The organism is Sinorhizobium sp. Y406 (assembly GCF_058732025.1).
Genome location: NZ_CM178974.1, coordinates 1,633,707 through 1,745,123 on the forward strand (window position 1 = coordinate 1,633,707; position 111,417 = coordinate 1,745,123).

Annotated in this window: 103 protein-coding genes, 1 tRNA gene and 6 pseudogenes (2 of these 110 running past the window's edge); 60 read left to right on the plus strand and 50 right to left on the minus strand. The window is 63.0% G+C overall.

Features of this window, described 5'->3' with window-relative positions; genetic code table 11:
• Positions 1-613, minus strand: partial view of a mandelate racemase/muconate lactonizing enzyme family protein gene (locus tag AC4P1R_RS07815; RefSeq protein ID WP_492177611.1) — the 5' portion only. The gene continues 587 nt to the left of window position 1, outside the view; 613 of the gene's 1,200 nt are visible here — the first part of the coding sequence; its start codon is at positions 611-613; the stop codon falls past the left edge of the window.
• A 139-nt stretch (positions 614-752) separates the two neighbouring features.
• Between AC4P1R_RS07815 and AC4P1R_RS07820 the strand changes: the two genes are divergently transcribed.
• The 4 genes from AC4P1R_RS07820 to AC4P1R_RS07835 all read left to right on the plus strand — a co-directional run bounded on the left by AC4P1R_RS07820 (position 753) and on the right by AC4P1R_RS07835 (position 4,818).
• Positions 753-1,580, plus strand: coding sequence for a GntR family transcriptional regulator (locus AC4P1R_RS07820; RefSeq protein WP_492177612.1), 828 nt, complete (start codon positions 753-755; stop codon positions 1,578-1,580).
• Between the two features lie 41 nt (positions 1,581-1,621).
• Positions 1,622-2,641 carry a TRAP transporter substrate-binding protein gene (locus tag AC4P1R_RS07825; RefSeq protein ID WP_069458438.1) on the plus strand — a complete coding sequence of 340 codons (1,020 nt, stop codon included), beginning with the start codon at positions 1,622-1,624 and terminating at the stop codon, positions 2,639-2,641.
• Positions 2,642-2,907: 266 nt separating this feature from the next.
• Positions 2,908-3,486: a TRAP transporter small permease subunit gene (locus AC4P1R_RS07830; RefSeq protein ID WP_083265316.1), complete on the plus strand. Its 579-nt coding sequence runs from the start codon at positions 2,908-2,910 to the stop codon at positions 3,484-3,486.
• Positions 3,487-3,489: 3 nt separating this feature from the next.
• Complete coding sequence (locus AC4P1R_RS07835; RefSeq protein WP_192803757.1) at positions 3,490-4,818, plus strand: TRAP transporter large permease; 1,329 nt, start codon at positions 3,490-3,492, stop codon at positions 4,816-4,818.
• 53 nt (positions 4,819-4,871) lie between these two features.
• Here the strand turns inward: AC4P1R_RS07835 and AC4P1R_RS07840 are convergent, their stop codons facing one another.
• Both AC4P1R_RS07840 and AC4P1R_RS07845 read right to left on the minus strand, forming a co-directional pair.
• Positions 4,872-5,480 carry a pyridoxamine 5'-phosphate oxidase family protein gene (locus AC4P1R_RS07840; RefSeq protein WP_151611318.1) on the minus strand — a complete coding sequence of 203 codons (609 nt, stop codon included), beginning with the start codon at positions 5,478-5,480 and terminating at the stop codon, positions 4,872-4,874.
• Positions 5,481-5,561: 81 nt separating this feature from the next.
• Positions 5,562-6,479, minus strand: a complete 918-nt coding sequence (locus tag AC4P1R_RS07845) for an alpha/beta fold hydrolase (protein WP_492177613.1) — start codon at positions 6,477-6,479, stop codon at positions 5,562-5,564.
• Between the two features lie 45 nt (positions 6,480-6,524).
• Here AC4P1R_RS07845 and AC4P1R_RS07850 point away from each other — a divergent pair, with 45 nt between their 5' ends.
• On the plus strand, positions 6,525-7,019 hold the full coding sequence (locus AC4P1R_RS07850) for a MarR family winged helix-turn-helix transcriptional regulator (protein WP_069458435.1): 495 nt from the start codon (positions 6,525-6,527) through the stop codon (positions 7,017-7,019).
• A 9-nt stretch (positions 7,020-7,028) separates the two neighbouring features.
• Here the strand turns inward: AC4P1R_RS07850 and AC4P1R_RS07855 are convergent, their stop codons facing one another.
• Positions 7,029-7,403, minus strand: a complete 375-nt coding sequence (locus tag AC4P1R_RS07855; RefSeq protein WP_492177614.1) for a gamma-butyrobetaine hydroxylase family protein — start codon at positions 7,401-7,403, stop codon at positions 7,029-7,031.
• A 212-nt stretch (positions 7,404-7,615) separates the two neighbouring features.
• On the opposite strand from AC4P1R_RS07855, the gene moaA reads away from it, so the two are divergent.
• Positions 7,616-8,665, plus strand: a complete 1,050-nt coding sequence (moaA, locus tag AC4P1R_RS07860) for a GTP 3',8-cyclase MoaA (protein WP_151611320.1) — start codon at positions 7,616-7,618, stop codon at positions 8,663-8,665.
• Positions 8,666-8,853: 188 nt separating this feature from the next.
• Here moaA and AC4P1R_RS07865 read toward each other — a convergent pair whose 3' ends face one another.
• Entirely contained in the window at positions 8,854-11,409 is a 2,556-nt protein-coding gene (locus tag AC4P1R_RS07865) for a methyl-accepting chemotaxis protein (RefSeq protein WP_492177615.1), read from the minus strand.
• Between the two features lie 408 nt (positions 11,410-11,817).
• Between AC4P1R_RS07865 and AC4P1R_RS07870 the strand changes: the two genes are divergently transcribed.
• From AC4P1R_RS07870 to mobB, 3 genes are read left to right on the plus strand one after another with little or no spacing between them, the layout of a single operon-like run.
• Positions 11,818-12,726 carry a DMT family transporter gene (locus AC4P1R_RS07870; protein WP_069458432.1) on the plus strand — a complete coding sequence of 303 codons (909 nt, stop codon included), beginning with the start codon at positions 11,818-11,820 and terminating at the stop codon, positions 12,724-12,726.
• Between the two features lie 11 nt (positions 12,727-12,737).
• The gene (gene mobA / locus AC4P1R_RS07875; RefSeq protein ID WP_492177616.1) at positions 12,738-13,397 is read left to right on the plus strand and encodes a molybdenum cofactor guanylyltransferase MobA; all 660 of its coding nucleotides are present in this window, start codon (positions 12,738-12,740) and stop codon (positions 13,395-13,397) included.
• The gene (gene mobB, locus AC4P1R_RS07880) at positions 13,394-13,906 is read left to right on the plus strand and encodes a molybdopterin-guanine dinucleotide biosynthesis protein B (protein WP_069458430.1); all 513 of its coding nucleotides are present in this window, start codon (positions 13,394-13,396) and stop codon (positions 13,904-13,906) included. The genes mobA and mobB overlap by 4 nt, the downstream gene beginning before the upstream one ends.
• 535 nt (positions 13,907-14,441) lie before the next feature.
• On the opposite strand, the gene AC4P1R_RS07885 is transcribed toward mobB, so the two are convergent.
• Positions 14,442-14,906 carry an Lrp/AsnC family transcriptional regulator gene (locus AC4P1R_RS07885; protein WP_492177617.1) on the minus strand — a complete coding sequence of 155 codons (465 nt, stop codon included), beginning with the start codon at positions 14,904-14,906 and terminating at the stop codon, positions 14,442-14,444.
• Between the two features lie 124 nt (positions 14,907-15,030).
• On the opposite strand from AC4P1R_RS07885, the pseudogene alr reads away from it, so the two are divergent.
• The 3 genes and pseudogenes from alr (at position 15,031) to AC4P1R_RS07900 (ending at position 17,847) form a co-directional block, all read left to right on the plus strand.
• A pseudogene (alr, locus tag AC4P1R_RS07890) lies at positions 15,031-16,162 on the plus strand (alanine racemase).
• A gap of 24 nt (positions 16,163-16,186) precedes the next feature.
• Positions 16,187-17,437: a D-amino acid dehydrogenase gene (locus AC4P1R_RS07895; protein ID WP_492177618.1), complete on the plus strand. Its 1,251-nt coding sequence runs from the start codon at positions 16,187-16,189 to the stop codon at positions 17,435-17,437.
• A 26-nt stretch (positions 17,438-17,463) separates the two neighbouring features.
• Positions 17,464-17,847, plus strand: a complete 384-nt coding sequence (locus AC4P1R_RS07900; RefSeq protein WP_492177619.1) for a RidA family protein — start codon at positions 17,464-17,466, stop codon at positions 17,845-17,847.
• On the opposite strand, the gene selD is transcribed toward AC4P1R_RS07900, so the two are convergent.
• Positions 17,837-18,898 carry a selenide, water dikinase SelD gene (gene selD, locus AC4P1R_RS07905; RefSeq protein ID WP_492177620.1) on the minus strand — a complete coding sequence of 354 codons (1,062 nt, stop codon included), beginning with the start codon at positions 18,896-18,898 and terminating at the stop codon, positions 17,837-17,839. The genes AC4P1R_RS07900 and selD overlap by 11 nt on opposite strands.
• Positions 18,899-19,538: 640 nt before the next feature.
• Here selD and fdnG point away from each other — a divergent pair.
• From fdnG to AC4P1R_RS07950, 9 genes and pseudogenes are all read left to right on the plus strand, one after another.
• Positions 19,539-22,625, plus strand: a complete 3,087-nt coding sequence (fdnG, locus tag AC4P1R_RS07910) for a formate dehydrogenase-N subunit alpha (RefSeq protein ID WP_492177621.1) — start codon at positions 19,539-19,541, stop codon at positions 22,623-22,625.
• Between the two features lie 13 nt (positions 22,626-22,638).
• Entirely contained in the window at positions 22,639-23,580 is a 942-nt protein-coding gene (gene fdxH / locus AC4P1R_RS07915; protein WP_492177622.1) for a formate dehydrogenase subunit beta, read from the plus strand.
• On the plus strand, positions 23,577-24,293 hold the full coding sequence (locus AC4P1R_RS07920; RefSeq protein ID WP_069458422.1) for a formate dehydrogenase subunit gamma: 717 nt from the start codon (positions 23,577-23,579) through the stop codon (positions 24,291-24,293). Before fdxH ends, AC4P1R_RS07920 begins: the two co-directional genes overlap by 4 nt.
• A 98-nt stretch (positions 24,294-24,391) precedes the next feature.
• Positions 24,392-25,309 (plus strand): formate dehydrogenase accessory protein FdhE, encoded by a 918-nt coding sequence (fdhE, locus tag AC4P1R_RS07925; protein WP_492177623.1) that lies wholly within the window; start codon positions 24,392-24,394, stop codon positions 25,307-25,309.
• Positions 25,310-25,359: 50 nt separating this feature from the next.
• Positions 25,360-26,784: an L-seryl-tRNA(Sec) selenium transferase gene (gene selA / locus AC4P1R_RS07930; protein WP_492177624.1), complete on the plus strand. Its 1,425-nt coding sequence runs from the start codon at positions 25,360-25,362 to the stop codon at positions 26,782-26,784.
• Positions 26,768-27,589 (plus strand): tetratricopeptide repeat protein, encoded by an 822-nt coding sequence (locus tag AC4P1R_RS07935; RefSeq protein ID WP_492177625.1) that lies wholly within the window; start codon positions 26,768-26,770, stop codon positions 27,587-27,589. Before selA ends, AC4P1R_RS07935 begins: the two co-directional genes overlap by 17 nt.
• Positions 27,586-29,418 (plus strand): annotated as a pseudogene (selB, locus tag AC4P1R_RS07940) (selenocysteine-specific translation elongation factor); the annotation flags it as partial. The gene AC4P1R_RS07935 and the pseudogene selB, both read left to right, overlap by 4 nt.
• Positions 29,419-29,535: 117 nt before the next feature.
• A tRNA-Sec gene (locus tag AC4P1R_RS07945) sits at positions 29,536-29,631 on the plus strand.
• Between the two features lie 243 nt (positions 29,632-29,874).
• Positions 29,875-30,525 carry a glutathione S-transferase family protein gene (locus AC4P1R_RS07950; protein ID WP_492177626.1) on the plus strand — a complete coding sequence of 217 codons (651 nt, stop codon included), beginning with the start codon at positions 29,875-29,877 and terminating at the stop codon, positions 30,523-30,525.
• A gap of 202 nt (positions 30,526-30,727) precedes the next feature.
• Here AC4P1R_RS07950 and AC4P1R_RS07955 read toward each other — a convergent pair whose 3' ends face one another.
• Positions 30,728-32,839, minus strand: a complete 2,112-nt coding sequence (locus tag AC4P1R_RS07955; RefSeq protein WP_492177627.1) for an OmpA family protein — start codon at positions 32,837-32,839, stop codon at positions 30,728-30,730.
• Between the two features lie 374 nt (positions 32,840-33,213).
• On the opposite strand from AC4P1R_RS07955, the gene AC4P1R_RS07960 reads away from it, so the two are divergent.
• The 4 genes from AC4P1R_RS07960 (at position 33,214) to AC4P1R_RS07975 (ending at position 36,248) form a co-directional block, all read left to right on the plus strand.
• Positions 33,214-33,996 carry an ABC transporter substrate-binding protein gene (locus AC4P1R_RS07960; protein WP_069458415.1) on the plus strand — a complete coding sequence of 261 codons (783 nt, stop codon included), beginning with the start codon at positions 33,214-33,216 and terminating at the stop codon, positions 33,994-33,996.
• Between the two features lie 165 nt (positions 33,997-34,161).
• Positions 34,162-34,965, plus strand: coding sequence for an ABC transporter permease (locus AC4P1R_RS07965; RefSeq protein ID WP_069458414.1), 804 nt, complete (start codon positions 34,162-34,164; stop codon positions 34,963-34,965).
• On the plus strand, positions 34,962-35,792 hold the full coding sequence (locus AC4P1R_RS07970; protein ID WP_492177628.1) for an ABC transporter permease: 831 nt from the start codon (positions 34,962-34,964) through the stop codon (positions 35,790-35,792). The genes AC4P1R_RS07965 and AC4P1R_RS07970 overlap by 4 nt, the downstream gene beginning before the upstream one ends.
• 189 nt (positions 35,793-35,981) lie before the next feature.
• A complete protein-coding gene (locus AC4P1R_RS07975) occupies positions 35,982-36,248 on the plus strand; it encodes an usg protein (RefSeq protein ID WP_069458412.1) in 267 nt (88 codons plus the stop codon).
• Positions 36,249-36,281: 33 nt separating this feature from the next.
• Here the strand turns inward: AC4P1R_RS07975 and AC4P1R_RS07980 are convergent, their stop codons facing one another.
• Positions 36,282-37,007, minus strand: a complete 726-nt coding sequence (locus AC4P1R_RS07980) for a DUF2270 domain-containing protein (RefSeq protein ID WP_492177629.1) — start codon at positions 37,005-37,007, stop codon at positions 36,282-36,284.
• A gap of 194 nt (positions 37,008-37,201) precedes the next feature.
• On the opposite strand from AC4P1R_RS07980, the gene AC4P1R_RS07985 reads away from it, so the two are divergent.
• On the plus strand, positions 37,202-38,029 hold the full coding sequence (locus AC4P1R_RS07985; RefSeq protein ID WP_492177630.1) for a class I SAM-dependent DNA methyltransferase: 828 nt from the start codon (positions 37,202-37,204) through the stop codon (positions 38,027-38,029).
• Between the two features lie 174 nt (positions 38,030-38,203).
• Entirely contained in the window at positions 38,204-39,025 is an 822-nt protein-coding gene (locus AC4P1R_RS07990; protein ID WP_492177631.1) for a hypothetical protein, read from the plus strand.
• 81 nt (positions 39,026-39,106) lie between these two features.
• Here the strand turns inward: AC4P1R_RS07990 and AC4P1R_RS07995 are convergent, their stop codons facing one another.
• The 3 genes from AC4P1R_RS07995 to AC4P1R_RS08005 form a co-directional block, all read right to left on the minus strand.
• Positions 39,107-39,457, minus strand: a complete 351-nt coding sequence (locus AC4P1R_RS07995) for a VOC family protein (protein ID WP_151611330.1) — start codon at positions 39,455-39,457, stop codon at positions 39,107-39,109.
• 3 nt (positions 39,458-39,460) lie between these two features.
• The gene (locus AC4P1R_RS08000) at positions 39,461-39,871 is read right to left on the minus strand and encodes a VOC family protein (protein ID WP_151611331.1); all 411 of its coding nucleotides are present in this window, start codon (positions 39,869-39,871) and stop codon (positions 39,461-39,463) included.
• A 182-nt stretch (positions 39,872-40,053) separates the two neighbouring features.
• The gene (locus tag AC4P1R_RS08005; RefSeq protein ID WP_492177632.1) at positions 40,054-41,508 is read right to left on the minus strand and encodes an FAD-binding oxidoreductase; all 1,455 of its coding nucleotides are present in this window, start codon (positions 41,506-41,508) and stop codon (positions 40,054-40,056) included.
• Positions 41,509-41,609: 101 nt separating this feature from the next.
• Here AC4P1R_RS08005 and AC4P1R_RS08010 point away from each other — a divergent pair, with 101 nt between their 5' ends.
• Positions 41,610-42,308: a winged helix-turn-helix transcriptional regulator gene (locus tag AC4P1R_RS08010; RefSeq protein ID WP_492177633.1), complete on the plus strand. Its 699-nt coding sequence runs from the start codon at positions 41,610-41,612 to the stop codon at positions 42,306-42,308.
• Between the two features lie 121 nt (positions 42,309-42,429).
• Here the strand turns inward: AC4P1R_RS08010 and AC4P1R_RS08015 are convergent, their stop codons facing one another.
• Positions 42,430-42,903, minus strand: a complete 474-nt coding sequence (locus AC4P1R_RS08015; RefSeq protein WP_151611333.1) for a VOC family protein — start codon at positions 42,901-42,903, stop codon at positions 42,430-42,432.
• Between the two features lie 175 nt (positions 42,904-43,078).
• On the opposite strand from AC4P1R_RS08015, the gene AC4P1R_RS08020 reads away from it, so the two are divergent.
• Both AC4P1R_RS08020 and AC4P1R_RS08025 read left to right on the plus strand, forming a co-directional pair.
• Entirely contained in the window at positions 43,079-43,948 is an 870-nt protein-coding gene (locus AC4P1R_RS08020) for an NAD(P)-dependent oxidoreductase (RefSeq protein ID WP_492177634.1), read from the plus strand.
• On the plus strand, positions 43,945-44,643 hold the full coding sequence (locus tag AC4P1R_RS08025) for a DNA alkylation repair protein (protein ID WP_492177635.1): 699 nt from the start codon (positions 43,945-43,947) through the stop codon (positions 44,641-44,643). The genes AC4P1R_RS08020 and AC4P1R_RS08025 overlap by 4 nt, the downstream gene beginning before the upstream one ends.
• An 88-nt stretch (positions 44,644-44,731) precedes the next feature.
• Here AC4P1R_RS08025 and AC4P1R_RS08030 read toward each other — a convergent pair whose 3' ends face one another.
• The 3 genes from AC4P1R_RS08030 to AC4P1R_RS08040 form a co-directional block, all read right to left on the minus strand.
• On the minus strand, positions 44,732-45,220 hold the full coding sequence (locus tag AC4P1R_RS08030; RefSeq protein WP_151611336.1) for an Lrp/AsnC family transcriptional regulator: 489 nt from the start codon (positions 45,218-45,220) through the stop codon (positions 44,732-44,734).
• A 64-nt stretch (positions 45,221-45,284) separates the two neighbouring features.
• Complete coding sequence (locus AC4P1R_RS08035) at positions 45,285-45,956, minus strand: uracil-DNA glycosylase family protein (protein ID WP_151611337.1); 672 nt, start codon at positions 45,954-45,956, stop codon at positions 45,285-45,287.
• On the minus strand, positions 45,913-46,605 hold the full coding sequence (locus tag AC4P1R_RS08040; RefSeq protein WP_492177636.1) for a thermonuclease family protein: 693 nt from the start codon (positions 46,603-46,605) through the stop codon (positions 45,913-45,915). Before AC4P1R_RS08040 ends, AC4P1R_RS08035 begins: the two co-directional genes overlap by 44 nt.
• A 139-nt stretch (positions 46,606-46,744) precedes the next feature.
• On the opposite strand from AC4P1R_RS08040, the gene AC4P1R_RS08045 reads away from it, so the two are divergent.
• Entirely contained in the window at positions 46,745-48,280 is a 1,536-nt protein-coding gene (locus AC4P1R_RS08045; RefSeq protein WP_492177637.1) for a sensor histidine kinase, read from the plus strand.
• 102 nt (positions 48,281-48,382) lie between these two features.
• On the opposite strand, the gene AC4P1R_RS08050 is transcribed toward AC4P1R_RS08045, so the two are convergent.
• Both AC4P1R_RS08050 and AC4P1R_RS08055 read right to left on the minus strand, forming a co-directional pair.
• Positions 48,383-49,006 (minus strand): alpha/beta hydrolase, encoded by a 624-nt coding sequence (locus tag AC4P1R_RS08050; protein WP_151611340.1) that lies wholly within the window; start codon positions 49,004-49,006, stop codon positions 48,383-48,385.
• Between the two features lie 48 nt (positions 49,007-49,054).
• Positions 49,055-49,987 carry a VOC family protein gene (locus AC4P1R_RS08055; protein ID WP_492177638.1) on the minus strand — a complete coding sequence of 311 codons (933 nt, stop codon included), beginning with the start codon at positions 49,985-49,987 and terminating at the stop codon, positions 49,055-49,057.
• A 119-nt stretch (positions 49,988-50,106) separates the two neighbouring features.
• Here AC4P1R_RS08055 and AC4P1R_RS08060 point away from each other — a divergent pair, with 119 nt between their 5' ends.
• The 10 genes and pseudogenes from AC4P1R_RS08060 (at position 50,107) to AC4P1R_RS08105 (ending at position 61,201) form a co-directional block, all read left to right on the plus strand.
• A complete protein-coding gene (locus AC4P1R_RS08060) occupies positions 50,107-51,006 on the plus strand; it encodes a LysR family transcriptional regulator (RefSeq protein ID WP_492177639.1) in 900 nt (299 codons plus the stop codon).
• Between the two features lie 375 nt (positions 51,007-51,381).
• Positions 51,382-52,281 (plus strand): annotated as a pseudogene (locus AC4P1R_RS08065) (AraC family transcriptional regulator); the annotation flags it as partial.
• Between the two features lie 194 nt (positions 52,282-52,475).
• The gene (locus tag AC4P1R_RS08070) at positions 52,476-53,384 is read left to right on the plus strand and encodes a helix-turn-helix domain-containing protein (protein WP_151611344.1); all 909 of its coding nucleotides are present in this window, start codon (positions 52,476-52,478) and stop codon (positions 53,382-53,384) included.
• A gap of 221 nt (positions 53,385-53,605) precedes the next feature.
• The gene (locus AC4P1R_RS08075) at positions 53,606-54,514 is read left to right on the plus strand and encodes a helix-turn-helix domain-containing protein (RefSeq protein ID WP_492177640.1); all 909 of its coding nucleotides are present in this window, start codon (positions 53,606-53,608) and stop codon (positions 54,512-54,514) included.
• A 257-nt stretch (positions 54,515-54,771) separates the two neighbouring features.
• The gene (locus AC4P1R_RS08080; RefSeq protein ID WP_071021980.1) at positions 54,772-55,422 is read left to right on the plus strand and encodes a hydrolase; all 651 of its coding nucleotides are present in this window, start codon (positions 54,772-54,774) and stop codon (positions 55,420-55,422) included.
• Between the two features lie 81 nt (positions 55,423-55,503).
• Positions 55,504-55,788, plus strand: a complete 285-nt coding sequence (locus AC4P1R_RS08085) for a XapX domain-containing protein (RefSeq protein ID WP_492177641.1) — start codon at positions 55,504-55,506, stop codon at positions 55,786-55,788.
• Positions 55,788-57,773, plus strand: coding sequence for an amidohydrolase (locus AC4P1R_RS08090; protein WP_492177642.1), 1,986 nt, complete (start codon positions 55,788-55,790; stop codon positions 57,771-57,773). The genes AC4P1R_RS08085 and AC4P1R_RS08090 overlap by 1 nt, the downstream gene beginning before the upstream one ends.
• A 322-nt stretch (positions 57,774-58,095) precedes the next feature.
• Positions 58,096-58,551, plus strand: a complete 456-nt coding sequence (locus AC4P1R_RS08095; protein WP_069458394.1) for a DoxX family protein — start codon at positions 58,096-58,098, stop codon at positions 58,549-58,551.
• Entirely contained in the window at positions 58,548-60,155 is a 1,608-nt protein-coding gene (locus tag AC4P1R_RS08100) for an MFS transporter (RefSeq protein WP_151611347.1), read from the plus strand. The genes AC4P1R_RS08095 and AC4P1R_RS08100 overlap by 4 nt, the downstream gene beginning before the upstream one ends.
• Positions 60,156-60,370: 215 nt before the next feature.
• Positions 60,371-61,201 carry an alpha/beta fold hydrolase gene (locus AC4P1R_RS08105; protein WP_225192907.1) on the plus strand — a complete coding sequence of 277 codons (831 nt, stop codon included), beginning with the start codon at positions 60,371-60,373 and terminating at the stop codon, positions 61,199-61,201.
• 109 nt (positions 61,202-61,310) lie between these two features.
• On the opposite strand, the gene AC4P1R_RS08110 is transcribed toward AC4P1R_RS08105, so the two are convergent.
• Positions 61,311-62,210 carry a LysR family transcriptional regulator gene (locus tag AC4P1R_RS08110; RefSeq protein WP_069458391.1) on the minus strand — a complete coding sequence of 300 codons (900 nt, stop codon included), beginning with the start codon at positions 62,208-62,210 and terminating at the stop codon, positions 61,311-61,313.
• A 119-nt stretch (positions 62,211-62,329) separates the two neighbouring features.
• Between AC4P1R_RS08110 and AC4P1R_RS08115 the strand changes: the two genes are divergently transcribed.
• The gene (locus tag AC4P1R_RS08115; protein WP_425353232.1) at positions 62,330-63,541 is read left to right on the plus strand and encodes an MFS transporter; all 1,212 of its coding nucleotides are present in this window, start codon (positions 62,330-62,332) and stop codon (positions 63,539-63,541) included.
• A gap of 155 nt (positions 63,542-63,696) precedes the next feature.
• On the opposite strand, the gene AC4P1R_RS08120 is transcribed toward AC4P1R_RS08115, so the two are convergent.
• Both AC4P1R_RS08120 and cobT read right to left on the minus strand, forming a co-directional pair.
• A complete protein-coding gene (locus AC4P1R_RS08120; protein ID WP_069458389.1) occupies positions 63,697-64,110 on the minus strand; it encodes a diacylglycerol kinase in 414 nt (137 codons plus the stop codon).
• A gap of 187 nt (positions 64,111-64,297) precedes the next feature.
• Positions 64,298-65,314, minus strand: a complete 1,017-nt coding sequence (cobT, locus tag AC4P1R_RS08125) for a nicotinate-nucleotide--dimethylbenzimidazole phosphoribosyltransferase (protein WP_492177643.1) — start codon at positions 65,312-65,314, stop codon at positions 64,298-64,300.
• A gap of 259 nt (positions 65,315-65,573) precedes the next feature.
• Between cobT and AC4P1R_RS08130 the strand changes: the two genes are divergently transcribed.
• Genes AC4P1R_RS08130 through AC4P1R_RS08140 form a run of 3 tightly spaced genes read left to right on the plus strand, consistent with a single transcriptional unit; the run spans position 65,574 to position 67,328 of the window.
• Positions 65,574-66,362: an adenosylcobinamide-GDP ribazoletransferase gene (locus AC4P1R_RS08130; RefSeq protein ID WP_492177644.1), complete on the plus strand. Its 789-nt coding sequence runs from the start codon at positions 65,574-65,576 to the stop codon at positions 66,360-66,362.
• Between the two features lie 46 nt (positions 66,363-66,408).
• Positions 66,409-66,630, plus strand: coding sequence for a DUF1289 domain-containing protein (locus AC4P1R_RS08135; RefSeq protein WP_069458386.1), 222 nt, complete (start codon positions 66,409-66,411; stop codon positions 66,628-66,630).
• Positions 66,627-67,328 carry a TIGR02281 family clan AA aspartic protease gene (locus tag AC4P1R_RS08140; RefSeq protein WP_151611349.1) on the plus strand — a complete coding sequence of 234 codons (702 nt, stop codon included), beginning with the start codon at positions 66,627-66,629 and terminating at the stop codon, positions 67,326-67,328. Before AC4P1R_RS08135 ends, AC4P1R_RS08140 begins: the two co-directional genes overlap by 4 nt.
• 26 nt (positions 67,329-67,354) lie before the next feature.
• Here AC4P1R_RS08140 and AC4P1R_RS08145 read toward each other — a convergent pair whose 3' ends face one another.
• Entirely contained in the window at positions 67,355-67,603 is a 249-nt protein-coding gene (locus tag AC4P1R_RS08145) for a hypothetical protein (protein ID WP_069458384.1), read from the minus strand.
• Between the two features lie 276 nt (positions 67,604-67,879).
• On the opposite strand from AC4P1R_RS08145, the gene AC4P1R_RS08150 reads away from it, so the two are divergent.
• Positions 67,880-68,596: a Crp/Fnr family transcriptional regulator gene (locus AC4P1R_RS08150; protein WP_069458383.1), complete on the plus strand. Its 717-nt coding sequence runs from the start codon at positions 67,880-67,882 to the stop codon at positions 68,594-68,596.
• A gap of 66 nt (positions 68,597-68,662) precedes the next feature.
• Here the strand turns inward: AC4P1R_RS08150 and AC4P1R_RS08155 are convergent, their stop codons facing one another.
• The 8 genes from AC4P1R_RS08155 to AC4P1R_RS08190 form a co-directional block, all read right to left on the minus strand.
• Positions 68,663-69,424, minus strand: coding sequence for an ABC transporter permease (locus tag AC4P1R_RS08155; RefSeq protein ID WP_069458382.1), 762 nt, complete (start codon positions 69,422-69,424; stop codon positions 68,663-68,665).
• Positions 69,421-70,347 (minus strand): ABC transporter ATP-binding protein, encoded by a 927-nt coding sequence (locus tag AC4P1R_RS08160; protein ID WP_069458381.1) that lies wholly within the window; start codon positions 70,345-70,347, stop codon positions 69,421-69,423. The genes AC4P1R_RS08155 and AC4P1R_RS08160 overlap by 4 nt, the downstream gene beginning before the upstream one ends.
• Positions 70,348-70,463: 116 nt before the next feature.
• Entirely contained in the window at positions 70,464-71,237 is a 774-nt protein-coding gene (locus tag AC4P1R_RS08165) for a sulfite exporter TauE/SafE family protein (protein ID WP_151611351.1), read from the minus strand.
• Complete coding sequence (locus AC4P1R_RS08170; protein ID WP_069458379.1) at positions 71,222-71,668, minus strand: YeeE/YedE family protein; 447 nt, start codon at positions 71,666-71,668, stop codon at positions 71,222-71,224. Before AC4P1R_RS08170 ends, AC4P1R_RS08165 begins: the two co-directional genes overlap by 16 nt.
• Entirely contained in the window at positions 71,665-72,072 is a 408-nt protein-coding gene (locus AC4P1R_RS08175) for a YeeE/YedE family protein (protein ID WP_151611966.1), read from the minus strand. The genes AC4P1R_RS08170 and AC4P1R_RS08175 overlap by 4 nt, the downstream gene beginning before the upstream one ends.
• Positions 72,072-72,401 carry a sulfite-sensing transcriptional repressor BigR gene (gene bigR / locus AC4P1R_RS08180; protein ID WP_069458377.1) on the minus strand — a complete coding sequence of 110 codons (330 nt, stop codon included), beginning with the start codon at positions 72,399-72,401 and terminating at the stop codon, positions 72,072-72,074. Before bigR ends, AC4P1R_RS08175 begins: the two co-directional genes overlap by 1 nt.
• Positions 72,402-72,412: 11 nt before the next feature.
• Positions 72,413-73,303 (minus strand): MBL fold metallo-hydrolase, encoded by an 891-nt coding sequence (locus tag AC4P1R_RS08185; protein WP_492177645.1) that lies wholly within the window; start codon positions 73,301-73,303, stop codon positions 72,413-72,415.
• A 370-nt stretch (positions 73,304-73,673) separates the two neighbouring features.
• Positions 73,674-74,306: a TetR/AcrR family transcriptional regulator gene (locus tag AC4P1R_RS08190; RefSeq protein WP_492177646.1), complete on the minus strand. Its 633-nt coding sequence runs from the start codon at positions 74,304-74,306 to the stop codon at positions 73,674-73,676.
• Positions 74,307-74,393: 87 nt separating this feature from the next.
• Between AC4P1R_RS08190 and AC4P1R_RS08195 the strand changes: the two genes are divergently transcribed.
• Complete coding sequence (locus tag AC4P1R_RS08195) at positions 74,394-75,134, plus strand: NIPSNAP family protein (protein ID WP_492177647.1); 741 nt, start codon at positions 74,394-74,396, stop codon at positions 75,132-75,134.
• Between the two features lie 86 nt (positions 75,135-75,220).
• Here the strand turns inward: AC4P1R_RS08195 and AC4P1R_RS08200 are convergent, their stop codons facing one another.
• From AC4P1R_RS08200 to AC4P1R_RS08215, 4 genes and pseudogenes are all read right to left on the minus strand, one after another.
• Positions 75,221-76,042 carry a sulfite exporter TauE/SafE family protein gene (locus tag AC4P1R_RS08200; RefSeq protein ID WP_069458374.1) on the minus strand — a complete coding sequence of 274 codons (822 nt, stop codon included), beginning with the start codon at positions 76,040-76,042 and terminating at the stop codon, positions 75,221-75,223.
• Positions 76,043-76,278: 236 nt separating this feature from the next.
• Entirely contained in the window at positions 76,279-77,502 is a 1,224-nt protein-coding gene (locus AC4P1R_RS08205) for an extensin-like domain-containing protein (RefSeq protein ID WP_492177648.1), read from the minus strand.
• A gap of 192 nt (positions 77,503-77,694) precedes the next feature.
• Positions 77,695-78,081, minus strand: a pseudogene (locus AC4P1R_RS08210) (Kazal-type serine protease inhibitor domain-containing protein); the annotation flags it as partial.
• Between the two features lie 302 nt (positions 78,082-78,383).
• Positions 78,384-80,198 (minus strand): methyl-accepting chemotaxis protein, encoded by a 1,815-nt coding sequence (locus tag AC4P1R_RS08215; RefSeq protein WP_151611967.1) that lies wholly within the window; start codon positions 80,196-80,198, stop codon positions 78,384-78,386.
• Positions 80,199-80,396: 198 nt separating this feature from the next.
• Between AC4P1R_RS08215 and AC4P1R_RS08220 the strand changes: the two genes are divergently transcribed.
• On the plus strand, positions 80,397-80,783 hold the full coding sequence (locus AC4P1R_RS08220) for an acyl-CoA thioesterase (protein ID WP_069458373.1): 387 nt from the start codon (positions 80,397-80,399) through the stop codon (positions 80,781-80,783).
• A gap of 134 nt (positions 80,784-80,917) precedes the next feature.
• On the opposite strand, the gene AC4P1R_RS08225 is transcribed toward AC4P1R_RS08220, so the two are convergent.
• Positions 80,918-81,271 carry a DMT family protein gene (locus AC4P1R_RS08225; RefSeq protein ID WP_492177649.1) on the minus strand — a complete coding sequence of 118 codons (354 nt, stop codon included), beginning with the start codon at positions 81,269-81,271 and terminating at the stop codon, positions 80,918-80,920.
• Between the two features lie 227 nt (positions 81,272-81,498).
• Here AC4P1R_RS08225 and uvrB point away from each other — a divergent pair.
• The 3 genes and pseudogenes from uvrB to AC4P1R_RS08240 all read left to right on the plus strand — a co-directional run.
• Positions 81,499-84,151: pseudogene (gene uvrB / locus AC4P1R_RS08230) on the plus strand (excinuclease ABC subunit UvrB); the annotation flags it as partial.
• Positions 84,152-84,303: 152 nt separating this feature from the next.
• The gene (locus AC4P1R_RS08235; protein WP_492177650.1) at positions 84,304-85,182 is read left to right on the plus strand and encodes an IS4 family transposase; all 879 of its coding nucleotides are present in this window, start codon (positions 84,304-84,306) and stop codon (positions 85,180-85,182) included.
• Positions 85,183-85,232: 50 nt separating this feature from the next.
• A pseudogene (locus AC4P1R_RS08240) lies at positions 85,233-85,547 on the plus strand (excinuclease ABC subunit UvrB); the annotation flags it as partial.
• Between the two features lie 583 nt (positions 85,548-86,130).
• On the opposite strand, the gene AC4P1R_RS08245 reads toward AC4P1R_RS08240, so the two are convergent.
• Both AC4P1R_RS08245 and AC4P1R_RS08250 read right to left on the minus strand, forming a co-directional pair.
• Complete coding sequence (locus AC4P1R_RS08245) at positions 86,131-86,739, minus strand: hypothetical protein (protein WP_492177651.1); 609 nt, start codon at positions 86,737-86,739, stop codon at positions 86,131-86,133.
• 117 nt (positions 86,740-86,856) lie between these two features.
• Entirely contained in the window at positions 86,857-87,444 is a 588-nt protein-coding gene (locus AC4P1R_RS08250; RefSeq protein WP_069458607.1) for a J domain-containing protein, read from the minus strand.
• 608 nt (positions 87,445-88,052) lie between these two features.
• On the opposite strand from AC4P1R_RS08250, the gene AC4P1R_RS08255 reads away from it, so the two are divergent.
• Positions 88,053-88,265, plus strand: a complete 213-nt coding sequence (locus AC4P1R_RS08255; RefSeq protein ID WP_069458369.1) for a cold-shock protein — start codon at positions 88,053-88,055, stop codon at positions 88,263-88,265.
• A 253-nt stretch (positions 88,266-88,518) separates the two neighbouring features.
• Here the strand turns inward: AC4P1R_RS08255 and dusA are convergent, their stop codons facing one another.
• Together dusA and AC4P1R_RS08265 are read right to left on the minus strand one after the other, a co-directional pair.
• Complete coding sequence (gene dusA / locus AC4P1R_RS08260; protein WP_151611969.1) at positions 88,519-89,643, minus strand: tRNA dihydrouridine(20/20a) synthase DusA; 1,125 nt, start codon at positions 89,641-89,643, stop codon at positions 88,519-88,521.
• 186 nt (positions 89,644-89,829) lie between these two features.
• A complete protein-coding gene (locus tag AC4P1R_RS08265; protein WP_069458368.1) occupies positions 89,830-90,078 on the minus strand; it encodes a hypothetical protein in 249 nt (82 codons plus the stop codon).
• Positions 90,079-90,385: 307 nt separating this feature from the next.
• Between AC4P1R_RS08265 and AC4P1R_RS08270 the strand changes: the two genes are divergently transcribed.
• From AC4P1R_RS08270 to AC4P1R_RS08285, 4 genes are all read left to right on the plus strand, one after another.
• Positions 90,386-90,625, plus strand: coding sequence for a DUF982 domain-containing protein (locus tag AC4P1R_RS08270; protein WP_069458367.1), 240 nt, complete (start codon positions 90,386-90,388; stop codon positions 90,623-90,625).
• A 489-nt stretch (positions 90,626-91,114) separates the two neighbouring features.
• Positions 91,115-91,321: a hypothetical protein gene (locus AC4P1R_RS08275; protein ID WP_069458366.1), complete on the plus strand. Its 207-nt coding sequence runs from the start codon at positions 91,115-91,117 to the stop codon at positions 91,319-91,321.
• Between the two features lie 198 nt (positions 91,322-91,519).
• A complete protein-coding gene (locus AC4P1R_RS08280; RefSeq protein WP_069458365.1) occupies positions 91,520-92,206 on the plus strand; it encodes a fumarylacetoacetate hydrolase family protein in 687 nt (228 codons plus the stop codon).
• Positions 92,207-92,260: 54 nt separating this feature from the next.
• The gene (locus AC4P1R_RS08285; protein WP_069458364.1) at positions 92,261-92,791 is read left to right on the plus strand and encodes a gamma carbonic anhydrase family protein; all 531 of its coding nucleotides are present in this window, start codon (positions 92,261-92,263) and stop codon (positions 92,789-92,791) included.
• Positions 92,792-93,029: 238 nt separating this feature from the next.
• Here the strand turns inward: AC4P1R_RS08285 and AC4P1R_RS08290 are convergent, their stop codons facing one another.
• The 3 genes from AC4P1R_RS08290 to AC4P1R_RS08300 all read right to left on the minus strand — a co-directional run bounded on the left by AC4P1R_RS08290 (position 93,030) and on the right by AC4P1R_RS08300 (position 95,210).
• Positions 93,030-93,425 carry a Fur family transcriptional regulator gene (locus AC4P1R_RS08290; RefSeq protein WP_069458363.1) on the minus strand — a complete coding sequence of 132 codons (396 nt, stop codon included), beginning with the start codon at positions 93,423-93,425 and terminating at the stop codon, positions 93,030-93,032.
• Positions 93,426-93,499: 74 nt separating this feature from the next.
• On the minus strand, positions 93,500-94,309 hold the full coding sequence (znuB, locus tag AC4P1R_RS08295) for a zinc ABC transporter permease subunit ZnuB (protein WP_069458362.1): 810 nt from the start codon (positions 94,307-94,309) through the stop codon (positions 93,500-93,502).
• Positions 94,302-95,210, minus strand: coding sequence for an ATP-binding cassette domain-containing protein (locus tag AC4P1R_RS08300; protein WP_492177652.1), 909 nt, complete (start codon positions 95,208-95,210; stop codon positions 94,302-94,304). Before AC4P1R_RS08300 ends, znuB begins: the two co-directional genes overlap by 8 nt.
• A 155-nt stretch (positions 95,211-95,365) precedes the next feature.
• Between AC4P1R_RS08300 and znuA the strand changes: the two genes are divergently transcribed.
• Positions 95,366-96,364 carry a zinc ABC transporter substrate-binding protein ZnuA gene (znuA, locus tag AC4P1R_RS08305; protein WP_492177653.1) on the plus strand — a complete coding sequence of 333 codons (999 nt, stop codon included), beginning with the start codon at positions 95,366-95,368 and terminating at the stop codon, positions 96,362-96,364.
• Between the two features lie 90 nt (positions 96,365-96,454).
• Positions 96,455-97,657, plus strand: a complete 1,203-nt coding sequence (locus AC4P1R_RS08310) for a GTP-binding protein (protein ID WP_492177654.1) — start codon at positions 96,455-96,457, stop codon at positions 97,655-97,657.
• 234 nt (positions 97,658-97,891) lie between these two features.
• Here AC4P1R_RS08310 and AC4P1R_RS08315 read toward each other — a convergent pair whose 3' ends face one another.
• Positions 97,892-99,520, minus strand: coding sequence for a glycoside hydrolase family 43 protein (locus AC4P1R_RS08315; protein ID WP_492177655.1), 1,629 nt, complete (start codon positions 99,518-99,520; stop codon positions 97,892-97,894).
• 265 nt (positions 99,521-99,785) lie between these two features.
• Between AC4P1R_RS08315 and AC4P1R_RS08320 the strand changes: the two genes are divergently transcribed.
• Together AC4P1R_RS08320 and AC4P1R_RS08325 are read left to right on the plus strand one after the other, a co-directional pair.
• Positions 99,786-100,361, plus strand: coding sequence for a TRAP transporter small permease subunit (locus tag AC4P1R_RS08320; RefSeq protein ID WP_492177656.1), 576 nt, complete (start codon positions 99,786-99,788; stop codon positions 100,359-100,361).
• Positions 100,358-102,145 carry a TRAP transporter large permease gene (locus AC4P1R_RS08325; RefSeq protein ID WP_069458356.1) on the plus strand — a complete coding sequence of 596 codons (1,788 nt, stop codon included), beginning with the start codon at positions 100,358-100,360 and terminating at the stop codon, positions 102,143-102,145. The genes AC4P1R_RS08320 and AC4P1R_RS08325 overlap by 4 nt, the downstream gene beginning before the upstream one ends.
• Positions 102,146-102,321: 176 nt before the next feature.
• Here AC4P1R_RS08325 and AC4P1R_RS08330 read toward each other — a convergent pair whose 3' ends face one another.
• The 7 genes from AC4P1R_RS08330 to AC4P1R_RS08360 all read right to left on the minus strand — a co-directional run.
• On the minus strand, positions 102,322-103,428 hold the full coding sequence (locus AC4P1R_RS08330) for a TRAP transporter substrate-binding protein (RefSeq protein WP_492177657.1): 1,107 nt from the start codon (positions 103,426-103,428) through the stop codon (positions 102,322-102,324).
• A 357-nt stretch (positions 103,429-103,785) separates the two neighbouring features.
• Positions 103,786-104,814, minus strand: coding sequence for an L-glyceraldehyde 3-phosphate reductase (mgrA, locus tag AC4P1R_RS08335; RefSeq protein WP_492177658.1), 1,029 nt, complete (start codon positions 104,812-104,814; stop codon positions 103,786-103,788).
• A gap of 223 nt (positions 104,815-105,037) precedes the next feature.
• On the minus strand, positions 105,038-106,171 hold the full coding sequence (locus AC4P1R_RS08340) for a Gfo/Idh/MocA family protein (protein WP_492177659.1): 1,134 nt from the start codon (positions 106,169-106,171) through the stop codon (positions 105,038-105,040).
• Positions 106,172-106,264: 93 nt separating this feature from the next.
• Positions 106,265-107,026 (minus strand): sugar phosphate isomerase/epimerase family protein, encoded by a 762-nt coding sequence (locus tag AC4P1R_RS08345; RefSeq protein WP_492177660.1) that lies wholly within the window; start codon positions 107,024-107,026, stop codon positions 106,265-106,267.
• Positions 107,027-107,145: 119 nt separating this feature from the next.
• On the minus strand, positions 107,146-109,617 hold the full coding sequence (locus AC4P1R_RS08350; protein WP_492177661.1) for a glycoside hydrolase family 2 protein: 2,472 nt from the start codon (positions 109,615-109,617) through the stop codon (positions 107,146-107,148).
• A 137-nt stretch (positions 109,618-109,754) separates the two neighbouring features.
• Positions 109,755-110,840, minus strand: a complete 1,086-nt coding sequence (locus AC4P1R_RS08355) for an ABC transporter ATP-binding protein (RefSeq protein ID WP_492177662.1) — start codon at positions 110,838-110,840, stop codon at positions 109,755-109,757.
• Between the two features lie 271 nt (positions 110,841-111,111).
• A protein-coding gene (locus AC4P1R_RS08360) for a carbohydrate ABC transporter permease (protein WP_069458349.1) crosses the window boundary here: on the minus strand, positions 111,112-111,417 show its end. 636 nt of this gene lie beyond the right edge of the window; the window shows 306 of its 942 coding nt (coding positions 637-942); the start codon falls outside the window, past its right edge; it ends in the stop codon at positions 111,112-111,114.

Genomic DNA, 111,417 nt, shown 5'->3' on the forward strand with positions numbered 1-111,417 from the left:
TCTTCTCGAAGGGCTCGATCGCCTTCTTCATTTGCTCCGCCGTGATGAAGAGGCCGCGGTTTTCTTGCGCCGGCGGATCGAACGGCCAGATCTTCATGGCCGAAATGCCGCTTTCAAGCAGATTTTCGGCAAGCGCACCGGCATCGGTCATGAAGCCGGCCAAATCTTCATAAGGTCCCTCGCCGGCGCCAATGTTCCAGGTGTCCACCGGGCGGATATTGTGGCTGCGGACATAACCGTAACCGGCGCAGGTGTTGTAGACGCGCAGCCTGTCCGTGGCCAATCCGCCGAGCATCTGGTGTACCGGCTGACCGCATACCTTGCCGAAGAGATCCCAGAGCGCGATGTCGATCGCAGAAGCGGCGCGATATTCGACGCCTGTCGACGCCTGCGCCATCGGGAGGTCGGTCATGACCCGATTGAGCGCCTCGATGCGCAACGGGTCCTGGCCGAGTAGGCGGCCTGCCAAGGTATCGTGAATATGAGCCTCGACGGCCCCGGCGCCGTAGAAGGTCTCGCCAAGGCCGATCGTGCCCTCATCCGTGTGAACGCGAACCCAGAGAACGTTCGAAAACTCTTCCGTTCTCAGCGTTTCCAGTGCGGTGATCCTCATGCGTTCCTCCCTTGGCAGCCTGAAACCCCGCTCCGGCCATCCGGCCTGGCTCTGCCGCGGGCCGGCGGGTCGGGAATTGACATACTATGATATTCTGTGAAATATCACTTCCGATCGCAATACGTTTTCGGAGCGCATTTTGCAAGGGAGACCGCTCAAGGAGAGAGGCAAAGCCGCCAAACCCTCGGCCATTTCCGAGGCTGCAAACGCTTGGCCGCTCGAGCATGGGCGCGATCTGACGGCGCTCGCCTACGAGCGGATAGAGGCGCTGTTCGTTTCCATGCGCATTGTGCCGGGCGCCGAAATCCGCACGCAGGACCTTCAGGCAATGGTTGGTATCGGCCGCACGCCGGTGCACCAGGCCGTGCGCAGGCTCGCAGCCGAAACGCTTCTGGAAATTCGTCCGCGGAACGGCCTCCGCGTCGCGCCGATCGACCTTTCGCGGGAAAAGCGCCTCGCGGAACTCAGGCGCGATCTCGACCGCTTCGTCACCGCGGCCGCCATTCGCAATATGACCTCCAACGATCGGGCCGCCCTTCATCACCTGAAGAGGAAGCTCGAAGCCGAGGGGCCGGCGATGACGGTCGACAGTTTCAATTTCATCGACAAATCGTTCGACGACCTCCTGATCCGAGCGTCGGGTGAGCGATTTCTTGAACGTGTACTGAGCCCGCTCCACGCCATCGGCCGGCGCAACGGCTACCTGCATCTGACCCATATAAGTGGACCCGATGGCCTCTCGCGCACTGTCGAGCGCCATGTCGCCATCATGGAAGCCGTGCTTGCGGGCAATGCGGAGAGGGCCTGCCAGGCATCGGACGAACTGATCCAGTTCGGCATTTCCATGCTCGTCGAGCTCGAGGAACAGATCGATCCGGCCCTGCTGGACATCCGTTTCCCCACCACCCACAGCGTTGCCGGCCCATTCGCGCCGGCCAGTGACGGGAGTTCTGCGCCGCCCGATTAGAACGCGATACCCACAACGGATCATCCAAGGGAGGAAAGATCATGAGACGTTTTCTGTTCAATACCGCAGCCACGTTCGTGGCGGTGCTCGGCCTGGCCGGCGCGGCCGGCGCACAGGAGTATTCGTTCCGGTTCCAATCATCGGACCCGGCCGGCAACCCCAATTTCGAATACCAGAAGGGCTGGACAGACCTGGTTGCCGAGCGCTCGGGAGGCAAGGTGAAAATCGAGCTTCTGCCAGTCGGCTCGGTCGTCGAATACAATGAAACTCTCGACGCCGTGGCAGGCGGCATTCTCGATGGACAGATCTGCGATTCCTCCTATTGGGCCGGCAAGGACCCGGCCTTCGGCCTGATTTCGAATCCCGTTGGCGCCTGGTCGGACCCGTCGCAGATGATCGATTTCGTCGAAAACGGCGGCGGCAAGGAAATCATGCAAGAACTGCTCGGCTCCTACGGCCTGCACTTCATCGGCGTCTCGACCCCGGGCCTCGAGGCGTTCGTCTCCCGCGTGCCGCTTGACGGCGTCGACGACCTCAAAGGGGTCAAGGTGCGCTCGCCCGAGGGCCCAATTGCAAACGTATTCGCCGCGGCCGGCGCGGCCCCCGTCAACCTGCCTGCCTCCGAAGTTTACACATCGATCGACAAAGGCGTGGTGGACGCGGCCGACTATTCCGTGTTTTCCGTCAACCAGCAGCAGGGCTTGAACAAGGCGGCGCCGCACCCGGTCTATCCCGGCTTTCACTCCTTGCCGCTCGTCGAAGTATCGATGAACAAGGCGAAATGGGACGAATTGCCCGACGACATCAAGAAGATGCTCGAGGAAACGGTCAAGGAATTCCAGCAAACCCAGATCGAGGGGTTGAAAAAGGCTGATCAGGCCGCACTTGAGGAAGCGAAGGCCGATGGATCCATAACCGTGCACGACTGGTCGGCCGAGGAGCGTGCAAAGTTCCGCAAGATCGCTGTTGCGGAGTGGGAGCGCTTGGCCAAGACTTCGCCGATGGCGCAGAAAGTCTTTGATACCCTAACCGCCTACCTCAAAGAAAAAGGCCTGTTGTAACAGGCTCTGGGCGGCCCACCGGCTGGGCCGCCTTACCTTGATATTGGCTAGAGCGGGATGCGCTCACATACGTTCGCGCCACCGATCTATCTGTTTGTTTTGCCGCATTTGTCCGACGTCAGGTGATTCCACGTGACCGCAAAATGCTCTACAGCGCCGCGCGTCTTATTAGACGCGCAAAGGTCGCTGTAGCACTTTGAATTTCTGCATGTCTTTGTCCTTTAATCGAGGTCGATTAAAGGAGACATGCAGTAGGGAGAGAAGCGATGGCCGATCATTCTCGCACGAGAGAAGAGATAGATTTGGCGGCGACAAGCGAGGGCATCGCCGCCCCGGCTCCCGAAGCCGGCCTTATGGGGCGGATCGTGGACAAGGTCGCATACGTCTTCGCAGCCGGCATCGTCGCAGCCGCACTCATCCTGCTGATGGAGGTTTTTCTGCGCTATGTGCTCAACAGCCCCACCATCTGGGCGCATGAGACGACGGTCTTCCTTTGCGGATCCGCCTTCGTATTCGGAGGACTTTACTGCACCTGCCGGAACAGCCATATTCGCGTGGTCTTGATCTACGACCACTTGTCTCCAAAAGCGAGACGGATCGCGGATATCGTGATCTCGCTGGTTTGTGCACTTGCGAGCGGCTTTTTCGCCTACGCCGCCTACCACATGGTGACGCGCGCGGTCGTTACCCCGGCCGGCGAAATACGCCTCGAAACGACGGGAAGCGCGTGGAGCGCACCGACCCCTGCCCTGATCAAGATCTTCATCTTCGTCACGATGGTCTTGCTGGTCCTGCAATTCTTGATCCTGGCTTTCAACTATGCCCGCAGCGACCGGAGAGATTAGCCCATGACAGACTTCCTGGATGTCGGCTTCAACCTGCAGGCGCTTGGGATTGGTTGGGGCACGACGGTGATGTTCGTGCTGATGGTGGGCTTGCTGTTGACCGGCATGCCGCTGGCCTTTGTGACGCTGCTCGTCGCGCTCATTTTCGCCCTCGGCTGGTTCGGCCCGATGTCGATCCCGCTGATCACCAGCCGCGTATACTCCTTCGTCATGAACTTCGTGTTCGTCTCCGTGCCGATGTTCGTGCTGATGGCGGCGATCCTCGATCGCTCCGGTATCGCGCGCGATCTGTTCGACGCAATGAAGCTTTTCGCCGGCCGCATCCGCGGCGGTGTCGCCGTACAGACGATTTTCGTCTCGGTCATTCTCGCCGCCATGAGCGGCATCATCGGCGGGGAGATCGTTCTGCTCGGCCTCATCGCCCTACCGCAGATGCTGCGCCTCGGCTATGACCGGAGCCTGGCGATCGGCGTCGTCTGTGCCGGTGGGGCGCTCGGAACGATGATCCCGCCGTCGATCGTCCTGATTATCTACGGCCTGACCGCCAATGTCTCGATCGGAGAGCTGTTCACGGCTGCGTTCATCCCCGGCTTCATGCTGGCCATGTTCTATGTCGTCTACATCCTGGCCCGCGCCTATTTCACGCCTCATGTGGCGCCGCCAGCGGACGCTGCGCCGATCCCAACTGCCGAAAAGATCCGACTCCTCAAGGGATTGGCCTTGCCGATCCTCGTGGTTTTCATCGTGCTCGGTTCGATCTATGGGGGCATCGCCTCGGTAACCGAAGCCTCCGCCATCGGTGTCGGCGGCGTGGTGCTGTCGACAATCCTGCGCGGTGAGTTCTCCTACGCCCTGCTGCGCGACGCGGCGATGCAGACACTGGCGACCGTCGGCATGATCGTCTGGATCGGCATTGGTGCGACAGCGATCGTCGGTGTCTACAACCTGATGGGTGGCGTCAACTTCGTGTCCGGTCTCATCACAGGCATTTCCGACAATCCGACGGTCATCATTCTTTTCATGATGCTCATTCTCTTCGTCCTGGGCGCCTTCCTCGACTGGGTCGGCATCGCTCTGCTCACGATGCCGATCTTCGTGCCGATCATCAAATCTCTCGGCATGGATCCGGTCTGGTTCGGCGTGCTCTTCTGCATGAACATGCAGGTTTCTTTCCTTTCCCCGCCATTCGGCCCCGCCGCGTTTTACCTCAAGTCGGTTGCCCCGCCCGGCATCACGCTCGGCGTCATTTTCAAATCGCTGCTGCCGTTCATCATGCTTCAGATTCTTGCGATTGCGGTGCTCATAGCTTTTCCAGGGATAACGGGACGATAAGCCCTACAGCGTCGATTACCATGTGCTGGTCTTGGCTCCTCTCGGTCCATCCACTACCACATCGTCTTCGCCGCACGGACTGCCCATTCGCGATCATAGCTATCCTTGTCGAAATCGGCTTTTGCCGCCTTCAGAAGGGCGCCGGGCGTCGGTAGCGACTTCGGATCGGCGAAGCGTTCGGGGTTCCACAGCTGCGAGCGCAGCAGCGCCCGGGCGCATTGGAAATAGACCTCGCCGATCGTCACCACGACGACGCTGCGCGGGTGCTTGCCGTCGACTTCGAAAGATTTCGTCAGGTCGGGGTCGACACTCACGACGGCCGTGCCGTTGATCCGCATGGTCGTGTTCGAACCCGGAACGAGAAACAGCAGCGCCACCCGCGGATCGCGGACGATATTTTCAAGGGAATCGACGCGGTTATTGCCGCGCCAGTCGGGGATCAGCACGGTCCGGTCGTCTGCGACACGGACGACGGATCGATCGTCACCGCGCGGCGAGCAGTCGAGCCCTTCCGGCCCAACGGTCGCCAATGCGGCGAAAGGCGACGCCTCGATCATCTGACGGTATTCGGCGGTGAGTGCCGACGTCACCTTGACGATCGATGCCTCGCTTGATTCGCCATAGAGCGCCCTCAACTCCTCGACTGTCCCGACAATCGTCATGTCTCCCTCCGCGGTTCGTCCGTGCCGATTGAGCCGGCATTCGCGTGACGTTACGCGGCATAGCATGACGAAGCGATGACGTCAGGCGATCAGACCGAAGCGCACTTGGTTTTCATCATAGTCGAGAAATGCCGTCACCCTTTCGATCACCGGCTGCGCCGACACAATGCGGCGGTGGCCGAGTCCGTTGGCCCAATGCAGGTCGATATTCGGGCCGGCATCGCCATAACGGCGAGCGTGATAGGCGGGCACCTCCTTGTCGTCCTCCGCGTGAATGACCAGCGTCGGTATACCTAGCGCGCCGAGGATCCTGGCACCATCGAACCCGTCGATGCGGCGCCCGGAGAACCGCTCGATCATGCCTTCGAAGACCGCCTGTGCGGCCGGTGCAAGGCCGAGCATCCGGCCGAAGCCTTGGACGAGCCAATTCATTTCGCTCGGCGCGCCGATCAGCACCAGCTTCGCAGGGACACGTGGCGGCACGTCGCAGACCACCGCTCCCGCCGCGCAGGCAAGCGTGGCCCCACCGAAGGAATGGCCAATGGCAGCGTCGAAGCCATCGAAATGACGCCAGGCCGCATCGACCGCCCTCACCGCCTGGACCACAGTCAACGAGCGGCCGGGCGAGGCGCCGTGTCCCGGCCAATCAAGGGCTACCACTTCCGAACCGGCGGCAAGCAGACCCTCGGTCATCCTGCCGAGATAGTCGCTGCGCGATCCCCATCCATGCACGAGCAGCACGCGAGGCCCTCGTCCGCCCTCCGGACGCTCGAAATGTCGCGCGACGACCCAGCCACCCGCGATCGACAGAGTGACGCTCCGCGAGCGAGCCATGACCGGCGACGCGACCCTCAAAAGCGCCTTCTCCTTGCCGTTTCTGGGCTTGCGGCCCGGTGTGCGGCAGAATATCCGGAAAGCGATTTGACCCGCTTTTTCCGGTGAGACCGCGGCAACGGTCTTCAGCCAGAGGCGGATGACCTTCGTCGCAAAGGATGCCATAGTGAAGCCCTCAAAACGTTCAATAATGAACATAATTGTACAACGATGAACAAAAAGCAAGCGACTGCCGAACACCCTCACTTTCCCTGGGATCACCCGCGCTTTCGCAGCTGGATCGCCGTGGCGCGGGCGTGCCAATTGATGCAGCAGACGCTGACGCGCCGCCTGTCCCATCTCGATATCAAGCCGCCGCATCTCGACATCCTGGTGAACCTCTATCGCTTCGACGGCATCAGCCAGCAAGAACTCGCCCGCAAGCTGCTGGTCGGCCGCTCCAACATGAGCATGCTGCTTCCGCAACTGGAGAAACGGGGCCTCATCGAACGACGCGGCGATGCCAGGGACAAGCGCGTGTTGCGGCTGTCCCTTACGCCAGTGGGACGGGTACTGACGGAAGAGGCGATGGAGATCCAGACGGCGCTGATCGACGATTCGCACCGGGGGGCCCCGATCGAGGACTGCATCAGGATCGCAGAATCGATGGAACGAATGATTGCCATCCTGCTTGAGGAGAACGGCATCGATGATAGGAACCGATAGGAGGCCTGATCAGTGCGGCTTTTCGGACCGGTCGCGCGACATGCCCTTGTCCGCAAGCTCCTGCTCGTAAGCTTGGAACAGGACGTCGCCCTTCTCGCCCAACTCACGCAGGTAGGACCAGGTGTAAATGCCGGTGTCGTGGAAATCGTCGAAGCCGATCCGCACCGCATAGTTTCCCGTCGGCTGGACCGAAAGGATCTGCACATTGCGCTTGCCGGGCACGGTCACGCGCTGGCCGGGCCCATGCCCCTGCACTTCGGCCGAGGGCGAAAGCACGCGCAGCAGTTCGGCCGAAAGATCGAAGGAGGCACCATCGTCGAAGGTCACCACCAACCGATGGCGATCCTTCGATATGCGCAATTCGGTCGGCCAGTGGTCGCTCATCGCCATTACTCCCCGCTCGTCCTCTGCTAGAAAAGCTCTCTGGCGCCGCAGGCGCGCAAAGATCGCCGTGGCGCTGTGCAGTAGTAAAGCAGAATTGAACGGGCGGAAATCTCTCGGGGATTGCTTTCCGTGAGTTTGAAACAATTTGACGCAGCAGCCGCCTTGACGCGCACCCTATTGCTCACGACATTGAGGGTTCCGGGAGAAATGGATTGAACACGGCCAGAATAGACAGCGAAAGCGCGCAACCGATCGATGACGTGACCGCCCCGATGGTCGACCCCTTCGGCCGTGCGATCACCTATCTGCGGGTGTCCGTCACCGACCGCTGCGACTTCCGCTGCACATACTGTATGGCGGAACATATGACGTTCCTGCCGAAAAAGGACCTCTTGACGCTCGAGGAACTTCACCGGCTCTGTTCCGCCTTCATCGCCAAGGGCGTGCGCAAGCTGCGGCTGACCGGCGGCGAACCGCTGGTGCGCAAGAACATCATGTTCCTCGTTCGGGAACTCGGTAAAGAGATCGAGGCCGGCCGGCTCGACGAATTGACGCTGACCACGAACGGCTCGCAACTCTCGAGATATGCAGCCGAACTCGCCGATTGCGGCGTCCGCCGCATCAATGTCTCGCTCGACACCCGCGATGCCGACAAATTCCGGCAGATCACCCGTTGGGGAGAGCTGGCGAAAGTGATGGAAGGCATCGATGCCGCCCAGACCGCAGGCCTCAAGGTCAAGGTCAATGCGGTGGCACTCAAGGGCTTCAACGACGCCGAGATCCCGGACCTGATGCGCTGGGCGCACGGGCGCGGCATGGACCTGACGCTGATCGAGACCATGCCGATGGGCGAGATCGACGAGGACCGCACCGATCACTACCTGCCGCTTTCCGAAATGCGCGAGCGTCTCGAGACGCAATTCACGTTACGGGATGTGCCCTACCGTACCGGCGGTCCCGCCCGTTACGTCGAGGTGGAGGAGACCGGCGGCCGGCTCGGCCTGATCACGCCCCTCACCCACAATTTCTGCGAAAGCTGCAACCGCGTCCGTCTCACCTGCACCGGCACGCTCTATATGTGCCTCGGCCAGAACGACGCCGCGGACCTGCGCGCCGCGCTGCGCGCCACCAATGACGACGCCTACCTGTCGAAAGTCATCGACGAGGCGATCGGCCGCAAACCCAAGGGCCACGATTTCATCATCGACCGCGAACACAACCGCCCCGCCGTGGCGCGGCATATGAGTGTGACTGGCGGGTGACGTTTGATTGACCCTCATCCGGCTGCCGCCACCTTCTCCCCGCAGGCGGGGAGAAGGGCCTCGCGGGGTCGCCTTCCCCTCCAACCACAGGTGGTGCCGACGCGGAGGAAAGCGTCCCCTCGCCCCGAATCCGGGGAGAGGGTTAGTCCTCGGGTTAAACCCGAGGAAAGGGGCCAATTTTCCGGAGTTTACGCAGCGTAAGTCGCCGCCCCATAACGCCCTTGGCCATAGCTTGACGCTACGCCGTTCGTGCCGGTCTTGAAGCGCTCGATTTTCTCGTTGAGCATTTCCACCTGGCGGCGCAGGCCGTGGATCTCGGCCGTGTTCTCCTCGACCATTGCGGCATTCTGTTGCGTGATCAATTCGACTTCGTGCACCGCGGTATTGACCTCGTTCAGGCCGCGGTACTGGTCGGCGGCGGCGGCCTCGATATTGCTGACGAGGCTGTGGATCGTCGCAATGTGATCGTTGATGACCGACAGTGCATTGCCGGTTTCCTGCACCAGCTCGACGCCGCTGCGCACCTGAACGGAACTCGCGGAAATAAGCTCCTTGATCTCGCGTGCGGCACTCGCACAACGCTGGGCCAGTTCCCGCACCTCCTGCGCCACGACGGCGAAGCCGCGGCCCGCCTCGCCTGCGCGCGCCGCCTCGACGCCCGCATTCAACGCCAGCAGGTTGGTCTGGAAGGCGATTTCGTCGATTACACCGATGATCGTTCCGATCTTTTCCGAGGAACGATTGATCGCCGCCATGGCGTCAATCGCCTTGGCGACGACTTCGCCGGAATGCTGTGCATAGGAATTCGTCTCATCGACGGAAACGGTCGTCTGCCGAGCGCTCTCGGCCGTGGCGCGAACGATCTCCGTCAGCTGGCTTAGCGCCCGCGAGCTTTCCTCGAGGGCTGCTGCCTGTTGTTCGGTGCGGCGGGCAAGATCGTCGGCCGAAGCCGAGAGGTTGCCGGTGCCGCCGGTGATCTCTTCCGTCACGAGGCGGACATCCATCAGGGTCGCGCGCAGGGCTTCGACCGCATTGTTGTAGGTGCGCGCCATGATCACGTAGTCTTCCGGCAGATCCTCCGCCATGCCTTCCTCGAGATTGCCGGCGGCAAGCTGCGACAGCACGTCGGAAAGCGCATTCAGGGCCTGCATCTGTTCCGCCTCGACGCGCGCGCGCTCCTCTGAGCGGCGAGCCTGTTCCTGGGCGGACAGCGTCCGTGCCGCCTCGGCCTCGCGCCCGAGGCGGACATTTTCCAGCGCATTGTCGCGGAAGACGGCAACGGAGCGGACCATGTCGCCGATCTCGTCGCCGCGGTTGCGCCCTTCGATCGCCACTTCGAGATCGCCATTGGCAAGCCGCGTCATCGTCTCGGTGACGCGCTTCAAGGGACCGCGCAGCGTCTCCACAAGCATCAGCCCGCCAATGATCGCCAGCAGCGTCCCGGCGACCATCGCCACGATCGAGACGGTTGCCGAGCGCTGGCTGTCCTGCTTTCCGGCTTCCTGGGCACGGCTGACGAAGCTTTCCAGCGTGCTGCTTGCATCGGCGACGAGGGCCGCCGCCTCGCTCTTGGTCGCCTGCCAGCGCGCGCCGACATCGATCAGCGCCGCGGTCCCCTTGTCGATATTGTCGAGCGACGGGCCGAGCTTTGCCGGCAGCTCACGCAGGGTTGCGTTCTTCGCGCCGAGTTCGGATAGCTTGTCGGCCGTTTCGCGGACTGCCGTGAGGTCGGCGACGACGAGATCGCGGTTTGCCGGATCCAGCTTTCGATGCAACTCGCTGATGTGAAGACGGGCGCTGTCCAGCCCCTTGAACGTCTCGCCCATCAGGCCAATCAGCGTCTTCAGCGTCACGATTTCGCCGTCCATGCTGACGAAGCGCTTTGCGGCTGTATCGGAGTTGGCCGCCGCCGCCTTGGCGAAATCGGCCTCATATTTCGAGAACTTGCTGAGGATCGGCACGAGCGCGTTCTTCTTCTTGTCGTTCTCCTCAGGCCCCGCCAGGACTGCCTGGACCTGTTCCGCCAGTGCTTTGAGCTCGCCTATCGGTTTCTTGACCTTCTCGGAGGCGATCCGTTCCGACTCGTCGATCTGCTTCATCAGGTGCGGCAGCAACTTGTTCGCCTGCTCGATCTTTGCATCCGGATTGACCGCCATAGTAACCGGCAGGCGGAATTTCTTGATCCGCTCGGCCAAGCCCTGATAGGCCGCCGCGTCGAACAGCAACGCCTTTGCGAAGGCTTCCTTCTCGCCCGATTGCGAGCGCAGGATATCGATCTGCTTGTAGGCGCCGTTGCCGTTCCTGGTCATGTCGGCAAGCGCGGCTTCCAGCGATTCCGTCACCTTCTCCCGTTCGACTTCGACCGCCCAGAGCTTATCCGTCTGGGCGCGCATCCGGCTGCCGAGGCCGACGACGGAGGCGATCTGAGCCTTGTCGGCATCCCGCGTCAGCAAGGCATCAAGCGCCCCAACGCCCGCCTCCTGTTCGTCGATCGCGTGCTCGAGCGCGTCGCGCGCCTTGGAACTCGGATCATCCGCGAAAGCCTGAAGGGCGCTTCTGAGCGCCTGGAAGTCCGAAAGATTGTTGATCGTTTCGCGGGTGACCGTCATGTGCCCGTTGAGGGTGCGAGCGGTGAAAAAGCCGACGAGGCCGATCCCGGCAATCAGCGCCACAAGCGGTATGACGAAAAGGAGGACTTTCGTAACAATGCGCAGGCGCTGCAGAAGGCGATCGATGACAGACATTGCGGACCCCAGTTCTTATTATGAAGAGACATGTCCGCGCGGCTTGCATTTCGCAGCACCATACATCGCTCGGATGCTTGGAGCCGCCGGGGCATCGGGCTGCGGCCGGGAACACCTCCAGCTCCGAGGTCGCAGCACGCCATGGTCGGCTTTCCGACCGTCGCCCACCGATCGCATCATGCGATGGATTGCGGAATCATCCGGACGATAGGCCGCGAAAATTAAGATTCCCCGAATGTATCAGGACCTGGTGGCGCGAAGGTCCTGGGGCATTTGAGGGGTGGTCGCGCGGAACATAGGCTTGAGTTTTGGAGAAAATGGCATTCAAAGCTAGGCAGTCGGGCGGCCGCAGCGAATAGATTCGCCCGGTCCTGCCGGGTATTTGCGCCCTAGCCGAAGGTTTTCGTGATGCACCCCTCAGCCAATCTCCGCGGCATCGTCTTCATGTGCCTGGCCATGGCCGCCTTTTCCTGTAACGACGCGCTGATCAAGTCGGTGACCGGCACGATGAATACCGGTCAGATCATGTTCGTGCGCGGTCTGCTGACCACCTTGATGGCGCTGGCGGTTGCGCTCCACTTCGGTGCCCTGCGTCCGATCCGCACGATTTTTCGGCCGGTGATCCTGCTGCGTATCGCAATGGAAGCCCTCGCATCGGTGACCTATATTTCGGCGCTCGCCCTCATACCGCTGGCCAATGCATCGGCGATCATGCAGGCGCTGCCGCTCGCGGTGACGCTCGGCGCGGCCCTCTTCCTCGGTCAGCCGGTCGGTTGGCGCCGCTGGGCGGCGATCGTGATCGGTTTTGTTGGCGTCTTGATCGTGCTGAGGCCAGGGCCCGAGGGCTTTACACCAGCGGCGCTGACAGTCGTCGCCTGCGTCTTCGTGACGGCAACGCGCGATCTCTGCACACGGCGGATCGGAACAGAAGTGCCCTCGCTCTTCATCACCGTCACCACCGCCTTCGTCACGACGCTGGTCGGAGCGGCGCTTATCGTCCCGTTCGGCGGCTGGCAGCCGGTATCGGCGACCTCCTTCACCCATATCGTCGGCGCCAGCGCGCTGTTGATGCTCGGCTATCAGACGATCGTCCTCGCCATGCGCGAGGGAGACATTTCGGTGATCGCGCCGTTCCGCTACACCGGGCTTGTCTGGTCGATCACGATCGGCATCGTCTTCTTTGCCGAGACGCCGGACCGCTGGATGCTGGCGGGCGTTGCCGTTATCATCGGCTCGGGTCTCTATACCTTTTATCGCGAAAGCCTGCGCGGACGCACCGCCGTCGCGCAGCGCGCTGTCACGAGCCCGCTGGAATAGGAATCGCTTCGATGACCGAAGGCGCCTCCACTGCAACCGGCCGCCCAGCCGCCGTCATTCTCGCCGGCGGCCGTTCCACGCGCATGGGCACACCGAAGGCGAGCGCCAGCCTCGGCGGACGCAGCATGCTCGCCCATGTCACAGCCCGGCTGAGGCCGCAGGTCGCAAGCATCGCCGTCAATCTCAACGCCGAACCGGGCATTGCGCTACCGAGCGATACGACCATGATAGCCGACACGATCCCGGGCTTCGCCGGCCCGCTTGCCGGCGTGCTGGCGGCAATGCGTCACGTGGCGAAGGCTTCACCGGACGCGAGCCACGTCCTGACCGTGCCGATCGACACGCCCTTCTTTCCGGCCACGCTGGCGGCCAGGCTCCGGAATGCGCTCACGTCTGCCGGCGAGATCGCCGTTGCCTGGTCCCTCGGCGCGATGCATCCGCTCTTCGCCCTGTGGCCGATCGGACTAGCAGACGACCTGGATGCCTGGATCCGCATCGACGAGAAGCGGCGCGTTCGCGCCTTCATCGCTCGCCATCCCTCGGTAGCGGTGGACTTCGCGCCGATCGCCACGACGGCAGGACCGCTCGACCCGTTCTTCAACATCAATACGCCGCAACAGCTTCAGGAGGCGGAAGCATGGCTGGCGCATATCAAGGATCCCGCACCATGAACGCACCCAGGATATTCGGCATCGCCGGGTGGAAGAACTCCGGCAAGACGGGTCTGATGGTCCGCCTCGTCAGCGAAATGACCCGGCGTGGCTATCGGGTGTCGACCGTCAAGCATGCCCACCACGACTTCGACATCGATAAGGTCGGCGCCGACAGCTACCGGCACCGCGAAGCGGGGGCGCATGAGGTGACGATCGTCTCCTCGACCCGCTTTGCCATCATGCATGAGTTGCGCGGAGCGGCCGAGCCGAGCTTCGAGGAAATTCTGTCGCGGCTCGCCCCTTGCGATCTCGTCCTCATCGAGGGATACAAGCGCGAACCAATTCCGAAGATCGAGGCCCGCCGGCTGGACTCGGCCAATCGCGAACCGCTGGCGCCAACCGACTCACACATCGTCGCCATCGCCGCCGATCACCTCGTCGCCGACAGCCCCCTGCCCGTCTTCGATCTCGACGACACGGCGGCGATCGCCGATTTCATCGAGCAAACCACGGGGTTGCGCGGCTGAACGATAGACGCGCTGTCGGTCAAGTCTGCGTCAGAGACCGTCGCGGCTGCCGCGACGTCCGTGAATGTTCCCGCGATGAAGCCGGCGTTCGCAATTAAGTACTGCCATTCGATGCCACATAGGCAGATTGGACTGCTTTGGGCCGCTTATTCTCGCGCTCAGACGAACAAGGCAAGCATACAAGCAACTGAAGCAAAATTAGCTGTGATAGCCCGTTTTACGGAAGAACATGCCTGTGAGCGGCGCAGATACCGCGGCCCGCCTGCCGCTCGTCTGGTAGAATGGGAATCAATGGTGGGGACCACGAAGACACTCGTATTCACGTCCACCGTAACGCCCATCCTCCCAGGGCAATTCGGCTGCCGTCGCACGGGTCCCGACGGCAGCCGCACTTTTCATCAGGCCTCATTCGCTGACATTGCCGACGCCAAGTCGACGCGCAAAGGTCGCTGTAGCACCTTGAATTGCTGCATGTCTCTGTCCTTTAATCGAGATCGATTAAAGGAGACATGCAGTAGGCGCCATTGGCATGGGGTCAACGCTGCCTGCTGGCCCGGGTAGCCAGAACGTTGCGGATCGAGAAGCTTGAATGAATCCGGAGGACGCCCGGCAGCGTCGAGAGGATTTCCTTGTGGATCCGCTCGAACTCGCCGGCGCCTGCCACTTCCACCCTTAGAAGATAATCCGATCCGCCTGTCATCAGAAAGCACTCGCGGATTTCCGGATGCTTTCGCACGGCCGCTTCGAAACGGTCGAGATGTTCCTCGGTTTGCCGTTCGAGCGTGATGTTGATGATCACGGCGATCGTGTCTTCGGAACTCCCGCTGTCCACCAATGCCGTGTAGCCGCGGATGACGCCAGCCTCCTCGAGCAGTTTTATCCGCCGCAAGCAAGCAGAAGGCGACAGGCCGATTTCCTCGGCCAGGCGAGCATTGCTCATGCGCGCGTTGAGCCGCAGCAGGCGCAGGATGTTGCGGTCGATCGCATCGATTGCGGTCATGCAGGATATTCCATTTCTTCGATGATCATTCTAACTACTCATAGACTTTGCAATAAATGATCGAACTTAGCCAGACAATTCGACGAAAATTTCAATATGTTCCCCTGCAGAAGAGAGGGGACACATGGACGGATACGCTTTTCATGCTCAAGATCGCCATGCCCGAGCTGACACGGGGGCTTCCGGCTACCTGACCATCGATCTTGCCGCCTTGCGTCGAAACTATCGGAAGCTTTCCTTGGCTGTCGCACCCGCAGCGGCCGCGGCCGTTGAAGGCTGACGCCTACGGACTTGGTGCCGAGCCCGTGTCCAGATCCCTCCATGCGCAAGGCTGCCGGCATTTCTTCGTTGCGCAACTGATGGAGGCTGTCGAACTCAAGCCGCGTCTGCCGAACGACACGCAAATTTTCGTGCTTAACGGATTGCAGCCCGGCGCAGAGGAGAGCTGCGCCGACGCCGGCATCGTTCCGGTGCTCAACTCCCTCGAGCAATTCCGGCGCTGGTCGCTTGCAGCGCAGAAACTCGGACGCGTGCTGCCCGCCGTGGTGCAGTTCGACACCGGCATGTCGCGGCTGGGGGTCGCGCCGCAGGAACGCACGGCGCTCGCAGCCGAGCTCAAGGACTGCCGGAATATCGAAATCCTTTTCATCATGAGTCATCTCGCCTGCGCCGACGAAATGGACAACGGGCAGAATGCCGAGCAACTCGCGGAGATGCACCGCATCGCCGCGGAGTTTCCGGATCTGGATGTCTGCTTCGCCAACTCGGGCGGCGTTTTCCTCGGCGGCGACTATCACGGCGTCCTGGCTCGACCGGGCATCGCCCTTTACGGTGGCGCGCCCTCTGCAGGGAAACCCAATCCGATGGAGCCCGTCGTGCGGCTCGAGGTCGCCGTCATCCAGACGAGGACGGTTCCCGCCGGCACGAGGATCGGATACGGCGGCGCACACGTGGCATCCTCCGAAATGCGGCTTGCTACCATCGCCGGCGGCTACGCCGATGGCTTTCCGCGCAGCCTGAGCGGCCGCGGCGCCGTCTTTCATGAGGGCGTTCGCCTGCCGATCGTTGGACGGGTCTCGATGGACAGCATCACGGTGGATGTCACCGCCCTGCCCGACGGCGCGCTTTCGCTTGGCAGCCTAGTCGAGGTCTTCGGTCCGCATCAGACGCTGGAAGACGTGGCGGAAGCCGCCGGCACGATCTCGTACGAAATCCTGACCGGCCTCGGCCGTCGATATGACCGGCGGTATCGCTGAGCATAACTTCTATTGAGGGAAGCCATGAAAGTCATCGTACTTGGTGCCGGAGTGGTCGGCGTAACCAGCGCCTATCAACTGGCAAAGGCAGGTCACGAGGTCACGGTCGTCGACCGCCAGGACGGACCCGCTCTCGAGACCAGCTTCGCCAATGCAGGCGAAGTCTCCTTCGGTTATTGCTCGCCCTGGGCGGCGCCGGGCATCCCGGCGAAGGCGCTGAAATGGCTGTTGATGCGACACGCGCCGCTCATCCTGCGTCCCAAGCTCGACCGCGCAATGCTCGCCTGGATGTTCCAGATGCTGAGAAACTGCACGCCCGAGCGCTACGCGGTCAACAAGAGCCGCATGCTGCGTCTCGCCGATTACAGCCGGACGTCCCTCGCCGAGGTACGGGCCGAAACGGGCATTGGCTATGACGAGCGCATGAAGGGCACACTGCAGCTCTTCAGGACGCAACAACAGCTCGACGCCTCGGCAAAGGACGTGAAAGCCCTGTCGGCCGATGGCATCCCGTACGAAGTGCTCGACCGGGATGACTGCATCCTGGCGGAGCCCGCGCTGAAGCATGTCCGCGAAAAGATCGTCGGCGGATTGCTGACGCCGAATGACGAGACCGGCGATTGCTTCAAGTTCACCAACACGCTGGCCGCGAAGGCCGCAGAGCGTGGCGTCCGCTTCGCCTATGGCACACGCATCAAGGACCTCGGCGTGGAAGGCGCCCGGGTGCATGGGGTCGCCACCGATCGCGGCTGGTTGAGCGCCGATGCGGTCGTCGTTGCGCTCGGCAGCTATTCACCGCTCCTGCTGAAGCCGCTCGGCATCAAACTGCCGGTCTATCCCGTCAAAGGCTATTCGCTGACGATTCCGATCACCGATCCATCGCGCGCACCGGAGTCGACAGTGATGGACGAGACCTACAAGATCGCGATCACCAGGCTCGGTGACCGCATCCGGGTCGGCGGCATGGCGGAGATTTCGGGCTACACGAATGACCTTTGCAGCGCCCGGCGGCGCACGCTCGAACATTCGGTAACCGATCTGTTCCCGGGGGGTGATGTGCAGAAAGCATCGTTCTGGTCCGGCCTGAGGCCGATGACCCCGGACGGGACGCCGGTCATCGGTGCCACAAAGATCGCCGGTCTCTTCCTCAATACGGGCCATGGCACGCTGGGCTGGACGATGAGCTGCGGGTCGGCGCGGCTCATCAGCGACCTGGTGAGCGGCCGAAAGCCGGATATCGACGCGGCCGATCTCGCGATCGCCCGTTACAGCTGATCCAAAATCCAAGTTCGGAGGTACTCATGATTGAAGCGATTGCAACTGCTGACGCACCGGGCGCCATTGGCCCCTTTTCCCAGGCGATAAAGGTCGGCGATCTGCTCTTCGTCTCGGGTCAGCTCCCAATCGACCCGGCTACCGGCGAGTTCGTGTCCAACGATCCCGTGGAGCAGGCAAGACAATGCCTGAAGAACGTCGCCGCGATCGCCAAGGCGGCGGGATCGGGAATCGAGAGGACCGTCAAGACGACCGTGCTGCTGACAGACCTTTCCAAATTCGCCGACATCAACAATGTCTATGCAACATTCTTCCAGAAGCCCTTTCCCGCTCGCGCCTGCTATCAGGTCAGCGCTCTGCCGAAGGGCGCGCAGGTGGAAATTGAAGCGGTGATTGCCCTCAGGTCGTGACACGCAGTCCCGGCCCACCATCCTCGACCTGGCCGATGATCCGCGCGGCCGAATAGCCCGCCTGAATAATGTCCCGGAGCAGCGCTTCCGCGCGCTCCGGTCTGCAGGAAACGAGAAGACCGCCGGAGGTCTGGGGGTCGGTCAGGATGTGGCGCTGCCATGGCGGGAGGTCGTCGGGAACGAGCACGCTCATGCCGTAGCTCGCCCAGTTGCGATGGGAGGCGCCGGTCACATATCCTGCTTCTGCGAGTTCGGCGCAGCGGGCAAAGAGGGCAATGTCGCGTGCCCTGAGCGATATCCGCTTGTCCGATCCCCTGGCCATCTCCAGCGCGTGGCCGAGAATGCCGAAGCCGGTAACGTCGGTGACGGCGTGCACATCGACATTCTTTGCAAGCTCTGCGCCGACACGGTTGAGGAGCGTCGTCGAGGCGATGAGTTCGGCATAGGCATCCGACGGCAATGCGCCCTTCTTGAAGGCCGCCGAATAGATTCCGACCCCCAACGCCTTCGTCAGGATCAGCGCGTCGCCGACGCGGGCATCGCTGTTGCGCCGAATGCTGGCGGGCGGGACTGTGCCGATCACCGCAAGGCCATAGATCGGCTCCAGCGAATCGATCGAGTGGCCGCCGGCAACGGGAATGCCGGCCTCCGCACAGATCGCGCCACCGCCTCTCAGGATCTCCCGGACCATCTCCGTTGGCATTTTTTCGACCGGCATGCCGACGATCGCAAGCGCCATGATCGGCCGTCCGCCCATGGCATAGACATCGGAGAGCGCATTGGCCGCCGCGATCCGGCCGAAGTCGAAAGGATCGTCGACCATCGGCATGAAGAAATCGGTGGTCGCTATGATGCAAGTCTCGTCATCGAGCTGCCAGACGGCGGCATCGTCACCTGTTTCGGTGCCGACGAGGAGCCGGGCGAATTGCCCGCCGACGGGTTGATCGACCAGCAATTGCTGCAGCACCGATGGCGCCAGCTTGCAGCCGCAGCCGCCGCCGTGGGCAAGCGCCGTCAGACGAAAGGGCGTTGTCGCAGTCGAATTATCCATGCCGGCCTCCCGCTAGCGGATTGGCCCGAAGATCCTCCCGGATCTTCGGAGATGCGCAGGTTCAAAGAGTATCAGCAGCCTTTGCGAGTCTGAAAAGACGCGCGCCGCTTTGGGCGAACTGGGCGGCGGGCCGACGACGTCTTGCCGACGGGGGCGGCAAGGAAGCAAGCGAGCCGGGAACGGACGGGCATCAACGGCCGTCGTCGGCGGCGCGGCGTCAGCCCTATTCACAGTGCCCCGGGACCCGGGAGCGGCGTGCAAGCCCATCGGTCGATTATGGTTGTTCGTAACACAGGCGTCAATTTGCAACTGCTGCCTGTTTCCTTGAACCGACTTCGATTCAAGCACAAAGGCATGCAGCAGTTCGAAGTGCTACAGCGCTGAAAACCTCCCTCAAATCGCGCCGTCTCGATAACGACGGAGTTACCCTGGCATTCAACAAGTCATCGTTTCCGTTCTTATTAATTTGACAATAGAACAGAGACGGCTAAGATTCTAATTTCAAAGGTCGAGTTTGCATTGCAGCGCCGCGCTTCAGACGTCTCCGAGGTGGTCAAAGGGAGACATGCGGCAGCGGCGCATCGCAGTTGTTCCGGCACGCCCGGTTCGGCAAAGCCGGATTCAGGGGAGGTGTCATGCAATGAACATGGAACTCTCGCGGCGCCAGTTTCTCGGCGCAGCCGGTGCCGGAGTGGCGGCAACGGCGCTTGGTGCTTTTGGCTTTGGTGAAATCGAGGCGGCGCATGCCGAGGCAATCCGCGGCTTCAAGCTCGTGAACACCACCGAAACGCGCAACACTTGTCCCTATTGCTCCGTCGCATGCGGCGTCATCCTCTATTCGAAGGGTGACCTGAAGAAGGGCGAGCAGGCGGAGATCATGCATATCGAGGGTGATACCGATCACCCGACGAACCGCGGCACGCTCTGTCCGAAAGGCGCGGCGCTGCTCGATTTCGTCAAGTCCGATACCCGCCTCCGATATCCGATGATCCGCAAGCCCGGTTCGGACAAGTTCGAGCGGGTCGGTTGGGAGGAGGCGCTCGACCGGGTCGCTCGGCTGATGAAGGACGACCGCGACGCCAATTTCGTCGAGACGAACGATGCCGGCCAAACCGTGAACCGATGGCTGACGACCGGTTTCCTTGCGGCCTCGGCGACGACGAACGAGACGGCGTGGGAGACCTATAAGGTCGTCCGCAGCACCGGGATGCTCGCCTTCGACAACCAAGCGCGTGTCTGACACGGCCCTACGGTAGCCAGTTTGGCTCCAACTTTCGGCCGTGGCGCAATGACCAACTCCTGGACGGACATCAAGAATACCGACCTCGTGATCATCATGGGCGGTAATGCCGCCGAGGCGCATCCGTGCGGCTTCAAGTGGGTGACCGAGGCAAAAGCCAATCGCGGCGCGAAGCTGATCGTCGTAGATCCACGCTTCACCCGGTCCGCATCGGTGGCCGATGTTTACGCGCCTATCCGTCAGGGCACCGACATCGCCTTCCTGCTCGGCGTCATCAACCACTGCATCAAGAACGACAAGGTGCAGTGGGACTATGTGAAAGCGTTCACCAATGCCAGCTTCATCGTCAGGGACGGCTTTGAGTATAAGGACGGGCTCTTCACCGGTTATGACGAGGCAAAGCGCGATTACGACAGGTCGAGCTGGGACTATGTCATCGCCCCCGACGCCTTTGCGGCCGTGGACGAGACGTTGACGAATCCGCGCTGCGTCTGGAGCCTGTTGAAGGAGCATGTCTCCGTCTACACGCCAGAGATGGTGGAGCGGATCTGCGGCACGCCGAAGGACACGTTCCTGAAGGTGGCCGAGATGATCGCCGAGTGCTCATCGCCGACCAAGGTGATGACCTCGATGTATGCGCTCGGCTGGACGCAGCATTCGAAAGGCTCGCAGAATATCCGCGCCATGGCGATGCTGCAGTTGATCCTCGGCAATATCGGCATGCGCGGCGGCGGCATGAATGCGTTGCGCGGGCACTCGAACATCCAGGGCCTCACCGATGTCGGGCTGATGTCGAACCTGATCCCCGGCTATCTAACGATACCGAACGAGAAGGAGGCCGATTTAGAGACCTACATGTCGTCACGCGGTTTCAAGCCGCTCAGACCCAACCAGATGAGCTACTGGCAGAACTACAGGAAGTTCTTCGTCAGCTTCCAGAAGGCGATGTGGGGTTCGGCGGCGACGCCGGAAAACAATTTCGCCTATGATTGGCTGCCGAAGCTCGACGTCTCCGGCTACGACGTTCTGCGTGTCTTCGAGCTCATGAACCAGGGCAAGGTGAACGGATATATCTGCCAGGGCTTCAACCCGCTGCTTGCGGCCCCGAACCGGAAGAAGCTGACGGACTCGCTGTCGAAGCTCAAATATCTCGTCACGATGGATCCGCTCGATACGGAGACGGCGCGGTTCTGGGAGAACCATGGCGAGTTCAACGACGTCGATTCTTCCACGATCCAGACGGAGGTTATCCAATTGCCCTCCACCTGCTTTGCCGAAGACGAAGGCTCACTCACCAATTCCGGCCGCTGGCTGCAGTGGCATTGGCCGGGCGGCGCGCCTCCCGGCGAGGCAAGAACCGACAACTGGATCATGGCGCAGATCCATACGCGCCTGAAGGAGCTCTACCGCCAGGAAGGCGGGACCTTCCCCGACCCGATCGTCAATCTCGACTGGGCCTATGCGGACCCAGGAGAACCGACTGCGGAAGAGCTTGCCAAGGAGATCAATGGCAAGGCGCTTGCCGCCGTCTACGACACCGCCGACCCGACCAAGGTTTTGGTGGAGGCCGGCAAGCTCGTGCCCGGTTTCGCGGCCTTGCGCGACGACGGTTCGACCGCCTGCGGCTGCTGGATCTATTCCGGCTGCTTCAACGAGAACGGCAACAACATGGCCCGGCGCGACACGTCGGATCCGGACGAGATCGGCGCCTATCCCAAATGGGCGTTCTCGTGGCCCGCCAACCGCCGCATCCTCTACAACAGAGCTTCGGCGGACTTGAACGGCAAGCCTTGGGATCCGAGCCGCAAGCTGATCGAATGGGACGGCACGAAATGGACCGGCTACGACGTGCCCGATATCGCGCCGACGGCAAATCCCGCGGTGGTCGGGCCGTTCATCATGAATCCGGAAGGTGTCTCGCGTCTCTTCACCCGGGGGCTGATGCGCGACGGTCCGTTCCCGGCCCATTACGAGCCGTTCGAATCCCCGCTCGGCAATCTCGTCGCCCCGAACGTGCGCGGCAACCCTGCGGCGCGCGTGTTTGCCGGTGATTTCGAGCAGTTCGCCGAACCGGCCTCTGAGGAGTTCCCCTATGCGGCCACGTCCTACCGCCTGACGGAGCACTTCCACTATTGGACCAAGCATTGCCGGACGAATGCGGTGCTGCAGCCGGAATTCTTCGTCGAGATTTCCGAACAGCTCGCGGCGGAGAAAGGCATCACTGGCGGCGGCTGGGTGCGCGTCTGGTCCAAGCGCGGAGAGGTCCGGGCGAAGGCCGTCGTCACCAAGCGGATCAAGCCTCTGATCTGCGACGGCAAACCGATCCATGTCGTCGGCATACCGTTGCACTGGGGCTTCACCGGAGCGGCGAAGAAGGGCTTCGGCCCGAATTCGCTGACGCCGTTCGTCGGCGACGCCAATATCGAGACGCCGGAATACAAGGCGTTCCTGGTCAATATCGAGCCCATCGCCGGGCCGGCGGCATGAGGAGGCAGAAGCCATGTTCCCGCCTGTCCCAAACCCCACCACCGGACCTCAAACCTCGAAGTTCGGCGAGAAGGATCTGATCCGGCGGTCGGCGTCGACCATAACGCCGCCGGCCGAGCGCCAGACCGAGGTGGCCAAGCTCATCGACGTCTCGAAATGCATCGGCTGCAAGGCCTGCCAGGCGGCCTGCATCGAATGGAACGACACCCATCCCGACCTCGAGGCCAATGCCGGCGTCTACGAGAATCCGCATGATCTGACGCCGGATATGTTCACGCTGATGCGGTTCACCGAGTGGGAAAATCCGGAGACGAACAATCTGGAATGGCTGATCCGCAAGGACGGCTGCATGCATTGCGAGGATCCGGGCTGCCTGAAGGCCTGCCCCGCCCCCGGTGCCATCGTGCAATATTCGAACGGCATCGTGGATTTCGTCCACGAGAACTGCATCGGCTGCGGCTATTGCATCAAGGGATGCCCGTTCAATATTCCGCGGATCTCCAAGGTCGACCACACGGCCTACAAATGCACGCTCTGCTCCGATCGCATCGCCGTCGGCCAGGGCCCGGCCTGCGCCAAGGCCTGCCCGACGCAAGCGATCGTCTACGGCACCAAGGAGGAGATGAAGAATCATGCCGAGGGGCGGATTGCCGACCTCAAGTCCCGCGGCTTTGAAAATGCCGGCCTTTACGATCCGCCGGGCGTCGGCGGTACGCATGTCATGTATGTGCTGCACCATGCTGACAAGCCCGAGATTTACGCCGGCCTGCCCAACAGTCCGCGGATCAGCCCGGTCGTCGAGGCCTGGAAGGGCGTCACCAAATATGCCGGGCTCGCCGTGATGGGCGTCGCGGCGGTGACCGGGTTCCTCCACTACATGGTCAACGGCCCCAACCGCGTCTCCGAGGAGGACGAGGAGGCCGCTGAAAGGCTGACGGGAGATCGTTCCTCATGAGCACGGAGACGGAGTATGACGTCGCGAAAGGCGACAGCGTTCATCCCGGCAAGCCTGTCACGGTCGATCGTTATACCGGTGCCGCGCGGATCAATCACTGGATCACGGCGACGAGCCTCGTGCTGCTGGCACTTTCCGGCCTATCCCTGTTCCACCCGCGGCTTTTCTTCCTGTCGGCGCTGTTCGGCGGCGGCCAATGGGTGCGCACCATCCATCCCTGGATCGGCGTCGTCCTATTCTTCGGCTTCCTCGGTCTTTTCCTCCGCTTCTGGAAGCTTAATCTCTGGAAGCGGGAGGACGGCACCTGGCTTGCGCGCGTGCGCGATGTCCTGACCGCCCATGACGAGCGCCTGCCTGAGGTCGGCAAGTACAATGCCGGGCAGAAACTCGTCTTCTGGTCCATGTCGATCCTGATCGTCGTACTGATAACCTCCGGCGTCGTCATCTGGGACCAGTATTTCGCGGCCTACACCACGATCGAACAGAAGCGATGGGCGCTTCTCTTGCATTCGATCGCCGCCGTCCTCGCGATCAGCGTCTGGATCGTCCACGTCTATGCAGCGATCTGGGTAAAGGGTACGATACGCGGAATGGTACGCGGTTCGGTCACTGGCGGCTGGGCTTGGCGCTATCACCGCAAGTGGCTGCGCGAACTGGTCGCCACACCACCGACAGAACCGGCAGAAGACCAGAAAAAGACAGCAGCCGAATAGAGCAGGATGAGAAAGTGTGCGCGGTTCTCTGCCCGCATCCCGCTCAACCGTGAGAATGGGTTCGTATCACGTGGCCCGTGGGGTTCGTGAGGAGTGTGATGAAACGCAAAAGCCCTGTCGAACCGGATCCCACCGCGATCGGAGAAGTTTCCTCGCCGCCCCTCGCGCACCTTCCCGACCCCGCTTCGCTCTTCTCCATCCGGGCCATGCGCCTGCGGCAACTGGCCGAAGCCAGCGACCTCGCCCCTTATCTCCGTTTCCTTGCCGGACTGGCGGACGCCCAGCACCAAATTCAGGCCGAGCTCCCGCCTCCCGAAAGTCCCAACCCCGCAGTGATCCTGCGCGCCCGCGAATTCGAAATGCCGCCGCTCCACCGCAACGGCATGGAGGGCGACGAGACGGTCCATGCCACTTTCGACCGTCTGTTCGCCGCCGCTGACGCAATCGACAAGCCGCAGGCCGCCGCCGAGGCGCTTACGCGCGCTGCCGGCGCCGATCCGAAAGCGCATCTTGCAATGGCGGAAACCGTGCTCTCCGGGGCATTGCCCGCTGACGCGATCGCCGAGCATATTTTCGTCTGGGCAGCGCTTCAGGTGCATTTCGCCCGCCTCGCCTCGGTTCTCGATGCGGGATCGCTGACGCCGGTCGCCGACGGCATTTGCCCGGTCTGCGGCGGCAGGCCGGCCTCGTCCATGGTGGTCGGCTGGCCGGGCTCGCATGGCGCACGGTTCTGCTGCTGCTCGCTTTGCTCGACGCTCTGGCACTATGTCCGCATCAAATGCGTACTTTGCGGCTCGACGAAGGGGATCGGCTACCGGGAGATCGAGAACCACGGCGGCTTCGTCAAGGCCGAGACCTGCGACGAATGCCAGGGATGGACGAAGATCTTCTATCAGAACAAAGCCCCGGCGGTTGAACCCGTAGCCGACGATGTCGCAAGTCTCGGCCTCGACCTGCTGATGCGCGAAGGCCGCTATCGTCGCGGCGGGTTCGCTCCGCTGCTGGCCGGCTTCTAATGCATGTCGCCGAAAAGTGTGCAGCGGTTTTGGGCAACGGAGGGCCGTAAATGGACGCCAATGTCAGGTTACGTGACATCCCCTCGGTGGACGAACTTCTAAGATCGGCCGGCGTCGCCGACGCGGTCGGACGTTTTGGGCGGCCGGTCGTTGCCGCGGCCTTGCGGCGTGTCCTGACCTCCATCCGCGAGGCGGTGCGGGAAGGCGCGGACATTCCCTCCTCGGCGACCATCGCGGCTGCCGCCGTCGCGGCGCTCAAGGCGAACGAGCGGTCGACGCTTCGCCCACTCTTCAATCTGACGGGAACCGTGCTCCACACCAATCTCGGCCGGGCATTGCTGGCAGAAACGGCGATCGATGCCGCGATGGCCGCGATGCGCGAGGCTGTCGCGCTCGAATTCGACCTTGCGAGCGGCAAGCGCGGCGAAAGGGACGACCACCTGCGCGGGCTCATCTGCGAGCTGACCGGCGCGGAGGATGCGACCGTCGTCAACAACAATGCCGCCGCGGTGCTGTTGACCCTGAACAGTCTTGCCGCCGGGCGGGAGGCGATCGTCTCCCGCGGCGAGCTCATCGAGATCGGCGGGGCATTCCGCATGCCGGACATCATGCTGCGTGCCGGCGTGCGCCTCACCGAGGTCGGCACGACCAACCGCACCCATGCCCGGGACTACCGGGACGCCATCGGCCCGGATACGGGCCTGGTCCTGAAGGTCCATACCTCGAACTATCGTATCGAGGGTTTTACGAAAGAAGTCGGCGCACGCGAACTGGCGGCGATCGCCCGCGACAGGTCCGTGCCGCTCATCAACGACCTCGGTTCGGGCACGCTTGCCGATCTCGAGCACTTCGGGCTCGCGCACGAACCGACCGTCAGGGAGGCTATCAGCGAGGGCGCCGATATCGTCACTTTTTCCGGCGACAAACTGCTCGGCGGACCACAGGCGGGATTCATCGTCGGACGCAAGGCTTTGATCGAGAAGATCAATGGCAATCCGATGAAGCGCGCGCTCCGGGTCGACAAGATCCGCCTTGCGGCGCTGGAAGCGACGCTCCGGCTCTATCGCGACCCGGACCGGCTCCATGAGCGCCTGCCGACGATGCGGCTGCTTGCCCGTCCGCAGACCGAGATCAAAGCGCAGGCCGAGCGGCTCGCGCCCCTGGTCGCGCGCGCGACGGGGGGAGCTTTCGCCGTGTCGGTCGTTGCCTGCGAAAGCCAGATCGGTTCCGGGGCGCTGCCGCTCGCGACCATGCCAAGTGCCGGGCTAGCGCTGACACCGTCTTCGGGCAGCGGCCGCATGCTTGCAAAGGTGGCGGCGGCGCTCAGGCGCCTGCCAATACCGGTCATCGGCCGCATCGAGCGCGGGTCGCTGATCCTGGACCTGCGCTGTCTCGAAGACGAGGAAGGCTTCGTCGCCGATCTCGCGCATCTCGACATGGCCTGCGAAGGAGGTGCCGATGGCGAGCCTTCTTAACCGTTTCATGCGCAACCCGGCCGAGACCGATGCCTCCCGAATGGCCGAGGCGCTCGCCGCCGCGCAGAGGAGCGAATTCGAGTTTGCGCTCGCAATCTGGGAGCCGCTGGCGCGGGCGGGACACGCCCGCGCCCAGAACAATATCGGCGCATGCTTTGCCGGCGGACTGGGCGTCGTGCGGAACGACAATCTTGCCTATCGCTGGCTGAGCCTCGCCGCCGAGGCCGGCGATCCGGTCGGCCAGCGCAATCTCGCGACGCTTCTCTTCAAGGGCGAGAGCATAGAGCCGGACTACGAACGGGCGGCCTCCCTTTACCGCAAGGCTGCCGAACAGGGTGACACCGAGGCCCAGGACATGCTGAGCTGGATGCTGCTCGAGGGCGATCTCATCGAGCCCGATTTTGCGGAAGCGCGCCGCTGGGCACTCGCAGCCGCGAAGGACGGTCGCGCCGCCTCGATGACGCGGCTCGGCATGCTTTATCACAATGCCGTTGGTGTAGCCCGTGATCCCTTCGAAGCGGTTCAGTGGTGGCAGCGCGGCGCCTATGCCGGCGATACCGACGGGCAGGCGATGCTGGGCGCCGCCTATCATCTCGGAAGCGGCGTCGCCCGCGATCCGGTCGAAGCCTTCGTCTGGCTGACAAGGGCGCGCGCAGGCGGGAGCGCGCTGGCAGCACCCTTCTACGACGCCGTGCGCGCGGCGCTCGATGCGGACGAGTTGCAGGAGGCCGAGCGCCGTGCCGCGCTTCCCCTCTCCGAAACGGCCGTGCCCGCTCAGCCCGTCACCACGGGAGATGAACGGTGATCGTCGGCACCGCCGGGCATATCGATCACGGCAAGACATCGCTCGTCCGAGCGCTGACCGGCGTTGACACCGATCGGCTGAAGGAGGAGAAGAATCGCGGCATCTCGATCGATCTCGGCTTTGCCTATCTGCCGATCGATGGGGCGGAAACCATCGGCTTTATCGATGTTCCGGGACACGAGAAATTCATCCACACCATGCTCGCCGGCGCCAGCGGCATCGATTTCGCCCTGCTGGTGGTCGCGGCCGACGACGGCGTCATGCCCCAAACGCGTGAGCATCTTGCCATCGTCGATCTTCTCGGCATCGAACGCGGTATCGTTGCCATCGCTAAGGCCGATCTGGTGGCAGAGGATCGCCTCGCGGACGTCGAGGAGGCGATCAGAAACGAGCTCGTTGGCACGGCACTCGCCGATGCGCCGATGATCCCGGTTTCGACGGTATCCGGCACGGGCGTGGCGCGGCTTCGCGACGAAATCGTCGCTGAAGCTCGCCGCTTCGCGCGCCGGCAGACGGCCGGGCGCTTCCGCCTGGCCGTCGATCGCTCCTTCACCATTCAGGGCATAGGTACGGTGGTCACCGGGACCGTTCTTTCGGGACAGGTGTCGGTGGAGGATCACATCACCGTCAGCCCTTCGGGACTTCAGGCGCGGGTGCGATCAATCCACGCGCAGAACCGGCCGAGCGAGAATGGCCGCGCCGGTGATCGCTGCGCCCTCAATCTCGTCGGCCATGGCATTACAAAAACCGCGATCCATCGCGGCGACATGGTCTCAGACCCGAGCCTGCATGGGCCGACGAGCCGCATCGATGCGACCTTGCGGGTGCTTGGCTCCGAGCCGAAGCCGATCGGCCACTGGTTTCCGGTGCGGCTTCATCATGCGTCTGCGGACGTCGGAGCCCGTATCGTCCTGCTGGCGGAAGAGACGGTGGTGCCGGGAGCGCGGACGCTCGTCCAACTCGTTCTCGACCGACCGATCGCAGCGGCGGCCGGAGACCGCTACGTCATCCGCGACACCTCCGCCCAACGCACGATCGGTGGCGGCCGGTTTCTCGACCTGCGCGCACCGGCCCGCAAGCGGCGCACGCCGGAGCGATTGGCGCAACTTCAAGCGCTCTCGCTGACCGAGCCGAAACAGGCAATCGGGGCCCTGCTTGCGGCTCCGCCCTTCTTTGCCGACATCAGCGCCTTCGCCCGCGACCGGGCGATTGCCGCGGCGGAAGCCAACGCACTGGCGCAGACGCTCAACCTCGTTCAACTGCCGTCGGACGCGGCGACGCTTGTCATGTCGATGGAGAGCTGGGAGAGACTGCGGAGCGATATTCTCGCGCGGCTTGGGGCCTTCCATGTGGAAAATCCGGACCTGGCCGGCATGGGGGTCGAACGGCTGCGCACTGAACTTCCGCTTCGCCTGCCGGTGACCGCCTTTCGCGCGGCGTTACAGGCTCTCGTCCGGCCGGGTGAAATCGTCCTCGATGGCGCATGGGTCCGGCTGGCGGGCCATCGGGTGACGATGAGCCTGGCCGATGAGAAGCTCTGGAAGGAGATCGAGCCCTTGCTCGGCGGACCCAAGCGCTTCCGCCCGCCGCGCGTGCGCGACATTGCCGCCCTGCTGGGCGCGCCGGAGGTGCAAGTGCGCCGGCTCATGAAGCTCGGCGGCCGCATGGGCAAGGTGCATGAGGTGGCGCACGACCATTTCTTCTTGCGCGACACGATCGCGGAAATGGTCGCCATCATCGCCGATATCGGCGAGGCGGCCGACGACGGCTGGTTCACCGCCATGCAGTTCCGTGATCGCGTCGACAACGGCCGCAAGGTCGCCATCCAGATCCTCGACTTCTTCGACCATCACAGCGTGACGCTGCGCCGCGCCGATCTTCGCCGCCTCAATCGCAGCCGTCTGGATTTCTTCGGCAATTTGTCGAATGCTAGCCGTGGCATTTCAGGAGGAGATTCATGCCCGGTGGCATGTCCGGACTTCAAATCCGGGAGGGGCCGAGAGACGGTCCTTGGTGGGTTCGACCCCCACTCTCTTCCGCCATTATCGGACGCGACCGGGAGTACCCGTTAGAGCCAGTGTCGGCGCGGCCAGTCTGCAGCTAGGTGTTCCTGCGGTCGATCCATGTGCCGGATTTCTCTTGGTCCGAGATCGGTTGTCGGGAGAGGCGCCGGTCGTTCGTCCTCCGGATGCAAAGCGCAAATATTGGAGACAGGCCATGACAGGGATTACCGCTGACACCCAAGTCGCGCCGTACGGCGCCCTGCCATCACCCGGAGCTTTCCGATGACCCCAACCATTACCGCCTTTGAACGCTCGCCCGATGGCGGCAAGGGTTTGGCACGTGACATGCGGGTTCGCTGGGCGCTCGAAGAGGTGGGACGGCCCTACGACGTCCGTCTTCTTTCTTTCAAAGCGATGAAGGAACCCGCGCATCTCGCGCTTCACCCTTTCGGACAGATTCCGACCTACGAAGAAGGCGACCTCGCCCTGTTCGAGTCGGGAGCGATCGTCTTCCATATCGCGGAGCGCCATGCGGGACTGCTGCCGGACGATGCGAATGCCCGGGCGCGTGCGATCGCGTGGATGTTTGCCGCGCTCAACACCGTGGAGCCGCCGATCTTCGACCGCGCCCTTGCCAGGATCCTCGAGCGCAACGAGCCTTGGTACGAACAGCGCCTGCGTGCCCTTGAGGCCAGCATTCGGAAACGGCTGGACGGCCTTTCGAGCCGACTTGGCGATGCCGACTGGCTCGAAGGCGAATTCAGCGCCGGTGATCTTCTGATGGTGACGGTGCTGCTCAGGTTGAAAGGATCGGCTCTACTGGACGAATATCCGAACCTTACGGCCTATGTCGCCCGCGGCGAAGCGCGGCCTGCATTCAAGCGTGCTTTCGACGCGCAGTTGGCGGTTTTCACCGCCGCATCGACCGCTTGAGAAGGCCCCTCAGGGCTCGATCGGCACACTCCGCAACCGTATGCCCCTTCGGAGCGTCAAGATGCTCTCGACCGTCTTCTGCATCCATTCCGCCGGCAGCGTAGAGGCCCCAAAATCGGAACCGATCTTGGGGCCTCTATGCAGAGTCTGCGGCACGTCTTTACCCTTGAACCGAGCTCGATCAAAGGAGACATGCAGTGGCTTATCGTTGCGCCACCGGGCGTACGAGAAGCGTCACGCGCCGAATGGTGACGCGGCGGTTTTCCTGCTCCGCCTCCTGTGTGCGGATCTTGAGGAAGCGCTCGCCATAGCCCTGTGTCACCAGGTTTTCCGGCGCGATCCCGTAGACCTCGGAGAGCAGCGTGGCGACCGAATCGGCGCGCTTGTCCGACAGGAGCAGGTTCGAGCGGTCGGAGCCGACGGCATCCGTATGGCCCTCGATGAAGAAGGTTTCGCCCGGGTCCCTCTCGAGGATTTTCGCCATCGCGTCGGCGACCCTGCGCAATGTCTTTGCCTGCGACATCGACACCTCGGCGCTGCCCGTCGCAAAGGTGATGGTGTCGAGATCGATGCGGCGGACCTTGTCGCGAAGGCGGGCGGAATAGCGGACCTCATCCATCGTGTAGACCCGCTCGACCCGCTCGACCGGCGGTTCGGATAGGAACTCGTAATAGTCGCGGTCCGGTTCTTCCGCGTAATCGACGATGTAGTCGTCGACCGGTATGGTCAGCCGCATCGGCGGTAGCTCGTAGCCCACATCGACGATCGCCGGGCGATCACGTCCTTCATACTCGGGCGAATAAATTAGCACATACTCGCTGCCGCCGCTGTCGATGCGCGTGCGCTGCAGAATGTCGCCGTAACGGTTGTAGATAGTGACAATTCGGTATCCGCCCGGACGCACGATCGTCTCCCGGTAGCGACCGCGCGGCAGTTCCTCGTAAAAGGTCTCTTCCGCGTCACGCCGCAAACGTGGTCGGTCGTCGCCCCGCACGAAGATGCGATCGCCGGCCTCGAGGATAACGCGGTTCTCGGTCTCTTCGACCACCCGCACCTCGGTGACATTGTTGGTTGTCGCATTGTTAACCGTCGTGTTGTTGATAACCGTATTGTTGACGACGGTATTGTTGACGATGTTCGTCGTCTCCGGAATGGCAAAGACCGGAGCTGCCTCGACTCGCTGACCTTCTTCGCTGAGCGCCGCCTCCATCTGTTGCGACTGTGCTTCCCTGAGATCAGCCGGAATCTCCGCCTGCGCGGCGGCGTCGTCGGTCGGCGGCGCTACGGTCTCCTCCTTCGCTCGAAGCTCCTCACGCTGCTGACGCCGGAGTTCGCGCGCCCGGTTGCCGCCGAAATTGTCGGCGTCCTTGTCGCTGTCGAGCACGGCCGCGCCACCTTCGACGGGGAGCACGACTGTCTCATCGCTGGCCGCCGGGTCCTCGGCGATCTTCTGCTTCTCTTCTACCGTTCGCTCGTCGACGACTTCGGGAGCCGGCTGGCCTTCAGGCTGTTCAGCCTGCATCTGCTCCGCTGTGGCAGGCTCTTCGCCTTCCGGCGCCGGCTGCTGCTCGGCCTCGCCCGTCTGCTCGGCGGGTTCTTCGGTTGACGGCTGCTCGGCGGTCGTCTCGTCCTCAGTCGCAGCAGGCGGCTCTTCCGCGGTCTGTTCTTCTTCAGCCTGGCGCTGCTTTTCTTCCTCGGCGGCGCGCTGCTGCTCTTCCTCGGCAGCCCGCTGCTGTTCTTCCTCGGCGGCACGCTGCTTTTCTTCCTCAGCCGCGCGCTGCTGCTCTTCCTCGGAAGCACGCTGCTGCTCTTCCTCGGCAGCCCGCTGCTTTTCTTCCTCGGCGGCACGCTGCTGTTCTTCCTCGGCAGCCCGCTGCTTTTCTTCCTCAGCCGCACGCTGCTGTTCTTCCTCAGCAGCCCGCTGCTTTTCTTCCTCGGCGGCACGCTGCTGTTCTTCCTCGGCAGCCCGCTGCTTTTCTTCCTCGGCAGCGCGCTGCTGCTCTTCCTCGGCAGCCCGTTGCTTTTCTTCCTCAGCCGCACGCTGCTGCTCTTCCTCGGCAGCCCGCTGCTTTTCTTCCTCGGCCGCGCGCTGCTGCTCTTCCTCGGCAGCACGTTGCTGCTCTTCCTCGGCCTTGCGCTGCTCTTGCTCGCGCTTCTTCAGGAGCAGCAGCTCTTCGGGCGACAACTCCTCGCCGCCTTCCTGCGCCACTTCGAACGGCGCCTTCAGGCTGTCGGCCAACGCCGGTTGAACTGCAAGGGACGCCGCGAAAACCGGCAGGGCGACCGTTGCGAAAAGTTTCGATCGAATCGTCATTCTCTTTCATCCTCCTGATACCGGCGCCTCTAGCGGCGGCGTCCTTCCGCTCGCTGCCGGCGCATCGGCACGCCTTGTCCGGCCTTATGTCAGCCGGCACTGTCGCCATCGCAACGCGACAGCCGCGGGTCGGTTCCGCCTAAGGCCTATCGAAGCCTACATTAACTGCGCATGAACGGGCCGTTCATCGCCTGCGATGATCGGAGGCGCCGAAAATGCGGCAATGCACACGGCGGCTCCGCGCGTGACGCTTTCCTGTTGATTTTTGCAGGAAAACCGTACGAATATCGCGGCAACCGGCGGCGCTCGCCCCGGGCAAATGTGGCATCCGCGAACAACAAGAAACCGGGTGCCGGCCAACAGAGAGGATCATCATGCGTATTTCCAGACGGCTGGCAGCTGCCGCATCGGCTGCCGTTCTCGTATTCCTGGCAGGCTCGGCCATGGCAGAGGGCGAAAAGGTCGTTATCGGCACCGAAGGCGCCTACCCGCCCTTCAATAATCTCGAGGCGGACGGCACGCTGACCGGTTTCGATATCGACATTGCCAAGGCGCTCTGCGAGGAGATGAAGGCCGAATGCACCTTCGTGACGCAGGACTGGGACGGCGCCATTCCGGCGCTGATCGCCAAGAAATATGACGCGTTCATCGCGTCCATGTCGATTACCGAGGAACGCAAGCAAAAGGTCGACTTCACCAACAAATACTACAACACGCCGCCGGCGATCGTCGTACCGAAGGATTCGCCGATCACCGAAGCGACCGAAGCGGCGCTCGACGGGAAGACGCTCGGCGCGCAGAGCTCCACCACCCACTCCAACTATGCCGAAGCGCATATGAAGGGTGCCGATCTGAAGCTCTATCCGACGGCAGACGAATACAAGCTTGATCTCGCCAACGGCCGCATCGATGCTGCCATCGACGATGTCGTCGTGATCTCTGAATGGCTGAAGACCGACGACGGAGCCTGCTGCAAGCTGCTCGGCACGTTGCCGGTCGACCCGGTCATCAATGGCGAAGGCGCCGGGATCGCCCTGCGCAAGGGCGACGACGAACTGCGCGAGAAGTTCAACAAGGCGATCGAGGCCATTCGCGCCAACGGGAAATATCAGGAAATCAACGAGAAATACTTCCCGTTCGACGTCTACGGCAGCTGACCACCGGGATTTCGGCGACGATAGAGCGCTTATGCCGGGAAATTCTCGGTTGATGAAGAAAATGCAACGGCGGACGGCTTGCCCTTCCGCCGTTTTTGTCTGACAAGAAGAGACAAGAACAAGCGTCATCGACGACAATAAGAACATAAAGGGGAATCTACCGGCATGAGCGGACTGTTTGCCGCCATTTACTCCGGTCTCGCCTGGGTCATATCGATCATCGATCCGTTCTGCGGCCCGATCGGCATCTTGAACCTGTTCGGATCGGACACGCTGCTTGCCTGCGGCGATACCGGCTGGGGAGACGAGATCGCCTATGGTTTTCTTGTCACCGCGAGCCTGGCGATCGCCACGCTGCCCATCGGGCTGACCGTCGGCTTCTTCATTGCACTCGCCAAGCAGTCGAATGAGCGGTCGCTACGACTTGCAGCCAATATTTACACGACGATCTTCCGCGGCCTGCCCGAACTTCTGACCCTGTTCATCGTCTATTACGGCCTGCAGATTCTCGTGCAGCAATTCCTTGCCGGCGTCGGCTACGAAGGACCCGTCGAGATCAACGCCTTCGTCGCCGGCATGATCGCGCTCGGAGTCGTCTTTTCCGCCTATTGCTCGGAGGTGCTGCTCTCCGCCTTCAAGGCCATTCCCCAGGGACAGTACGAGGCCGGGGACGCACTTGGCTTGCATCGCGGCGCCACGATGCGGCTCGTCATCCTGCCGCAGTTGGTGCGCATAGCCCTTCCCGGCCTCGGCAATCTCTGGATGGCCCTGCTCAAGGATACCGCACTGGTCTCGGTCATCGGCCTGCCCGACATCCTGCGCCAGACTGGCATTGCCGCGCGCGTCACCAAGCAAGCCTTCGAGTTCTTCGGCCTTGCCTGCATCCTCTTCCTGATTCTCGCGATGCTTTCGTCGATTGCCTTTTCGGCGATCGAACGCCGGACGAAACGTGCGGAGATGGGGCGATGAGCATTGCCGAAACGATGATCCCGCCGCAGGCCCCGCCGCCGGCCCCGCCCAAGCCCTACACGCTCTCCCGCTTTCTCGGCAGCGTCACCCTCGGCATCTGGCTCGCAGTCGCGGTCGGCATTTTCCTCACCGTCGTGAATGGCTGGGACCCGGAGAAATTCTCGCGCTACGGACCGAGCTTCCTTTCCGGCCTGGGCGTGACGCTGGCGCTTGTCGGCTCGTCGATACTGCTCGGGGCGGTCCTGTCGCTGCCCGTGGCGCTCGGGCGCATGTCGAAGAACAGGTTCTGGTCCTGGCCCGCCTATGCCTATGTCTACTTCTTCCGCGGCACGCCGCTGATCACGCAGCTCTTCCTCGTCTATTACGGCCTCGGCAGCTTCCGCCCTGAGCTCGATTCCGTGGGGCTGTGGTGGTTCTTCCGCGATGCGTGGAATTGCGCGCTCTTCACCTTCACGCTGAATACCGCCGCCTACCAGGCCGAGATCCTGCGCGGCGCGATCCAGAGCGTGCCGCGGGGCCAGCACGAAGGCGCCGCAGCCCTCGGCCTGCCGCGAGGCGTCGCCTTCTTCAAGGTGATCCTGCCGCAGGCAATGATCGTTGCCTTGCGCCCCTATGGCAACGAGATCGTCCTGATGATCAAGGGCTCGGCGATCGTCGCGATCGTCACCGTTTTCGATCTGATGGGCGAGACGCGGCGCGCCTTCTCGCGCACCTTCGACTATCAGATGTATATCTGGGCAGCAGCACTGTACCTCGTCATGGTGGAATTGCTGCGCAACATCTGGGCCTGGCTCGAAGCCCGGCTGACGCGGCACCTGAAGCGCTGAAACAGGCCGGAAAACGTCCTTTGCGGACCCGTGCCGCCACGGAAGCGCCCTGGCAGCACTCCCCAAAGGCTGCTGCTAAGCCGTTGTTATTACCTTTTTTTTATGCATTTCCGACAGATATTAGCTCTTGATTAAGGAATCAAGCGCCCCATCATAGAAACCAACCTTTGTGAAGAAGTGAGGTTCTTGATGACGAACGACATGGAACTGCAACTCAAGGGTTACGGCTTGACGACGGCCCACATCCTTTATCGGATGCCGGACCACCCGGCTCTCCTGCAGACCTATATCTGGCAGCACTACGACATCGCGCCCGACTTTCCGGAGATGCGCAACTTCCTCAGGTTCTGGCAGGAAAAGCTGGACGGGCCGTTGCACTCGGTACGCTACGTGCACCGCAAGCTGATATCCGCCAGCGAATGGCGGGCGCTGAAGGGAGAATTCATTCTCCACTGAGCGTTCCGCGCCGGCCCGGTGCAACCGATCCGGTCAGACATGCACTTGACCGTGGGCCAGTTCGCCCTCCCGCTCCTCCCGGCGAAACGAGCCATAGAGAATGAGACCGTAAAAGAGCGCAACGAAGATCAGCACAATTGAACCCGGCAAAGGACCGAGGGCAGTATTTTCGAAGAGGTCTCTCCAGGAGTGCACGGGGCCGAGGAATTCGCCGGCCATGGACATTTTCGACGAAGAAATTTTCAGAGCCCAGGCCAGGAGCAGGATCAGATACATCCAGCAGTAATTGCGCTGCAAGCGGCGGCAGACCGCATCCTTGTAGCTCATCAGAAAGATTGGCTTGCGCAGGCTCGTGGCGATGGACGTCGACCACTTGGCGCTCGGCACTCCGTCCGGAGCAAGCACCTGTGCGAAATAGCCACGCTCCAATTGGCGCACGCGGGCGCGGTAAACGTCGAAGAAGCGATAGCGCCTCGCCTCGATCAACAGCAGCAGGCTGATCAGCAGCATGGCAAAGAGCAGTACGCCATGGTGCGACGTGGGGGTCGACAGGGAAACGGAAAGCATCGCCGCGACGACCGTGATCGCCCAGTTCGAGGTCCGGTCTATCCGGTCCCGCCAACCCGCCATCCGTCCGAGTTCGCCGCGATAATAGTGAACGATCGTATTGATCGTCTCCTGCGAAGACTGCGGCAGCGGCGGACCTTTTTCCTCCGGCAGTCCCGTTTCCAGTGTCAGCGGGCTCAGTTCAGAAGCCATCGGCATTCCTCCCGGTAATTCATTGTTTTGCCGATGATGACTCCATTCCCGCTGCGGATAAATGCCGGAGTCTTGCGCTTCGTCAGTTTTTGACCATCGGTTGAGGTTCCGATCACCCACGGAACGGCACGGAGGTCTAACGCCGCTCCGTCGAGGCAATTGCCAAAGGCCGCCCACGGTCGTAAGAAGCGACCATGACGCAGAAGAGCAAGAAGATCGACGAGGAAGCGCTGGCGGAAGCCTATAATCGCGCCCTCGCTTTGGAAAAAGCCGGCAACTTCGACGCCGCCGCAGCAGCCTACCGGGAAGTGCTGGACCTCGACCCGGAAGATCACGGAGGAGCCTCCGTGCGTCTCGCCTCCATGGGGCGCGGCGACACGCCGATCAAGGCTCCGGATGCCTATGTCGCGACGCTCTTCGACCAGCACGCAGAGGTCTTCGACAATGTCCTTGTCGATCAGCTCGACTATTGCGTGCCGCTCCTCGTCCGCCAGCGTATCCAGGCGCTCCGATTGGCGCCGTTCAAGCGGGCTCTCGATCTCGGTTGCGGCACTGGCCTGACCGGCGGCGCCCTACGCGACATGGCGGAGGAGATCACCGGCATCGACCTGTCGGAAATCATGGTCGAGATCGCCCATGAGAAGGATCTTTACGACACGCTTTACGTCGCCGAGGCCATCGATTTCCTTGAAGACAATGACGACGAGGCGTTCGACCTGATCGTCGCGACGGATGTCCTGCCTTATATGGGCGCGCTGGAAGCGCTTTTCTTCGGAGCCGTCGACAATCTCGTCCCCGGCGGCCTGCTGATCTTTTCCAGCGAAACGCTGCCCGAGGAAGACTTCGCGGGACGCTCCTACATGGTCGGCCCGCATCAGCGCTTCGCCCATTCGGAGGCCTATCTGAGAGACCGTCTGACGGCGACCGGATTCGAGATCGCCGAGATCGGCGACATAACCGTTCGCATGGAAGAAGGCGCGCCGATCGCCGGTCATCTTGTCATCGCCCGCTTCAAGCCCTGAGCCCGTCGCCACGCAGTCCTGAAAACGTCATCGTCAGCGCTTCGTTGCCTGCGCTCGCCCCCCGCCTCTTCTGAACACCAGTCACAATCGCGAGTTGGTAAAACGGCTCGCGTTTAGCTTGCATTAACCATGCGCCGCTAGGGTCCAGACGGATCTGTAACGGAGATGGGGCCCGTGTTTCGAACGTCCACTATTGCACTGCTGTTCTTATCGAGTTCCAACGTCGCATTCTCTGCCGACGTGGATGAGCCGCTCGTCGGTTGGGGGGCGTATCATGAGCCCGTCGTCGAAGTCGCCTCTGGCGGCGTAACGGGATATGTTGAGGGCTCCTACGCGAACAGCGTCGACGATGTCGATGCGGACGCCTGGGAACTGAGGGGCGCGATCAATGTCGACGCCGGCTCCGGCATGAATCTGCAGGTCGATCTCGGCTATGCACGCGTCGGCATCGAAGATCTCGATATCGACAAGTTCGACGGCGGCCTTCACGGCTATTATCGGGACGAACTCTATGCGGCCGGCGCCTTCTTCGGGGCGTCCCGGTTCGATGCGGGCCTGTCGGAGGACATCAAGGACTACATGGGCGGTATCGAGGGCGCCTTCTTCCAGGATACCTGGACCCTGGTGGGCGCGGCCGGCTACGGCCAAACCGATCTGGGCGGCCTCGACGCCGATCACTATATGGGCGCGCTCGGCGCACGCTGGTACGCGACGGACAATGTCCGTTTCGACGTCGACGGCACGCTCGATCGCATAACCGACGGGGGTGACGACCTGGACGTCCAGACCCTGAAGCTCACGGCGAACTACCGACCCGAGCAGATTCCGGTCACGTTGTTCGCTGGCTACAGGTACACGGATGTCGATTTGGCGGACACTCTCTCCGGCGACAGCAACATCATTTTCGGCGGCCTGCGCTTCTCCTATGGCACCGGCAGCCTCAAGGAAGAGGAACGCCGCGGCCCGATGTGGTCGAACCGCAGCGTATCGTTCTGAGAACACTTTTGCTGCGCCGTGCGAGTTTTCAGTCGGTCCGTCTGATTGGCTGCGCGGCGCAGGAACTGTTCCGGACCCTGCTTAGATATGCATCAGTATGTTTACGAGCCGCCCGAACGGGTCGCGCACAAAGAAGCGGCGCACCCCCCAGGGCTCATTGGCAGGGCCATACTCGATTGTGACTCCGGCCTCCTTCATGCGCTGCAAGGCGGCGTCGAGATCGTCGACTTCGATCGAGAGATCGGGCACCGGCGCGCCGGAGCCGCCTTCGGACGCGAAGCTGACCTGAACGCTCATCTTCCGGGATGAACCGTAGGTCGTGATCCAGCCATGATCCATCAGAACGTCGAGACCAAGGATATCCTTGTAGAAGCGCTCGGCTGCCGCAACATCCTCGGCCGCGATGATGGCCATGATGCGTTTGACCTGCATCGATCAGGCCTCCGCGTATGGGTCATAGGTGCCGAAGCTCCAGAGATTGCCCTCGCAGTCGCGCGCGGAATATTCGCGTGAACCGTATTCGGTCTCTGCGAGCGGGCGCTCGATCTTCGCGCCGACGGCCTTGGCGCGCGCATAATGCGCCTCGATGTCGGGCACCACGACATAGATGCCGAAGCGCTCAGTCGCCCAGGGATTCGTCGAATCCGGCTTGCCGCCGGAGCCCGTCATGATCATGCCTGGGCCGAGGCGGAGCTGCGCGTGCGCGACTGTATTGTTCTCGCCTGGCACCACGAACTGCTTTTCGAAACCGAAGGTCTCGTTCAGCCATTCGATCGCCTTGGGCGCATCGTCGTAGCGCAAGCAGGGGAAGACGTTTGGAACGCCAATCTTTGCCTTGTCTGCCATGGGACTCTCCGATCGTTGATGAGAAATTGGGAAGGCTGAAGCCGTACGCAGCCACAGTCTTGGACGATTTTTGCCCGGCGACCCGCCACCGTATCCTCAAATCGCATCCGATTTAAGGGATTAGATACAGTCGCACCCGACGACGCAGCCCCACTCAAACGCCAGCATCGCCCCATCCAAGTTCACCCCGCGCTGTCGGAAGCACCCGCACGATCATTTTTTCTCGGGCGGATGTTCTGATTGTGGTGGAAAGCGTTGTCGGGATCGTATCTGGTCTTCACGTTCATCAGCCGGTCGTAAATGGAGTGGCCATACGCCTCGCGGACGCGGCCGGGGTCTTCGTCGCCGCCCAGGAAGTTGACGTAGACGCCTTCTCGGAAGGGGCCGAGGGCGACGAAAAACTCTCTCGTCCAAGCGGTGTCCCGATCGCCGAAGTTCTCGCCGGGGGCCCACACGGCGTCAATGGTGAGCGCATGCGACGCCTGTCGGTTCCCGAAAGCCGTCTCGTCCGCCGCCGCTCGGCTCACCGCTCCCTTGAGATGGAACATCGCCGCGTAGGATCGCGGCGAAGAACAGGAGAACGCGTGCCCGGCGATCACGTCGATGAGATCGTCGCGAAGTTCGGGCAGATGGGTGGACTTCCAGTAGTAGTTCCAACCGTGAACAACTGTCGAGTCGAGCGCGCTCTGGAATCCGGCGTAAAGCATGGGACCGATCAGGTCGAGGATGGGAGTGCGGAATGCGCGCAGCGGCCGGAGCGCCTGCTCGCCGTCCTCGATCGGCCCGGCGTAGCAGCTACCCACCATCACCACTGGACGCCAGTGCATGTCCTCGGGGATGGCCGGCAGCGGCGGCGCTGCGCCGAACCGCACGACCGTGCCGAGCTCGTCGGGAGCGTCGCGGATGAAGTCGCGGTAGAAACGGAGAACCTCCCCAGCGTCGGTTGCGTCCCAGAGTATCGGCCCGGCCAAAACGATGGGCCCCACCGGGTGGAGACGGAACTCGAAGGCGGTGGCCACGCCGAAGTTGCCGCCGCCGCCGCGCAATGCCCAGAAGAGGTCGGGGTGGTCATCCTCGGACACCCGCAGCAGTTCGCCGTCGGCCGTGACGACGTCGACGGCCATGAGGTTGTCGACCGTGAGGCCGTGTTTGCGCATCAGCCAGCCGACACCACCGCCGAGGGTGAGCCCGGCGACCCCGGTATGGCTCACGATTCCTCCGGTAGTGGCCAGGCCGTGCGTCTGCGTCTCGCGATCGACATCGCCCCACAGCGCGCCACCTTGCACCCAGGCGCGGCGATGGTCGGGATCGACCCGCACGCCCCGCATCGCCGAGAGGTCGACCACGATCCCATCGTTGCAAACGGCGGTACCCGCGACATTGTGGCCTCCGCCCCGTATGGCAATCTCCAGACCGTGGTCGCGGGCGAAACGCACGGCCGCAACGACGTCGGCGGCCCCGATGCATCGAGCGATCAGATACGGGCGCCGGTCGATGGCACCGTTCCAGACTGAACGTGCGATATCGTAATCGGCATGCGTGGCACTGATAAGCCGGCCTCGGAAGCCGTCGATTTCCGACACGGTAGGCTCTTTGCTCCGCTGGCCGATTTCCGCAGCTATCGAAATCATCACCATGTCCTCCTCTTTCTTCGAGCACATCGGACCACCGCGGCGCACGGCCGTAAAGTCAAGAATCTGGACTTCAAAGTCGAAGGCGGATGTGGAACACTGGCGCCGTGAGAACCTACGGCCAATACTGTCCTATCGCCCGTGGCGCCGAGATCTTCGCCGAGCGCTGGACGCCGCTGATTGTTCGCAACCTCTACCTCGGCTGTGGAAGCTTCAGCGAGATCCTGGATGGCGCGCCCGGACTGTCCCGTACCCTGCTCTCGCAGCGGCTCAAGCAACTCGAACGGGTCGGTGTCGTCGAGTCGGCACCCAAGTCCGACGGGCGGGGGCACCACTACGAGCTCACATCCGCGGGCCACGACCTCTTCACGGTCTGCCAGTCGCTCGGCGAGTGGGGCGCGCATTGGCTCGAGATCGCCCCCGAGCACCTCGACCCCTTTGTGGCCCTGTGGTCGATGTGCAACGCGCTCCGCCGGGACAGGCTCCCAAAGAGACGCATCGTCATCCGTTTCGATTTCACCGGCCGGCCGCGCCGTGAGCGCTATTGGCTACTCATCGAGTTTGGAGACACCGAGATATGCAAGACGGCTCCCGGCTTCGACGAGGACCTCTACATCACGGCGGAAGCCGAATCCTTCGTCAAATGGCACGCCGGTCAGCTCACCTGGGCCCAGGCCACCGGCGACGGCCGCATCCAACTCGACGGGCCGCCGTCGCTGGTAAGAGCCTTCCCGAGCTGGAACGCCCGCAGCATGTTCGCCCATATCAGGCCGGTCTCGCACACCATTAACAGCCCAGCAGGCTGACATGCTGGATCCGGTTCTGCGACTGCGGCACCCGTGACCCGAATTCGAATGGCCCGCGGTCGCGGTCAGGTCTATATCGCGCGCTGTAGCGGATAATTCGGCCGCAAACCGCGATAGAGCGTCAACCGCGACGCGCTGCCTCGATCGCGGCGACGTCGATTTTCCTCATGGTCATCATGGCTTCGAAGGCGCGCTTTGCTTCGTCGCCGCCAGCCGCCATCGCGTCGGTCAGCACACGCGGCGTGATCTGCCAGGAAATCCCCCACTTGTCTTTGCACCAGCCGCACGCGCTCTCCTGGCCGCCATTGCCGACGATCGCATTCCAGTAGCGGTCGGTCTCCTCCTGATCGTCGGTGGCGATCTGGAACGAGAAGGCTTCGTTGTGCTTGAACACGGGACCGCCGTTCAGGCCGATACAGGGAATACCCGCCACAGTGAATTCGACCGTCAACACGTTGCCTTCTTTGCCGCCCGGATAGTCACTGGGTGCGCGGTGCACGGCAGTCACCGCGCTGTCGGGAAAGACCTCGGAATAGAAGCGGGCGGCAGCCTCGGCGTCCTTGTCGTACCAGAGGCAAATCGTATTCTTCGCCATTGCGCGTTCCTTTCGCTGTGTTGCCATTCGGGAATGATTTTCGTCGCTATCCCCCGAGATAGGCAGCCAACCGATTTTCTCCACCCCGGAAGTCACGCTCGGTTCCGATTCGAGGATCCATGCAGTAGGGTCACACCCCGTGAATCCTATCAACGCAATCTGGAGTCAGCAGCAAATGGCCAAAGTCGCATTCCTCGGTCTCGGCGTCATGGGCTACCCCATGGCCGGACATCTCAAGCTCCGCGGAGGACATGAGGTGACGGTCTACAACCGCACCCTCGCCAAGGCGGAACGGTGGGCGGCCGAATTCGGGGGACGCGCGGCGGCCACTCCTGCCGAGGCGGCCGCGGACCAGGAGTTCATCTTCGCCTGCGTCGGCAATGACGACGACCTGCGGTCGGTCACCACCGGCGAGAACGGTGCCTTCGAAACAATCGGGGCCGGCGCAATCTTCATCGACAACACGACGGCCTCGGCCGAAGTCGCCCGCGAGCTTTACGGCGCCGCCCGCGCCAAGGGCGCGCATTTCATCGACGCACCGGTTTCCGGCGGTCAGGCGGGCGCAGAGAACGGCGTGCTCACCGTGATGTGCGGCGGCGATGCCGAGGTCTTCGAAAAGGCGAAGCCCGTCATCGAGGCCTATGCCCGCATGGTCGGCCTGATGGGACCTGCCGGCGCCGGCCAGCTTACCAAGATGATCAACCAGATCTGCATCGCCGGCCTCGTCCAGGGGCTCGCCGAAGGTATCCATTTCGGCAAGAGGGCGGGACTCGACATCGAGAAGGTGATCGAGGTCATCTCCAAGGGAGCGGCCGGATCCTGGCAGATGGAGAACCGTCACAAGACGATGAATGCCGGCAAATACGACTTCGGCTTTGCGGTCGATTGGATGCGCAAGGACCTCGATATCGTGCTGGCCGAAGCTCGGCGCAACGGTGCCAAGATTCCCGTCACGGCCCTGGTCGATCAGTTCTACGCGGATGTCCAGGCGCTCGGCGGCAACCGTTGGGACACGTCGTCCCTGCTCGCGCGGCTGGAAAAATGACGCTCGCGCCAGCGTCTTCGGCCGAAGAGATCATCGCGCATCTCCGCGGCGCCGGCTCGGCCGAAAGCATTGCAGGCATGGCGCGCTTCGGCATCGAGACCGAAGCGGCGCTCGGCGTTTCGAGCGTCGCGTTGCGCCGCATGGCCCGGCAGGTGAAGAAGGACCACGCCCGCGCGCTCGAGCTCTGGCGATCCGGCCTCCGCGAGGCGCGCATCCTCGCGGTCTATACCGCCGATCCCAGGGCCATGACGCTCCCCGAGGCGCGCCGCTGGGCCGACGATTGCAACTCCTGGGAAGTCGTCGACACGCTTGCCGACCTTCTCGTCGCCGCCCGACTGGAGCAGTCGCTGATCCCCGAATGCGCGGCCGACGAACGCGAGTTCGTCCGCCGCCTCGCCTTTGCGATGATCGCCACCGCCGCCGTTCACCTCAAGAAGGAGCCCGATGCTGCGGTCCTCACCTGGCTGCCGCTCGTCGAGTCCCACGCCGATGACGGGCGCAACTTCGTCAAGAAGAGCGTCAATTGGGCGTTGAGGCAGGTCGGCAAACGGAGCGTCGGTTGCCATGGGCCTGCATTGGCTCTCGCGGAAAAACTCGCCGCAAGCGACAGTCGCACGGCGCGGTGGATCGGAAAGGATGCCGTGCGGGAACTCACGAGTGCGCAGGTCCGCGTTCGGCTTGGCCTCTCCAGATAGGTCCGGCGTGCAATTGGAGAACGGGGACTCCCGGCAAAATCAAGGCTCTGCCGGAAAAATCTGCACCGCCTCCTGAACTTCAGTCGACCTATTCCTCGCCCGACTTCGCCTGATCGACGGCCATGTAATCGAGCGGCAACTGCGTCGTATACTTGATCTGCTCCATGGCAAAGGCGGAGGAGACGTCGCGGATCTCGATCTTCGCGATCAGCCGCTTGTAGAAGGCGTCATAGGCCGCGATATCCGGAACGACCACGCGCAGCAGATAATCCACGTCGCCGCTCATGCGGTAGAACTCCACCACCTCCGGAAAATCGGCCACCACCTCGGCGAAGCGGCGCAGCCACTCCATCGAATGGGAATTGGTGCGGATCGACACGAACACCGTGACCTTTGTATTGACCTTCACGGGATCGAGAAGGGCCACGCGCCGGCGGATGACGCCGTCCTCTTCCATCTTCTGGATGCGACGCCAGCAGGGCGTCGTCGAGAGCCCGACCTTCTTGGCAAGGTCGGCAACGGCCAAAGTCGAATCCTCCTGCAACAGACGCAGGATTTTGCGGTCCAGACGGTCCATGGGAAATCCTCTCGAATATTATTCCTTCTATAGCGTGAATTTGGTGAAGATAAAGAAAATTGTTTCAAGAGAGCAGGGCCTTTACCCGCTCGCGCAGGAAGGGCACCAGGTCGGCCTCGAACCATGGGTTCCGGCGCAGCCAACCCGTATTGCGCCAGCTCGGATGCGGCAGCGGCAATACGGAAATACCCGAATTGCGCTGTGCAAAGCGCTGCCAATTGCCCACCGCCTCGGTCATCGACTTCGGACAGTCGGACCCGAGATGCCAGCGTTGCGCGTGGTGGCCGACGGCAAGCACCAGTTCGATCTGCGGCATCGCCTCCATCACGCGCCGGCGCCAGAGCGGCGCACATTCGCCGCGCGGCGGCAGGTCGCTACCATGGCTGTCATAGCCCGGAAAGCAGAACCCCATCGGCACGATCGCGAAATTCTGCGGGTCGTAGAAGGCGGCTCGATCGACGGCGAGCCATCCCCGCAGCCGGTCGCCGGAGGCATCGTTGAAAGGCAGGCCGGATTCATGCACCCTAAGGCCGGGCGCCTGGCCGGCAATCAGAACGCGGGCCGAGCCGGAAAGCACGGCCACCGGCCGCGGCTCATGCGGCAGCCGATGTGCAAGGCCGCGTGCCGGATCGTCCCGGCAGATGCGGCAGGCGGCGATGGCTGCGCGCAGTTCCTGCAGCCGCTCCTCTTCGCTAGCCGCCACCGATGATCCCCTTCGCCAGAGTGCGAATTTCATCTTCGATCCAGCGGGCAATGAGTTCCAGCCAATCATCGGCGCGGTGCGGCGTCTCCGCCGGCTTACCATTGGTGCGGCGCCATTCCTGCGGCCGGACGAAATCCCCGCTCCAGAGCCCGGCCTGCCGCTCTCGTGCCGTCTCTTCCTCTGCGCGGTAGAGACCGTAGCTGACCGCCAGACCCGAGAGAACCATCGCGCGGCCGATGTCGCGGCCGCCGCTTTCGCAAATGCCGAGCTCGCGGCCATAGCGGTCGCGCCCATGCAGGCGGCAGCGCGTCGTCGTCGCACCAACCAACGAGGCCAGTCGCCGGCGCGCCTCGGCGCCGCAGTCCCAGTCATCCTTGCCGCGACGACAGCTCTGGCCGATCTCCGGCGCATCGATGCCCTCGATCCGCACGCGCCGACCGCCGAGCCGCAGGCTGTCGCCATCGCTCGCCGCCGCCGCGCCGTGCAATTCTCCGGTCAAGGGCTTTTCCGGCGGCGGGAGACGGGAGGCGAAATAGGCGCCGATACTCAAGACGAGGAGGAACAGCCAGCCGCCGATCAGGCTGCCGCGTCCTTGCGTATCTCGGCCGCGATTTCGCCTGGGGCCGCCCACCGCGCCGAACCTGCCGCGTCCCGTCCTCAAGCAAGCGCCTCCTCGTCCCATAACCTCATCGCCATCCTCGGCCGGCCGGCGCCGGGAACGCTAACGCGCCACAATGGTTTTCGAATCCTTCATGCCGGGCAGCAACTTCTTAAGGATTGCGTCCTAGACTGCAAGCCGAACGCAATCCCCGAATCCGAGCATGAGCATCGCCGTCAGCACATCGACCGACAAGATCATCGTCGACAAATCGCGCGTCCGTCGGAACAAGACAGTTTCGAGAACCGTTCGCGCGACGCGGCAAAGGCTGCAAACCGGATCGTCCGCCCCCTCCGGCTTCGACCGCGAAATGCTCCTGCTCCACATCGACTCCGTGCTCTACGGAGCGATCGCCCTGCCGGTGCTCATCGCCCTGATCGCGGCCGCCGGCGTCTATCTTTCCGGCGACAGAAGCATTCTCGCCTGGGCGCTGATGGCGCTTTCGGCCCATGCAGTCACGATCTTTCTGGCGCGCAAGGCAAAGCGCGACAATATCGGTCCCGAAAAGGTTGCGACCTGGCGCCGACGGTTCCTTGGCGGTCAGGTCCTGATGGGGGTCTGCTGGGCGATCTTCGCGCTGCGGGACTGCGACGCCTGCGGCGGCGTCAGCTTCGCCCTTTTCCAAGGCACCGGGCTGTTTATAGCGCTCGCAGCCACGGCGATCGGCACATTCCTCTTGCGCAACGCCCTGGTCTACACCTTCGCGCCGGTCATCGTCGCACTTGCCGTCACGTCTTCGACCGGCGGCAACCCCATTCATATCGGTCTGACCGGCATGCTGTCACTGTCGCTCGCCTTCCTCGTCTTCATGACCGGCCGGATGAATCGCGCGAACGTCCATATCCTCTCGGTGCAGTCGGAGAAGGACGACCTGATCGCCGAGCTCGAGGTGGCGAAATCCATGTCGGACGAGGCGCGCCGGCGTGCGGAGGAAGCCAACCTCGCCAAGTCCCGTTTTCTCGCATCCATGTCGCATGAGCTGCGCACCCCGCTCAATGCCATCCTCGGCTTCTCCGAGGTCATGTCGAGCGAGGTTCTGGGGCCACTCAACAATCCGACCTACAAGGAATACACGGTCGATATTCACCGCTCCGGCGAGCATCTCCTGAACCTCATCAACGAGATCCTCGACCTGTCCCGGATCGAGGCGGGCAAGTACGAGCTCAATGAAGAGGCCGTGAACCTGGTCGAGATCGCCGAAGACTGCATCGGCATGGTGCAACTGCGCGCGCGCGGAAAGAACATCACCATCAGCGAACAGTTCGAACAGGGCATGCCCTCCGTCTGGATCGATGAAAAGGCCATGCGCCAGGTGACGCTGAACCTCCTGTCGAATGCGGTGAAGTTCACGCCCGCCGGCGGCGAGATTACCGTCAAGAGCGGCTGGACCGCCGGCGGCGGCCAGTACATCTCGATCAAAGACAACGGCCCCGGCATTCCCGAGGAGGAAATCCCGGTCGTCCTCTCGGCCTTCGGCCAGGGCTCCATCGCCATCAAGAGCGCCGAGCAGGGCACGGGGCTTGGTCTGCCGATCGTCCAGGCGATCCTCGCCAAGCACAACGGCCAGTTCATCCTGCGCTCCAAGCTTCGCGAAGGCACCGAGGCGATCGCCATCCTGCCGCCGCGCCGTGTGCTGCAGAGCCTGCCTCCGGTCGAGGATGTCCCCTCGCCCGCCCGCCGGCGCAAGAGCTTCGCTTAACAGCGACCGCTCCGGATCGCCTAAGGTCGCCGGCTGATAACCTTCGCCCGGACTCTCCACAGCGCAAGTCACACCGCCTCAGGTTGAGTCCACTTAGAGGATTCACTTATCGTTGCACTGCTCTAAGGTCAGGAACGCGTGCAACGCTTCCAACTCCCCGGGTCGGATCTCATGTCCTCCGGAATGGTAGCTTGCCTCCACGCGGGCCTTCTGTGCGGCAAAATAGTCGACCAGTTGCTCTGTGAGCGGGAGCGGGCAGATCGGGTCGCGTTGCCCCGCGGTGATCAGGATTGGTCGATCCCTCAACCGCTCACTGTTCGCGGGGATCCATGGAATGAGTGGATGCAGCAGGGCGGCTCGGTCGAAAAGGCCGGCATGCCTGAACAGAACCGACGCAAGGATGTTTGCCCCGTTCGAATAGCCGAGGCCGTATATTGCCCGCCCAAGATTTGCTGCTTTGTGGGCGGCAATGAAACTGGCCATCCGCTCTGTTCGTATTGCCAGGTCCTCCATGTCGTAGGCGCCTTCGCTCGTTCGACGAAAGAAGCGCAGAGCGCCAAACTCCGAGACATCTCCGCGCGGCGAAACCAGCCCGGCATCGGGCAAAATTTGCCCGATCAACTCGGCGAACTGATATTCGTCTCCCCCCGTGCCGTGAAAGGCGAAGACGATCGGCGCGTTGCGTCCGGGCGCCCTTACGAGCGCCTGATAGGATGAGATGGTCATGATGGTCTTCTCCGTCAGGCTCGACGTGACATGCCGTCCGGAAGGCAGCTAGTCCCTGATTGGCTCGAGGCGGCGCGAGATCTGGTCGCGATAGGGCTCGTAGCGCGAGGGAAGCTTGAGGGCTTCACCGAGGTGTCCGGTGTCCTCATCCCGGTCAAACCCCGGCTCATTCGTCGCGATCTCGAACAACACGCCGCCGGGGGTGCGGAAGTAGATCGCCCAGAAGTAGTCGCGGTCTATGACAGGCGTAACCTGATAGCCGGTATCGATCAGAGCCTTTCGGACCTCAAGCTGCGCCGCGCGATCGTCCACGGCGAAGGCGATATGATGCACCGAGCCAGCGCCGAGGCGGGCGGGACCGGCCTGGGGGACCGTTTCCAGATCGACGATGTCGGCACCGTTGCCGCCGCTGATGACGAAGCGCGACCAGTCGCCCTTGCGGTCCACCTCCTGGTAACCCATGAAGCCGAGCAGTTCCCGCGTCGCACCCGGATCCCTCAGGCGCAGACTTGCGCCGTGGAAGCCCTTGATGGCTTCGCCTGCGTCGATCTCGCTGCTCATCCAACCGGGACGCGGATCACCATCGACCTCGACCAGCGAGAAGGCGTCCCCGTCGGGCCCCTTGAAGCCAAGGCGCTTCTCGCCGCGGAGTTCGTGCTCCGAAAGTCCCGCGACGCCGCCCGAGGCGAGTCTTTCCTTCCAAAAGCCGAGCGTGTCCTTGGCGACGGCGAAAAGAGTTTCGCCGACTTCGCCGGCACCCGGGTGCCCCTTGGCAATATGGGGAAACGGGAAATAGGTCATCACCGAGCCCGGCGTGCCGATCTCGTCGCCGTAATAGAGGTGATACACCTCCGGGTCATCGAAGTTCACGGTCTTCTTTACCCGGCGCAGGCCGAGCGTTTTGGTGAAGAAATCACTATTCTCCTGGGCATTGGCTGCCATCGACGTGACGTGGTGAAGGCCTTTGATCTGTGTAAGCATTTCGGGTCTCTCCGGATTGGCGTATCGCCGTTTGTCTGGAGACAAGATCGGTCAGGTCTTCGCCGAAGTGAATAGAAATAATGTTGACAAAATTGTTGCATTTTGCGCAATAAAAGAACATGAGCGGCCTAAGCGATATTCGGGTATTCCTGGCTGTAGCGCAGCAGCGCAGCTTCACGGCCGCGGCCCGACAGCTGTCCATGACACCGCCGACCGTGACGCGCGCCGTCAGTGCGCTGGAGGAGAGCCTTGGCGTACAGCTCTTGCTGCGCACCACCCGTCAGGTTTCTCTGACGTCGGCCGGCGCCGTCTACGCGGCGCGCATCGAGCCGCTGATTAGACAGTTCGACCAGGCGAGGGAGGATCTGCGCGAAGAGCACGGCGATGTGGCCGGGCTGATCCGCATAAACGCGCCGCTGTCGCTCGGACAGCATATCCTGCCGGACATTGTCACCGGATTTCGGGTTGAATATCCCAGAACGAGCGTTTCTCTATCCTTGACGGACCGGTTCATCGACATCGTTTCCGACAGTTTCGATCTCGCCGTGAGGGTCTCGGAGCCGCCGCGCGATAAGTCGACGATATGGCGGAAGCTTTGTCGCGTGCGGCGTATTCTGGTTGCCTCCCCCGGCTATCTCGCCGCCTTCGGAACACCTGAGACGCCCGGCGACCTCGATCGCCATACCTGTATCGCCTATGACGAGGAGGCGATCGCCGAGAGTTGGGAACTGACGAACGGCGGGCGGACGCGAAAGGCACGCGCCGGCAAGGTGCTGGCGGCGAACAATGGCGAGCTTATCGCCAGACTGGCGGAAAACGGAGAAGGCCTAGCCCTGCTGCCGCACTTCATCGTCGACGATGCGCTGGCACGGGGCACGCTGAAGCAAGTCCTTGGCGACTGGGAACCTCCCGAACTCTGGCTGACGCTTCATTATCCGCCCTACGAGAAACTGCCGATGCGGGTTGCCAGGTTCTCGGACTTCTTCGAAAAGTACGTTACCCATACGCGTCCGCTGTAAAGCGAGGCGGGCTCCCGTCCTGTATTCGCGTGAAAGGCGTCTCATTCGGCAAAAGGAGAGCAAAAACGACAAGAAATTGAACTGGTTTACAGACATCTTTCTTTCGGAGTCGGACAGAAAGCGCCTACTGGCGGCCCATCTGTGGTTGAGATCGCCACGGTCGGAAAATCGCATCTGGATTTCGGGCGTCGAATTCTCCCATGCATCGGCCCGGGAGGAGTCCGGTAGCGCTGAGCAGGTTCCGAAAACATGTCAAACGGTTTTCCGATAAGGACCTGCGTCGAAACAAAGGAAGCGGATAAAGCGTTGGATTGGCCTACCAAATCTGATTCGACCTCTTGCGGCGCAAAAGCGAGCATCGACTCGGAGGTACGAATGAACCATAGGACGGGAACGGAAGTGGGCGCTCATTTCGGTCTGCCACATTCGCCATGTCTTTTGGCGCGACCGGTTCGCACCGCCGGATTTTCCGTCACGCGCTTGGAATGGCGGCTAAAGGGGGATGCGAGCCGCCTGGTATCTTTGCCGCCGGACGACGCTTACTTCCTGATGCTCTACCTTAGCGATGCGCACCATTGCGACGTTGCTGCCGATGGCAGCGAAAGCGACATTCGCCGCTTTCGGCAGGGTTCCGCTTGCCTGGTCGATCTGACCCATGGAGCCTGCATCCGCCTTTTCAGCGATCTCGATTCCCTCGCCTTCCATCTGCCGCGAGAGCTTTTTCGAGAAGTCGCCGAGTTCTCAGATGCCCCGAAAGCGACCGGCCTCAGATGCCGGCGGGGAGAGGACGATGCTGTCATGCACAATCTCGGAGCGGCTCTGCTGCCGCTATTCGAGGAGCAAGGGAGCTCCCACGCGCCGGTCTTGCAGCACATAGCAATCGCCATCTGTGCCCACTTGCTTCACGCTTATGGCGATCTTTCCGGTGAACCGGGCTCCAGTACAGCATGCCTCTCGGTCTGGCAGGAGAAGGCCGCCAAGGATTTCATGATCGATCATTTCGCCAATCGCTTCCCGATGTCGGCAGCAGCTTCAGCGGCCGGGGTGTCCGGCCGTAAGTTCATCGAAGGGTTCAAGCGCGTCACGGGCCAGACGCCGCAGCAGTGGCTCATCCGCTATCGAATTGCACGCGCCAAGCAGTATCTCGCCGAATGCAGCCTCGCCCTCGAAGCCATCGCCACCCGATGCGGCTTCACCGACCAGACTGATTTCACCAAGACGTTCCGCCGAGTGACAGGCATCACCCCATCCGCCTGGCAGGCGCGCTGGATCCCTGACGCGGAGGATAGAGCGATTACCGCCACGTCTGCGAATGAGGGGCGCTCTGTATCCGAACCCTGAACTGTTGTATCGTCACGGCATTTGAACGGTGTATCGCGCTTTAGCTCTTCGTATCGACGCAGGCTCCTATCGGACATCCGCTGACACTTTCCGGAGCCTGCTCAGCCAGAAATCGGGAGACCACGCCGATGGGCCTGCATGAAGCATTGAACGCCGCATGTCATGGGCCGGGCCCGATCGTCAAATCAATTGCTTGCGGCGATGTGCTCGTCACGCGAACGTATTCCGATCGCTTCGATCTGGACGTTGCACCGGCCATCCCGTCCACAGACGCATTTGGCGTCATTGTTCAGCTGCGTGATTTCGACTCCCATCGGCTATGGCGAGGTGGCCAATTGGTCTACGAAGGAGGACACGTCAAGGCGTCGCTTGCGATCACCGACCTTCGCGATCAGTGGCAGTGCCATCATCTGTCGCCGTTCGACAATATCCGCTTCCACATACCGTTTTCCCGCATGCGTGCCTTCGCGGAAGAGGTCGGGCGCAGCGAATACCTGGCGCTCGCTTGCGTCCAGGGCCGCATAGACCCGGTCATGCATGGCCTCGCCCAGGCATTGCTGCCATCGCTCGACAACCCGGATGAGGCCAATCCCCTGTTTCTGGAGCAGATCAATCTCGCCATGCTGGCGCACCTCAGCCAGACCTATGGCGGACTGCACTTTCCGGCCGACAAGAAGGGGACCTTGGCGTCCTGGCAGGAACGGCTCGCTACGGAATTTCTGGCGGCTCATTTCAACAGACCGTTCTCAATCGGAGATCTGGCTTCCCGCTGCGAGTTGTCGCGCAGCTATTTCAACAAGGCTTTCAAGGAGAGCTTTGGGCGTACCCCTTCAAAATGGCTGACCGAATACCGGGTCGCGCGGGTCAAGGAACTATTGTTGCAGGACCTGCCGATAGCGGAGGTCGCTATCAGTTGCGGTTTCGCCGATCAGAGCCACATGACCCGGGTCTTCACAAGTCTGACGGGCGAGACACCGGCGCGCTTTAGACGAAAGAACAAGCCTGTTCGCATGGCCTTGGATCGGCGCGGGGATTGATCCCCGCGACCACCGCTCATATCGTTCAAAATGCGTGAGCTTCGTGCAAGAAAATATCTCGGGCACGGCGATGATGGGGTGAATTCATCGCGATTCCGAGCACCTTCTGTGAAGGCTGTCTCTTCGAACCGCAATCCGCGTAGTGCCGTGTTCCTGTGCCAATGCCCGGCGCGAACGAAGCGGTCTGCGCCGCGGGTAAGCACATTGGACAGGACAAGGCCATGACGGACGTCTCTTCGATTGCAGCGAGCGGAAGATCTCACGACAGTCTTGGTTGTTCCATGGACAGGCTCGACGATGATCGAACGATCGAGGGTCGCGACATGACCTTTTATCGCAAGAGGTCGGCGTCGGCGCCGCCCGCCAGGGTCACGACACCGGCGACGGGGCGCGGCTATCTGGTCGGCCTTTCGGCAGCAGTCGGACACAGACGCCGCATTTTCAAAGAGCATCATTCGACCGTCCACGATTTCGAGCAGAATGCCGTTTACTTGCGGAATTTCGCCGATGATTATCGCGCTGACCTGAGCGGCTCCTTCAGCTTCATGCTGCTTGAAATCAATTACAGCGCACTCGAGCGTATCGCAGATGCGGCCGACTTCAGAAATGTCAGTGAATTGCGCTCCGTTGCCGCGCACCCGGATCCTGTGCTCGGCGGCATGCTGGGCGCCTTGTTTGCGACAGTGGATGGCAGCGTAGACAGGAGCGCCTTGTTTGTCGACCAACTGTCAGTCGCGATCGGGGTTCATGTCGTTCAGCAGTACGGCAACGGCCGCGGTGGTGCGGCCGCCGGCGGGCGCCGGCTTTCCTCGCGTTGCCAGGCAAAGATCAAGGATCTCGCCCAGAGCCGGCTAAATGGTGACCTGACCGTCGAGGAGCTCGCTTCGGCTTGCAATCTGTCGCAGGCGACATTTCTTCGGGCCTTCCGCGAAACCATGGGCAAGACGCCGTATCGATGGCTGTTGCAGCAACGCATCGAAAAGGCCGTAGATTTGCTGCAGTTCTCGCAGACGTCTCTCAAAGAGATCGCTAGGATCTGCGGCTTCTCGGACCAAAGCCACTTCACGCGCGCTTTTGTCCAGGTGATGGGCGCCGCCCCCGGTGCCTGGAGACGAAGCCGGCAGTCCTGACCAGAACGCTCGACAATAAAGAGCACTTCCAGGCAATGACGATGGAGCTTCGGAAGTGTCAAGGGCGCGCCTGGCGAAGGTGCGGTTGACGCGTGTCTCAGTGGTTCAACTGCGGCACGTGATCGCGCAACGGTTCCACCGGCCCGGGATTTGACAGTGATCAAAAAATACAAAAATCCATCTTTGGCTACAAGAACCGGGCGGCCGTCCTCGGCATAGTGCCGGATATCGGCAACCACTGAAAGAGGACAATACCCATGACCGCGACCCCGACTCCCGGCAAACTTCTCGTTTCGCCCAAGGACCACACGCTCATCATGATCGACTTTCAGTCGCAGATGTCCTTTGCAACGAAGTCGATAGATGCGGTTCTGTTGCGCAACAATGCGGCGCTCGTCGCGCACGCGGCAGCCGGCTTTGGCGTCTCGACTGTTCTGACGACGGTCGCGGAGAAGACCTTCTCCGGCCCCATGTTCTCCGAGATCACCGACGCCTTCCCTGAGCAGAAGCTGCTCGACCGCACCTCGATGAACACCTGGGAGGATGCGGCGGTGATCGAGGAGGTCAACCGCATCGGCAAGAAGCGCCTTGTGATGTGCGGACTTTGGACCTCCGTCTGCATCGTCGGACCGACACTTTCAGCGCTCGATCAGGGCTTCGAGGTCTATGTGATCGCCGATGCCTGTGGCGATGTTTCCGACGAGGCTCATGAGCGCGCGATGGATCGCATGGTGCAGGCCGGTGTCCGGCCGATGACGTCGCTGCAATACATGCTCGAATTGCAGCGTGACTGGGCGCGCACCGAGACCTACGACATGACCACCGGCATCGCCAAGAAATTCGGTGGCGCCTACGGCCTCGGCATCATCTACGCCAAGAGCATGTTCGGCGCCTCCGAAGGTCACTGACATTCACCGCGAGCAAATACCCTCCGGCCGCGTTCGAAACGCGGTCGGGACGGCAAGCGCCATCCGTCAGAGGAATTGACGATGAAAATGTATCTCCTTTCGCTCGGTGCCGGGCTGCTCGTGGGCATCATTTACAGCCTGCTCAATGTTCGCTCCCCCGCGCCGCCGGTGATCGCGCTGGTGGGGCTTTTAGGCATTCTCATCGGCGAGCAGGCGGTGCCGCTCGTCAAACGCGTGCTGTCGGGGGATCCGCTGACGATTTCGTGGTTCCACAGCCGCTGCGTCCCGCATGTCTTCGGGGAACTGCCGACCGGGGCAGATCGTAATGGTGTGCCCGACCGGCCATCGCCGCGGGAGCTCGGGTGATGCCGACCCGCCGCCGCTTTCTGGAGGCAGCGTCTGCCCTGGCATTCCCAGGCCTGTTTACGCCCGCACGGGCGGCCGATCCCACTTCGTTCTCAGGAGACGAGTCAATGAGCGCCGATCTGATCCTGCACCACGGTCTGGTGACCACGCTCGACCGGACGAATCCGAACGCCACCGCCGTCGCCATCAAGGACGGCAAGTTCCTCGCCGTTGGCCATGACCATGAGGTCATGGCGCTTGCCGGACCCACCACGACGGTCATCGACCTTAAGGGCAAGCGAGTCCTGCCCGGTCTCAACGACAACCACACTCACGTCGTGCGCGGCGGCCTGAACTACAACATGGAACTGCGGTGGGACGGTGTGCGCTCGCTTGCCTACGCAATGGACATGCTGAAACGGCAGGTCGCCATTACCCCGCCGCCACAATGGGTGCGCGTGGTTGGCGGCTTCACCGAACATCAGTTCGCCGAAAAGCGCCTGCCGACGATCGATGAGATCAATGCGGTCGCCCCGGACACGCCGGTGTTCCTGTTGCATCTCTACGACCGGGCGCTGCTCAATGGTGCAGCTCTTCGGGCCGTGGGGTATACCAAGGATACGCCCAATCCGCCTGGCGGCGAGATCACCCGCGACGCCAACGGCAACCCGACCGGCCTGCTGCTTGCCAAGCCCAACGCCGGCATTCTCTATTCGACGCTTGCAAAGGGGCCAAAGCTTCCCTTCGACTATCAGGTCAACTCGACCCGCCACTTCATGCGCGAGCTCAATCGCCTCGGGGTCACCAGTGTCATCGATGCGGGCGGCGGCTTCCAGAACTACCCGGACGACTACGCCGTCATCCAGAAGCTTGCCGATGAAGGCCAGATGACGGTGAGGCTGGCCTACAACCTCTTCACCCAGAAGCCGAAAGAGGAGAAGGAGGATTTCCTCAAATGGACTTCTTCGGTCAAATACAAGCAGGGCGATGACTTCTTCCGCCACAACGGCGCCGGCGAGATGCTGGTCTTTTCCGCCGCAGACTTCGAGGACTTCCGCGAGCCGCGCCCGGACATGCCGCCCGAAATGGAAGGCCAGCTCGAGGAGGTGGTTCGAATCCTTGCGGAAAACCGTTGGCCCTGGCGCCTGCACGCCACCTATGACGAGACGATCAGCCGCGCGCTCGACGTTTTCGAAAAGGTCAACCAGGATATCCCGCTTTCCGGCATAAACTGGTTCTTCGACCATGCCGAGACGATCTCCGAACAGTCGATCGACCGGATTGCCGCGCTCGGCGGCGGCATCGCCGTCCAGCATCGCATGGCCTATCAAGGCGAGTACTTCGTCGAGCGTTATGGTCACGGTGCCGCGGAAGCGACGCCACCGGTTGCGCGCATGCTCGAGAAGGGCGTGAAGGTTTCGGCCGGTACGGATGCGACGCGCGTCGCCTCCTATAACCCTTGGGTCTCGCTTTCCTGGCTGGTGACGGGCAAGACCGTCGGCGGCATGCAACTCTATCCGCGCCACAATTGCCTCGACCGGGAAACGGCGCTCCGCATGTGGACCGAAAAGGTGCAGTGGTTCTCAAACGAGGAAGGCAAGAAGGGGCGCATCGAGAAGGGGCAACTCGCCGACCTGATCGTGGCGAGCAAAGACTATTTCGCCTGCGCCGAGGATGAGATTTCATTCCTGACCTCCGAGCTCACGATCGTCGGCGGCAAGGTCGTCTACGGGGCAAGCGACTTTGCGACCTACGATGAAAACCCGCTGCCACCGGCCATGCCGGACTGGTCGCCGGTCAGGACCTATCGCGGCTATGCCGCCTGGGGTGAGCCGGAAGGAGCCGGAAAGAACTCTTTGCGAAGGACCGCGATTTCTGCCTGCGGCTGCGCCAACAATTGCGGCGTGCATGGTCACGACCATGCCGGTGCCTGGTCATCCAGGCTCCCGATTGCCGATCTCAAGGGCTTCTTCGGCGCGCTCGGCTGCTCATGCTGGGCTGTCTGACAACAGTGGAACGGGACTTCATTGACCGCCAATGCTCCCGGTAAGGATCACCAAGTGAAAAAGATCGCTGGTGCAGCCGCGATGACGGCAGTCTCAATCTTGATCAGCTCACTGGCCGCTCTCGGCCAAGACCTGACCCAAGCAACTGCCAATCCCCGCCACTCTTGGGCGACGGTCGTTGTGAGCCATCCACGGCCGAAGCATGGCGCCTATTACAAAGGCGTATTCCCGACCGTCGCGACCAGTTCACATGACATCAGTCTTGGTAAGGGCGGCCCCGTCCTACGTTAAGTTGAAGACCGCCCGAGAAGGAGCCTGGATTATGAGCCTGTCTTCCCCCGAGAACCATCTTACCACCCGCTTTCGGGCAGGCCTCGCCGGCAGGCGTATCCTGTTCATCGGCCTGCTGGCGCTCTGCTCGGCCTATATCCAGGGACCGCTCGTCAAGATCTACGATTTTGGCAGCGCGCTCGCCGAAATGGACCATTTCGGCCTCCATCCGGCTCCGGTCTTTGCCGTTGGCGTGATCGTTTTCGAGCTTTCGATGTCCGCCCTCGTCCTTGCAGGAGTCTGTCGCTGGGCGGCCGCGCTGGCGCTTGCTCTCTTCACGCTCGTTGCGACCTTCATCGCACTTCGCTTCTGGGAGTTGCCGCCGGGCATGGAGCGGTCGATGGCGATGAACGGCTTTTTCGAGCATCTCGGCCTCACCGGCGCCTTCGTGCTGGTCGCCCTCTATGATCTGAGCGATCGCCCAACGGCACCGAGGAACGCGAGATGAGCGCGGCGGCCGTCGAGGCGACGGGCAGTTTCGCTCCGCTGCGGCAGAAGGTCTTCGCGGTGCTGTGGGCGGCGACGATCATCGGCAATACCGGCAGCTTCATTCGTGACGTGGCCAGTTCCTGGCTCGTGACCGATCTTTCGGCGACGCCCGCCGCCGTTTCCCTGGTACAGGCCGCCGCGACGCTGCCCATCTTCCTGCTCGCCATTCCGGCCGGCGTACTCTCCGATATTCTCGACCGGCGCAAGTTCCTGATCGCAGTTCAATTGCTTCTCGCCGCTGCGAGCCTCTGCCTCCTCTTTCTCTCCGCCACGGGGCTGCAGTCCGTCACTTCGCTCGTCGCCCTCACCTTCGTTGGCGGCATCGGAGCCGCTCTGGTCGCACCGACATGGCAGGCGATCGTCCCGGAGCTCGTACCCAGGCAGGACGTCAAGGGTGCGGTGGCCCTGAATTCGCTCGGCATCAACATTTCGCGCGCCATCGGCCCGGCGCTTGGGGGCATGCTGCTCGCCTGGTTCGGTGCCGCCGTTACCTATGGCGTGGACGTCATCACCTATGTCTTCGTGGTTGCGGCACTTTTGTGGTGGCCGCGCGAAACGCCGGAGGACGATGTTCTCGCCGAACGGTTTTTCGGTGCCTTCAGGGCGGGATTGCGCTATGCCCGGGCGAGCAGAGAACTGCATGTCGTCCTGCTGCGGGCAGCCATGTTCTTTGCGTTTGCAAGCGCAATCTGGGCTCTTCTGCCGCTTATTGCCCGCGCGCTTCTTGGCGGCGGGGCCAGCTTCTACGGCATCCTGCTAGGCGCCGTTGGCGCCGGCGCTATCGGCGGCGCGCTGGTGATGCCGCGGTTGCGCGCCCACCTCGATGCCGACGGTCTCTTGTTGATTTCGGCGGTTCTGACCGCCGCGGTTATGGCCCTACTCTCATTTGCCCCGCCGCAATGGGCTGCCTTCGGCGCGCTGCTCGTTTGCGGCGCCGCTTGGATCACGGCGCTGACGACGCTCAACAGCACGGCGCAGTCAATTCTCCCGAACTGGGTGCGGGGGCGCTCGCTCGCCGTTTACCTGACGGTCTTCAATGGCGCGATGACCGGCGGAAGTCTCATCTGGGGAGCTGTTGCAGAAGCGATCGGTGTGCCCCTGACGCTCCTAGTCTCGGCCGGCGGCCTCCTTTTCGTCGGCCTGGCTTTTCACGCCGTGAAGCTCCCGAAGGGCGAGGCCGACCTCATCGCCTCCAATCACTGGCCCGAACCCCTGGCGCAGGAGCCGGTCGAACGCGACCGGGGGCCGGTGATGGTGCTGATCGAATACACGATCGACAGGAAGGACCGCCCCGATTTCCTGAAGATGCTTACGCGACTCTCACACGAACGGCGCCGCGACGGTGCCTATGGCTGGGGCGTCACCGAGGATGCGGCCGAGCCCGCCCGGATTGTCGAATGGTTCATGGTCGAATCCTGGGCCGAGCATCTGCGTCAGCACAGGCGCGTTTCGAAGGCCGACGCGGATACTCAGCAGGAGGTCCTGCGCTACCACAGGGGTCAGGAAGCGCCGGTGGTGCGCCACCTTCTGGCGATCGGCCCGCCTCGTGACAAAAGCCGTTGAAAGATACCCCTTCCATCCGCGCCTCCCTCGCGACCGGGATGTGCAGATCAGGCAACAATCACCAGCATTCGGGAGTCCAGATGATCGAATCTTCCCTGCCTCTATCGCGCAGACAAGCCCTGCTTGCGGGCGCCTCGGTTTCGTTCGCGATGGCTGTCCCGGCCGCCTTCGCGGCGGAAAACTCCCCCTCGCACCAAAGCAAAGGAACCCTTCCCATGACCCAGAACTTCATCAAGACCGAAGACGGCGTCGAGATCTTCTACAAGGATTGGGGCTCGGGCCAGCCGATCGTATTCCACCACGGCTGGCCGCTTTCCTCGGACGATTGGGACGCGCAGATGCTGTACTTCCTGAGCAAGGGTTATCGCGTAATTGCTCACGACCGCCGTGGCCACGGTCGCTCGACCCAGGTCAGCGACGGTCACGACATCGCTCATTACGCGGCGGATGTCGCCGCGCTCGCGACAGAACTCGATCTGCGCGATGCCATCCACATCGGCCACTCCACCGGCGGCGGCGAGGCTCTGGCCTATGTCGCGCGCCATGGTGCTGGCCGTGTCGCCAAGCTCGTCATGGTCGGCGCGGTGCCGCCAATCATGCTCAAGACGGAGGCTTACCCCGGCGGGCTTCCGATCGAGGTGTTCGACGGTCTTCGCGCTCAACTCGCGGCAAACCGCGCCCAGTTCTTCCTCGATCTGCCCAGCGGGCCGTTCTATGGTTTCAACCGCCCCAATGCGCAGGTCTCGACCGGCGTGATCCAGAACTGGTGGCGGCAAGGCATGATGGGCAGCGCCAAGGCCCACTATGACGGCATCAAGGCATTCTCGGAAACCGATTTTACCGAGGACCTCAAGAAGGTCGACGTGCCGACGCTGGTCATGCACGGTGACGACGACCAGATCGTGCCGATCGACAGTTCCGCGCGGCTCGCCGTGAAGCTCCTGAAAAACGGGACGCTGAAAGTCTACGACGGCTACTCGCATGGCATGCTGACGACGCATGCCGATGTGATCAATCCGGATCTGCTTGAGTTCATCAGCGCCTGAGAAAGTCAGCGGCCGGCGGCGATCGGAGCGTCGCCGGCCCCCGACGATCCGGCGCTGGACGATTGCCGATCCAGAAGAATCCCGGAGAGATCGTCGAAGCCTGCGAGCCTCATTCCGCCGTGTTGCGGATTCCAGCATCCTCCATGGCCGCGCGAAGTGCCGCGATGAAGACGCGCACCTTCGGTAGGACCAGTTGCGTCGTCGGATAGACTGCCCAGATATTGATCGGCTCGGGTCTTGCATCGTCGAGATTGATGCGCACCAGCCGACCGGCGGCGATGTCTTCCTCGGCATACCAGTTGGAGAGCAGAGCCACGCCGCCGCCGGCCAGGCTTGCGGCATGGCAACCGGCAATGCTGCTGCAGGCGAGGCGGACGTTCAGCCGTGCATGCCGGTCGCCATCCGGCGCGCGAAACGTCCAGTGGGTTGCGGCGCCGAGCGCCAGGCAATCGTGGTCGGCAAGCTCGGCGACTAGGCGTGGCTTGCCGCGTCGTGCCACGTAGTCCGGACTTGCGACCAGCATGCGCAGATTGGCGGCGAGCTTCTGGGCAATCAGGCTGCTGTCGCGCAGCCGCGCGATGCGGATGGCGAGATCCGCTCCGGTGGCAACAAGGTCGGGCAGGCTGTCGGTGAGGTCGACGGAAATGCGCAGCTCGGGATTTTCCTGCAGCAGCGACGGCACGAAGGGCATGACAAATTTCAGGCCGAAGGAGATCGGCACGGACACGCGCAGCAATCCAGCCGCCCCGAGGCTTTCCGAGCGCAGACGCGCCATGGCCGCCGCCTCGTTTTCGATCAGCGCCTGCGCGAAGGGCAGAAAAGTCTCGCCTTCCGGTGTGAGCGATAGTGAGCGCGTCGTGCGGTGCAGAAGTCGCACGCCGAGCGTCGCCTCCAGCGCGGCAAGCCGCCGGGACGCCACCATGGGCGTCAGGCCGAGGCGCCGCGCCGCTGCAGCCAGGCTTCCGCCGGCGACGGCGGCGATGAAGACGAGAACGTCATCTGTATTCATTCTATCGGAATCCGTTACACAGGCCGATCATTTATCATCACTAAATCGAATGGCGAGGAAATGCTATCTCATCTGCATTCATTCCAACCGGAAAGGCGACAATCATGAACATATCGGGCATGAACACGTCGAGAGCAGACGGCAAAACGGTGAGCCAAGGGCTCAGCAAGGCCGCGCTCTTTGCAATGGCGACGGCGAGCGGCATTGCCGTTGCCAATATCTATTATAACCAGCCGATGCTCGGCATAATCGAGAATGAATTCGGCCACCAGCCGATCACCGGCTACATCCCGACAGCGACGCAGCTCGGCTATGCGCTCGGACTGCTGTTCCTCCTGCCGCTTGGCGATATCGTGCATCGCCGCAAGCTCATCATCAGCCAGTTCATCATCCTTGCGGGGGCGCTGGCGATTGCGGCGATCGCGCCGACCGCCTGGGCGCTGGTCGCGGCCTCGCTGATCGTCGGTGCAAGCGCGACGGTTGCCCAGCAGATCGTACCCTTTGCCGCGACGCTCGCCGCACCCGAACAGCGCGGCTCGACTATCGGCACGGTCATGGCCGGCGTGCTGTCGGGCATCCTGTTCAGCCGCACGCTGTCGGGCTTTGTCGGCGCCCATGCAGGCTGGCGCGAAATGTTCTGGATCGGGGTGCCGCTGGCTCTCGTGGCTGCCGTGCTGATGGTGTTGACCCTGCCGGATCATCACCCGGCATCGCGCATGCACTATCGCACAGCGCTTGTCTCGCTCGGCCATCTGTGGAAGCGGGAGCGGGCACTGCGCACGGCAGCGCTGATGCAGGCCGCGCTTTTCGGCTCGTTCACAGCCTTCTGGTCGATCCTTGCGCTCTATCTGGAAACGCCGCAATTCAACCTCGGCTCTGATGTTGCCGGCCTGTTCGGCATTGTCGGTGCGGTGGGCATCGTTGCGGCTCCGCTTGCCGGCAGGATCGCCGACCGTCGCGGCCCGCATTTCGTCGTCTGGCTCGGCTCCGTCCTGACCATCGTCGCCTGGGCGATCTTCGGGGCATGGGCTTCGCTGGCCGCACTGGTCATCGGCGTGACCGTTCTCGATTTCGGTATCCAGAGCGCGCTCGTTTCCAACCAGCACATCGTCTATGCGCTCGATCCGGAAGCAAAGAGCCGGCTGAACACGATCTTCATGACGGCGATGTTCCTGGGCGGTGCGACCGGTGCCGCGCTTGCCACCCTGACCTGGGGCTCGGCCGGCTGGCTCGGCGTCAGCATGCTCGGCGGGCTGCTCGCCGTCGTTGCCTTGATCGTCCGATTGCTCGATCATCGCGCAAGCCGGCCGGTGGCGGCAGTCGGGCACTAAGACGGGCCTCCATCGAAATACCAGGGCGCGGCTCTTCCAGCCGCCCTTTTTGTGCTGCCGGCGGCTCGCGGGGCGTCGGCTACGATCGACAATAAGAACCGCTTTGCGAACCGAAAGAAATTGGCCGCCCGATTCAGAGTGGATCGGACGCGCGCTCAGCTCAGCAGCCGAGCCAGGAACACCACGTAGAAGGCGTAGGTGGCATTGGCGACGATCAGGCAGAGGCAGGCGAAGGAGCCGAGATCCTTGGCGTGCTTGCCCATGTCGGATATCTCCGGCGAGACGCGGTCGACGATTTCTTCGATCGCCGTATTGATCGCCTCGAAGGCCATCATCAGCAGGAAGAGGATCGCCATAGCGACGTATTGAAAGAGGTTCGCACCGGCGATGGCAAAAGCGACCATGGCAACCGCAAAGGCGATGAGCTCGTGCCGGAAGGCCGCCTCACCGATCAGCCGCTTCGCGCCGCCAAAGGAATAGCTCGCAGCAGCAAGGAGATGCCGGATGCCGGTTTGCTTGCTGATCGGAGCGGTCCGGCCGCTGGGTGGGACTGTGTTCTTCGCGTCCATTTCGTCTCGACGAGCTTCGAACCTTCTTAAGCGTTCGCATTGCGTTGAGGCATTGCAGGCGGCTTCATCCGCTCACCGTCCCGGCGCGAAACGCCCTCTTCCCGATAGGCGAGAAGACGCCCCGCATCAAGTGCGACAAGCATGAGCATAGCATGGCCGACAGCCGATCGACAGAATCGCCCAGGCTTCAGCTCTTGTTGCTGACGCCGGCTTGCGCGAAGGTCGCCATGCCGCCGTGGCAGGCGGCAGCCGCCTTGACGATGCCGGCGGCGAGCGCCGCACCGGTGCCTTCTCCGAGCCGCATTCCGAGCGCGAGCAGCGGCGTCTTGCCGAGCTTCTCGATGGCCCGGATATGCCCTGGTTCCGCCGACACGTGGCCGATCAGGCAATGGTCGAGCGCCGAAGGGTTCGCTGCCTTGAGGACGGCCGCCGCGGCCGTGGCGACATAGCCGTCGATGATCACCGGAACCTTCTGCATGCGGGCAGCGAGGATGGCGCCCGCCATCGCCGCGATCTCGCGCCCGCCGAGCCGTCGCAGCAGTTCGAGCGGATCGGAGAGATGGTCGCGGTGGAATGCCACGGCCCTTTCGACCGCCGCGATCTTGCGTTGCAGGATCTCGCCCTCGGAGCCGGTCCCGGGACCGACCCACTCTTCAGCGCTGCCGCCATAGAGACCGAGATTGATGGCGGCGGCAATCGTCGTGTTGCCGATGCCCATCTCGCCGATGCAAAGCAGGTCCGTGCCGCCGGCGATCGCCTCCATGCCGAAGGCCATGGTCGCGGCGCAATCGCGCTCGGAAAGCGCCGCTTCCTCGGTGATGTCGCCGGTCGGATATTCCAGCGCCAGATCGAAGACCTTCAGGCCAAGATCGTGGCTGACGCAGATCTGGTTGATCGCCGCACCGCCGGCAGCGAAATTCTCCACCATCTGCGCCGTCACGGATGACGGAAACGGGGTCACGCCCTGGTTCGTGACGCCGTGATTGCCGGCAAAGATCGCGACCAGCGGCCGATTGACGGCCGGAGAACGGCCGGTCCAGGCGGCGAGCCAGAAGGCGATTTCCTCGAGACGCCCGAGCGCGCCCGGCGGTTTCGTCAGCTGCGCGTCCCGCTCGCGCGCCGCGACGAGCGCCGCCGTATCCGGCCCAGGCAGGTTGCGCAACAATTCACGGAAATCATCAAACGGCAGGCCGCTGGCACTCATGGGGAATCCTTCGCATGTCCGAAGCTTTGTCAGCCGCACCTCATAGAGGCTCCGGGCTTGTCCGGCAACGTCATTTGCGCCAGACGCTGTCGCCGGAGCATGATCCGGCAAAGGATGGGCGATTCGGCGTTGCCCAATGGTCCCTACAGCGCCGCGCGTCTTATCAGACGCGTAAAGGTCGCTGTAGCACTTTGAATTGCTGCATGTTCTTGTCCTTGAATCGAGGTCGATTAAAGGAGACATGCAGTAGGAGGGGACAATGACCAGACTTGGCGATCTTTGCGACGACGTGGCACGAGCGGTGGCCTTCTTGAGCCGTGTGCCCATGCCGCATCGCCATTTCGTCGGCCATGATGGCCGGCTGAGCCGCGCGGTGCGCGCCTTCCCGCTCGCCGGAATCCTGATTACCCTCCCCGCGGCCCTCGCCGCAGCATTGCTGGTGTTCCTACAGGCAAACGCCCTCTTCGCGACCTTCCTCCTCGTCGGCGTTCAGGTGCTCGTCACCGGGGCGCTGCATGAGGACGGCCTTGGAGATGCGGCCGACGGCCTCGGCGGCGGCCGCGATCGGGAAAGCGCATTGGCGATCATGAAGGACAGCCGGGTCGGCACCTATGGTGCGGTGGCACTTGTCCTCTCCTTCGGCCTTCGCGTTTCGGCGCTTGCCGCCTTCCTGCCGCTGCTGTCGCCCATCGGCGCGGCGCTTGCGCTCCTCGGCACCGCCGCGCTCAGCCGCACGGCCATGGTCTGGCACTGGTCGCGCCTGCCGCCGGCGAGACGTGACGGCGTTGCCGCCTCGGCCGGCATGCCCGAACCGCAGGCGACGACAACGGCGCTCGTCTCCGGACCGGTTCTCGCGCTTCTCATGTTTTTCGCGGCCGGCATTCCGTTCGTGGCGGTACTGCTTGCATTTGCCGCTTTCGGCCTTGTGGTGCCGGTTTTCGGCAAAATCGCCGCGCGCAAGCTCGGCGGCCACACCGGCGACACGATCGGCGCCACCCAGCAATTGGCCGAGATCGCCCTTTTCGGCGCCCTTGCGCTGGCGCTCTGAAACACTGATATAATTTCCAAGGAAACCAAAAAGAGCAGCCAAGACAATGGAATCTCCTTGCATTCTCGTCTGTTCGATCGACGATAGAACCGGCTACTGCTTCGGTTGCGGGCGGACGCGGGACGAAATCGGCTCCTGGACGCTCTATACCGACGCCGAGCGGCACAGCATCATGCAGATGCTGCCTCAACGACTTGAAAGCGTGGAGCGCAAGCCGCGGCGGGAAACGCGCCGAACGCGGCTGGCGCGGGAACGAAGTGGCGCATGAACCGTCTGACGCTTCTGCTGGCGATTCTGGGCATCGGCCTCGCCCTGCTGATCTTCAATCACGATAGCGGCCAGACCCTCGGCATGAACAATGACGACTTCGGCAGGCTCGTCGCGCTTGCGGCGCTGGCGACTCTGCTGAGCGCCGCCGTGCTGCGCGGCCGGCAGCACTTCGGCGAGGCAGTGCGCCTTTTGGCCATCTGGATCCTCATCGCCCTCGGGCTCGCCTCGGCCTATGTCTACCGCTACGACCTGCAGTCCTTCGGCGATCGGGTTCTCTCCGGCCTCGTACCTGGCCGGACCATGGTGGTCACGGACAGCGAGGGCCAGTCGGAAGTCGTGCTCCAGAAGCGGATCGACGGCCACTTCCAGGCCGATATGACGGTCAACGGCCAGCCGGTCAGCATGATCGTCGACACCGGAGCAAGCAGCATCGCACTCACCTACCGAGACGCCCAGAGGATCGGCCTCGATCCGGAGAATCTCGCCTATACCGTCACGGTGATGACGGCGAACGGGCCTGCCCTTGCCGCCCCGGTGGTCCTGAAGGAAATCGCGATCGGCCCGATCGTGCGAACGAATGTCCGTGCCATGGTGGCAGCCGAGAGCAGGCTCGACCGCAGTCTGCTCGGGATGAGTTTTCTCTCCAGTCTCGACTTTCTGCAGATGCGAAGCGACGAATTGCGGCTGAAGGACTGATACCAACGGCAGTAGGTTTCGGCGGATCACAATCGGTCGGTGCGGTGGTGGTAGCCGGTGCGGTGGTGACGGTTCGACCTCGCCAGGGCGCTCAACGCGTCGGCGTTGCGAATCCCGGACTGATAGGCGTGGATCAGCCTTGCAGCGAGGGCTTCGGCTTCAGCGCACTTGCGCGAGATCCTCCGCACCTGCAGTTCCACCTGGAAAATCTTATCGATCAGTTCCAGCTCATTGGGACCGATCGGATCGAACGTGAAATCTTGAGCGGCTGTCATCCCAACTCCTTGTGGGCCGCTACCGGACGGGTAGCATGGTCACTCTACGCCGCTTCGGCAAAATCGCGAGTCTTTCAGGAGTTTCTGGTGATAAGCGTTTAATACCGTACGCAGGCATCGTCACCAGGAAAAGACCGCCGATCAGGAGCTGCAGTTGCAACCCGGTGCAAGGAATGGGCGGCGAACCGCGACCATGCTATTGTGAAACAATCGCCTCGCGAGCAGCCGCGAGCGACAGAGGGGCAACTGGTCCTCGCTCCAGAAGGGGCAAAACTGATGACGCCGTCTTTGCCGAGCCCGATGCGCAATCAGCTGTTGGCGATGCTCCCCGAGGCGGACTACAGCCAGATCGCATCCGATCTCCAATATGTCGATCTGTCGCGCGGTGCGTTTCTGGCAAGAGCGGGCGAACCCATTGATCATATCTACTATCTCACATCCGGGATTGGCTCGCTTGTTGCCACCACACCCGAGAGCAACAAGGCCGAGGCCGGCATTTTCGGCAGCGAAGGATACGTTCCGACTTCGGCTGCCACAGGCGTGGAGCTCAGCGCGCATGACGTGATCATGCAAATCGGCGGGGATGCCTACAGGATGAATTTCGCGTCGTTCCGCCGCGGCATGGAGCACAACAGGAACTTCAACCGGGTGATGATCCGGTGCATTGAGGCTTTCTCGATCCAGCTCACTTACACAGCGGTCTCAAACGCGGTCCATGGTGTCGATGAGAGGCTCGCCCGCTGGATCCTCATGTGCCACGACCGGGTGCCCGGCGACCAAATCCCGCTCACGCACGAATTCATCTCGCTAATGCTGGCAGTCCGTCGGCCGAGTGTCACGACATCATTGCACATTCTCGAAGGAAACGGGTTCATTCGTTCTCTGCGGGGGCAGATCATCATCCGGAACCGGCCAGCCCTCGAAGAATTCGCGCGGGACGCCTACGGCAAGCCGGAAGCGGAATACCGGCGCCTCATGATCGGACTCTTCTAAATTGAGTTTAGTTTTCAGATGCCGCCCGAGAGGAGCCCAGCGACTCCGTCGGGCTCGCCATCGTTGTCAACTCCTGAGCCTGTAGCCTGTCCGGAAGATCCAGGTCAGAACCGACAGGCAGAGCGCCAAAAACGTGAGAATGATCGCCGCGCTCGCGAGCGGGCTGACGTCGGAGACTTCGAAAAAGCTCCAGCGGAAGCCACTGATCAGGTAGAGCACCGGGTTCAAGTGGCTGACGGCCTGCCAGAAGGGCGGCAGCATGTCGATCGAGTAAAAGCTGCCGCCGAGAAAGACGAGCGGCGGGACAACCAGCATCGGGATGAGGTTCAACTGCTCGAAGTCCTTCGCCCAGATGCCGATGATGAAGCCGAACAGGCTGAAGGTTATTGCCGTCAGCACGAAGAAGAACAGCATGGCGACCGGATGGGCGATACTGAGATCGACGAAGAGGGATGCAGTCGCGAGAATGATCGTGCCGATCATGAGCCCCTTGGTAGCCGCCGCTCCGACGTAACCGAGCACGATTTCAATCATGGAGATCGGCGAGGACAGGACCTCGTAGATCGTGCCGGTGAATTTGGGGAAGTAGATGCCGAAGGAACCGTTGCCGACGCACTGCGTGAGGAGCGTCAGCATCATCAGGCCCGGCGTGATGAAGGCCCCGTAGGAGACGCCGTCGATCTGCTGGATCCGTTCGCCGATCGCTGCCCCGAAGACGATGAAATAGAGCGAGGTGGAAATCACCGGCGACACCACGCTCTGCAGAAGCGTGCGGCGCGTACGCGCCATCTCGAAGAAATAGATGGACTTGACCGCCTCGAAGTTCATTGCCCCGCCTCCACGATTTCCACGAAAATATCCTCGAGCGAACTCTGATGCGTCGAGATATCCCTGAGCCTGATCCCCGCCTCTGAAAGCGCGGCGAGCAGAGTGGTGATGCCGGTCCGCTCAGCGCTCGTGTCATAGTCGTAAATGAGGCGCTGCCCACCTTCCTCGAGCGACAGGCTGTAGGACGACAGCGTTTCCGGGACCTTGTCGATCGGCTGCGCCAGATCGACCCGTAATTGCTTGCGGCCGAGCTTCGTCATCAGCGCCGCCTTCTCTTCCACCAGCAGGATCTCGCCGCCATTGATGACCGCAATGCGGTCGGCAATCTCCTCCGCCTCCTCGATGTAGTGCGTCGTCAGGATGATGGTCACGCCCGAGGCACGCAGCCTTTCCACGACCTCCCACATGCTCTTGCGCAGGTTGACGTCGACGCCGGCGGTCGGCTCGTCGAGAAAGAGCACGCGCGGTTCGTGCGACAGCGCCTTGGCGATCAGCACGCGCCGCTTCATGCCACCCGAAAGCTCGCGCAGCATGTTGTCCTTCTTGTCCCAGAGCGAGAGATCCTTCAGCACCTTTTCGATATGGGCGGGATCGGGCTTCTTGCCGTGCAGCCCGCGCGAGAAGGAGACGGTGTTCCAGACGGTCTCGAAGGCGTCCGTCGTCAGTTCCTGCGGAACCAGCCCGATCATCGATCGAGTCTGGCGGAAATCGCGCACGACATCGAAGCCATTGACCGCCACCCGGCCCCCGCTCGGATTGACGATGCCGCAAACGATCGAGATCAGCGTCGTCTTGCCGGCGCCATTCGGCCCCAGCAGAGCGAGAATCTCGCCCTCCTCGATGTCCAGGCTGACGCCTTTCAGCGCCTGAAAGCCGGAGGCATAGGTCTTCGACAAATTCGAAACGGAAACGATGGGCGCCATGAAATGGATCCGGAAACGGTGGGAGTGCCGCTTCTATATGGGCCGATTCACGGAGATTTTCAGCCCGTCCCGGGCAAATTTAGCAGCGACGCTCCGTCAACCGGCAGCGACCCGGATCAGGCACGGCCCGTGCCCTTCAGCAGAATGTAACCGGCGACGCACAGGACGAGCACCCCGAACAGCCGGTTGAGAACGCCCTTTCGGGCCGACATCCGCCGCGCCGCCACGATGCCTGCGGCACCGCCGAGAATACCGCCGCCGATGAATTCCCCGGCAACCCTCCAATCCACGAAGCCGGACGCGGCGTAGTTCAGCGCCGTCGCCAGGCCGAATGCGCTGATCGCCAACAGCGACGAGCCGATCGCATTGATCATCGGCATTCCGGTCGCGGCAATCAGGCCCGGCACGATCAGAAAGCCGCCGCCGATGCCGAAGAATCCGGAAAGCGTACCGGTCGCCAGCGCCACCGCCGCGGTCAGCCAGCACATCCGCGCATCGACCGGACGCGGCTCGCCGTCCGTCGCACGCCGCGGCCACAGCATGGCCAGTCCGACGGCCACCATGACGAGGCCGAAGAGGAAGAGCAGCTTCTCGCCATCGACCAGCTTGGCGACGGAGGACGCGACAAGCGCACCCAATGTGCCGATGAGGGCAAATACGATGGCGCAGCGCCACCAAACATGCCCGGCTCGCGCGTGACCGGCGAAATTCGCCAGCGCGCTCGCCGAGACGGCAAAGGCGCTCGTGCCGATCGCCACATGCGTGCCGCCGACGCCGACCACGTAGAGCAGGAGCGGCACGGCAAGAATCGAGCCGCCGCCCCCGAGCAATCCCAGCGAAAAACCGACGAGCCCACCGGAAGCGATTGCAGCTGTCACACCCGCTGCCATAGCCGCGCTCCCTGCAGGCGATCATGCGCCACCATCCCGGCAAGCATTGCGGCGACGAAGAGGACGGTGGCCGGCAGGCCCAGCGACAGAGATGCCAGCGCCGGGCCGGGGCAGAGCCCGACCAAGCCCCAACCGACGCCGAAGATCGCCGAGCCGACGATAAGCCTCCGATCGATAACCTGCGTCTCAGGCAGGTGAAAACGATCGTCGAGGAGCGGCCTTGGCATGCGGCGCACGAGCGCCATGCCGGCGGCCGATACGATCACGGCGCCCGCGAGCACGAAGGCGAGCGTCGGATCCCAGTCGCGGGTGATGTCGAGAAAGCCGCGCACCCGGGCCGGGTTCAGCATTCCCGAAATGGAAAGACCAAGTCCGAAAATCGCGCCCGAGACCAGGGCCGCGGCAATGCGACAAGCTGCATTTCTGTTCATTGGAAGAACCCCATCAGGTAGACCGTTGCGACTGCCGTGGCCATGAAGGTGCCGACCGCCGCCATGGACCGGCGCGATAGCCGGGCGAGCCCGACGACGCCGTGGCCGCTGGTACAACCGGAGCCCATGCGCGATCCGTAGCCGACCAGCAGGCCGCCCGCGACGACGATCGGCCAGGACGCCACCAGCACGACCGCCGGCCATTCGCCGAGGAACAGGCGGTAGAGAACCGGACCCAGGATCAATCCGAGGACAAAGGCCGTGCCGGTCGCCGTTTGCACACCCTGCAACAGGCGTCCGGCAATGCCGCTGACACCCGCCACCCGGCCATTTGAAACGACAAGGATCACGGCCGAGAGCCCTATCAGCATTCCACCCAGCAATCCGCTGGCATAGGTCGCCATCATTTCGTGTCCTCGCCGCAGAAGATGTCGTAGAGCGCCGTGACCAGCCGTGCGGCCTTGTCATCGGTCAGCCGGTAGAAGACATGTTTGGCGTCGCGCCGCGTTGCGACGAAGCCGGCCTCACGCAGCACCGTCAGCTGCTGCGAAAGCGTCGGCTGATGTATGCCGAGCATCTCTTCCAGTTGACTGACCGAATACTCGCCTTCGACCAGCGTGCAGACGATCATCAGCCGATTGTGGTTGGCGAGCGTCTTCAGGAGCGTCGCCGCCTCGCCTGCCCGCTCGCCCATGTCCGGAGAGATCTCCGGGATCTTCAACACACTTCTCATGCCTGTTCCTTTCAGTCCCATGCCGCGCCCTGCAGCGCATTGATGGGAAATTTCAGATAGCGCGCGCCGTTCGACTCCGGTTCAGGCAGTCGGCCGCCGCGGATATTCACCTGCAGCGCATGCAGGATCAGCTTCGGCATCGGCAGCGTCTTGTCGCGTGCCTCGCGCAATTCGACGAAGGCATCCTCGGTCATGCCGGCGAGATGCGGATTGGAGCGCTTCTCCTCGCCGACCGTGCTTTCCCAGCGCGCCTCGCGGCCGTCCGGCTGGTAGTCATGCCCGGTGAAGAGACGGGTTTCGTCCGGCAGGGCGAGAATCCGGCTGATCGAACGCCACAATTGCCGCGCATCGCCGCCGGGAAAATCCGCACGCGCCGTGCCGCTGTCGGGCATGAAGATCGTGTCGTGAACGAAGGCGGCGTCGCCGACCACATAGGTGACGGAGGCGAGCGTATGGCCCGGCGAATAGATGACCTGCCCGGCGATCGAACCGACGGAGAAGCGCTCGCCATCGGCGAAGAGATGGTCCCATTGCGACCCGTCCGTTTGGAGCTCGGGCCAATTATAGATACCCTTCCACAGCCTCTGGACGCGCACCACTTCCGATCCGATCCCCGTCGGCGCCCCGGTCTTTTCCTTCAGATAGGCGGCGGCCGAAAAATGGTCGGCATGGGGATGAGTGTCGAGGATCCATTCGACCGTCAGCCCCTTCCCGGCCACGTAATCGAGGATCCGGTCCGCCTGCACCGTCGCCGTGGCGCCCGACTTCTCGTCGAAGTCGAGCACCGGGTCGATGATGGCGCAACGCTTGGTCAGCGGATCCGAAACCACATATTGGATGCTGCCGGTACGCTCCTCGTAGAAGCCTTTGACATCCGGTCTCGCAGTTGCTGCTGCAGGCATTGGTGCCTCCGTTTTGCGATCAATATACACTTAAATATAATGTATATTGACTTCCCGAACAAGTCCGTTGCAGAGCTGCGGCAATTTGACCGCAGTGCCTGTAACGGAGCGCTGAAAGCAGGAATTATCGCACGGCCACGAGCCAGAACGCGATCACATATGGTATTGCATGGCGCCGCAGGCAAAGCGTGTCAGTCTTTGAGACTTGTGCATCGCGCTTTCCGGAATCGGGTCCGATCTTCGACCCCAGTGCACGAATTAGAGCACTGGCGGCCGCTCGTCCGAAGAATGGCGCCGACACGCCCGCTTCAAGGCCGACGGACCTTGCTGGCAAGCGCAAACCTCGCACATTCGCCTCAAAACGGCGTCACTAAGGGCATGATCGCTGACTTGGACGGAGCTCGAGGTATCTCAACAGCTCCCGGCTACAGTCTTTGAGAGCGGAACTATTTTGGCTTGCCTTGGCGATCGCCATTGCACCCCAATAGGATGCGATTATGAAGTTTGCCGCGGTCTCGGCGTCCAGATGGGCGCAGTGGCCGGCGAGTTGGTCGGCGTGGATCTTTTGCGCAAGCTCTCTTCTCCAATTCTCTAGGATTGTGCTTGCGGCCTTGCGCATGTCGTCATCCTGCCTGGCCAGTTCGCTCACCATATTGCCGAGCGGGCATCCCGACACAAAGCCCTGTTGATCCAGTTCTCGGATAATCCTGGCGAATATGGCTTCCACGCCGGCGGATGCCGTCTTGGCCTCCATGACCGGCTTGATCCACGTTTCTTCGACAGCGTCGGCGACGTTGCCGTGCAATACCGCAAGCCCCAATTCTTTCTTGGTCGGGAAGTGATGTGAAAAGGCTCCCCCTGTTACGCCAGCCGCCGCCTTCAGGTCCTGCACGCTGGTAACGCCGTAGCCGCGCGAGCTGAAGGCGGTAAAAGCGGTGTCGACAATCCGCTTCCTTACCCCTTCAGGATCGTTCGATCTTCGCTTGTTCAGACGTTTCGCCATCGGTGCGTTCTGTAGCACGGCTTGACAAACAGGACAACTGACCTGTATTCGAACAGGACAATCATCCTGTTTGGAGGCAAGAAATCGATGCGAAACACCGCAGCTGCAGCCCAGGTCTTCGAGCTCCGCCAGTACCGCCTCCATCCGGGTGCGCGGGAAACGCTGATCGATGTCTTCGATCGAGAATTCCTGGAGACACAGGAGGAGGCCGGCATGCATGTGGCGGCTCAATTCCGTGATCTCGATGAAACCGACAGCTTCGTTTGGCTGCGGGGCTTTGCGAACATGGAAACGCGAGCGGAAGCGCTCGGCCGCTTTTACGGAGGACCCGTCTGGGCAAAGCATCGCGACGTCGCCAACGGCACAATGGTCAATTCCGACAACGTTCTGCTGCTACGCCCCGCCCGACTTGATTCGAGTTTTCAGCTACCAGCCCCCGAGCGGCCGCGCCCCGACAGCACTGCGCAGTCGTCAGCGATCTTTCTCTGCGCGATCCATTACACTGCTCCCGGCAAGGAGGAGGCTTTTGCCGCGTTCTTCGAGGATAAGGTCCGCTTGCCGCTTCTCGAAAGCGGAGCGACTGTCCCTGCCTCCTTCGTGAGCGAACACAGCGCCAACACCTTTCCAAGGCTGCCGGTGCGGCAAGGAGAAGCGGTTTTTGTGGCTCTTCTCCGGTTTTCTACGCCGCAAGCCTACGCCACCCACCGTGGCGCCCTGGCAGCCTCGAGGCAGTGGGCGGAGGAAATCGAGCCGCAGATCAGCCAGCGCACATGGCGGGCCACCGAGGTGCTGAGACTTTCGCCGACGTCACGATCGCTGGTGCGCTAGTCTTATCGGCCCCGCCCAACGGCACATAGACAAGGGTCGCCTTCGACGCCGCGACACAATTCGTTGGTCAAGATCGCGCAATCTGCTCAGCCATAGAGGCTATAGAAGAACCGAAACGCGATCAGCGTCATGAAAATGCCGAAGCCGGCCTCGAGCTGGCGCCGGCCCATGGCATGGGCGAGCGCCACGCCGACCGGCGCGACCAGGAGCGTGATCGGGATAATCAGCCCCACGGCGATCCAATTGACGAAGCCGGTCGAAAGCGGCGGCAGCCCCGCCTCCCCCCAGCCGGCCCAGACATAGCCGAACAGGCCCGGGATCGAGATCAGCACGCCGACGCCGGAGGATGTCGCGACCGCCTGGTGGATCGGCCGGCCGTAGAGAGTCATGAAGGTGTTGTTCAGCACCCCGCCGCCGACTCCCATCAGTCCGGAGAGGACGCCGATCGCCACGCCGACCAGCCACTTCACCGGATTGTTCGGAAGATCCTTGCCGATGCGCCAGCTTGCCCGGTTGAAGATCATCCGGAAGGCGATGGCCAGCGCGATGACCGCAAAGATCAGTCGCAGTGTTTCGCTGCTGACATAGGCCGCGATCACCGTGGCGAGAACGGCGCCGAGCGGCACGGCAAGAAGCCAGTTGCGCAGGAGATCGATGTCGACGACCCCGCGCCGGTAATGCGAGAGGAAGGAACGCACCGATGTCGGCACGATGATCGCGAGCGACGTGCCGACGGACAGATGCATCCGCACCGCATCGTCGACGCCGAGCAGACCGAAGACCTGATAGAAGACCGGAACCAGGATCGCGCCGCCGCCGATGCCGAACAGGCCGGCGAGCACGCCCGCAACCACACCGGCCGCAGCCAGCGCCAGCGCGAACATCATCAGTTCCGAAATCGGCGGCATGCAAAATTCCCAGGGCGCTGAAGCGGGCAACGGACGTGGCCCGTTATGGAGCGGCCACCACTGTCACGAAACGGTGATGCTTTTCAATCACCTTTGAGCCGCTGGAGCGACCTCGCTCCCGTGATTTGCACCGGTGCCTTCCCTCTGAAACAGGCTCCGGGTCTTTCGGCCGGCGCACCCTGCCGGCCTTTTTTATCCGCACTGGTGCGATCCGCCACAGGCTTAGGCGACCTTCACTAATCGCAATGCCGGTAGCCGGACTTGCGGGTCCTCAAGTCGAAGTGGAAGTGGTCCTTGTGAAACGGATCGCTACCGGGGCCGAGCACGGTGTGGAAATATTTGCAGCTATCGGCGCGCACCGCCTTCAGGAGCCCGCGTTCGCGGAAGGCGAAGAAGCCCTTCCTGCGCACGTCGATCTGCTTGCCGTTCTTCAGCACGAACTTGCCGACATCGATCGCGTTGCCGCGCGCATGCTCGGACATCGGATTGCCCCGCCGCGAGTTCATCGTGCGGCACGAATAGCCGCCAAGCGGACGGATCGTCTTGACCCCCGACCAGTAGCGATAGCGCGAGGACGGCGCGAGCTCGTATTTCACCCACTGCGCAAAGGCCGCTGTGACCTGGCAGTTGAGTCTCACTGCCGGCTTCACGTCGATATTTCCGGAAAGGCCGCTGAGTTCGATCGGATAGTCGATGCCGCAGGACGGTCCGTCATGGATGCGCGGCAGGTCGCGATAGACGACGCCGAGCTTTTTCAGTTGCTGCCGGCAGGCAATTTCTGAAGCCGGCATCCGTCCGGTATATTCCGGCGCGGCCAGCGGATTGCGGGCGCGCGGCAGGAAGGCCACCTGCTGCGGCTCCTCCGTGCGTCGCTGCTGGACGGGAGAACGCATCGTCCCTGCGGCCCCGGCCGGGCTCCGCGCAGGCGCCAGCGGCGGCAGGTCGGGATCGTAGCCGAGCTCCGCCTGCTGTGGGGCCGGCGATGCCGCCGTTCCGCCGAGCTGGCGCACAGTGTCCTCGCCGATCCCGCCGACCACCGGCTGCGCCGTCCCGCCCTCGGCGATCTGGTTCGACTGCTCCTCGGCAAGCCCGACCACCGGCTCGACACCCAGCATCGGATCCATGTTCACGCCTTCAGGCGGAATGCTCATCGGGCCGGCGCTTGCCGACATCGCTGCCGGAGGATCGCTGTCGATCATCGGTAACCTCCCCTGCCCGCCCGGACCGGCCTCCATTGCGGCATCCGCCGTCCCGCTGAAGGACGGAACCGGCTTTGCCGGATAGGCAGCCGTCAGTTCCTGCTCCGGATTGGCCGGAACGCGGCTCGATCTGATTGCCCCGACCCTGGAAGCGGAATCGATCCTCGCAGACGGGGAAAGCACGTCGGTCGTGCAGGCCACAAGCGAAGCGGAGAGAAGCAGCGCCGCCAAGGGCCGGTGGAGAAGAGAAACATACGCCATACCCATTGCCGCCTTCGTCCGTGGCGAGGCTCTGCGCTCCGCCGATGCACCCCACGGCCCGAAGGTGAACGCCGGCTATGTCGCCAGGCGGGCACGCGGCCGAAAAACTGACAGTTCGGCCGACTTTATGCAAACAGAGTAAACGAAGCCTTGCAAACCTTCCCCCCTCATTCCGCAGACCTGCCCTCCTCACCGGCATTCGCCGCGATGGACGACCCGGAACCCGTCTGCACGGGCCATGCAGGCATTGGCGAAGGTCTCGGCCTGCCTGCCGCGCACGGCGCAGACCTGCGCGTATTCGCGGGTGCATAACCGCGGCGTCACCGGGCGGAAATCCTCGCGGCACACGCCGCGATGCACGACACGGAAGCCGTCGACACGCGCGTGGCAGGCATTCGGGAAGGTGCGCAGGAGATCGCCGCGCTGGCCGCAAACGGGTGCATATTCCATCGTACACACCTGCGGCAACGGCCTTGGCCCGGGACGCGGCTCCTCCACAACCACGGTGCAGGCGGAAAGCAAGCCGAGCGACAGCAGAATGGCGGCGCCGCGCGGCGCGAGAAGCCCAATGGTCGACATCGTATCCTCCTCGGTGGGGCTGGCCCGCATTTCTCACACTCCTTGACGGGCTACGCTTTTCGCGGCTTTCGCCCGTATGCAACTCGCCACAATTCAACGCAGGGCGCAAGGAGTGTGAGAAATGCGGGCTAGAGACCGACCTCTTCCTCGGCCCGGTTGCCCCTGGCATTCTGATAAAACTTTTGGATGCACTCCAACCGAACACGGTAGGTGACAACCGGTTCCATGCGAATTCGGCTCCGACGAAAAAGCCCGCGTCCTTTCGAACGCGGGCCGGATTTTCGAATGGGCAGCAGCCTTTGTCAGGCGGCCTTGCCGTAGGCCGCCTGCCTGGTCTGCTCCCGCAGATGGAACCTTTGCAGCAGGGACTTCAGCTCGCGGCTCTCCTGCGCCAGCATCTGGCTCGCGGCCGTCGTCTCCTCGACCATCGCCGCATTCTGCTGGGTCATCTGGTCCATGCTATTGACGGACGTGTTGACCTCCTGGAGGCCGGTCGCCTGTTCTTTGGCGGCCGTGGCTATCGAGGCGACCTGCTCGTTCACGCGATTGACGAGCGTTTCAATCTCCATCAGCGCGTCGCCGGTGGAGCGGACGAGTTCCACGCCGGCGCCGACCTCGTGGACCGAGGCGTTGATCAGTTCCTTGATCTCCTTGGCGGCGCCGGCCGAGCGCTGGGCCAGTTCGCGCACTTCCTGGGCGACGACCGCAAAGCCGCGCCCCGCCTCGCCGGCCCGCGCTGCCTCCACGCCGGCATTGAGCGCCAGCAGGTTCGTCTGGAAGGCGATCTCGTCGATCACGCCGATGATCTGGCTGATCCGGTTGGAAGAGCTCTCGATCCGCCCCATGGCGTCGACGGCGTTGCGGACGATGCCGCCGGATTTCGCCGCGCTCGCCTTCGTCTCGTTCACCATGTCGCGCGCTTCGAGCGCCCGGTCCGACGCATGGCGGACGGTCGAAGTGATCTCGTCGAGCGCGGCCGCGGTTTCCTCGAGCGCGGCTGCCTGCTGCTCCGTCCGCCGCGCCAGGTTGTTCGCGGCCTCGGAAATGTCGCCGGCACTGCCGTAAACCACTTCGGTCGAATGCGAAATGGCGCCGATGACGTCACGCAGCGCAGAGACGGCCGCGTTGAAGTCGTCCTTCAGCTTGCCGTATTCCGGCGCGATGCGCGCGACCTCGGCGGTGAGGTCGCCGGCAGCCAGCCGCTCCAAGGCCGCGCCGATCGTGTCCATCGCTTCCGCCTGCGAAGCGGCCGCCGAGCGCTGGCGCTCCTCGTTGCCGCGCCGTTCGGCGTCGAGCCGGTCCTGCTGCTCCGCTTCACGCGAGCGCAGATCCAGCCGTTCCCTCACCGAGTCACGGAGGACGACGAGCACCTTCGCCATCTGCCCGATCTCGTCGCCGCGGTCAGTTTCCGGAACCTCGGCGGAAAGGTCCTCGTCGGCGATCGCCCGCATCGAAGTCTTCAGCCTGTCGACCGGACGCACGACGCTGCGAACGATTGCCAGCGCCGCGGCGATGGTCACCAGTCCAGCCGCGGCAAGAAGCGCGGCAACCTCCAGGGCTCCGTTGCGGAACATCGCCGCGAGGTCGTCGGCATAGACACCAGTGCCAACGACCCAACCCCAGGGCTTGAAACCGGCCACATGCGAATATTTCAGCACCGGCTCGTCCGCGCCCGGTTTCGGCCAATGGTAATCGACGAAGCCTTTGCCCTGGCTCTCGACCGTCTTGACGAATTCGATGAAGAGGAATTTCCCGTGTGGATCCTTGTTCTGGGAGAGGTCCTGGCCATCCAGTTCCGGCTTGATCGGATGCATCACCATCGTCGGATGCATGTCGTTGACCCAGAAGTAGCCGCTGTCCTGATAGCGCATCGCCTTGACCACCTCGAGCGCCCGCTGCTGCGCTTCCTCGCGCGACATCGTCCCGGCGACCTCCAGCTTATGGTAGGAGTCGAAGATCGCGATCGCATTGTCGTTCATCGCCGCAAGCATCGCCTTGCGCTCGGCCACCAGCTGCCTGTCGGCCTCGAACAGGCCGAAGACCAGAGCGGCGGCCATGGCGAGCAGCGCAATGGCCACCAGCGCATAGAGCCGCGCGGCAATCGAAAATCTCTTCATCATCCCCTCCAACGAGAAAGTCTCCCACATATGCTAGAGCCTGCAGTATAGAAGCGGGGTTTTGCGAAGGTCCTAACAGAACCCCCCAAAATATTAGGATCGGCTCAGGATCGACGATCGCTGCAGCGGCAGTCGGAGCCTCTTCCCTGCGCCGGCTGTCCTGCGCTAAACCTGCGGGGGAAACGGGAGACAGGCCGAATGACCGCAGCGATCAAGCCGAACGGTGAACTGACCTTGCGTACGCTGGCGATGCCGGGCGATGCCAATGCCGCCGGCGACATATTCGGCGGCTGGGTGATGGCGCAGATGGACCTTTCCTGCGGCATCCGCGCCGCCGAGCGCGCCCGCGGCCGCGTCGTCACCGCCGCCGTCAAGGAAATGGCGTTCGCCCTGCCGGTGAAGATCGGCGACACGCTCTGCATCTATACCGATATCGTCACGGTCGGCCGCACCTCGATGACGCTGAAGGTCGAGGCCTGGGCGCAGCGTTATCTCTCGCATGTGATGGAAAAGGTCACCGACGCCCTCTTCGTGATGGTGGCGCTCGACGCGAACGGGAAGCCGACGCCGGTCCCGGAGGAATAGGCTTTCCACATTCGCTTCGACTTGAGATCGCCCCTCTCCTCGGGTTTAACCCGAGGACTGGCCCTCTCCCCGCTCGCGGGGAGAAGCTCCCGGCAGGGAATGAGGGGCAGAGTTGCGGCCAAAAATTCCCGCGCTTATCCCTTGAAAATAAACGACGCCCCGGCCGCGATCAGCGCAAACCCGATGAGCTGGTGCCAGCCGATCGGCTCCTTCAGCCAGAACACCGAGAAGACAACGAAGATGGCGAGCGTGATCACCTCCTGCATCGTCTTCAATTGCGCCGCCGAATAGACCGCATGGCCGATGCGGTTGGCCGGCACCGCCAGCCAATATTCGAAGAAGGCGATACCCCAGCTCGCGACGATGACGATGGCAAGCGGCGAATGGGTGAATTTCAGGTGCCCATACCAGGCGAAGGTCATGAACACATTGGAGACGAGCAGCAGCAGCACCGGCCAGACATAGGCGGGATTGATGGCGAAGGGCATGGAATCCTCGGGTGGGAAGCGAATCACTGCACGGAAGATGCCGGGCGGACCTGACGGCGGCAAGCGGCTTCATAGCTTCGTGCGAAGCGCCGCGACGCCCTCGAGCGATGACCACCGGCCGAGCGGCGAATCCTGAGCCCGCAGTTCCCCGGAAAACCAGCCTCGCGTTTCCCTTTTGTACTCCTTCCCCCTTCCCTTTCGAGCGGAGTCTCTCCATATTCCCCGCCATGGCCCAGGAACCCAAGAAGTCTCCGAAAGATCCCCCCAAGCAACCCAGCGGCTTCGAGGAAACGCCGCAGGCGCCGCTTTCCGGCGTGCCGCTTTCCGGCAACGTCTCCGACTGGGTGAAGCAGCTCGAGGCCGAGGCGGAATCCTCCGCTTTCGAGAGCCGGCGCGAGGTCGCCTCCAAGGCAGGCAAGCACCGGAAGAAGGTGGAAATATCGGCATCCAAATCCGCCCGCGGCACCTCCATGGGCGGTTCGACCGATCCGAAGACGCGCGCCGCCGCCGGGCTCAACCCTGTTGCCGGCCTCGACATCTCTCTCGAGGAAGCGCAGCGACTCGGCATCGGTAGCCAAGGGAACTCCAAAGCGAAGCGTGGCGGACAAGCGTCCGTCGCCGGCCGTCCGGCGTCCTCCCGCGACGCCAAAGGCACGCAAAAGGAAGATCGGGCGGAGGCCAGCCCGGAGGGCGATGCGGCCGTGAGCGCAGGAAGTGGCGTCACCGCAACCGTCGAGGCGCTTGCCGCGCTGATCGAGAGCGGCAATCCGCTCTTCAAGGACGGCAAGCTTTGGACACCGCACCGGCCGGCGCGGCCGGACAAGTCGGAGGGCGGCATCGAAATCCGGATGCAATCGGATTACCAGCCGGCCGGCGACCAGCCGACGGCGATCGCCGATCTCGTCGACGGCCTCTCCTCGGGCGAGCGCAATCAGGTGCTGCTCGGCGTCACCGGCTCGGGCAAGACCTTTACGATGGCGAAAGTGATCGAGGCGACGCAGCGCCCGGCGGTGATCCTGGCGCCGAACAAGACGCTCGCGGCGCAGCTCTATTCCGAGTTCAAGAACTTTTTTCCGGACAACGCGGTCGAGTATTTCGTCTCCTATTACGACTACTACCAACCGGAGGCCTACGTCCCGCGCTCGGACACCTATATCGAGAAGGAATCCTCGATCAACGAGCAGATCGACCGTATGCGCCACTCGGCGACCCGTTCGCTGCTCGAACGCGACGACGTCATCATCGTCGCCTCGGTCTCGTGCATCTACGGCATAGGCTCGGTCGAGACCTATACCGCCATGACCTTCCAGATGAGCGTCGGCGACCGGCTCGACCAGCGGCAATTGCTCGCCGACCTGGTGGCACAGCAATACAAGCGCCGCGACATGGATTTCCAGCGCGGCTCCTTCCGTGTGCGCGGCGACACGATCGAGATCTTCCCCGCCCACCTGGAGGACGCCGCCTGGCGCATCTCCATGTTCGGAGACGAGATCGACGCGATCACCGAATTCGACCCGCTCACCGGCCAGAAGACCGGCGACCTGAAATCGGTGAAGATCTACGCCAACTCGCACTATGTGACGCCGCGGCCGACGCTGAATGCCGCCATCAAGGCGATCAAGGAGGAACTGGCCTTTCGGCTGGAGGAACTGGAAAAGGCAGGCCGCCTGCTGGAAGCGCAGCGGCTGGAACAGCGCACCCGCTACGATCTCGAAATGCTGGAGGCCACTGGCTCCTGCCAGGGCATCGAAAACTATTCGCGCTACCTGACCGGCCGCAAGCCGGGCGAGCCGCCGCCGACGCTGTTCGAATATATCCCGGACAACGCCATCATCTTCATCGACGAGAGCCACGTCACCATTCCGCAGATCGGCGGCATGTATCGTGGCGACTTCCGCCGCAAGGCGACGCTCGCCGAATACGGCTTCCGCCTGCCCTCCTGCATGGACAACCGGCCCTTGCGCTTCGAGGAATGGGATGCGATGCGGCCGGACACGATCGCCGTCTCGGCGACGCCCGGCGGTTGGGAACTGGAGCAGTCCGGCGGTGTCTTCGCCGAGCAGGTGATCCGCCCGACCGGCCTCATCGATCCGCCGGTCGAGGTGCGCCCGGCCAAGACCCAGGTCGACGACGTGCTCGGCGAGATACGCGCCACCGCCGCCGCCGGCTACCGCACGCTCGTCACCGTGCTGACCAAGCGCATGGCCGAAGACCTGACGGAATACCTGCACGAACAGGGCGTCCGCGTCCGCTACATGCATTCGGATATCGACACGCTGGAGCGCATCGAGATCATCCGCGACCTGCGCCTCGGCGCCTTCGACGTGCTGGTCGGCATCAACCTGCTGCGCGAGGGCCTCGACATTCCCGAATGCGGCTTCGTCGCCATCCTCGATGCCGACAAGGAAGGTTTCCTGCGCTCCGAAACCTCGCTCGTCCAGACGATCGGCCGCGCGGCCCGCAACGTCGACGGCAAGGTCATCCTCTATGCCGACACGATCACCGGCTCGATGCAGCGGGCTATGGCCGAGACCGGCCGCCGCCGCGAGAAGCAGATGGCCTACAATGCCGAGCACGGCATCACGCCGGAATCGGTAAAGGCGAAGATCTCCGACATCCTCGACTCGGTTTACGAGCGCGACCACGTCCGCGCCGATATCTCAGGCGTCGCCGGCAAGGGTTTTGCCGAGGCCGGCCACCTCGTCGGCAACAATCTGCAGGCGCATCTCAACGCGCTGGAAAAACAGATGCGCGACGCCGCCGCCGACCTCGACTTCGAAACCGCGGCAAGACTCCGCGACGAGATCAAGCGGCTCAAGGCGGCGGAATTGGCCGTGCTCGACGACCCGATGGCAAGGGAAGAGGCGCGGAGCGCCGAAGGCGCGACCGGGAAAAGAAAACAAGAGGCGCGGAGCGCCGAAGGCCGCAAGGGTGTCTCCTCCCCTGCCTCCCCCGTCTCTCCGTCATCCTCGGCCTCGAGCCACTGCTGTCCGGTTTAAATTTGTGGACAAGGCGTATGACATTGATTCTACTTGGTTTCAGACGTTTCGCGGCGTTCTGGACACAAGCAGGGGATCAATGTCATGCGGCATGAGAATAGCGTTTTTCATCAGCTTCAACAGCATGTTCCGTGGGCGGTGTTCGACCGGCTTGTGGATGAGCACAAAGCAGACCACCGGGTGCGCCGGTTGACGACAAAGAGTCAGTTCCTGGCACTCCTGTTTGGCCAGCTTTCGGGCGCAACAAGCTTGCGCGAGATCGAAGCCGGGCTTCTCAGTCATGAGGCGCGGCTTTATCACGTCGGTGGGCGCGGCGTGGCGCGTGCCACCCTCGCTGATGCCAATGCCAGGCGTCCGGCAGCCCTGTTTGCCGACCTGTTTTCCCACATGGCCGCCACCGCCAGCCGAAGGACCCGCCGTCACATCAGCGACACCGTGCGCCTGCTCGATGCCACACGCGTCCAGGTCTCCTCGTTATACGACGGCTGGGCCGACATGATCGGCGGCAAAAGAGCCATCAAGTTGCACGTCTGCTATGACCCGCAAGACGACGTGCCCCTCGACATGACGCTGACCGGCCAGAAGACCAACGACATCGTCCCGGCCAAGGCGATCGACGTTATCCCGGGCGTCACCTATGTCTTCGATCTCGCCTATTATGACTTCGCATGGTGGGCCGAGATCGACAGACGAGGCGCACGCTTCGTCACAAGGCTCAAGAGCAATACCCTCGTCGACATCGCCGCCGAACAGCCCGCCGACCAAGCCGGGGGCATCCTGTCCGACAGGATCGGGGCAAGGCTTGTTCGTCTCAACATCATGCATTGCAGATCCATCAACACGCTGCGAAAGCCCAAGCCGCCAGCGCAACGTGATCTACGCCAAATCTCTTTGCCGCTGTCATTCAGTTGAACCGGACAGCAGTGGCCTCGAGCCGAGGATCCACCACCACGGAGAGCAAATCCCTCTTCCAGAAACCCGATCTCGGCAACATGGGCCCAGGCACCGACACCGAACGCCCCCTCTTTCGCAAGCCCGACCTCGATGAAATGGGCCGCGACGTGGCGGTCCCAGCCGGCGAAGGTCGCACGCTGTTCCGAAAGAATTCGCTCGACGAGATGACCGTCGGCCGGACCGAGAAGCCAGTCGTCGGCAAGGTCCCGGAAAAGCCGGTTCTCAACCGTGCCAAGCCGGGCGTCGGCTCCTATGAGGATCCGGCGGAGGAGAAACGGCGCAAGGGGCGGACGAAGGGGAAGACGGGCCGACCGGGGCGGTGAGCGCGATCGCCACGATCTGCGCCTCGGCATTCTTGTTCGCGTCGGCGGCCGACTGGCCGCATGCGGCGATTCAAGTGCTACAACGGCCTTTTCGCGTCTGATTGGACGGGCGGCGCTGCAGGATTGAACTCGTCGCAACGGCGCCAACTCCACCCGTTGCGCTCCTGATCCAGACCACCGCCCCTATCTTGCGCGACCGGCTTTCTTATCCGCCTCGACGCCGCACGGCTAGCCGAGCACGTCGGTTTGCGCCGACGACCGAGATGATGCGCGTTCGGTCGAGGTCGAAGCGGGCCTTGGCGACATCGAGCGTCTCCTTGCGCAGCCGCAGCGGGCAACCCTCCCTACTCGCAGGACAAATGTATCTGCTACCGCTGGTGACAATCGGACGCATTGTTCACAATTCCACGTAGTTGCAGCGGGCAATTCCCCTAAAATTTAACTAACTTTCTGAGGGCATCGCGGAACATTCTTGCTCGTATTTCGATTAGGTAATACTAATTTAGGAGAAACGAACATGCGTGTCCTACCATCACTTCTTACGAGCAGCGGCGTTGCATTACTGTCCGCTGGCTTTCTAGCATCAGCGCCGGTCCCGGCAAGTGGGCAGGCGATGGAACGGCCGATTCTTACTGCAGATCAGTGCAGTCCTCTTACGGAGTCCAATTACGAACTCTGCTGCATTGCGCTGAACCGCACGGAAATTCTTAGCGCGGGGCAACTGGCGCAGTGTCCGCCATTGAGCACGGCCCTTATTCGAAACGTCCTGCAATCGACGCCCAATGACCGCGGCGGCGATGACGGCAACGGCAATGGTGGCAACGGCAACGGCGGCGGCGGCAATGGTGGCGGCGGCAACGGTGGCGGCGGCAACGGTGGCGGCGGCAACGGCGGCGGCGGCAACGGCGGCGGCGGCAATGGTGGCGGCGGCAATGGTGGCGGCGGCAATGGTGGCGGCGGCAACGGCGGCGGCGGCAATGGTGGCGGCGGCAACGGTGGCGGCGGCAACGGCGGCGGCGGCAACGGCGGCGGCGGCGGCAATGGTGGCCACGGCGGCAATGGCGATCATGGTGGCAACGGCGGCGGCGAAAAGGGCAATAACGGCTGGGGTAATGGACGAGATCCGACAAACCCCGGTAGTGCCCATGGCAAAGGCGTGTCGCGAGGCGGTCCTGGCGCAGGTCAGTCGCAAAGCCAGTCCAAGACGCACGGGGATAGATAGTACGAGCGGCCGGTGTAAGGCCGACCGGCCAAGCCCTGTTGGTGCGGCGCCAAGGCATCACGCGTGGCGCTGCGCCGAGTAGGCGCGCTATTCCGCCGCGTTCGCCTTCATTTCCAGGGCCTCCAACTCATAGGAATAGCCCTCGAGCATCGAATAAGCCTGCTCGATCGCCTCAATCTGCGCCTCGGCATTCTTGATCGCCTCGGCGATCGACTGGCTGCGCGCACGCAGCATCGAACCGAGCACGTCGGTTTCCGGCCGCCGGCCGAGGCGGTCGAGGTGCTTGCGCACGCGGGAGCGGTGGCGCTCCAGTTCCAGGATGTGGAAGCGGTTCTTGACGATGTCGTCGGAGAGCTTTCTGCGCATCGCCGCGACCGGATCGAAGCTGCCGGGCTCGCGCTCGTCGAGGATGAACTCGTTGACCAAGGTTTCCAGCATCATCAGGCCCTTCAGGTCCTTCGGGTCGGCGAGCTGGGGATCGTAGCCGGTGTCGTCAAAGACCTTGCGCCGCACCGGATCCTTGAGGAGCTCGTAGGCCGCCTGCAGCTTGCCGAAGGCTTCGGCATCGCCGCCGCGGTCGGGATGCGCCGTCTTCACCGCGCGACGATAGGCCGTCCGGACGGACCGCTCGTCGGCGTCACGCGCAATTCCAAGGAGGGCATAGGGATCGATCACGCCGGTCACCTGCTCTTCGTCGATTTCATTTTCCGTAACCGGTCCAGACCTACCGGTTCGCCGCGCCGGCAGCAACCCCGCGCCGATACAGCGAGGCTCACAGGAGCCTCGCGACGAAAATGTGGTCGAAACGAGGCAATCCACGGGATTTGCCATACGCATTCCGCGCGTAAGAAGCCAAGGAAATGGCGCTAGGCCGGGCTTCACGGTGTTCTGCGACGCAGGCAAATTTCTCCACTTGCCTTTTGACGAAAACACTGCCACTGCTATCCGCGTTCGGGCGATTTCAATCCCGGAGACTGGACTTTCGTATTGAGCCCGGCCCTTGTCGGGTCTGCCGCAAGCGGCATCGTAGACGTCTTTTCCCCGATATCGTGACCACTCGACGCCTTTCAGCGCTGCTCGCCTGATTCCAGGACTGGAAAATTCATGCGGCGGTTCTAGTTCTTGCTTGCGCGTCTTTCCGATACGGGCGGTGCGGCAAGACGCTGAAGACGACTCGTTCGTATCCCTCTGGGGGCACGAACACACTACCTAAAGCAGCCAAAGCGTGATACGAAATCGTTGGGTTGCGGCAACTGACAGACTGAAGGAAAAGGACTTCTTCCATGGCCACCAAGGGCACCGTTAAATTCTTCAACCAAGACAAGGGCTTCGGCTTCATCACGCCGGAAGGCGGCGCGAAGGACGTTTTCGTCCACATCTCCGCCGTCCAGGCCGCCGGCCTCGCAACGCTCAAGGATGGCCAGCAGGTTTCCTTCGACACCGAGCCGGACCGCATGGGCAAGGGCCCGAAGGCCGTCAACCTTCAGGCCATCTGAGCCTGACGGTCTGACCGGACCTTGATGAGCGGCGCTTCGCAAGAGGCGCCGTTATTCGTTGGCGTGGTGCTCGGCAAAGCCCCCCTCATCCGGCCTGCCGGACACCTTCTCCCCGCGAGCGGGGAGAAGGAGACTCGCGGCAAGCGCCAACACAGTCCCCTCGCCCCGCTTGCGGGGAGAGGTTTAGTCCTCGGGTTTAACCTGAGGAGCGGGGCCGAAGGGGGCGAGAGTCGCCACCGGCTAAGACAATCACCTACTCCGCCGCCTGCCTTGCCGTCACGGCCTCGAACACCGCATCGAACGCGGCGCGGATCACCTGCGGACCGGCGCCCTTACGAGTGGCCTCGGCGGAGAGGATCTGGCGATAGCGCCGGGCGCCGGGCCAGCCCTGAAAGAGGCCGACCATGTGGCGGGTGACGTGGATCAGCCGGCCGCCCTTGTCGATATGGCCGGCGGCGTAGTCCGCCATGGCGTCGCGCACGCCCGCCCAGAAATCGAGCGACAGGCGGTGATCGCGGTCGGAGAAGGCGTCCGGCGCGATCGGCACGGGCGGAGCCCCGGTCAGCGGATGGGCGACATAGCCGTCCGCGGCCGTCAAGAGGCCGCTGTCGTGATAGGCGGCGCGGCCGAGCATGACGCCATTGAGCGGGGCGCCGAGCTCGACCGCTGGCGTCTCCGCCGACCGCAGGCGCGGATCGACATGCAAAAGCGCCTGATTCAGCGTCTGAAGACCGCCATTGAGGCCGATGAAAAGATTCGGATTTTCCGCCTTCAACCGATGCACGAGGCCATAATCGAGCGGCGGGAGCTCGCGGTTCTCCCGAGGGCTCAGACCTTGCAGCCAGGCCTTACGGGCATGGACCCACACGCCATCCACGCCGGCATCCGTCACGCGCGCGATGAGATCCCGCAGCGCCACATCCGGGTCCTGCTCGTCGACGCCGATGCGGCACTTGACGGTGACCGGGACGTTCACCGCCGCCTTCATCGCCGCAACGCATTCGGCGACCAGAGCCGGCTCCTGCATCAGGCAGGCGCCGAAAGTGCCGGATTGCACCCGGTCGGACGGGCAGCCGACATTCATGTTGATCTCGTCATAGCCGAGGCCTTCGGCGATCCGCGCCGCCTCCGCCATCTTTGCCGGATCGTTACCGCCAAGCTGCAACGCAAGCGGATGCTCGCTGGCGTCATGGCCGAGCAGCCTCTCCCGGTCACCGCGCAGGATGGCATCGGCAACGATCATCTCGGTATAGAGCAGCGCATGGCGCGACAGCAGCCGCGCGAAAAAGCGGTAATGGCGGTCGGTCCAGTCGATCATCGGCGCCACGGCGAAAACCGGAGCCTGGAAATACCGTCTTCCGCCTGCTGCGGCGGGCATGATTGCGTCGAGTGCCACGTCTGGTTCCGCTATTCCTGTTCGCCGCTGCTCGCCTCTGCAAGACGCGGAAGCATCCGCCGGCAAGGCGCGGCCGGCTGTCCGGCTCATATACAGCGATGCCCCAAACAATGCCAGCCGCTCGCACCCAGGCACGCGAATCCGGCCGAGAAGACGCCGTCTGGGCTTCTACTCGAGGCCCGCCTGTCGGAACCAATTCTGTATGCCGGCCAGCACTTCCGACTTCGCGCCTTCGAGCGTCGGCGCATAGTTGAAGCCGGTCTGCGGCGTGCCGTTACAGTGCGAAATCCGCCAGGCCCAGTCGCTCGCCGACTCGCGCCTCATGACAAAGGCGACTTCGTGGCGGCCGAGCATGGCGCAGTAGGTCCCGTTGCGCAACGGCAACCAGGTCAATCGGATATCTGAAATCGCTATCATGCCATTCTCCCCAGCAGACGTGATAATAACCGACTGCCGAACGCTTTGAACCCCGGCAATTTAGGGGCTTTGCCGCCGCTTACGATCGCGGTAAAATTGCGGACAAATCGCCGTTCCTGGGTTACATTGGGCCCGCATGGCCCGACCCCGCGCGGGGGAGTTGCGCGGAACCGGGGCTTGGCCGAAGACGTTTTGCATAAAGCTCGTGTGGGCGGGGAAAGCGCAGGATTCGGCGCCGCCTCGCCCGGGCCAATATCGACTTCGCGATGGACGGCCGTTCGACCGTCGCGCCCCGAGGAGGAGAAGAATGCATCAAGTGTTGTGGAACCAACCTATCGAACTTGGCTTGACCAGCGGCGACGTACGCACGGTGAAGGGGCCGTCCGACGCGCTCGCGTGCCTTGCCGGCCAGTGGCCACATCGGGGTCCCTATTACGTCGCGGCACGCAGCGCCTGCCGCGCGGCCATTGCCGGCCGACGGACGCCCGACGAGGCAAGACGGCTCTTCATGTTCGCCGCCGAGGAAGCCCATCTGACAGCGCATTGAACATGGTCGGCTGGCGCAGCGGCCGACTGCCGGAAGCTCGATCCGCCGGTTTCAAAGAGTTGCAGCGTGCGCGTGCGAAATGAAGCGGCGCTGTAGCGCCGCGCTGGCGGTCGTTCAGCGGCTTTGCACACCGAGCCGTGATTGTTTGCAAAACCTTCGCCGACGGGCAGGAAGAAGCCCCATTCATATTACAAATCGAGGCCACATAAGTAGTATTAAACGCTGCCGCCGATGCATTCTCTTGAAGCGGACAGCGCTTTCTAATATAAGCTATGTCGCAATCTGAAGAGCAGTTACTGTCATCCATAGCCGCGGTTTCTCGCGGCTTGATTGTGATATGACCCGAAATCTCCGCGAAAGCGTCCAATTTCCGTCGTCAAAGCTTCATTTACCGACTTTATAGTTCTGAGGTGCCTCATAAAAAACAACTTCGGGGTGTTTAACTCCGGACCAAAAGGGACAAAAAGAATAATCTACGGGAGAGACACAATGAGCGAACGCAATCTCCGTCGCATCGTTGAAGTGAGTGTCAGGCGCGACAGCGGCCGCAAGGACATCGGCATCATGACCGTACGCCAAGCCCTGGAACTTCCCGATGTGCCGAGCCTCGAGTACAGCCACCCGGAGCTCAACTCGCGCTCGGATGGCCGCTTCCTGACCCGTGACCAGCTTGAAGCCTATGCACGCTATGCCTAAATGCGGGCGATCCCGCGTCCAACTGGCGAATGGATTTAGCTATTGCGGCAGCCTTTCCGGCTGCTAACGTCCTTCTTGAAGATTCGCTACGGCACCACGCGCCAGTCGGCACGAGAGGTGCCGTAGCGTTTTGATTTTCGCACGCCGCAACAGTGCCGGCTGCCGTGCGATCTGCGGCGGCGCCGAGAATGGACGATCATGGAAACAGTCATACCGCCCGCCCCACCCGTCCTGCTGCCGATCGCGGGAAGCGCCGCGGCCTTCCCGGTGCGCCGGGTCTATTGCGTCGGCCGCAACTATGCCGACCATGCCCGCGAAATGGGGCACGATCCGAGCCGCGAGCCGCCCTTTTTCTTCCAGAAGAATGCCGACAATCTGCTGCCGCCGGGTAAGGATTTCCCCTATCCACCGCGTTCCGCGGATGTGCATCACGAGGTCGAGCTGGTGGTGGCGCTCAGGCGTGGCGGCGCGGATATCCGCGCCGAAGAGGCGCTCGATCACATCTATGGCTACGCCGTCGGCATCGATTTCACCCGCCGCGACCTGCAGGCGGAGGCGAAGAAGGCCGGCCGCCCCTGGACGGCGGCCAAGGCCTTCGAGCATTCCGCACCCATCTCGGCGCTCGCACCGGCTACGGCGATCGGCCATCCGGCAAGGGGTGGCATCTGGCTCAAGGTCAATGGCGAAAGCCGCCAGCAGGGCGATCTCGCGCAGATGATCTGGACGGTGCCGGAAATCATCACCGAACTTTCCCGCCTCTTTACCCTTGCGCCGGGCGACGTCATCATGACCGGCACGCCTGCGGGCGTCGGTGCTGTGATGCGCGGCGATCTCATTACCTGCGGCGTCGACGGCGTCGCCTCGCTCTCCGTCAATGTCGTCTGACTTTATACCACGGACGGGCGGCACCCGCCTCTTCGGCAGAAGAAAGGATAGAGAATGCCACGTTACGCCCTCGGACCGCTGCAGCCGAAGACCCCGCCGGAAGGCAGCTACTGGGTGGCGCCCGACGCCAATCTGATCGGACAGGTGGAGATCGGCGAGGATGTCGGCATCTGGTTCGGCGCGACCTTGCGCGGCGACAACGAGCCTATCCGCGTCGGCGCGCGCACCAACATCCAGGAGGCCGTGATCATCCACGTCGACCCCGGCTTCCCGGTGGCGATCGGCGAAGGCTGCACCATCGGCCACCGGGCGATCGTGCACGGCTGCGTCATCGGCGACAATTCGCTAATCGGCATGGGCGCAACGATACTGAACGGCGTCAAGATCGGCCGCAACTGCCTCGTCGGCGCCAACGCGCTTGTGACCGAAGGCAAGGAATTCCCCGACAATTCGCTGATCGTCGGCGCGCCCGCCAAGGCGATCCGCACGCTCGACGACGCGGCCGTCGAGCGGCTGAAGCGCTCGGCCGATCATTATGTGAAGAACTGGCAGCATTATGCCGCGCAGTTGAAACGGCTGGATTGATAGGCGCGCATCCCGCCTCGGCTCGGGACGGTGCCCTGTCGACCCCCTCTGGCCTGCCGGCGATCTCCCCCACAAGGGGAGAGTACAAGCGGCTATCCCTCGTCCGACCGAAGCGCTTCTGCGAGCCGAACGCTCCGATTGAGGTGAAAAGCGTGCCACATCTATTCTCCCCCTTGTGGGGGAGATGCCCTGCAGGGCAGAGGGGGTATTACCGTCGTCTCCGATTTCTTACCACGCCTCACGCGCAGCTCTTGCACTGCCCGCGGATCTCGATCGTCGTCTTTTCCGTTTTAAAGCTCCGGGCGCGCACCAGCGCCGCCAGGCGCTGCTCGATCGTCTCGTCGTGGAACTCCGTCACTTGGCCGCAGCCCTCGCAGATGGTGAAGGCGGTGACGCCGTGGTCGTGCTCGTGCTCATCCGGGCAGGTGCAGGCGACGAAGGCGTTGATGCTTTCGAGCCGGTGCACGAGGCCGTATTCGAGCAGCTTCTCGAGGGCGCGATAAACCTGCAGCGGCGCGCGAAAGCCCTGGTCGCGGAGCTTGTCGAGGATCGTATAGGCGCTCATCGGTCCGTCGGAATGGGAGAGCGCCCCCAGGACCAGCGACTGGTTCTTCGTCAGTTGGGGCGTGCCCATCAATATGTCCTCCGTGCCGAGAGCGGGATGAGGAAAAGTGCGCGGTCTTCCGCCCGCATCCCGCTCTAACTTATCTAGAATCGATGCGACGCCCCGAGCCGCCGGCCGAGCGGCAGGAGACTCAGCACGAAAAGCATGAGCGCCGCGACGACGATAGACGGTCCCGACGGCGTATCCCAGTGGAGCGATCCGAAAAGACCGCCGGCGACCGCGAGCGCGCCGATCAGCGAGGCGAACACGGCCATGATTTCTGGCGAGGCGGAGAAACGGCGGGCGGTCGCCGCCGGAATGATCAGCAACGAGGTGATCAGCAGGATGCCGACGATCTTCATGGCGATGGCGATCACCAGCGCCATCAGCAGCATGAAGAAGAGCCTCGCCCTTTCCGGTTTCATCCCTTCCGCCTCGGCGAGTTCCGGATTGACCGTCGCCGCAAGCAGCGGTCGCCAGAGATAGACGAGCGCGAAGATCACCAGAATGCCGCCGCCCCAGATGATGTCGATGTCGCTCCGCGACACGGCAAGGATGTCGCCGAAGAGGAAGCCGATCAGGTCGATCCGCACCCAGGTCATGAAGGCGACGATGACGAGCCCGATCGACAGCGCCGAATGCGACAGGATGCCGAGCAGCGCGTCCGTCGACAGCGCGCCCCGCCTCTGCAGGAAAAGCAAGAGCAGTGACACGGCGGAAGCGACGATGAAGACGCTGACCATCAGGTTGAGCTCGAAGAGCAGCGACAGCGCAACGCCAAGCAGCGCCGAATGCGCCATGGTGTCGCCGAAATAGGCCATGCGCCTCCAGATCACGAAGCAGCCGAGCGGGCCCGCCACCAGGGCGATACCGATGCCGGCGACGAGGGCGCGAATGAAGAAATCGTCAAGCATCGCGCTTCTCCGAGCCTTCAAATCCGTGGAGCCGTGCATGATGGCCGCAGCCGCAATCCGGATCGTGGTCGTGAATGTTCTCGACCGCGTCGGAGTGATGATGGCCGTCGCCGGGGAAGCAGCTATCGGCGACGCTGCCGTCGGCATGCAGCACCCGCCCATCCGGCAAGTGGGTATGGTCGTGACGGTGGCTGTAGACCGCAAGCGCACCGGCGGCGCGGCCGCCGAACAGCTTCAGATATTCCGGGCTCTGGCTGACCGCCTGCGGCGTACCGCGGCAGCAGACATGGCCGTTCAGGCAGACCACCGTATCCGTCTCCGCCATGACGATGTGCAGGTCGTGCGAGATCAGCAGGATGCCGCAGCCGGTGCGGTTGCGAATCTGCTTGATCAGTTCGTAGAGGGCGATCTCGCCGGAAAAATCCACCCCCTGCACCGGCTCGTCGAGAACGAGCAGATCCGGCTTGCGGGCGATGGCGCGCGCCAGCAGCGCCCGCTGGAACTCGCCGCCCGAAAGGTGCTGCACCTCCGCCTTCGCCATGTGCAGCATGCCGGTCGCCGACAGCGCCTCTTCGATCTCGCGCCCCTTCAGCGGTCCCGTCAGCGTCATCAGCCGTTCGACAGTAAGCGGCAGGGTCCAGTCGACCGACAGTTTCTGCGGGACATAGCCGACCTTGAGGCCGGCCAGACGTTCGACACGGCCCTCGTCCGTCCTGAGAACGCCGATCGCCATCTTCGCCGTCGTCGACTTGCCCGAACCATTGGGCCCGATCAGGGTGACGATCTCACCGCGGCTGATCGAAAAATCGACGCCGCGCACGAGCCAGCGCCCATTGCGGCGCACGCCGGAATTGCTCAGCCTGACGAGTGACGTCTTCTCCTGGGGGCGGAAGTTCAGCATAAAAAATCCGATTTCGACGGTTGCCTCTGGCTATCGCACACGTTATAGCATAACGCAATTGATGTAATAACATAACACATCAATCCGCACAATATCGCAACCCCCGACGTCCTCGGGGGTGCTTAAGCCAGTTGAAGCCCAATTCGGAGTCACCGATGAAATCGACGCCCGCCCTGCTCTTCGCATCCACCCTCGTGCTCTCGTCTCCGGCTCTAGCGGGTGCCCCGACCGTCGTCGCTTCGATCAAGCCCGTTCACTCGCTCGTCGCCTCGATCATGCAGGGTATCGGCGAGCCGTCGCTGATCGTCGAAGGCGGCGCCTCGCCGCATACCTACAGCATGAAGCCCTCGAACGCCGCCGCGCTGCAGGCCGCCAAGGTGGTGTTCTGGGTCGGACCCGGCCTCGAGGCCTTTCTCGACAAGCCGCTCGATGCACTCGGCAGCGGTGCAAAGGTGGTGGAACTCAGCGAGGCGACCGGCGTCGAGAAGCTGAAGCTGCGTGAAGGCGGCGCCTTCGAAGCGCATGACCATGTGGGAGAGGATCACCATGCGGAAGAAGCCGGCCACGAAGGGCATGATCACCATGCCGAAGAGGAGGCAGCCGGGCACGAGCACGAGCACCATGGCGAAAGCGAATTCGACATGCACCTATGGCTCGATCCGATGAATGCCAAGGCCATGGCGGCGGAGATCGAAAAGACGCTCGCCGAAGTCGATCCGGACAATGCCGCCGCCTACAAGGCGAATCTGGAGGCATTCAACCAACGCGTCGATGCGCTGGACAAGAGCCTGGCCGAGACGGTCGCGCCGATCAAGGACAAGCCCTTTGTCGTCTTCCACGATGCCTACCAATATTTCGAGCACCGCTATCATGTGCGGGTCGCGGGCTCGATCACCGTCAGTCCGGAGGTCCTGCCCGGCGCGGAGCGACTGTCGCAGATCCACGCCAAGATTGAGGAGCTCGGTGCCACCTGCGTTTTCGCCGAGCCGCAATTCGAGCCGAAGCTCGTCAATGTCGTGACAGAGGGCACACCGGCCAAGTCCGGTACGCTGGACCCGGAAGGCGGATCGCTCGACGCCGGCCCGGATCTCTACTTCCACCTCCTGGAAGGGATCGGCGCTTCGCTCAAGACCTGCCTCTCCTCGGCAAGCTGAAGAGTCCCCATGGCGAAAGCGGGCTGAAGGCCCGCCTTTTCTGAACCAATGTTATGTAATGGTATAACATATACACTCGAGGTAATTCCTATGGAAAGACTGCCGGTCACCGTCCTCTCCGGCTTCCTTGGCGCCGGCAAGACGACCTTGCTCAATCATGTCCTCGCGAACCGCGAGGGCCTGCGGGTCGCCGTTATCGTCAACGACATGAGCGAAATCAACATCGACGCCTCGCTGATCCGCGACGGCGGTGCCGATCTGTCACGCACGGAAGAGCAGCTGGTCGAGATGACGAACGGCTGCATCTGCTGCACGCTGCGCGACGACCTGCTGCGCGCGGTCCGCAGCCTCGCCGAACAGGAGCGTTTCGACTATCTGCTGATCGAATCGAGCGGCATATCCGAGCCCCTCCCCGTCGCCACCACCTTCGATTTCCGCGATGAGGCCGGCCAAAGCCTCTCCGACGTCGCCCGGCTCGACACCATGGTCACGCTCGTCGATGCCGCCAATCTGCTCGCCGACTATTCGTCGACCGACTTCCTCGCCGATCGCGGCGAAACGGCCGGCGAAGGCGATGCGCGAACGCTGGTGGTCCTGCTGGTCGAGCAGATCGAGTTCGCCGACGTCGTCGTGCTCAACAAGGTCGGCACCGCGACGCCGGAGCAACTCGATGCCGCGCGGAAAATCATCGTCGGCCTCAATCCGGATGCGCGGCTGATCGAGACGGATTTCGGCCGGGTGGAACTGAGGGATGTCCTCGGCACCAGCCGCTTCGATTTGCTGAAGGCCGAACAGCACCCGCTCTGGTACAAGGAGCTCCACGGCTTCAAGGACCACGTTCCCGAGACGGAAGAATACGGGATCCGCTCCTTCGTCTACCGCGCCCGCCAACCGTTCGATCCGGGCCGCTTCCAGGCCTTCCTCAACCGCAGCTGGCCGGGCGTGCTGCGCGCCAAAGGCTTCTTCTGGCTGGCGACACGCCCGCACCATGTCGGCGAATTGAGCCAGGCGGGGCCGCTGGTGCGCACGGCCCGGATGGGGCTCTGGTGGGCCGCGGTGCCGCCCGAGCAATGGCCGCGCGATGCCCGCTTCCTCGAGGCGATCGGCCCCTATGTCGATCCGGTCTGGGGCGACCGACGCCAGGAAATCGTCTTTATCGGCGCCGATCCGCTGGACGAGGCCGCGCTCCGCGCCGAACTCGACGCCTGCCTGATCGCGGAAGACGCCTTCCGCCCCGAACGCTGGCGCAGCCTGCCGGACCCCTTCGCGAGCTGGAGCCACCGGGCGGCCTGATGGCAAACGGCCGTCCGCAACACCGGCCCCGCTACGTCTGTACGGCGCTGACTGCGGCGGGGCGCCCGGTGCCGATGTTCGACCCGCTCCTCGGCGAGGTCGAAGGGGAAGAGCCTCCGGAAGCGCAGGGCCCGGTCGAAGGCGCGCTTTTCGGCCCTCGGGAGGTCCTGAACCAAAGCAAGTCATTACGTTTATTCAATAAACACAGCGGTTCATGAAAATATTCTCACCTTCTCACTCACCGCCGATCACCTCATAGCGGAAGCGGTCGAAATCCGCGTGCAGGCCGCTGCCGGATGTGTCGAAGGCGAACAGGCCGGCGAAGGCGCCGGTGAACGAGCCGTGCTCGCCGCGTCCGCCCTCGTCCGAGATCACACCCGCGTCGAGCGCCGGCCCGATCGCCGCCCAGTCGTCCTCCGGTGAGGCACGCCAGAAGAACTGCAGATCATTGTCGCGGATATCCATTGCCAGCTGAACCGGGCCGTCCGGCAGCGCCAGACCGCTGCCAGCCGGATAGGTCAGGCGTCCGTGCGGAAAATCGCCCGGGCAGGAAAGAATGGTGACGACCCGTCCGAGCTTCTCGTGCCAGGTGACGCCGAGCGCGTGGAACTTGTGGCGGTTGTAATAATACGTCAGGCCCGCGACCTGTTGATACGTAGCCGGCGTAAACTCGACGACGGTTTCCGCCCGGAAGGAATGATGCTCCTGGCGCCGTGCCACGAGCGCCTGCTCGAACCAGCTGCCGATGCTCTCGCGGCCGAAGAGGCGCAAGTGCCCTTGCCGGCGGGTCAGCGAAAAGATCCGCTCCGGCAGCGGCGTACGCAGCCATTGGAACTCGGCCGGAAGCTCATGCTCGTCGAAATCGGTCTCGGTCACTCTGGGCTGCGGGATGGCGTCGGTCGTCACCGGTGCCGGCACCGTGACCTCCGGCACGACGCCGCCGCTTTCCAGATAGAGCCAGCCATCCTCCCTCCAGACGCATTTCTGCAGCGCCGTTTCGCGGCCGAGCGGCGAGCGGCGATGCGGCGGCAACGGCCGGCCGCAGAGATGCGTGTGATAGGCCTGCCCGTCCGGCGTTTCGACATATTGCCCATGGCCGGCGCGCTGCAGCGACGCCTCGGGGTGATCCTTCGCGGTGATGAGATGGATGTTCGGGTGCAGTTCGTACGGACCGTCGATCATCCGGGAACGGGCCATCGTCACCGCATGCTCATAGCCGGTTCCGCCCTCGGCAACAGTCAGATAGTACCAGCCGTCGCGCTTGAAGAGATGCGGCCCCTCGACGAGCCCGAGCGCGCTGCCGGCGAAGATGTTCTTCACGGGACCCGTGAGCTTGCGCGTGCGCTCGTCCCATTCCTGCAGCAGGATGCCGTCGAATGCCGGGCTCTTCGGCGCGCCGCCGAAGCTTTCGGTGCGGTGATTCCATTGCATGTTCAAGAACCACTTGCGGCCGTCCTCGTCATGAAAGAGCGATGGATCGAAGCCGGACGAATTGATATAGACCGGATCGGACCAGGTCGCCTCGATGGATTCGGCCGTGACGATATAGTTGTGGGCGTCCTTGAAGTTCCCGTCGAAGCGCTTGACGTCGGTATAGACCAGCCAGAACAGGCCCTCGAAATATGAGAGGCAAGGCGCCCAGATGCCGCAGCTGTCGGGATTGCCGCGCATGTCGAGCTGGCTCGCACGCTCGAGCGGCCGCCGGACGAGCCGCCAGTTCACCAGGTCGCGCGAATGGTGGATCTGCACGCCCGGATACCACTCGAAGGTGGAGGTGGCGATATAATAATCATCGCCGACGCGGCAGATCGACGGGTCGGGGTTGAAGCCCGGCAGGATCGGATTGCGGATCGATGCGGCCATGTTCTCTCCTCCAGAGTCGGCAGCATCCAGCCCGAAAGTCGCGGCGGTTTCAAGACTGACGTCATCGCTCACCGCTGAAGAAACTACCCTTTCGTGGCGCAGAGGCTCCCCCGCCCGGTCAATCTTCGATGACCGGCATGCGACTTTCCTGTCGGGACCTGCTGCGGTGCGGAAAAATGAAGGCGCGGGCTTGAAAGCACCCTTGAAATCGGCACTGTGGCTGTGCTTGGCAGAGAAAAAACAACGACTGCGGGGAGATGGTTCGATGCAACTTTTACTCGGCTTCAGCCGGCTGATAGACGCCACCACCGAGAGGATCGGCAAGGCGGTCTCCTGGCTCATTCTCGTCGCCGTGCTCGTCAGCGCCGGCAATGCCGTCATCCGAAAGGCATTCAACATGTCGTCGAATGCCTGGCTGGAGGCGCAATGGTATCTCTTCGGCGCTGCCTTCATGTTCGCCGCCGCCTATACGCTCAGCCAGAACGAGCACATCCGAATCGACATCGTCTACGGCTCGTTTTCGCGCCGCGTCCAACATTGGATCGACCTCTTCGGGCATCTCTTTTTCCTGATGCCCTTCGTGCTGCTGATGATCTATTTCCTCGTGCCCTATGTGCGCATGTCCTACCGCTCGGGAGAGGTCTCCTCCAGCGCCGGGGGGCTGATCCTCTGGCCCGCCAAGGCGGTGCTGTTGATCGGCTTCATCCTGCTGGCACTCCAGGGCGTCTCCGAGATCATCAAGAAGATCGCCGTCATGACCGGCAACATGGACGACCCGACACCTTATGTGCCGACCCATGCGCCGCTCGATGAGGCAACCGCTCCGGAGGTGCGCCCGTGATCGAGTTCATCGCGCACAACCTGGCGCCGATCATGTTCGTATCGCTGATCGTGTTTCTGTTGCTGGGCTATCCCGTCGCCTTCTCGCTCGCCGCGAACGGCCTCCTGTTCTTCATCATCGGCGTGGAACTTGCGCCGCTCTCCGATTCGATCAATCTCTCCTGGCCGTTGCTCAATGCGCTTCCGGAACGCTTCTGGGGGGTGATGTCCAACGACACCCTGCTTGCCATTCCCTTCTTCACCTTCATGGGCATCGTGCTCGAACGCTCGGGCATGGCCGAGGATCTGCTCGACACGATCGGGCAGCTTTTCGGCCCGGTTCGTGGTGGTCTTGCCTATGCGGTCATCTTCGTTGGCGCGCTGCTTGCCGCCACCACCGGCGTCGTCGCGGCCTCCGTCATCGCCATGGGTCTGATCTCGCTGCCCATCATGCTGCGCTACGGCTATGACCGGCGGGTCGCCACCGGCGTCATCGCCGCCTCCGGCACGCTCGCGCAGATCATTCCGCCGTCGCTGGTGCTGATCGTTCTCGCCGACCAGCTCGGCCGCTCCGTCGGCGACATGTATGCCGGCGCGCTGATCCCGGGCCTCGTGCTGACGGGTCTCTACATGAGCTACGTCATGCTGATGTCGTTCCTGAAGCGCGGCTCCATGCCGGCGCTGCCGCTCGAAGCCCGCACCCTCGGATCGGGCGTCATGTCCCTGGTCGTCGCGCTCGTCGTCGCCGTCGGGATCGCCTATGCCGCCCATCTCTATCTCTCGCCGACGCAGGGAGGGAACGCCGATATCCTCGGCGCCACGGTGGGCGTGGCCTTCATCTACCTGGTCGCCGTGCTCGATCGCTTGTTCAAGATCAACGCCCTGTCGCGCCTGGCGCAACAGGTCATCATCGTGCTGATCCCGCCGCTGGCGCTGATTTTCCTCGTCCTCGGCACGATCTTCCTTGGCATCGCAACGCCGACCGAGGGCGGCGCGATGGGCGCGGTCGGCGCGCTGATCATGGCCGCGGCCAAGGGGCGGCTCACGATGGAAGTGGTCCGCTCGGCGCTCGCCTCCACCACGCGCCTCTCCGCCTTCGTCTTGTTCATCCTCATCGGAGCGCGGGTCTTCTCGCTGACCTTCTACGGCGTAAACGGTCATCTCTGGGTGGAGCACCTGCTTACGGGTTTGCCCGGAGGCGAGGTCGGCTTCCTGATCGCCGTCAACCTGCTCGTCTTCTTCCTGGCCTTCTTCCTCGATTTCTTCGAGCTCGCCTTCATCATCGTGCCGCTGCTGGCACCGGCGGCCGAGAAGCTCGGGATCGATCTCATCTGGTTCGGCGTGCTGCTCGGCATCAACATGCAGACGAGCTTCATGCATCCGCCCTTCGGCTTCGCGCTGTTCTATTTGCGCTCGGTCGCGGCAAGGGTGCCCTATCTCGACAAGGTGACCGGCAAGATGATGCAGCCGGTGACGACGGCCCAGATCTATTGGGGCGCCGTGCCGTTCGTCGGCATCCAGATCGTGATGGTCGCGCTGACGCTGATGTTCCCGCAGATGGTGATGCACTACAAGGGCGCCGGCGCAGGCGTCGACCCCTCCACCATCAAGATCGAACTGCCGGGCCTCGGCGGCACCGGCCTGGGACTGCCGGACAATGGCGGCGGTCTCGGCCTGCCGGGCGGCCTGCAATTGCCCGGCGGAAGCCCGCTCGACGGCGGCCAGCCGCCGGCCCAGCCGAACATTGCGCCGCAGCCAGAGACCCCGCCGGCACCCGACCTCAGCGCACCGCCGTCGTTCAATTGACAGCCCTCTCCCCGCACAGGTGAGAGGGGAGCAAGCTGCGCGTCCCTTCTCCCCGTCTGAACGGGGAGAAGGTGCCGGTAGGCGGATGAGGGACCGAAATTCTTTCATGATAACGAAAAAAGAGAACCCCGGAGCAGCGCCCCGGGGTTTCCTGTTCCGCGATCGATGCCGCCGCGTCAGATCTTGCCGTTGCGCTGCTGGATCATCATGAAGGTGTCGTAGTTGTATTCGGCGATCTGCGCATTGAGGTAATACTCGCCGCGGAACGCCTTGATCGACTCCCAGATCTTCTTGAAGGCCGAATTGGAGGATTCCATCTCCGCATAGATCTCGTTCGACGCATCGAAGCAGGCGGAAAGCACATCCGCGCTGAACGGCCGCAATTGCGCGCCGGCGGCGACGAGCCGCTTGATGGCGGCCGGGTTCAGGTAGTCGTACTTCTGCAGCATGTTGGCGTCGGCCGCCTGGCAGGCCGTGCGCAGGAGCGATTGATAGGCCTTCGGCAGGCCCTCATACGCCGCCTTGTTGAACATGGCATGCACCGTCGGGCCGCCTTCCCACCAGCCGGGATAGTAGTAATAGGGCGCGACCTTGTAGAAGCCGAGCTTCTCGTCGTCATAGGGACCGACCCATTCGGCGGCGTCGATCGTGCCCTTTTCCAACGCCGGATAGATGTCGCCGCCGGCGATCTGCTGCGGCACGGCGCCGAGTTTTTCCAGGACCTTGCCGGCGAAGCCGCCGACGCGCATCTTCAGCCCCTTCAGGTCGTCGACCGTTTTGATTTCCTTGCGGTACCAGCCGCCCATCTGCACGCCGGTATTGCCGTTGGGAAAACCGACCAGGCCCTGCTCGCCGAGGAACTCATTGAATATGTCGATGCCGCCGCCGTGATAGTGCCAAGCGTTGATGCCGCGCGCATTCAGCGAGAACGGCACCGCGGCGCCGAGCGCCCAGGTCGGATCCTTGCCCCAATAGTAATAGGCAACCGTATGGCACGCCTCGACCGTCCCGGCTGCCGCCGCGTCGGCGGCCTGCAGGCCCGGAACGATTTCGCCGGCCGCGAAGACCTGAATCTGGAAATTGCCGTCGGTCGCTTCGGACACGTATTTCGACAGGACTTCCCCGCCGCCATAGATGGTATCCAGCGACTTCGGGAAGGACGACGTCAAACGCCAGGTGACCTTCGGATTGGTCTGCGCCACGGCCGGCGCTGCGAGTGCCGTCGCGGCAGCCGCCCCGAGGCCGCCGAGGCCCGCATTTTTGATGAATGAACGGCGATCCATGATTCCTCCCTTTTCCCGCCATGACGGTTGCCGGCGTGCACCGCCGAACCGTCGTTTGAGCTTTTCCCCGCCCGCCTCAGCGCGTCGAGGGCTCATTGTCGTCATTGCCGGCAGCCGGGCAGAAGCGCCCCAGATCGGGCCGGCACAACCGCACCATACAGACATGGCAATGCATGTCCAGTGGCCGCATCCGGCCGCCGCCCCGACTTTTGGCGAAGAGGCGACCGGCACGCGCGAGATTGCCTAAAATCAAGGCAAATCAAGGCATTCGGGCCTGCTGCCGACGCCCTTTGTCGGCGCTCCGGAGGCCGCTCTTCAAGCGCCGCAGCGGCCTTTCGGGTCCGGCGCGGGAGGTCGTCAGCGCTCCGCCGAGGACGCCCAGAGGTTGATGTCTGCCTCGCGCGCATGGGCGTCTATCTCGGCCAGTTCCTCTGCCGTGAAACTGTCGTTCTCGAGCGCCTTGACGCTGTCGACGATCTGCTCGGAACGGCTTGCCCCGACCAGGGCGGAGGTGATCCGCCCGCCGCGCAGCACCCACGCGATCGCCATCTGCGCCAGCGTCTGCCCGCGGCGCTCGGCAATCGCATTCAATTTGCGGATATTCTCGACGATGTCCGGCCGGATGAATTCCCGTTTGAGGAAATGGTTGAGCGCCGCACGGCTGTCTTCGGGAATGCCGCTCAGATATTTCGTCGTCAGCATGCCCTGGGCAAGCGGCGAGAAGACGATCGAGCCGATGCCGAGATCCTCCAGAGTGTCGACGAGGCCGTCATCCTCGATCCAGCGGTTGAGCATGGAGTAGCTTGGCTGATGGATGAGGCACGGCGTGCCAAGCTCCTTGAGGATCGCTGCCGCTTCGCGGGTGCGCTGCGAATTGTAGGAGGAGATGCCGACATAAAGCGCCCTGCCCGACCGCACGATGTGATCGAGCGCGCCGCAGGTCTCCTCGAGCGGCGTGTCGGGGTCGAAGCGGTGGGAATAGAAAATGTCGACATAGTCGAGCCCCATGCGCTTCAGACTCTGGTCGCAGGAGGCGATCAGATATTTGCGGCTGCCCCATTCGCCATAGGGCCCGGGCCACATGTCGTAGCCGGCCTTGGAGGAAATGATCAGTTCATCGCGCAGCCCGGCGAATTCGGTGCGCAGGATCTCGCCGAAGGCGATCTCCGCGGACCCCGGCGGCGGGCCGTAATTGTTGGCAAGGTCGAAATGGGTGATGCCGAGATCGAAGGCGGTCCGGCACATGTCCACCTTGCGCTCGTGCGGCGTGTCGCCGCCGAAATTGTGCCACAGCCCCAACGAGATCGCCGGCAGCTTCAAGCCGCTCCTGCCGCAGCGGTTATACTTCATCTTCTCGTATCGGTTTTCTGCCGGTTGCCAGGGCATGGGTCGCATTCCTTTGTTTTGCGTGGGTGGGTTTGATTACCCCTCCCCAACCCCTCCCCACAAGGGGGAGGGGCTTACCTTGCCGCACCGGCCCGCCTCCTCGCAGCGGGACCAGCCCACGCAGAGGCTGAATATGGGCAGGCGAGCGGCGCTGGCGCCGAGCCCCTCCCCCTTGTGGGGAGGGGTTGGGGAGGGGTCATCCTTCGACCCAAGAGCGATTAAGTCACCGCAGAAGCGCCCTCGCCTCCTCGATGCCGAGCGCCGCCGGCTGGGTGCAGGTTGTGGACAATGTCACGAAACGTCCCTCTTCCCCGGATTTCAGGATCGACACCATCACGTCGACGGCATGCAGCGCGCGATCGAGCGAGCAGCGCGGGTCGCGACCCTTGAGGATTGCATCCGCCATGTCGGCAAGGCCGGCGGTGCGGTAGTTGGCGATCGGCCCCAGCGGATGCTCCCAATTGTCAATGGCAAAGGGGTGGTCCCACATCTCCAGCGGCCTGATGTCCTTGTTGCGGCCGCTTGCCTCGACAGTGCCGCCGAAGAAGTTCGGGTCGGGGACGAATAGTGATCCCTCGGTGCCGTAGAGCTCCATATTGGCGTGGCGATGCGCCCAGACGTCCCAGCTCGCCGAAAGCGTGATGGTCGCGCCGTTGTGGAATTCGAGCAGCGCATGGACATTGGTCGGCGTCCTGACCGGAATCACCTCCCCGTTGCGCGGCTCGCTGGTGATGGTGCGCGTCTGGCTCGCCATCGACGACAGCGCCGCCACGCGCTTTACCGGTCCGATCAGATTGATCAGGTTGGCGATGTAATAGGGGCCGAGATCGAGCACCGGGCCGCCTCCGGGCAGGAAGAAGAAGTCCGGGTTCGGATGCCACATCTCCATGCCCGGGCTCATCACATGGCAGGTGCCGGAGGTCACGCGGCCGATCCTGCCGTCATCGATGTAGCTGCGGGCGAGCTGATGGGCGCCGCCGAGGAAAGTATCCGGCGCACTGCCGACCACAAGTCCCTTTTGCCTGGCGATCGCCCTCAATTCCTCGCCCTGCTCGAGCGACAGGACGAGCGGCTTTTCGGAATAGACATGCTTGCCGGCTTCGAGGATCGCCTTGGAAACCGGAAAATGCGCATCCGGTATGGTCAGGTTGACGATGATGTCCACCTCCGGATTGGCGAGCAGAGCTTCGATGCTCTCAGCCGTCACATCGAATGCAGCGGCGCGTGCCTCGGCCGCCGCCGGATCGATATCCGCGCAGGCGACGACGCGGATGCCCTTGAAGAGCGGTGCAAGCTTGAAATAGGTGGTGGAAATATTGCCGCATCCGACGATGCCGACGCCAAGTTCTTTCGTCATGGAGATGTCCGCTTCTCTAGGCAGGTTCCGCAAAAGCCTGCGCCCAACAAAGAAATCCAGGAAGGCATTCTTGGGTAACCCACGAATGCCTTCCTAGTAGGATTGAATGGAAGCGAGCGACCGCTTGGCAAAGCGGCGGAAGTCGCTCGGATTGTCGTGTTCCGCGATGAAATATTGCGCCGGGGTTTCCGAAAGCGCCCTGGTGAGCCCTTTCCAGTCGAGCGTACCCTCGCCGACATCGGCCCAGCCGTCCTCGTTCGTCTTTTCGCCCTTGGGCGCGATGTCCTTGACATGAACGGCGGTGATGCGGTCGCCATATTTCTGGATCCAGGCAAAGGGATCGGCGCCGCCGCGCACGATCCAGGCGATGTCAGCCTCCCAGGAAAGATCCGGTCCGCCGGCAAAGATGTGCTCCAGCGGCACCGATCCGTCTGGCAGGGCATGGAATTCGAAGTCATGATTGTGCCAGCCGAAGTCGATGCCGGCATCGCGGAACGGCTTGCCGGCCGCCTGCAGCCGCGCGCCGAATTCCCGCCAACCGGCCGCATCGCTCGGGCGCTGATCGGGCATCAGATACGGGCAGTAGATGGCGCGGATGCCGAGCGCATTGGCGATCTGCATCACCCGCAGGGGATCCGTTTCCAGCATGTCGAGGCTGAAATGGGCCGTCGGCATGGCAAGGCCGTTGCGCTCCAGTCCGCTCCTGAAAGCCGCGATCTGTTCGTCACTGAGGGCGGCATAGAGCGCTCCATATCCCTCGACCTGCGTGTAACCGGCATCGCCGAGAGCGGCAAGCACATCGGCGAAGGGCGGGAAGTTGCGGGCGCTGTAGAGCTGAAAACTGACGTCTTTCATCGAGACTCTCCTCGTGGGTTTTGCGGATTCAAATCGTGGCAGGGGCGGCGTGGAGCGGCGCGCGGTTGATCTTCGCAGGCGCAGGGGCGGCCATGGCGGCGGATTGCGCTTCACCTCGCTCACCCCCTTCCCTGGCAGGATTCGAGATCGTAGGCGCTGAAGCGCGGCGTCACGCCCGGTTCGAGCGGCAGTTTCGGCGTGAAGCGGATCGTCTTCGCTTCTCCCGCGGCAAGGTCGAAGGCGTTGTCGGAATAGCGCCCCTCGCCATCCGCCTCCACCACCACATAGAGCGCGAGGCCGGCTGCCGTCACGGTCACGTCGTAGCCGTCGACAGCGGTCGCCGCCTCGATCGCCAGGCCTGCGGGCTCGAGGTCGAGTGCCTTGTAGGTGCCGTGGACGTAATGCCCCTCGCCACGCATGCCGTTCGACGCTTCGAAGGACCAGAAGATGAGCGCGTCGGCCGGAATATCGGTGGCCGTGATGGTGACCAGCGTCTCTGCCCGGTCCGGCAAGCATGCGCCTGCCGCCGCCACCAGCGGCCGGCGCTTGCCTTCGAGCGAAACCAGGAAGGTCTCCAGTTCGACCCTCACCGGCTCGGCCGTATCGTTGACCGTGGAGAAGGCGATCGTCTTGCCGTCCGCCGCCGGAATGGCCGCCACCGTGACCGGCTGGAAGAAGCGCCGCGCCATGTAGTGCAGGGCCTTCCAGTGGCCGCCATAGTCGAGGCTCGACCAGGAGGCGACCGGCCAGGTGTCGTTGAGCTGCCAATAGAGCGTGCCCATGCAATGGGGCTTCAGCGAGCGCCAATAGTCCACGGCGGTGCGGATCGCCAGCCCCTGCTGGATCTGGCTGAGATAGACGAAACTCGGGAAATCCTTGGGGAAGCGGAAATAACGGAACATCGTGCCGGCAATCCGCTCGTTGCCGCCGGCATTCTTCTGATGCGCCTCCATCACCGGCGAGGCGATGTTGAGGTCGCGCGCTTCGGCAAACCTTCGGATCACCGGCATGGATGTATAGGACTGGAAGCCGAATTCCGAACAGAAGCGCGGCCGCACCGTCCGATAGGTATCGAAGGACCTGTTCTCGTGCCAGACGGACCAGTAGTGCATGTCGCCGGAGCCGTCGGCATGCCAGGCATCGCCGAAATCCAGGTAACCGACGGACGGGCTCGACGGCCACCAGATCGCCTCTGGACAGGCCGCCTTCATCGCCGTCTCGATCGTTCGGTTGAGGCGGTCATAGGAAACGAGATAGCGGTCGCGGTCCTTGCGGCTTTCCTCGAACCAGGCTAGGGCGCCGACGAGCTCGTTGTCGCCGCACCAGAGCGCGATCGACGGATGCGACGCGAGCCGCTTCACCTGATAGCCCACTTCCGCCGCGACGTTTTCCAGGTAATCCGGCGTCGAAGGGTAGAGATTGCAGGCGAACATGAAGTCCTGCCAGACCATGAGACCGAGCCGGTCGCAGTGATCGTAGAACCAGTCCGGCTCGTAGAAGCCGCCGCCCCAGACGCGGATCATGTTCATATTGGCGTCGACGGCCGATTGCAGGAGATCTTCGACGCCCTCGGGCGCGACCCGCGCCATCAGCGCATCCGCCGGTATCCAGTTGGCGCCGCGGCAGAAGATGTCGCGGCCGTTGACGCGGAAGGCGAAGCGACTGCCCGCCTCGTCGCGGTCGGTCACCAGTTCGATCGTCCTGAAGCCGATTTGCCGCGTCACCACTTCCTCGGGCGTTTCGACCGTCAACATCGACAGCGCCTGTTCGCCGCTGCCGGCCGGCCACCAGCGCTTCGGCTCCGCGACGCTGAACACGTGCGTGATGTGCGTCTCGCCGGCGGCGGCCGCCAAGTCCAGGCGCTCGCGTTGCCCGTCAAGCTCGAAATGGATCGGCACGATACCGGGATCGCGGGCAAAAAGCGTGACCGTCACCTGCAGGTCGACCGAGCCGTCATCGAGCCAGACCTGACGCGTCGTCACATGCTCGATGCGCGCCGTCTCCAGCCGGCAAAGCGCCAGCGTCCCATAAATGCCGAGTGGCGCGATCGCGATGTTCCAGTCCCAGCCGAAATGGCATTGCGGCTTGCGCAGCATATTGCCATTGGCGATCGGCGAGTTGCCCTCGTGATAGGGCACGCGGAAGGGCTGTTCGGCCTGGCGCCTTGCCCCTTCAGCAATCGAGGAATGGAGCAGCACGCGGATGCGGTTCTCCCCGGCAACAAGCGCGCCCGACACATCCGGACGGTAGCGGCGGAAGCAATTCTCCGCCTCCAGCACCAGCCGGTCATTGACGTGGATCGAAGCCACCGTGTCGATGCTTTCGAAATCGAGATACCAGTAGCCGCCGAGATCGTCCGCATCGATCACGACGGTGCGTTCGAGCACCCAGTCCTTCTGTGCCACCCATTGCACCTCGGCCTCGTTGCGGCCGCGATAGGGGTCGGGGATGATGCCGGCGTGCTGCAGCGCACTGTGCACATCGCCCGGCAGCGCGATCGTCAGCGCATGGCTGTTGTCCGCGGAGGCGAGCAGCCAATCGCCGGAAAGATCGATGCGGATCGCGTCGCCGTTCAGGGTCTCGGGAGGCATGTCCATTATCCATTCGTGACCGGCGGCGGTCGCCGGGATACTGTCCTCGGCCGGGCGCTTTCAAAAGCCCTGCCGGCGTGAAGTGGCTGGGGCGGGATGCGGGGAAACAACGCCGCTTCTCCCACTCCCGTCGGCTGTCAAAGACGGTTCTCGGTGGCTGCGTCGAAGATCGAGGCGACCCCCATGTCGAAGGAGAGCCGCACCGTGCTGCCGGGCGGATAGCGGCGCTGACCGGCAATCCTGACCGACATGGATTGCCCGGCGAGCTTCAGCCACAGGAGGTTGTCGGCGCCCATCGGCTCTTCGATGTCGACCGTGGCCTCGTGCACCTCGCCGGTCCCGGCCTCGTCGACCTTGACATGCTCCGGACGCAGGCCGAGCACCACCTTTTGTCCCGGCTGCAGCCGCCTGCGTGCGGGATAGGCGGTGACGTCGAAGGCGACGCCTCCTACGCGCACGACGCTGCGGCCTTCCCTCGCCTCCACCTCGCCGCGGAAGAAGTTCATCGACGGCGAACCGATGAAGCCGGCGACGAAGAGATTTTCCGGCGCATTGTAGATCGTCATCGGATCGGCAAGCTGCTGGATAACTCCGCTCTTCATCACCGCAATGCGATCGGCGAGCGTCAGCGCCTCGATCTGGTCGTGGGTGACATAGATCATCGTGTTCTTCAGCGACTGGTGCAGCCGCTTGATTTCGACGCGCAGTTCCGAGCGCAGCTTGGCGTCGAGGTTCGAAAGCGGCTCGTCGAAGAGGAAGACGTCGACATCGCGCACCAGCGCCCGGCCGATCGCGACGCGCTGGCGCTGGCCGCCGGAAAGTTCTGAAGGCTTGCGCTTGAGCAGCGGCTGGATCTGCAGGATTTCCGCCGCCCGATTCACCCGCTTGTCGATTTCCGGCTGCGGCACTTTGGCAACCTTCAGGCCGAAGGAGAGGTTCTTCTCGACCGACATCTGCGGATAGAGCGCATAGGACTGGAACACCATGCCGATGCCGCGGTCTTTCGGTTCCTCCCAGGTGACGTTGCGATCATGGATGAAGATCTGCCCGTCGGTGACGTCGAGCAGTCCGGCGACGCAATTGAGCAGCGTCGACTTGCCGCAACCGGACGAACCGAGCAGGACGAGAAACTCGCCGTGATCGATGTCGAGATTGAGCTTGTCGAGGACCGTGACGGCGCCGAAGCTCAAGGAAAGATCCCTGACGGAAACGCTAGCCCGCATTTTTCACACTCCTTGTGCCCTGCGTTGGATTGTGGCGAGGCGGATACGGGGGAAAGCCGCGAAAAGCGTAGCTGATCCTACGGTCGAGCGGCTTTCGCCCGGAGGCGGCCGACACAATCCAACCCTGCGGGCCAGTTGAAAATGGCGACAGTGGGCGTCGAATGACTTGCCCGATGAACCACATCGGGCTGCGCCATCCTCCTACCCTGTCGCCATTTTGAACCGGCGCAGGGCACAAGGAGTGTGAAAAATGCGGGCTAGTCATGCTTGCTTATCCTTTCACTGCGCCGGCTGCGATGCCGCGGACGAACAGGCGGCCCGAAACGAAGTAGACCGTCAGCGGCACGAGGCCGGTCAGGATCGTTGCTGCCATGTTGACGTTGTATTCCTTCACGCCCTGGACCGAGTTGACGATGTTGTTGAGCTGCACGGTCATCGGGTAGTATTCGGGCCGGGTGAAGACCACGCCGAACAGGAAGTCGTTCCAGATCCCGGTCACCTGCAGGATCATCGCGACGACGAAGATCGGCAGCGACATCGGCAGCATGATCTTCAGGTAGATCGTCCAGAAACCGGC

Excerpts from the sequence above, each read along its gene's own strand:
- AC4P1R_RS08075 (WP_492177640.1), top strand. The coding sequence starts at position 53,606 with ATGACGGACGTCTCTTCGATTGCAGCGAGCGGAAGATCTCACGACAGT.
- AC4P1R_RS08300 (WP_492177652.1), bottom strand. The coding sequence starts at position 95,210 with ATGCTGAACTTCCGCCCCCAGGAGAAGACGTCACTCGTCAGGCTGAGC.
- dusA (WP_151611969.1), bottom strand. The coding sequence starts at position 89,643 with ATGCCCGCCGCAGCAGGCGGAAGACGGTATTTCCAGGCTCCGGTTTTC.
- AC4P1R_RS07955 (WP_492177627.1), bottom strand. The coding sequence starts at position 32,839 with ATGACGATTCGATCGAAACTTTTCGCAACGGTCGCCCTGCCGGTTTTC.
- AC4P1R_RS08290 (WP_069458363.1), bottom strand. The coding sequence starts at position 93,425 with ATGGGCACGCCCCAACTGACGAAGAACCAGTCGCTGGTCCTGGGGGCG.
- AC4P1R_RS08000 (WP_151611331.1), bottom strand. The coding sequence starts at position 39,871 with ATGGCAGACAAGGCAAAGATTGGCGTTCCAAACGTCTTCCCCTGCTTG.
- AC4P1R_RS08030 (WP_151611336.1), bottom strand. The coding sequence starts at position 45,220 with ATGGACCGTCTGGACCGCAAAATCCTGCGTCTGTTGCAGGAGGATTCG.
- AC4P1R_RS08025 (WP_492177635.1), top strand. The coding sequence starts at position 43,945 with ATGACGCTCGCGCCAGCGTCTTCGGCCGAAGAGATCATCGCGCATCTC.
- AC4P1R_RS07965 (WP_069458414.1), top strand. The coding sequence starts at position 34,162 with ATGAGCGGACTGTTTGCCGCCATTTACTCCGGTCTCGCCTGGGTCATA.
- AC4P1R_RS08130 (WP_492177644.1), top strand. The coding sequence starts at position 65,574 with ATGACCAGACTTGGCGATCTTTGCGACGACGTGGCACGAGCGGTGGCC.
- AC4P1R_RS08140 (WP_151611349.1), top strand. The coding sequence starts at position 66,627 with ATGAACCGTCTGACGCTTCTGCTGGCGATTCTGGGCATCGGCCTCGCC.
- AC4P1R_RS08330 (WP_492177657.1), bottom strand. The coding sequence starts at position 103,428 with ATGGATCGCCGTTCATTCATCAAAAATGCGGGCCTCGGCGGCCTCGGG.
- AC4P1R_RS07935 (WP_492177625.1), top strand. The coding sequence starts at position 26,768 with ATGGCGAGCCTTCTTAACCGTTTCATGCGCAACCCGGCCGAGACCGAT.
- AC4P1R_RS07985 (WP_492177630.1), top strand. The coding sequence starts at position 37,202 with ATGACGCAGAAGAGCAAGAAGATCGACGAGGAAGCGCTGGCGGAAGCC.
- AC4P1R_RS07870 (WP_069458432.1), top strand. The coding sequence starts at position 11,818 with ATGCACCCCTCAGCCAATCTCCGCGGCATCGTCTTCATGTGCCTGGCC.
- AC4P1R_RS08350 (WP_492177661.1), bottom strand. The coding sequence starts at position 109,617 with ATGCCTCCCGAGACCCTGAACGGCGACGCGATCCGCATCGATCTTTCC.
- AC4P1R_RS08090 (WP_492177642.1), top strand. The coding sequence starts at position 55,788 with ATGCCGACCCGCCGCCGCTTTCTGGAGGCAGCGTCTGCCCTGGCATTC.
- AC4P1R_RS08145 (WP_069458384.1), bottom strand. The coding sequence starts at position 67,603 with ATGACAGCCGCTCAAGATTTCACGTTCGATCCGATCGGTCCCAATGAG.
- AC4P1R_RS07950 (WP_492177626.1), top strand. The coding sequence starts at position 29,875 with ATGACCCCAACCATTACCGCCTTTGAACGCTCGCCCGATGGCGGCAAG.
- AC4P1R_RS08005 (WP_492177632.1), bottom strand. The coding sequence starts at position 41,508 with ATGGTGATGATTTCGATAGCTGCGGAAATCGGCCAGCGGAGCAAAGAG.
- AC4P1R_RS08105 (WP_225192907.1), top strand. The coding sequence starts at position 60,371 with ATGACCCAGAACTTCATCAAGACCGAAGACGGCGTCGAGATCTTCTAC.
- AC4P1R_RS07960 (WP_069458415.1), top strand. The coding sequence starts at position 33,214 with ATGCGTATTTCCAGACGGCTGGCAGCTGCCGCATCGGCTGCCGTTCTC.
- AC4P1R_RS07840 (WP_151611318.1), bottom strand. The coding sequence starts at position 5,480 with ATGACGATTGTCGGGACAGTCGAGGAGTTGAGGGCGCTCTATGGCGAA.
- AC4P1R_RS07995 (WP_151611330.1), bottom strand. The coding sequence starts at position 39,457 with ATGCAGGTCAAACGCATCATGGCCATCATCGCGGCCGAGGATGTTGCG.
- AC4P1R_RS08265 (WP_069458368.1), bottom strand. The coding sequence starts at position 90,078 with ATGATAGCGATTTCAGATATCCGATTGACCTGGTTGCCGTTGCGCAAC.
- AC4P1R_RS08120 (WP_069458389.1), bottom strand. The coding sequence starts at position 64,110 with ATGGACGCGAAGAACACAGTCCCACCCAGCGGCCGGACCGCTCCGATC.
- AC4P1R_RS07980 (WP_492177629.1), bottom strand. The coding sequence starts at position 37,007 with ATGGCTTCTGAACTGAGCCCGCTGACACTGGAAACGGGACTGCCGGAG.
- AC4P1R_RS08320 (WP_492177656.1), top strand. The coding sequence starts at position 99,786 with ATGCAACTTTTACTCGGCTTCAGCCGGCTGATAGACGCCACCACCGAG.
- AC4P1R_RS08095 (WP_069458394.1), top strand. The coding sequence starts at position 58,096 with ATGAGCCTGTCTTCCCCCGAGAACCATCTTACCACCCGCTTTCGGGCA.
- AC4P1R_RS08315 (WP_492177655.1), bottom strand. The coding sequence starts at position 99,520 with ATGGCCGCATCGATCCGCAATCCGATCCTGCCGGGCTTCAACCCCGAC.
- AC4P1R_RS08190 (WP_492177646.1), bottom strand. The coding sequence starts at position 74,306 with ATGGCGAAACGTCTGAACAAGCGAAGATCGAACGATCCTGAAGGGGTA.
- bigR (WP_069458377.1), bottom strand. The coding sequence starts at position 72,401 with ATGAGAAGTGTGTTGAAGATCCCGGAGATCTCTCCGGACATGGGCGAG.
- AC4P1R_RS07920 (WP_069458422.1), top strand. The coding sequence starts at position 23,577 with ATGAGCACGGAGACGGAGTATGACGTCGCGAAAGGCGACAGCGTTCAT.
- AC4P1R_RS08055 (WP_492177638.1), bottom strand. The coding sequence starts at position 49,987 with ATGCTTACACAGATCAAAGGCCTTCACCACGTCACGTCGATGGCAGCC.
- AC4P1R_RS08185 (WP_492177645.1), bottom strand. The coding sequence starts at position 73,303 with ATGCCTGCAGCAGCAACTGCGAGACCGGATGTCAAAGGCTTCTACGAG.
- AC4P1R_RS08035 (WP_151611337.1), bottom strand. The coding sequence starts at position 45,956 with ATGAAATTCGCACTCTGGCGAAGGGGATCATCGGTGGCGGCTAGCGAA.
- AC4P1R_RS07850 (WP_069458435.1), top strand. The coding sequence starts at position 6,525 with ATGAACAAAAAGCAAGCGACTGCCGAACACCCTCACTTTCCCTGGGAT.
- AC4P1R_RS07845 (WP_492177613.1), bottom strand. The coding sequence starts at position 6,479 with ATGGCATCCTTTGCGACGAAGGTCATCCGCCTCTGGCTGAAGACCGTT.
- AC4P1R_RS08015 (WP_151611333.1), bottom strand. The coding sequence starts at position 42,903 with ATGGCGAAGAATACGATTTGCCTCTGGTACGACAAGGACGCCGAGGCT.
- AC4P1R_RS07900 (WP_492177619.1), top strand. The coding sequence starts at position 17,464 with ATGATTGAAGCGATTGCAACTGCTGACGCACCGGGCGCCATTGGCCCC.
- selA (WP_492177624.1), top strand. The coding sequence starts at position 25,360 with ATGGACGCCAATGTCAGGTTACGTGACATCCCCTCGGTGGACGAACTT.
- AC4P1R_RS07975 (WP_069458412.1), top strand. The coding sequence starts at position 35,982 with ATGACGAACGACATGGAACTGCAACTCAAGGGTTACGGCTTGACGACG.
- AC4P1R_RS08340 (WP_492177659.1), bottom strand. The coding sequence starts at position 106,171 with ATGACGAAAGAACTTGGCGTCGGCATCGTCGGATGCGGCAATATTTCC.
- AC4P1R_RS08355 (WP_492177662.1), bottom strand. The coding sequence starts at position 110,840 with ATGCGGGCTAGCGTTTCCGTCAGGGATCTTTCCTTGAGCTTCGGCGCC.
- fdxH (WP_492177622.1), top strand. The coding sequence starts at position 22,639 with ATGTTCCCGCCTGTCCCAAACCCCACCACCGGACCTCAAACCTCGAAG.
- AC4P1R_RS08280 (WP_069458365.1), top strand. The coding sequence starts at position 91,520 with ATGGAAACAGTCATACCGCCCGCCCCACCCGTCCTGCTGCCGATCGCG.
- AC4P1R_RS08255 (WP_069458369.1), top strand. The coding sequence starts at position 88,053 with ATGGCCACCAAGGGCACCGTTAAATTCTTCAACCAAGACAAGGGCTTC.
- AC4P1R_RS08085 (WP_492177641.1), top strand. The coding sequence starts at position 55,504 with ATGAAAATGTATCTCCTTTCGCTCGGTGCCGGGCTGCTCGTGGGCATC.
- AC4P1R_RS08135 (WP_069458386.1), top strand. The coding sequence starts at position 66,409 with ATGGAATCTCCTTGCATTCTCGTCTGTTCGATCGACGATAGAACCGGC.
- AC4P1R_RS08270 (WP_069458367.1), top strand. The coding sequence starts at position 90,386 with ATGCATCAAGTGTTGTGGAACCAACCTATCGAACTTGGCTTGACCAGC.
- AC4P1R_RS08155 (WP_069458382.1), bottom strand. The coding sequence starts at position 69,424 with ATGAACTTCGAGGCGGTCAAGTCCATCTATTTCTTCGAGATGGCGCGT.
- AC4P1R_RS08220 (WP_069458373.1), top strand. The coding sequence starts at position 80,397 with ATGACCGCAGCGATCAAGCCGAACGGTGAACTGACCTTGCGTACGCTG.
- AC4P1R_RS08175 (WP_151611966.1), bottom strand. The coding sequence starts at position 72,072 with ATGGCGACCTATGCCAGCGGATTGCTGGGTGGAATGCTGATAGGGCTC.
- AC4P1R_RS08070 (WP_151611344.1), top strand. The coding sequence starts at position 52,476 with ATGGGCCTGCATGAAGCATTGAACGCCGCATGTCATGGGCCGGGCCCG.
- AC4P1R_RS07865 (WP_492177615.1), bottom strand. The coding sequence starts at position 11,409 with ATGTCTGTCATCGATCGCCTTCTGCAGCGCCTGCGCATTGTTACGAAA.
- AC4P1R_RS07855 (WP_492177614.1), bottom strand. The coding sequence starts at position 7,403 with ATGAGCGACCACTGGCCGACCGAATTGCGCATATCGAAGGATCGCCAT.
- AC4P1R_RS08100 (WP_151611347.1), top strand. The coding sequence starts at position 58,548 with ATGAGCGCGGCGGCCGTCGAGGCGACGGGCAGTTTCGCTCCGCTGCGG.
- AC4P1R_RS08040 (WP_492177636.1), bottom strand. The coding sequence starts at position 46,605 with ATGGGACGAGGAGGCGCTTGCTTGAGGACGGGACGCGGCAGGTTCGGC.
- AC4P1R_RS08345 (WP_492177660.1), bottom strand. The coding sequence starts at position 107,026 with ATGAAAGACGTCAGTTTTCAGCTCTACAGCGCCCGCAACTTCCCGCCC.
- AC4P1R_RS08195 (WP_492177647.1), top strand. The coding sequence starts at position 74,394 with ATGCGAAACACCGCAGCTGCAGCCCAGGTCTTCGAGCTCCGCCAGTAC.
- AC4P1R_RS08310 (WP_492177654.1), top strand. The coding sequence starts at position 96,455 with ATGGAAAGACTGCCGGTCACCGTCCTCTCCGGCTTCCTTGGCGCCGGC.
- AC4P1R_RS08020 (WP_492177634.1), top strand. The coding sequence starts at position 43,079 with ATGGCCAAAGTCGCATTCCTCGGTCTCGGCGTCATGGGCTACCCCATG.
- mobA (WP_492177616.1), top strand. The coding sequence starts at position 12,738 with ATGACCGAAGGCGCCTCCACTGCAACCGGCCGCCCAGCCGCCGTCATT.
- AC4P1R_RS08225 (WP_492177649.1), bottom strand. The coding sequence starts at position 81,271 with ATGCCCTTCGCCATCAATCCCGCCTATGTCTGGCCGGTGCTGCTGCTG.
- AC4P1R_RS08060 (WP_492177639.1), top strand. The coding sequence starts at position 50,107 with ATGAGCGGCCTAAGCGATATTCGGGTATTCCTGGCTGTAGCGCAGCAG.
- AC4P1R_RS08285 (WP_069458364.1), top strand. The coding sequence starts at position 92,261 with ATGCCACGTTACGCCCTCGGACCGCTGCAGCCGAAGACCCCGCCGGAA.
- AC4P1R_RS08150 (WP_069458383.1), top strand. The coding sequence starts at position 67,880 with ATGACGCCGTCTTTGCCGAGCCCGATGCGCAATCAGCTGTTGGCGATG.
- AC4P1R_RS07970 (WP_492177628.1), top strand. The coding sequence starts at position 34,962 with ATGAGCATTGCCGAAACGATGATCCCGCCGCAGGCCCCGCCGCCGGCC.
- AC4P1R_RS08080 (WP_071021980.1), top strand. The coding sequence starts at position 54,772 with ATGACCGCGACCCCGACTCCCGGCAAACTTCTCGTTTCGCCCAAGGAC.
- AC4P1R_RS07830 (WP_083265316.1), top strand. The coding sequence starts at position 2,908 with ATGGCCGATCATTCTCGCACGAGAGAAGAGATAGATTTGGCGGCGACA.
- AC4P1R_RS08200 (WP_069458374.1), bottom strand. The coding sequence starts at position 76,042 with ATGCCGCCGATTTCGGAACTGATGATGTTCGCGCTGGCGCTGGCTGCG.
- AC4P1R_RS07825 (WP_069458438.1), top strand. The coding sequence starts at position 1,622 with ATGAGACGTTTTCTGTTCAATACCGCAGCCACGTTCGTGGCGGTGCTC.
- selD (WP_492177620.1), bottom strand. The coding sequence starts at position 18,898 with ATGGATAATTCGACTGCGACAACGCCCTTTCGTCTGACGGCGCTTGCC.
- cobT (WP_492177643.1), bottom strand. The coding sequence starts at position 65,314 with ATGAGTGCCAGCGGCCTGCCGTTTGATGATTTCCGTGAATTGTTGCGC.
- AC4P1R_RS08275 (WP_069458366.1), top strand. The coding sequence starts at position 91,115 with ATGAGCGAACGCAATCTCCGTCGCATCGTTGAAGTGAGTGTCAGGCGC.
- znuB (WP_069458362.1), bottom strand. The coding sequence starts at position 94,309 with ATGCTTGACGATTTCTTCATTCGCGCCCTCGTCGCCGGCATCGGTATC.
- AC4P1R_RS08165 (WP_151611351.1), bottom strand. The coding sequence starts at position 71,237 with ATGGCAGCGGGTGTGACAGCTGCAATCGCTTCCGGTGGGCTCGTCGGT.
- AC4P1R_RS08160 (WP_069458381.1), bottom strand. The coding sequence starts at position 70,347 with ATGGCGCCCATCGTTTCCGTTTCGAATTTGTCGAAGACCTATGCCTCC.
- AC4P1R_RS08170 (WP_069458379.1), bottom strand. The coding sequence starts at position 71,668 with ATGAACAGAAATGCAGCTTGTCGCATTGCCGCGGCCCTGGTCTCGGGC.
- AC4P1R_RS08050 (WP_151611340.1), bottom strand. The coding sequence starts at position 49,006 with ATGACCATCTCATCCTATCAGGCGCTCGTAAGGGCGCCCGGACGCAAC.
- AC4P1R_RS08110 (WP_069458391.1), bottom strand. The coding sequence starts at position 62,210 with ATGAATACAGATGACGTTCTCGTCTTCATCGCCGCCGTCGCCGGCGGA.
- AC4P1R_RS08045 (WP_492177637.1), top strand. The coding sequence starts at position 46,745 with ATGAGCATCGCCGTCAGCACATCGACCGACAAGATCATCGTCGACAAA.
- znuA (WP_492177653.1), top strand. The coding sequence starts at position 95,366 with ATGAAATCGACGCCCGCCCTGCTCTTCGCATCCACCCTCGTGCTCTCG.
- AC4P1R_RS07835 (WP_192803757.1), top strand. The coding sequence starts at position 3,490 with ATGACAGACTTCCTGGATGTCGGCTTCAACCTGCAGGCGCTTGGGATT.
- AC4P1R_RS07885 (WP_492177617.1), bottom strand. The coding sequence starts at position 14,906 with ATGACCGCAATCGATGCGATCGACCGCAACATCCTGCGCCTGCTGCGG.
- AC4P1R_RS08115 (WP_425353232.1), top strand. The coding sequence starts at position 62,330 with ATGAACACGTCGAGAGCAGACGGCAAAACGGTGAGCCAAGGGCTCAGC.
- mobB (WP_069458430.1), top strand. The coding sequence starts at position 13,394 with ATGAACGCACCCAGGATATTCGGCATCGCCGGGTGGAAGAACTCCGGC.
- AC4P1R_RS08205 (WP_492177648.1), bottom strand. The coding sequence starts at position 77,502 with ATGGCGTATGTTTCTCTTCTCCACCGGCCCTTGGCGGCGCTGCTTCTC.
- AC4P1R_RS08215 (WP_151611967.1), bottom strand. The coding sequence starts at position 80,198 with ATGAAGAGATTTTCGATTGCCGCGCGGCTCTATGCGCTGGTGGCCATT.
- fdhE (WP_492177623.1), top strand. The coding sequence starts at position 24,392 with ATGAAACGCAAAAGCCCTGTCGAACCGGATCCCACCGCGATCGGAGAA.
- mgrA (WP_492177658.1), bottom strand. The coding sequence starts at position 104,814 with ATGCCCTGGCAACCGGCAGAAAACCGATACGAGAAGATGAAGTATAAC.
- AC4P1R_RS07895 (WP_492177618.1), top strand. The coding sequence starts at position 16,187 with ATGAAAGTCATCGTACTTGGTGCCGGAGTGGTCGGCGTAACCAGCGCC.